This is a genomic window from Paenibacillus etheri, assembly GCF_001012825.1.
Taxonomy (GTDB): Bacteria; Bacillota; Bacilli; order Paenibacillales; family Paenibacillaceae; genus Paenibacillus_AQ; species Paenibacillus_AQ etheri.
Genome location: NZ_LCZJ02000033.1, coordinates 466,065 through 581,407, shown reverse-complemented (window position 1 = coordinate 581,407; position 115,343 = coordinate 466,065). Strand labels below are relative to the sequence as shown.

The window sequence follows — 115,343 nt, the reverse complement described above, 5'->3', positions numbered from 1 at the left end:
TGGCTTTAGCCATGTGGAATCAGCCCCGCTTGTGCGCAGCTCTTATCGTGCGCATGAGCAGGTGAAGTCTGCCGCTCAAGCTCGTGAGGATCGTGCGGTTTCTTCTAGTTAATTTTTTTGAAATAGTGACAAAGTCACAAAAAGGTTTTATTAAGGAGAGGGTTGAAGGAGCGATAGCGTTCTGAAACACTCAGCGCATAGGTTACACATAAAAAAACGTTGATTTGAGTCATTGGAGAGAAATGTTGGAGCTGTAGGAGCGTTAGCGTTCGCCTGAAAGCTTTCCGAAGGAAAGCTAGCATCGTAAGCATACACTGTTGATTAATTTCAACCGCTGATGCGGTTCAAATAAAAGAAATTAATCAACAACAGCGACCGATAGCCCAATATTTCTCGGAAATGACGGCATAATCAACGTAAAGACCCCCAAAGAAAGGCAGGCGGCAAAAGGTTTGATCGTTATAGGCGGAAAAGGCTACGAACTAATGTTAGATCATAAGGATGGTTGGAATCCGGAGGCGTTTCGCGGAAGATATAGTGAAGTGCTGGAAAGATACGACTACATTATTGGTGACTGGGGTTACAGTCAGCTGCGTTTGAAAGGCTTTTACCGGGACAACCACCCTAAGGTGAATCGGGATACAGCGATTTCTGGCATGGTCGATTATATTAATGAATATTGCAATTTTGGCTGCGCATATTTTGTGTTGCATAAATTAAAAGAGGTACCACAAGAAGGCATGTTCAAGGATATTCTGATCAAAGAAATACCAGAGCCGAGTGAGGAAGACGATTCGGAGCTAGAAGCTGAAGATAATGATGGAACGGCTACAGAAAAAGAGTTCTCCTCTAAAGAAACGTCATCCAAGCAAGGCTCTAATTCATCAGCTGCATTTAAAGAGATGACTTCTGCTAAGGATAGACCCTTGAGAGAACATCAAAGCCGAAATCACCGGAGTAAGGATTCGCAGGGGAAGAAATCCAAAAAGGAATTTCAAAGCAGACCACCACAAGGTCAGTCCCAAAAGCCCCAAAACACACAAAAGCCTCAAAATAATCAAAATAATCAAAATCCACAAAACGTAGAGAATCCACAATCTTAATGATAAAAGCTGACCATAAGTAGAGTCCTTCTACGAATGAGAAGCTTTTTTTTAAATACATGCTATACAATTATCGCATAAACGCTTACCGTCCATTTGGGACGCCGAAGGCGTTTTTGCTTGTTTGAAATGGATTTCGTACAAAAAATAAAGGCAGCAAACCTCCATCTATGGGGAATTGCTGCCTTTTCTTATGGATTATTTTACAGATAATTTCAATTGCTTCTGTGTAGCATTGTAACTCCATGCGAGCGCCGGGAACTTCTTCTTAAAAGCATTTAATTCAATGTAGGTCTCACCATTCTGGGATAGCGCCTCTTTGGAGGAAATCGTAAAGCCGGTGGACGTGCCTGTTCCGCTCTTTACGATGACCTTCTTGTTCTTGGCATCCCAGGTGATCTCGCCTTCCACAAGTGCAGCCAGCACAAGCGAAGAAGCATAAGTTTTATCGCCTTGCTTCACAAGACCGACATTACCAGCAAAAGGAAGTCCATTGATATTTAAGATATGATGATCTCCGGTGACTTCTAAAGTCTTCATTCCAGCAATCTGCAAGGCGGTAATCAGCTGTGCAGTTTTGCCTTTAACCACAATATCCGGTGCCAGACCGATGTGATTAAAGTCTTCTTTTTTAGGTGTTAGATATTTCTGTGTGGTTAATTTCAGCATGTCGCCATTAGACACCGCTATTAGGCTTTGAATACGCGCTTTGCCATAAGAACGAGTGCCTACGACAGTAGCCAGCTTGTTGTCACGTAGGGCGCCAGTAAGCGCTTCTGATGCACTTGCCGTATATTCGTTGGTTAGAATTACGACGGGTACACCGATTTTGCTCCCACTAGTAATCGTTACAGGCGTTAACGCTCCACTTTGATCAGAGGTATACATCATGATGCCTTTATCCATAAAGTTAGAGACAATGTTGTATGCTGAATCCATATAGCCACCCAAGTTATCACGTAAATCAAGCACCATGGATTTCATTCCAGCTGCACGCATCTTCTTCAGCATAGCGGCGAATTCTTCGTCAGAATTCTGGGTGAAACCACTTAGCGAAATATAGGCAATCTTCGGACCAATGAGTGTTCCAAAAACAGAAGTTGAGTTCAATTCATTACGGGTAACAGCATAAGATTTTGTGACTCCATTTCTGAGGATCAGCAGGGTGACCTTGGTGCCTGCGGTCCCACTCAGTTCCGAATCATCCGTTTCGTCAACAGGTATTCCGTTAATTTTGAGAATTGTATCGCCGCGTTTCAGGCCTGCCTTTTCTGCTGGAGAGCCTGGAGAAATTTCTTCGATGTAGAGTTCTGTCGGCTTATATTGTAGTTTAACGCCGATGCCAACGTATTCGAGATCAACCGAATGTTCAAATTGCGCCGCTTCCTCGGAGTTGAAGTATTGGCTGTATGGATCATCCAGTGTATTCACCATGCCGTCAATTGCTCCGCGAATCAATGTTTCCTTATCTACATCTGAAAGGTTGTAGTTCTCCAATAACTTCATAACTTCATTAATAAGTTCACTGTTGTCTGTGGAAGCCTTAGCGGCATCAGCAACTGAAGCTAGCGGAGCAAATGTAATAGATAAAGCTAGACAGCTGGTTAACAGTGCACTTATTACTTTTTTAGATTTCATGGAATCAAACATCCTTTTTATTAGGATTTCACAAGTTTATTGTAGACGTTATATGTGTTACCCACTGTCCATACACCGGTATCCGACTTGGATAGAATATAGATAAGACCCTGCTCGTAAGTCTCCTCTTCACTAGCTTCCTTGTCTTTGCTTTCTACATATATTGCTGCTTCTTTGGCAGTGTAGTAATAGATATTTGAAATGCCTGGCGTATAGGTAATATCGTACGAAGCGAAGAAATCATCCAAATCCGCTTTGATTGAGGAATCATATTCTTCCCCATATGAAGTCATCGTGGCAAGAACTGCAGTAGAATTCTCTTCATTCATTGCTTGATAATACTTGGTAATCATTCCTTTAATGGCATCCGCATCATTTTGAGGGATGTTGGCTGCTGGTTTTAGGGCTTGTTCTCGAGTAAGGAGAATGCTTGAGCTTTGGGATTCCACGGATGATATCTTCCAGTTTCCGTTCTTACGGACCAGGGTATAAATGTATTCATCCTCTGTATCTGGAGTATAGGCCCCACCTGTTCTGCGAGAACTTTCAAGCGTATACACAGTGGCTTCGTCAGCCTTCATGTCGAGGATTTCCAAACTATCAATCGTATTCTTTATGTCGAAAGCTTTAAAAGATTCATTGAGTTCGGCCACGGATTCTGCGTCAGAGGACTCCTCCATAAGGGAATAGAAGCTAGTCGCGTTTTCTTCATTGAAATACTTATTCGACAAACGAACTAATGCTGTAATGGCTGCTTCGTCCTTATCTTTGGAGACAGGAGTAGTAATCTGTACACTTCTACTGGAGGAATTCCAGACGGCAGTGCCCCCGGTTGCCTCGGCAATAAAACGCAAAGGAATGTATGTAGTGCCAGCTGATGAGACTGGTGCGGTGGTTAGTTTTTTTACAGTTCCGTTAACAGTAGCGCGGTTGCTGCCGATTGTGAGGGTAATTGCAAGATTTGAGCTTTTACCAGTTACCGTTCCAGTCTTGGCATCCCAGAGCACTTGAAGTCCAAGCTTCTCAAAGACAACCCGGAAAGGCACAAGGACAGAATTGTTCGCTAAGTATGGGGATCCAGCGGTGAAGGAAACCTTACTTCCGTTGATATAAACATCAATGGGTTTCGATGCTGCAAAAGCCGGGACCGCAAGTACGAGGGCCAGTAGACTTATGCTTAAGAGGGATAATAATTTTTTCAACAGTACTCTCTCCTTTTATGTAACTCTTTGTAAAATAGCCTCATTATACCATTTGGCTTCTCTCTCAGTCTATCAGCTGGTGTTAGTTTTGTCACACAAAAAAGCCGGAGAAATAAATATCTCCAGCCACTGAAAAACGTTGGATCGAAGGTTAATCTTAAACCAGAAAAGCTTCACGAACACGGTTCCAGAATGGAAAAGGACGGTACCTGGCGAAACTGACTTTTTTGTCCGATACTTGGCATCTTACTGAAATCAAATCGTCTACTGGGATATTGTTATGATCGATCGTGAGTAGTAAGCGCTGATCCTTACATGAAAGAATGTCGCAATGGTGATGCTTCGGCAGTAGTAAGGGCGATCCCATTGTTCGAAATACACGATTGTTAATTGAGGCAATTTCGGCAATCTGTAGCGCTTCTATAGATGGGTGAACCATGGCCCCTCCGAGGCTTTTGTTGTAGGCAGTGCTGCCAGAAGGGGTAGAAATACAAAGTCCATCGCCCCGGAACATCTCGAAGGTAACATCATTGATGTCCACTTGAATCATGATAGTTCCATCTACCCCTTTAAGGGTAAATTCATTTAGGGCAATGTGGGACGAAGAACCGGATTTCTTGTGAATTTCCAGCTCTATTAACGGATATTTCACGATACGGGGCTTCTGGGGTCCAGAGTCGCCAGTTCCGCACATATAGTCGATTAAAGTGGGCAGCTCTTCCGCTTGCCAGTCCGCATAGAAGCCTAAGTGTCCTGTGTGCACACCTACAAAGGCTAAATTGGGGATTTGGTCGATAAAGGTATGAAAAGCGTGCAGCATTGTGCCGTCTCCGCCAATAGAGATGACGATTTCGGGAGACTCGGCATCCAGTTGCAGGTCCCGCTCCGCCGCCAGCTTGTGAAACTGCTCGGCAAGTTTGATTGATAGTTCATCACCGCGGTCCAGAACATAATATCTCAAGATGTACAGGCTCCTTTTGTATAATTCAGTCATACACCGATCATAATCAATCTTGACCCGGAACACAATATGTTAATCAACTTCGCCTTATCCATCGAATCATTGCCATGAAAGCAGGGATAAGCAGTGAGACTAGAATTGCGGCAGTTAATAATAGGCTGAGCAGAGCGAGGCTAGCCGTGATCCCTGTGGCAGAAGGTGTAAAGACAACGGAGGCTGGAAATGATACCCATGCAGTAGACAGTCCTGTGTTCATCACAGGGCTCCAGAGCAGTAAGACCAATCCTGATGCGAGTAAAGCGTGAATTAGACGTGCAGTTAAAAATGGAAGATACCGCAGCCCGGTACCATTCAGAATACTAGCCACCTGGGCATGTACAGATAATCCGCCCCAAGAGAGAATAAAGGCCGCTGCCGCTACCTTGAACTGGAGCGGGATGGAAGAAGCGGCTTCACCCGCTGAACGTGCACCGATAGTCACCTCAAAGAATCCGCTTATGAGGGCCTGAGCTAGCTCCGGAGGACCACCCACAAGGGACACAAGATTTCCGGTCATGCTAAAGAGTGAGGACAGAATTCCGGCGCGGGCAAGTAGTTCCATTAGCACATTGAAGAATACAACCAAACCACCTACGACAATAATAAGCTTTAGCGAGGACTGGATCGCACCCTTTAAAAGCTCACCAAAGCTCCGTCCATCTTTGCGCCGGGCCTCCTCCATGGCAAGAAGTGCTGCATGGATTCTTCCAAACCCTTTTTTTGCTGGAGCAGAGGGGGTAGCAGAACTAGTAAGGGATGGGTCTTGGGATGGAGATCTCTGTTCTTTGCGTCCATGGAACGACATTAGCAAGCCAACAATCAAACCACTCCCGTAGTGGGCGAGGGCAAGGATGAGCCCCAACGAAGCGTCTCGAAAGAAGCCAACGGACACTGCACCTAACAGAAAGATTGGATCGGAAGAGGTTGTGAAGGCTACTAAACGTTCGCCCTCTACTCTGCTAATCAGATTCTGTTCCCGCAGTTTAGCGGTTAATTTAGCGCCAACAGGATATCCTGATACATATCCCATCGCAGCGACAAACCCACCGCTACCTGGTATACCAAAAAGAGGACGCATCAACGGATCGAGCAGTGCACCGAAGAGATGAACGATCCCTAAGCCTAGCATGATTTCGGAAATGACGAAGAATGGAAATAGGGAGGGGAATAACACATCCCACCAGATGGCCAGGCCTCGTAAGGCTGCGCCAAGGGATGCCTCCGGATGAAGCAGCATCAGCAGCATACTGCCCGCCAATGTCAATCCCAGCAGTGGGCCGCCAATCTTTTTAAAAGTCATAATTAACGCCTCCTGATCTATGGTTAGATGTATGCGAAAAGAAGGACAAACAGCACAAAAAAAATAAAGGAAGCGGTTACATTAATCTGTGCTTTTTCGCTTTAAATATGATATTATGTAAATAAGAAATGCACCCTCTGTTACAAGAATAAATGGGATGGAGTGTTGGCGATGAGCGTTGTAGCCGGAGTTCTCGTTTGTGCTTTTGTATATGTGATCCGGGTCTCTCTCGTCCCTGCAGGTGATGAGGAATTTCGGACCTACTGACAATAACTTCCAGACGCTAAACTATGGTTTAGCGTCTTTTTTCTGCCCGGTAGGGGCACTTTCGACGGATATCCGAGGAGTGCTTTTTTTTGGTATAATAAAAATAAGAAACGTTTCATTAATATGGAAGAAAGCTGGTAACCTCAATGAATCCAAATGAGAGTATATATGAGAACCTAGGAGGAGCTGAGGCGCTACATCGATTGGTGGAAGTGTTCTATGCCAAAGTGCAGCTTCATCCGCAGCTGGGTCCGTTATTTCCTAAAGACATTTCTCCTGTTCTGGAGAAGCAGTATCAATTTCTGACGCAGTTTTTTGGCGGTGGCCCACTGTATTCAGAACTACATGGACATCCCATGATGAGAGCTAGACATATGCATATTCCCATTACTCCAGAACGTGCTGAAGAATGGCTGCAGTGTATGAAAGAGGCGCTCGTGGAGACTGGCGTAGAAGAACCGCTACGTTCCTTCGTGCTTAGTCGCCTTGCAGGTCCCGCACATCATTTTGTTAACATGCCCCAGGAGTAATAAGGGACAGGTTGATCCTGAAAGGAATGAGAGTACTTGCCAGACTTAATACCCCTATATTCTATTAAGGTCAAATGTTGCAATTGTGAACATGAATTTTCAACCTCTCGCGTACGCCCTAGCCTGAAAAAGGCTATCCGCCGCGATGCTGATTTTTGCGCATATTACAAAAACGAGAATCCGGATTATTATGTTGTACGTGTCTGCCCGAGTTGTGGGTTTGCCTCTACAGAAAATTCAGCGGACAAGCTGACGGATCTGCAGCGAAAAGCATTTAATGAACAGGTAGGAAAACGATGGAAGAGCCGTGACTTTGGGGATAAACGAAGCTGGGAAACTGCACTTGAGACCTATAAACTGGCGCTTTTATGCGCTCAAAGTATTAACGATAAGGATCGAATTATTGCAAGTCTGCTTCATCACATTGCCTGGTTGTATCGGTATCAAGGGAATACGGAACAGGAACAACGCTTTTTGCGCTATTCATTAGCTGAATATGTGAAGGTATACGAAAAAGACGGAATAGCTGGCAATGATGCCCGGCTCATGTATCTTATCGGCGAACTTAACAGGCGCATCGGAGAGTTCTCTGTGGCTGTAATGTGGTTCTCCCGCCTGATTAATGATCAGAAGATTATGGATGCTGCGATGATTCGAGCTGCCAGGGAGCAGTGGGTTGTGCTAAGAGAGCAAATGCGCGGCGAAGCTGTAGATATTGATGCCGATGGATTGCCTTCAGGTTCTTAAAGCTTTACGAACAACAAAAAGCGCAGAAGAGAGTAATGCTCTCGTCTGCGCTTTATAAAAATGTTAATATTGGGATTTAGATTACCTTCTATTTATCGGACTGCCCGATCGAATAGGAGGTAATCTCCGTCGTTATCTACAACTGTGGGACTGGCGCTGCAACATGGGAAGACAAGCAGTTTTTTCTTGCCGTCACGAACGATTTGCAATTCTTTTGGCTTCATAGGGAGAAGGACATTCTCCGAGCTGCAGAAAGGGCAGTACTGCACATACATATCGCCTAAAATAATATCATAAGGCCAGGTATGACTAAAGGGAATCATTGTGAATCCTTCCCAGAAGGAGACTCTTCATTTCCATCCTCAGCTTGCGGTGAATTCTGCTTTTTGGATAGCTCAGCTATTTTTTGCAGTAAAATATGTTGGGGCATATGCATCAAGTGTTCCAGTGGAACGCCTAGTTGCTTGGATAACGTTATGGCTGTTTCCGGTGAAATTTGTAGTGGCTTCATATGGATGCCCTCCTAAAGTTTATCGGCTATGAATGTTCCCGTATCGTTATTCACTTTACCATGGTGTTAAGTCAATTACAAAGAAAACCAAATGAAAGCAAAGGAATGGTGAGTACAGATGAAACAACCATTATCACTAACTTGGGAACTCGATTCCATATTTCCTGGAGGATCGTCTTCCTCTGAGTTAGAAAGCTTTTTAAAGAATCTTGAACAAGATATTGCTGCCTTACAGCGTCTGGTGAAGAATGCTGTGGCTCCAACGGATGTTGAGTCTACAAAGGCGCTGGACGAGGTTATAGAACTGCTTCAGAGCTGTTCAGGAAGACTTGTGGAGGTCTCTTCCTTCGCAGACTGTCTGGGTGCTCAGAATCAAATGGACAAAGGTGCGGTAAGACTGGCGGCCCGAGTGACAAGTATGCGAGCTGGATTCGAAGGCATTAGCTCACAATTCAGTAATGTGCTTCGTCAGACTACGGACAAGGTATGGGCAGAGTGGATGGCACGTCCGGAGATTGCTCCTTTAACGTTCGTGCTGAGCGAGAGCCGTGACTTGGCTCGTGAGAAGATGAGCCCAGAACTGGAAAGCTTAGCGCTGGAGCTAGCCGTTGATGGCTATCATGGATGGAGCGGGCACTATGATACGATTGTAAGCTCGATTAAGATCCCATTTGAGGATGAAGAAGGAACAAAGCTGCTCTCCGCAGGTCAAGCCTTTAATAAACTGGATGACCCAGATCCAAAAGTACGTCAATCCATGTTTCGCAAATGGGAAGAAGCATGGACCGAAGCAGCAGATAACTGTGCGGATACCTTGAATCACTTAGCGGGCTTTCGTCTGAAGCTCTATAAAGGTAGAGGTTGGGAAGATATTCTGAAAGATCCACTAAGCATCAATCGTATGTCACAAGATACTTTGAATGCGATGTGGGACGTGATTACAAATAGCAAGCCTGCACTTGTGGCCTATCTTCAGCGTAAAGCAAAGCTGCTTGGACAGAATGCTCTCTCATGGGTCGATGTTGAAGCGCCTGTGGGCAAATCCTCAGGTAAAATTCCATATGATCAGGCTGCTAAAGATATCGTTACCCAGTTCCGCAAATTTAGTCCTAAGATGGCTGAGTTTGCAGAGCGTGCTTTTGATAATAACTGGATTGAGGTTGAGGATCGTCCGGGGAAACGCCCTGGAGGTTTCTGTACATCCTTACCTGAGAGTAAGGAATCACGGATTTTCATGACTTATAGTGGTACAACTTCCAATGTTTCAACCTTGGCGCATGAGCTGGGACATGCTTATCATTCTTATTTGCTGGATGATCAACCCGTATTTAATCAGAACTACGCTATGAACGTTGCAGAGACCGCCTCAACCTTCGCAGAGGTCATTGTGTCTGATGCTCAGGTCAAAGCCGCTAGCAACGCTGAAGAGAAGCTGGCGCTTCTTGAAACGAAAATTCAAAACAGCGTGGCCTTTTTTATGAACATTCATGCTCGCTTCTTGTTCGAGACTCGTTTTTATGAGAAACGTAAAGAAGGACTTGTGAATGCTGAGGAGCTGTCTGAATTGATGGTGGAAGCACAGAAGGAAGCCTTCTGTGGGGTACTTTCGGAATATCACCCTCATTTCTGGGCTTCTAAGCTGCATTTTTATATCACAGATGTACCGTTCTATAATTTCCCTTACACCGTTGGTTACATGTTCAGCACAGGCTTGTATCGACTGGCTCTGCAAGAAGGAGCGTCCTTTGCAGACAAATACGATAGCTTGTTGCAAGATACTGGTGTGATGACTTTAGAGGATTTAGTATTTAAGCATCTGGGTGTGGATCTTACGAAGCCAGACTTCTGGCAAGGCGCTACAGATTTGATCGTAGCTGACATTAACGAGTTCTTGGAGATGACGGAGCAATTAGTTTGAAAAAGTCTAAACTAAGACAAATTTAACGGTAGAAAAAACAAGGATTTTTCAGCATGAACACGCAAAAGCCCCTGATATAGGGGCTTTTTTTAATGGTAAAATGTCGAAAAAACACGATTTTTAAAAACAAATGTACGAATAATCTATGGATTTTGCGCATCTATAGGGATAATAACCCAATTTTGCCGAATAATGTTGTTTACCATTTGTTAGTAACCTATAATGAGTCTTAAGCCTTATATAAGGTGCGCTAGGGAAACGGACTTGTTAAGCTCACAAAATAAGCAAGCGCTTACGAAGTCAGTTTTGCGAAGTGAATTCGAACGAAGCTAAGCTAACAAAACTAAGTGAATGCTTACGAAGTCAGTTTTGCGAAGAGATTTCGAACGAAGCTAAGCTAACAAAACTTTTAGGAGGGAAAGTATGCTTAAGACAGAACAACTATCATTAGCGAGACAGATGGATATGGTGTTTAAGGAGCTACAAGAAGAATTATCGGGATTAACCTCTGGTACAGTATTTGTGCAAATACGAAATAACATGATCGGCAAATTCGGCATACGCCATAATCCTCTTTCTGGACGGAGCGGGAGATTCACTGATGTGAAAGAAGGGATGACAGATGGACAGCAGTCTTCTTTTCGGCTAATGGCGCTGGAAAGTCTGAAGTACAAGCGTCGCTGGACGCATGGTGAGATCTCTTACGAATTCGCCATCAGACAGGGAATGGTGATTGTAGATGCTACGTTGGAGTCCAATTACAATATGGCGAATCTGATGATTCGATCTCCTCGTAATGCCTATGCTGAAAGTTCCGAACAATTTTTCGGTTAAGCGTTATTTACATAAATTCTTTGCAACATTTTTTAAAATCAAAAACCCTCCCACAGCTTCAGAAAGAAGTGTGAGAGGGCTCAAAAGCTACTCGGCTTTAGGCTTATTTAAAATATAAGAAAGTATAAGTTTCGCACAATACTTTATGTCTTATATTTCTCGCTTAAACGCTTAGCATCTTAATGAGGACGCCGAAGGCGTTTATGCTTGATATGCCCTAGCCGGATAAAACACTTAAGATAACGGTTGTTACTGACGACCAGACAGTTGTTGTTCTGCCAGTTGTACTAGACGTTTAGTGATGTAACCGCCCAGAGAACCAGTTTCGCGAGAAGTGTAGTTCCCGTAATAACCGTCAGCTGGGATCGTTACTCCAAGCTCCTGTGCTGCTTCATATTTCAACTGTTGCAATGCCGCATTTGCTTGAGGAACGACCAGGTTATTGGAACGACTGCTACGACCTTGACCTGCTTGACCCATGTGTGTCACCTCCTTCGCCCGTTGTGAAGATAGTATGAGCGCTAGGAGGTGAATTCATGCATCGTTTTGAAAGGTTTTAAGGATGGTAATTATTAGTGAAGTCAAAGTGAGGAAGGAATCCTTTACTGCTAGGAATTACACACAAAAAATCGGTCTTGCCTTACGAAATCGTAAGACAAGACCGATATAATGTATATCTGCTTTAAATCTCAGGATAGATCATTTCCAGCACAGTGGATAGATTCTGACTCTGACCTGGTTCTATCGTTAAAAGACCTGTGAAGGAAGCGTCCTCGGATACATTCGGTGCATTAGCGAGCCATGTATAGGGCTCAATGCACAGAAATTGATCTGCTGGTCCTTTGGTATATAGCACCCAGTGACGGAATAGATTCTCGTCAGCAGTATAACGAAGGCCATAACCATCATCGCGTAATAATAAAGCTTCTACAGGCTGTTTTTCTCCTATACGAAGAGCAGTATCAAAATTAGTTCCCTGCATGTTCATTCCGGTGTTCAAGGCTTCTAGATCACCAAGTGGAATTAGATTACCGCTAGGGAGCAATTCATCGTTCAGTTCATAAATGCTATTTACTGGGAGTTTAAGATTCCAACGCTCAGGTTCTCCATCAATCATAAACCAGGTGTGATAACCGATCCCAAAAGGAATTCGATGATCTCCGAGATTTGTAACCTTTAAAGTTTGGGTAAGCCGGGCTTCCTGAAGCCTAAATGTCATTTCGAATTTAAGTGGGATAGGGAATTGCTCCATCCAGTGTGGATCATCTTCCGTTCGGAATTCAGTAGTGACCGCGCAACCATCTTCATCTTCTTCAATATCGCTAACACACCAGGCCTGAGTTCGGTGTAGACCATGAATATGATTGTCATTAGCGGTATTCTGGTCAAATTGATAACTTGTACCCTCGAACTGAAATTGGCCCTTACGAATTCTTCCGGGTGGAACTAATAGCGGCATGCCAAAATGGTAAGGTTTTTGCATAAAGAAAGCTTGATCGCTTTCATCAGGCCGCCGTAGAATTTCCCGTTGTTTCTTTACATCAAACAATGAAATCACGTTATTTCCTAGTCGCGGCAAAAGCGTGACTTCCAGTTCACGGCTGTGCAAAATATAAGTATCATAACCGCCCCACTGCCCTTTGGTCACCTGTTTCATGAGATATGCTCCTTTATCGTAACTGTAATCGAATAGAACATGGATAACCTTATCATAACAGATTTATACGGTAGTGGTTAAGTGATTTGACAACTTCTCTTTATGGTTCTATGATGAAGGCATTAATTCATGACGATAATGTGATGACGGGGACAAGTAGGCAGGCAGTGCACCTTCAGAAAGCCGGTGGTTGATGCGAACCGGTAGGACATACCTGATGAATGGACCCCTGAGCGCCGAGTTTGAACGGGAGCTAGATGCCCTAGTAGACCGGCCGGATCTTCTCCGTTAACGGAAGACTAAGGCTGTTTTTTCTTGTCTAAACAAGATTTAGTAGCGAATAAGGGTGGCACCACGGTCTCACGTCCCTTGCGGATGGGGCTTTTTTTGCGTTCTCGGAAACTTAGAAATGACATCAAACGGAGGTCTATATTATGAAAAAAGTAATGTCAGGCATTCAGCCGAGCGGTTCACTTACACTGGGGAACTACATTGGAGCACTGAAAAATTTTGTGAAGCTGCAAGATGATCATCAATGTTTCTTTATGGTTGTCGATATGCATGCGATCACTGTAGCACAGGATCCTGCAGCACTGCGTGAGCAGTCGGAGTCCGTAGCGGCCCTCTTTATTGCAGCGGGAATTGATCCTGCACGTTCTAATGTTTATATGCAGTCGCATGTGCCACAACACGCTGAACTGGGCTGGATCATGACGACTCTTACAGCAATGGGCGAGCTGGAGCGTATGACCCAATTTAAAGATAAATCATCAGGTAAAGATTCAGTTGGCGCTGGTTTATTCGTCTATCCTTCTTTGATGGCGGCAGATATTCTGGTTTATAATGCGGATCTTGTGCCGGTAGGTGAAGATCAGAAACAACATTTGGAGCTGACACGTGATTTAGCTGGCCGCTTCAATAATCGTTTTGGCGAATTCTTTACCATTCCTGAGCCGTACATTCCAGAGGTGGGTGCACGTATTATGTCTCTGGATGATGGCACCAAAAAAATGAGCAAGAGCAGTCCTAACGCTGGCAGCTATATTGCTCTGTTAGATTCACCGGATGTGATCCGTAAAAAAATCAGCCGTGCAACGACTGATTCAGGACGTGAAGTGATTTTTGATCCAGCTAATAAGCCAGAGATCAGTAATTTGATGAGTATTTATTCCGAATGTTCTGGAATGACACTCCAGCAAATTGCCGATCGTTATGAAGGGCAAATGTATGGCGGCTTTAAGAAGGATCTTGCTGAAGTAGTTGTAGCTACGCTTGAGCCTTTACAACAAAGATATAATGAAATTCGTAGTTCGGGTGCGATCACAGATATTCTTGCTGAAGGTGCTGGTCGTGCACGCGTTGTTGCAACAGAGACGCTGAATGGAGTGAAAGAGCGGATGGGGTTTCTGCCAGCTCGTTAATCTAATCAGCGCTTAGGTTTTCCTGTTTACGTCTGATCTTAGCTTTGAGGATGAATCCCCAGCCAATATTCATGACACAGAGAAATCCGAGCAGAAGTGCCAACCAAAAGCTATAACTGATCGCGATTGAAGCGGCAGTGAGAATAAGAATAGAAGAACAAGCGAACCAAAGTGAAAGTCCTTTACCCATGAGGAGAGCCTTCCTTTCTATGTCTGCTAAAATGAATCCCGGAGTATTATTATAATACTCCGGGATTTTTTGTGATTATAGAATAGATCTCTGCGTAAGTCTACAATTTCATCGTAAGGAACCGGGATCTATGGAAAATCGTTTGTCGAGCTTCTCGCTGCTAAGCCAACCCACATAAGTATTTAAAGGTCGATATTGATTGTCCATAACTAATACAGCTACAAATGGGTATTGTTTGCGATGTAAATAACGAACGTCCCCCCAGCGCACCATATAACCTGAAGGAAGTTCCTCCACTTCGGCTACTGCATAAGAGGTGAAGTATAAAAAGGACTGAATATCAGGGTGTGACTTGGATATCTCCACAGCGGGATGATCCGAGCATACAGCATGTTTGAACCACTCCAGTCGGTTATTGACTAACTGCCCAACATCATAGCTGCGATCTTTTTTCACTTTAACTACGTTCCAGCGCTTTAGCGAAATTGTAGGGATTACAATATAACGTTCGCCGACATTATGATGTAAATCCTTAAGTTTGATATTACGCGTAAGGCGTGCGTGAACGACGGTTCTCCAAATATAATAAAGAATAGTACAGGCGTAAAGCGTAATAAATAAAGGTTGAGGTGGAACGATTCCGGTGATCCAGAGAAGGATGGCTGCGATATGGCTACCAAATATAAACGGATCAAAAATGTGGATGATGTTCCATGCAATCCATTTTTCAGTGAATGGACGAGCAGCCTGAGTGCCATAGGTATTAAATAGATCAGAGAATACGTGAATACCTACGCCAATGAAGCTCCAGAGTGCGATGTGGCTTAGGGCTTGTAAATCAGTAAAGCCAAATAAGGGCCCTAACACGAAGGAAATCAGGGCGGGCCACAGAATTAGAAAGGGTAGGGAATGTGTAATTCCTCGGTGATTACGAATATACAACGCATTGTCCTTCAGTCGTAGCGCAGTATCGGCATCAGGAGCCTGAGAGGCGAGCACTGTTGCCAGCATAACAGCCCCGGCCAGTTTCGGATCAGAAGCAACGATGGGATCAACGAAGGAAAGCCCAGCTAAGCCTAGGCCCATAACTAAATGTGTAGCAGTATCCATTGGACAGTTCTCCTTTGTTGTTCGGAAGTTCTCTATTAATATTTACCCAAATACAGCTCTGGTTATTAAGGGGATTGAAATAAATATCAAATAAATATTGTCACGTAATTGTCGAATTCATGAACTTACTGCCCCATGACTGTCAAAGTCTTCATGGGTTTGTTATGATAAAGTTAACAGCGAAGTTTTAAATACTTCGGCTAGAACGTTAGATGTTCGTTTAGAAGGAGGATCATTAGGTGTGGATAATCATATAACATTTCAAGCTTCTTCCGACTCTGCAGCCATGTCTGCAAAATCTCCGCCGGAAGGTGCTAGCTGGCGTGATTTCATTGCTGTTACAAAACCCGGTATTATCCGATCTAACCTTATTGCGGCCTTTGCGGGATATTGGTTGGCCTCGGGTTGGGATGTTCATTACGGCAGATTAGTTCTAACTCTGCTCGGTACAATGCTGGTTATGGCTTCGGCCTGCGTTTTTAATAACTATTTCGATCGTGATCTGGACATGAAGATGGAAAGAACCCGTGAACGGGGACTTCCTACAGGACGACTAAAACCAAACACTGTATTATTATACGCCATTGGGCTTGGTATTGCAGGTTTGATCGTGCTGTTTGCTTTTTCCGGTATGCTTGCTGGTCTGTTTGGAATTGTTGGCATGTTCGTTTACGTAGTAGTATACACTCTTTGGTTGAAGCGGACATCAACATGGAGCACCTCTGTAGGTGCAATTTCTGGAGCAATGCCCCCGGTAATTGGTTATGTAGCGGTTTCAGGGACCGTTGATCTAGGCGCTTGGCTGATCTTTGCCATGTTGTTTCTATGGCAACCTCCTCACTTCTGGGCCTTGGGCATTAGACGTAAAGAAGAATATAGAGCGGCAGGATTTCCATTGCTACCAGTAGTTAAAGGAACACGACGTACGAAATTTCAGATGATTCCTTATGTAGCCCTTTTGCTGCCTATTCCAGTGTTAATGTACGCCTACGATTATGCGGGCATATTTTATCTGATCATTTCATCAGCGTTGTCCTTGGCTTGGTTAGTATTGACCTTGATGGGCTTTAAGGCTAAGGATGATGAAGTCTGGGCGAAGAAGAACTTCCTCTTCTCCATAAACTATCTGACGGTTAGTTTGATCGTACTTGTATTAAATACGATTCACGGTTAAAAAGAGGGAGGGTATACGTGTCCGTGCAGACCTTTAAGCGTTATAAATGGACTTGGCTTCTGCTATTACTTGCTTTGATTATGGCTGGTTATCTGGCAGTTAACTCTTTGAATTTAGGAAAAGAGAAGCTGCCAGTAATCGGAGAAGTACAGGACTTTTCTCTTGAAAATGTGAATGGAGACCAGGTTACTCTGGCTGATACACAAGGTAAAGCACGGCTGGTATACTTCTTTTTTACACAATGTCCAGATGTATGTCCTATAACTACGTTTTTGTTATCTCAGACACAGAAGATTCTGGTCGAGGATGGGAGTTTTGGTAAAGATACGGAGTTTGTCTCAATCTCTTTTGATCCGAAGAATGATACTCGGGAAGCTATTAAGACTTTTGCAGACCGTTTTAAGGCGAATTATGATGGATGGTATTTCTTGCGGGGGGATCAGGAAGAAGTTCGTAAGTTAGCGACGGATTCTTTTAAAGTACTAATCGCGGGAAATTCCAAAGAAAATTTCGTACATGCCAACCGTATAGCGCTAGTTGACCGAGACAATCGTCTTCGTGCATTGTATGATGCAGGAGATACGGAGAACGTAACTCCTGAATTTCTTGCCGATCAGTTGAAGGAATTGGCTCGGGAATAGAACATACCAAAACATCAAAAAACGCTTTTTCGAATCCTTCTTTATGGAAGGGATAACGAAGAAGGCGTTTTTTTAATAATATAAGAAAGTATAAGTTTCACGCTATACATTATCCTTATATTTCTCGCTTAAACGCTTATCGTCCTTATAAGGACGATAAGCGTTTATACTTGTTTCAAATAAAAATGGAAGTGGTTCAGGATAGACGATGAAATCTTCCAATCCAGCTTTTTCAAGCTGGGTGATATTGTATTCATCGGGCGTACCTTCCACCCCAGCATATCCGCGGCGAGTATAAATATGACCGGCATCGGGGAAGGCATCCCGGAGAACACTACGTATTTTTTTGCCAGAACTGTCGTTATCCAAATAAAGGTATACTTCTCCATCTCCAACTTGTTGCCGGAGGGACTCTAATTTAAGTGTATTTAATGTACCGAAGGTACATAGGATTTCTATTTCCGGTACTAACACGCGCCGTAATCTGCTGCGATCATTCTTACCTTCGACAATAATCGTAATGGACATTAGCAGACAATCACCTCCGGAAATGGGCCTAAGCTTCATGCTCATTATAGTTTACCGAAGGATCGTCATTTTTAACAACTATTTCTGCAGGAAAGTCTTCATTCCCCGGGAAATGTCGTAAAAGCAAAGAATCATGCGGCCCGCCCGTTCCATTTGGAATTGAGGCTCGAAAGTTTCCCTGTGTTTTTAGGTGGAAGAAGAATTAACGCTACCATTAGCAGTAGAAAGGCTATGAAGTAAGGAGAAACGAAGGCTCTTAGCTGTCCGGCTGCTACAGGTCCGGCGAATGCGCCAAGTGACATGGCTATCGACTGCATGGAGAAGGTCCGACCCATTCGCCCAGGGCCACCCAGACTAATGAAGAGTGATGCCATTGCGGGAAACAACACGCCTTTGGCTGCACCGAGCATAAAAAGAATCGCAGCAGTCGGAATACTTTGGAATGAGGCGAGTGCAAAGAAGCAGATGGCCATACCCAGTAATGCAGCAGCTATTCTTCCTCCTGGGGAAAGCCGGTTCAGGAAGAGCATGCTGAGCGTTACCAAAGCACCTAAACTGAGGAGCGACAGTAGTATGCCTGTGGAAAGAATGCTGTTGCTCCCTGTTTGAGATAGTGGGAGTTCGAAAAAAAGTACACCTTGTGAACAGGAAATGAAAAAAGGTAAAAGGTAATAACGTTTGGATACCAGATCATCATCTTTCGTTGGAACAGAAGGTCTATCTGGTACTTTTGTTGACTGCGCTGAGCTTAACGGCCTTAATATTTGTCTTGACGGTGCAGGTACGCTGAAAAAAGCCATGACTCCTGTTGCGATAAGCAGCCATCCAAGTGTGGTGAAGGTGCCAGAGTAGCCGGCTTTTGCTACGATAAATGCTCCCGCAGCAGGCGATACAACTGAAGCTAACGTATGAACGATACCATGTCCGGACATATATTTACCCTGCTCTGTGGCATCTGATGACAAAGAAGCCAGTAACGTCATACAAGCGGGAGAGAGAAAAGCGAGCACGAATCCACTCGCTGCTCTTAGCATTAGCAAATGCCATGGAAGCTGCACATGAGCTTGCAGCAGTAGAATGGCTCCCGCAGCGACAAGGCTGAAGACGATGTAACGGCGAGAGCCATTACGATCGACGAGTACGCCTGCAAGCAAATTGCCGGGAAGGTGGGTCAATGAGTACATGCCCATCATCCAGCCAATAAAGGTGGGTCCCGCACCAAGAGATATGGCAAAGGGCGTAAGGACGGGATACTGAGCATGTAAATCAAAGAACGCCAAAAAAAGAAATAAGTATAGCCACAGCGCAGTTTTCACAGGGGAACACCTCCGAGAGCCACCTACAATACATGTAAACGCAGGACGGCGTAATGATGAAGATCAAATTTAAAGCACTACTTGTACTTTACGTGGGACAGAGGGGGCTTATACCGCTTTTTTAAATCCGCTAGTAGGGTATACCTTTCACTGAGAGTGGAACCATGAATTATGATGGGCATTCATGTATAATAATTAATATTGGCGTTATATCTACGGGAAGAGAGAATCTGTAGGACGAAACTAGGCGATAGGGGTGTTGTGAGGTTGATGGATCCAGAGGTATGGTCACAGTTTATAAGAGAAAATTGGCTAGTTATTGTTATTGCGCTTGTTCTGCTGTTTGCGGTTGTTAATTTGGTTAAAACCGTTCTGAAATGGGCGATTGTCATTGTGATCGTTGTAGGTTTATTCATCTATAGTGGTGTTACAATGGACCAAATTGGTAACGCTGTGAATAAGGTGGCAGATGGAACAGTAAGCACGCTAAAGAAGGAAGCGCAAGAGGTTATGCTTAAAGAAGCGCAGGATGCAAAGTACACTTCAAATGGAGATGGGACCTTTACGATCACAACACCGAATATTGAAGTGAAGGGCGCAGCGGGTGAAGATAAAGTAGAGGTTACTTTCCGTGGCGTTAGTCTTGGGAAGTGGAGTGTTACAGATACGACAAAAACATTTATCGATGAAGCCCGAAAACATCAATAACGGGCTTGAACTCAAAAAATATAACTTGCGAGTAAGCAGGCGACTGAAAGGAGAGAGTGGATATGATAAACGGATGGATGACTAGTGTGAGTGATGCTAATATCATCTCCATCACCCTCCTGCTGGTTGTAGTCTTCTCTTTATTGCAAGGCTGGAGCAGAGGTTTCTCAAGCGCTACTGGAAGATTATTTGGGCTGCTGGGAACAGGATTATTTACTATAACATCTTTGGTATTAGCTATCCCAGCTGCGGCCTACCTCAATCCCTATGTAGAGACTTGGGCATCGGGGATTAGTCTGCCTGATACGAAGCTTACACAGTGGCAGCAAATTTATTATACGGCGGTGTCTGTGCTATCAGAATCACCGCTAGTTCGTTTTCTATTGTTACTTCTGATTTCTTATTTGTTGATTCGTATGCTCCTGGGATTGCTGTCCATGTTGCTTCCTTTTCCACATTTACGGCGTACTAAGAAGTTTAAAGATAGTAAGATTACACAAGTAAGTCGTATGGGAGGAGCAATGGTCGGATTAATCATCGGCTTAACTCGTGGTCTGGTAATTGTTCTTGCTCTTTTCATCTGTGTTGGATTAAATCCAGAGAGTGGATTCAGTCGTTATGTGGAGTCCTCTCCAATTTATAGTCAGAGCGCTGCCGCTGTATTTGAACCTATAGTTGGTGAGACTGTACAGAAGAAACTCCCTATTCTGACAAAGACCGTTGCGGCAGAGATGAATGATATCCTTCGCAGAAAATATGAGGTTATCGATCACGAAATTCCTCAGGATATTATTGGTGCAGCAGAAGACATTGCTGGACAAGCACAGAGTGATGAGAAAAAAGCCAGACTTCTCTATGATTGGGTAGGTACACGTGTGACTTACGATTATGCCAAAGCTGACAATTATTTGCAAAACAGGGTGTGGCATGAACAAACACCACAGGATACATTCGACACTCGGCAAGGGGTGTGTATAGACTATGCCCGACTTTACGCTGTGATGGCTCGTTCACAGGGCTTGCAGGTACGGGTTGTAACAGGTCAGGGTTATGATGGGCGTGGCGGTTATGGTGCACATGCTTGGAATGAAGTATATATAAGTGATCGGCAAGCTTGGATCCCGCTGGATCCGACTTGGGCTAGCAGTGGAGATTGGTTCAATCCGAAGGATTTTGATGAAACTCATATTAGGGAGAACGCCCTCTGAGTGAGGGCGCTGAACTCCTTGGGTGTGGTACAATAAATTCAAGTGAAATCAGCTCTACCATAAATGCGAGGCCATGCTCACAATAAGCAGCTTAGAATTCACCTTCATCATAAGAGTAATGTCCAGGCAAAGGTATGTCAGACATTTTTTTTAAAATATAAGAAAGTATAAGCACTATACTTGATGTCTTATATTTCTCGCTTAAATACTTACCCTCCTTATAAGGACGGTCAAGGCGTTTATGCTTGTAGAAGGGGAGAAAGCTGGTGAGTTTGTTTGGTAAGCAGCTCCCGCCTAAGGACGGGATATCTTCAAGAAATTCTGTAGGTCTAAGACTGAATATTTTTTTCTTTGGCACTTTTTTTATTTTTTGTATTATTATCGTACGTCTTGCAGGTTTGCAGTTTACTGAAGGGGCTCTGTTGTCTGAAGAAGAAACGAATCGGGAAACAAAGATTGTTCCGCTCGCAGCGATGCGTGGGATTATTTTTGCTGCCGAAGGGGAGCAGATTGCCTATTCAACACCTACGGAGTCGCTTTACCTTACATTAACTAAAGATTACACAGTTAGAACAACAGATAAAGCAACGGGTGAGACCACACTTACGGAAAAGGCGAAGAACAACTCTAATGCGCTTGCGGCAAGACTTGCGGCTGATTTTGTTAAATACGGAGATCCGAATGCGCCGAAGCTGACGCAGCAAAATATCTTGGATTCATTAGATTTAGATTTCAAAAAGTATTTAGGTTATGTGCCACGACGGATCAAGACTGGTTTAATTCCAGAGGAAATAGCCTATTTCATGGAGCATAAAGACAATTATCCGGGGCTAACGATCGTGGAGGAGAGTGTTCGTCACTACGATAAAGATACGGTAGCGGTGCAGACAGTCGGCTTTGGGAAGCCGTTCAAATCGACTGAAGATATAGCGATGTATAAGAATATTCGTAGTGAAATGAAAAAAGATTCTCCCCCTGGACTTATGTATAAAGCAGAAGAATATGTGGGGTTTGATGGTCTGGAAATGCAGTATCAACGAGAGCTTCGGGGAGAAAATGGTTATCAGGTCATTTCAGTGACTCCTCAGAATATGGCTGAGAAGGTTGAACAGAACGTTGCTCCTGTAAAGGGTAATAATATTTGGATGAACATTAATAAGAAGATTCAGATGAAGACAGAACAGGCCATATTGGATCAAATTAAATGGCTGCATACCAATGCCGTTCAAGGTAAGACGCATCCAGATGCTTTAACCGGTTACGCCGTAGCGATGGAAGTGGAGACTGGAAATATTGTCGCCATGGCAAGCATGCCGGATTACGATTCAAATGTATGGACCAAAGACTCCTTACCAACACCTGTCTGGAATAAAATTATGAATAATCATCTAAACGGTACGATTACTTCGAATTCGTCTGGTAGATCAGGACATGATTTTAGTTCACTAGTGTTTATGGGATCTACAATCAAACCCTTAAGCGTGTTAATTGGTTTAAATGAAGGTTTTTTTAATACCTCAACAACGTATTCAGATGTGGGTATTACTTATTTCGGTAAGGATAATAAATCATCCGTAAGAAATTCATCAGGTCACGTATATGGTCCACTTGATCCAGCTAAGGCCATTAAGGAATCTTCTAACGTATTTATGATTGATATGGTGGGTAAGCAGCTTTACAAGAATTATCCGGGGGATAAAGGCATTGAGGTATGGGACAAATATATGAAAAAGTTCGGACTGGGTGTATCTACGAAAAGTGGCCTCCCAGGTGAATCACCGGGCCAGATTAACTATACTGATCTTAAGGCCGCTGGTAGTTCACAGGCCGCACTTATCTATGCTTCTTTTGGCCAACAGGGCAGTTATACTACACTGCAGCTAGCCCAGTATGCTTCTACTCTTGCTAATGAAGGCGTGCGTATTAAGCCTCAACTTGTTAGTAAGATCACGGATGCACAAGGTAAGGTGGTTAAGGAATTTAAAAGAGAAGTGCTTAATACGGTAACGTTTGACAAATCCTACTGGAAAGAGATCAAACAGGGGATGAGCAGTAAAGTTAGTGCTTTTGATGATTTCCCTTATGATTTTGCACGTAAGACAGGTACCTCTGAAAAAACAGACAGAAAAAATATAAACCGTGATAATGGGGTATTTATTGCCTTTGCTCCGCGAGAAAATCCGAAGCTGGCCGTAGCGGTTGTTATACCAGAAGGGGGCTTCGGCTCCAACAGCGCTGCTCCGGTGGCTCGTAAAATTTTTGACGCTTATGATTGGGAGTATGGGCTCGATGGTGTGCCTAAAAAGAATGTTGCTACTGCGTCAGACCCCGTTCAAGAATAATTAGATAAAAAGGAGAGAAATAAACTGTGAGTTTTTTCCGTAAGCAGGCCTCACCTCCAGATGAGACCAACAGTAAAAGTTCCATAGGCCTGCGACTCAACGTGTTTTTCTTTAGCACGTTTGTTATATTTTGCGTAATTATTATACGCCTGGCTGTGTTGCAGTTCGTGGAAGGACCAACTTTAACTGAAGTAGAGACAAGCAGAGATACCAAAAATGTACCCCTTGCATCTATGAGAGGTGTAATTTATGCTGCTGAAGGTGAGAAGTTAGCGTACTCTACGCCGGTTCAATCGCTGTATATTACGCTCAATAAGGAGTATACCGCTAAGCAAACAGATAAAATGACCGGTAAAACTACCCTGACTCCAGAGGCTAAAGCCAAGTCAGATGCATTGGCAGCCAAGCTGGTAGCTGATTTCAATAAATATGGTGATCCAAAGGCTGAGAAGATGACACAAGAAGATGTGATTGAGGCACTGGATTTATACTTCCGGAAATCACTTGGCTTTATGGCACGGCGAATTAAGGCTGACCTGACTACTCAGGAAGTAGCCTATTTCATGGAACATAAGGGTGAATACCCAGGCCTTGAAATTGTCGAGGAAAGCATTCGTCATTACGATAAAGATACGGTTGCCGTACAGACGATAGGTTATATCAAGCCTTTTAAATCAGCAAACAGCCTTAATATTTATAAGAATATTTTAAATGCTATGAAGAATAATCCTGAACCAGGACTAACGTATAAGGATGACGAATTTGTCGGATTTGACGGCTTGGAGCTGCAGTATCAGAGAGAGCTTCGGGGACAGAATGGTTATCAGGAAATCTCTGTCAATCCGCAGAACATGGCGGAGAAAATTGAACGTGTAGTTCCTCCAGTTAAAGGTAATGACGTCTGGACAACCATTAATAAGAATATTCAGATGAAGACAGAACAGGCGATTATGGATCAGATTAAATGGTTGCATTCAAATTCTGTACAGGGTAAAACGCATCCCAATGCTTTGACCGGCTACGCTGTAGCAATGGAAGTGGATACGGGAAATATCGTTAGTATGGCGAGTATGCCGGACTACGATACTAATATTTGGACATCAGGTTCCTTGTCCACAGATGTCTGGAACAGTATTATGGATAACTATCAGAATGGTACCATTAATCCGATTTCTTCAGGAACGTCAGGGAATGGACTAAGATCTGTGCTGCTTCTAGGTTCAACGATTAAACCTTTGAGCGTACTCGTGGGTCTGAATGAAGGTCTCTTTACACCTTCAACTTACTATCAGGATAGAGGCTTCGCGACTTTTGGTAAAACGGGTCATGAAACTAAGGTAAGAAACTCCGGAGGACACGTATACGGTTCTATGGATCCTTCAAAAGCGATTCAGAAATCCTCGAATGCGTTCATGGTTGATATGATCGGTAAAAGATTGTATGACAAACACAAAAGCAAAGGCGTAGATGTTTGGGATAAGTATATGAAAGAGTTTGGCCTTGGCGTATCCACGGGAAGTGGTCTACCAAATGAATTCTTAGGACAGATCAACTATACCAATATTGAGGCTGCAGGTAGTGCTCAGGCTGCATTAGTGTATGCTTCTTTCGGACAACAAGGTAGTTATACGGTGCTACAGCTTGCCCAATACGTAGCTACACTTGCTAATGAAGGAGAGCGGATTAAACCTCAGCTAGTTAGCAAGATTACAGATGCTGACGGAAAAGTAGTCAAGGAGCTCGGTCGTGAGGTGTTAGATGAAGTAACCGCCTTCGACAAATCCTACTGGAATGAAATACAGCAGGGTATGCGAAGTGAAGTCAGTGCGTTTTCTGATTTCCCTTATGATTTTGCTCGTAAGACGGGAACATCCCAACAAGTGGCTAAGGGTCAAATTCGAGATAACGGTGTATTTATTGCCTATGCCCCGCGAAACAATCCTAAGCTGGCAGTAGCCGTAGTTATTCCAGAAGGGGGCTTTGGTTCCCAGAGTGCTGCGCCGGTAGCACGCAAAATTTTTGATGCTTATGATTGGGAATATGGACTTGATGGCGTTCCGAAGAAGAGTCTTCAGTCAGGTAATAATGCTAATGATCCTGCGAATGAGGGAACAACTACAGGTACCCAGTAACTTTGTCTCTAAGGTGAATAATGATTAAAAAATAAACAGCTGCTCTATTAAGAGCATACAAGAATGGAGGGGTGGCAATGACTGCCAAATACCGCCTGCTTGCTTTGGATATGGATGGAACCCTACTGAATGATGAACAGATTATTACACCTACAACGGTGAAATGGCTTCAAAAGGCGGTCGACGCAGGCGTTCATGTCTGTCTGTCGACAGGCCGAGCTTTTACAAGTGCATTTCCATATGCTGAGCAGCTTGGACTAGAAACACCGATGATTACTGTAAACGGTAGTGAGGTATGGCGAGCACCACACGAAATTTATCGTCGATCGCTGATGGACCCTACGCTGGTACGACAAATGTATGAGCTCGCGAAGGAAGATGACATCTGGTTCTGGGCTTATTCTACGGAAAAAGTCCACAAACAGGATAACTGGGATGGGGATGTCACAGGCAGAGAATGGCTTAAATTCGGTTATCACACCGAAGATGATGATCTTCGTCATAAGCTGTTGCTTCGCCTTCAAGATATGGGTGGACTGGAGATTACGAACTCCTCTCCGCATAATTTCGAGATTAACCCATTAGGTGTGAATAAAGCCGCCGGAATCTTGGAAGTCTGTAAGCTGCTAGGGCTAGATATGTCCCAAGTTATAGCGGTTGGCGATAGCCTCAACGACCTTGCAGCGATTCAGCAGGCAGGGCTTGGGGTCGCTATGGGCAACGCTCAGGAGACGGTTAAAGAAGAGGCTGATGCTGTGGTGGCTTCTAATAATAATGACGGAATCGCAGAAGTCGTTCAAAAATATATTTTTAATGAAGCTATTGCGTAGTGAATCCATAGAGCATATTTGCGATTAGGAGGTTAAGTATTGACGATCCTGGGTTGGATTCTTATTATTGCTTTGTTCGCCGTAGGGCTGGCCGGGGCTGTGTATCCTATACTACCGGGTGCACTTGCGATTTATCTTGCCTTTTTCGTATATGGCTGGTTCTTTTCTTTCGAGCCTTTTGGTGTTTGGTTCTGGATCATTCAAACGCTAATCGTTGTAGTTCTATTTATTGCTGATTACGTTGTAGGGGCGTGGGGCGTTAAGAAATTTGGCGGCTCACGTTCCTCCATTATCGGGAGTACGATTGGGCTAATCATTGGTCCTTTTGTAATCCCAGCCTTTGGACTTATTATTGGTCCATTTCTGGGTGCCTTTATAGGAGAATTGATCGTGGGTTCTTCACCAGCTAAAGCTGCCAAAGTAAGTGTAGGATCAATACTTGGGTTGTTTAGTAGTACTGTTGTCAAAATTGTGCTACAAATTATTATGGTCGTCCTCTTTTTTATATGGGTCGCCCGGTTTTAATTTTAACAGTGAAGAAGGGGAAATGGTTTGTCCAAGAAAGAGTCTTTTGTAAAAGGCACGCTTATCCTTGCTGCTGCAGCGTTGGTGGCAAGGGTACTCGGGCTTGTTCAGCGGGTGCCGCTGGATCATATTTTTGATGATGTGGGGAGAGCATCGTTTGGGGTATCGAACAATATCTATTTAATGCTGCTTACCGTGGCTACAGCAGGTATTCCAAGTACGCTCAGTAAAATGGTCTCCGAGCGGTACGCTCTGAATCGTCCTGAAGAGGCGAGACAAGTGTATCATGCCGCATTACTATTTTCAGTAGCAGCAGGGGTAATCATGACTGCCTTGCTGTACATAGGTGCTCCTTTCTATGCGACACATATTGCTGACGTACCTGAATCAGCGATGGCAGTTAGGGCGATTGCACCCGCGCTTTTACTTTTTCCGGCAATTGCCATGATGCGTGGATATTTTCAAGGGCGCAACAATATGATGGCTGGTGGTATTTCGCAGATTGTAGAGCAGTTCGCTCGCGTACTAGTCGCTATTTTACTAGCTTATATTCTATTACAGCAGGGTTATAACAATACAACTATCGCTGCGGGAGCATCCTTCGGTAGCGTAATTGGTAGTATTGCAGCGTTTGGTGTCATGATTTATTTTGCAATCAAGCTGCGCCGAGAGGATAAACAGCAGGGGTTAAATTACGATACCACTCAAAAATTACCGATTTGGGGAATTTACAAGGATATTTTCACACTATCGATTCCGATCGTGCTCTCTTCACTTACGATTCCAGTAGTGAATGTAATTGATACTTCTTTGGCTGTTCCACTGCTTATCGATCAGATGGGTAGAGAGAGTGCAACCGCAGCTTTGGGTATACTAACCACGCGTGCTCAAAGTGTGGCCGGAATTCCACCAGTACTAGCCATTGCGCTAGGTACCTCGTTGATTCCAATCATTTCGGCTGCCTATGCCCGTCATGATGAGGGACACTTGAAGAAGCAAATTACACTTGCTTTGCGGATTTCTATCCTGACAGGGATGCCAATTGTATTGGCGCTTGTGGCAGCGGCCTATTCTGTGAACGGGTTATTGTTCAGTAGCTTGGATGGAAGCGGAATTGTGGCAATGCTTACGATTGGAACGATCTTTCAGATCACCATGATGACAACGAACTCCATTTTGCTCGGTATGGGCAAATCACGTATTTCAATGTATTATGTGCTAGTGGGTATTATTGTTAAATTAGCCGCAAGCTTCTTGCTGAGTAAGGTATTTGGGATCTACGGAATTATCGGCGCAACAGCACTTTGTTTCGTAGTCATTACTATTCTTAACCTACGGATGCTGAAATCCATTGTACCTTTCGAAATTATGGGTAAACGTTGGGGTGGCTTCGCAATTGCGGTTCTTGTGTCCGGTGGCATTGGTTTTGGTTTGAACCAAGCTGGAATTCTGTTGACGGATCTGATGCCTGCACGTCTGGCGTTTCTGATCACTTGTCTTGTTGTAGGGGCCGCTGTTGTTGTTATTTATCTGGTACTGCTTATTGTGCTGGGCGTGCTTACTAGACAGGAAATCTCCAGTTATCCGCGTGCATTGCAAAAATTGTTGAATCCGCTGATGAAATTACAGCCTGCGCGTGTTCGTATGAGAGAATAGGTTTGACTTCTGCATTACATTTTGCTTCACTTAAAGAATAGAAATTTGACAGATATGGAAGAAAGGACTGAACAAGCTATGGACAAAATTAGTTCTCCTGCTGAATTTCAGGTAGCCATTCAATCTCCTCGATTAACAGTAGCTATCTTCAAGGCGGACTGGTGCTCGGATTGTAAATTTATCGATCCTTTTATCCCTGAGGTAGAGCAAGCCTATGCAGATCGTCTAACGCTGGTTGAGGTTGACGTTGATGCTGTGGGTGATGTTAGTCAGGAACAAAATATTATGGGTATTCCAAGCTTTGTCGCGTATTCCGATGGACGTGAATTGGTTAGATTCGTTAATAAATTACGTAAATCCCGCGAGGAAATTGAGAATTTCCTGGATAAAGCGGTTCAAGTGCATCAAAGCCTTCTACAGTAATTCCGGAAAACCACCGCTTTCGCCTGTTTGAGCAAAAGCGGTGGTTTTTTTAAAATGCTTCTTCATTACTAAAAACTGCGGGTGATATTTTTGACGACAAATCAGTTGAAATGGCTTAGTTATCTTACTTGCCTTATCATGTTCCTCGCTGTACTAGGAGGAGCGGTTGTAACGAAGACTGGATCGGGATTGGAATGTGGAAATGAATGGCCGCTCTGTCATGGGAAATTGATTCCGGCCTATACTGTAGGCTCGATGATTGAATACACCCATCGCTTGTTTAGTGGATTGGCAGGGTTATTGTCACTTGCCTCGATGATTGCTTTTTGGCGATATGCTCGAAATCGGCGGGATTTGTTAGTATATGCATTTATGACTTTGCTGTTTGTAATTGTACAAGGTGGTATGGGAGCGCTTGCAGTAATTAAGTCCCAATCTGCTGCTGTAATGGCACTACATATGGGCTTTTCCTTGATCGCTTTTTCAAGTTCTCTGATGTTGGCTCTCGGAACCAAAAGGCGACATGAAGCAGGCGAATACGATCATAAGATGGAGATTCAGAAGAAGCCCGTCAGCAAGGCTTTCCGAAATTTAACCTGCTTTACGGCCTTATATTCCTATATTGTCGTTTATATTGGAGCCTTTGTTAGTCATACGGATTCACGCGGGGGATGTTCTGGCTGGCCGCTTTGTAACGGTGAATGGGTTCCTGAGCTTTCCGGGGGAGTAGGTATTGTTTTTACACATCGGATTGCGGCTTTGATCTTATTTATTCTTACTGCGGTGCTCGGACATCTAGCTTTTTGGAAACATAAGGATTATCCAGAGCTAAGAGCTCTTGGCGTTGCTGCTGTTCTGCTATGCTTAATGCAGGTGTTTAGTGGAGCTGCTGTTGTTTACACACTAGATAATGAAAGATTGTACATATTTGCTGCCTTGGCTCATATTTTGTTGATTGCTTGCTTGTTTGGTGTTCTATGCTATATGAGTGTAAGAGTTTGGCAGCTGAGTAGCGCGAGAAATGCCGGGTTTGAAAATAAAGTCAATAACTCAATGGTTCCACCCCCTTGGTAGAAAGTTCCCTCCGTGGATAGAGTCGCTTTACCTGCGGAATAATAAAATGGAAATCGGTATATCGTGGTGCTGATTAACTAATGCTTACGGCGCGAGTTTTGTACGAAGCAGTCCATGCAAGCAGACGCTGGACAAAACTTTAGGAGGACTGGGATATGCTGAGGGTTATACTTGGAGAACCGCCTCGAAAGAACAGCGGTGTATTGGCTGATGCGATGGAGAACATGGCCACATTTGCAGCCTTACTGCGCAAGGAAATGAACGCCCATGAGGATAATGACCATGAATACCGCAAGCTGGAGATTTGGACACGTGGACTGATCTCCTCATTGGATGAATTGGAGCAAAGCTGGTTCGCGGCCGCTTTTTACCGGAGGTCGGTAATCGCTGGTTATATGGACGATATGTCACCAGTGGAACAAGGCGATTATGCGCGTTATGTTTACTTTTATAAAGATGGATTTATTCGTGTGTTCTCTCTTCTGGACAAGCTTGGAACGGTGCTGAATCATTTTTATGACCTCGAAACCTCTAAATTAAAAACGCACTTTTCTTATTTTACAGTGCTGCGTCAGCTTCAATTATTGAATGTGCATCCTGCATTAGCGGATCAACTGGAACAGATCAAGAACTCCTATCGAGATCCACTGGAGAATCTACGCAAGCGCAGAAATGCTGAAATTCATTATATGAATTCCGAAATGCAGGATGATTTATGGCAGCGACATCAAGGTCTGCATGACAAAATTCAGCTTGAGGATTTAGATAGTCATCTTGAGGATTTAAAGCAGTCCCTTGAAATGAACTGTAAAACATTAATCGTGGCATTTAGCTACAGCAATGAACAGCTGCGTAAGAAAATCAGCAAGGCAAAGAGCGTACAATCATAAGCGTTCAAGATATTTCCTTTTGACAAAAAACAAGAAACTTACTATACTTATGCTTGCATTAAAGTCTGTACGAAATCAAACATAAAATTTCATACTCTATATCTTATCGAGAGTGGCGGAGGGATAGGCCCGATGAAGCCCGGCAACCGATTTGTATACAGCGCGATTAGCGTTATGTACAAATGTCATGGTGCTAATTCCTACAATGACGCTAGGTTTGTGGTCGTTGGCAGATGAGAAGGCATTGTCTAAATAAACACACAGGGCCTCTTGCGATCTGCATCGATCGTCGGAGGTTTTTTTGTATGGAATAAGTGAAATATAAAGGGGGCGACGAGCGTTGATTAATTTAAAAGGAATAACAAAGGTATATGGAAAAGGCAGCCATGCGGCTACAGCACTTTCCGGATTGAATTTATCTATCGAAAAAGGTGAAATATTCGGAGTCATTGGCCATTCTGGAGCGGGAAAAAGCACATTGATCCGTTGCATTAATCTGTTGGAGCGCCCGACAGAAGGGGAAGTTTGGGTAGATGGTGTTGAGCTAACCAAGCTTTCTCAAGGTCAACTGCAGGAGCAGCGGCGCAAGATAGGGATGATTTTTCAACATTTCAATCTGCTATCTTCTGCGACGGTGTACGATAATATTGCTTTTCCTTTGCGACTCACAGGCTCCTCGAGAGCAGATATTGATACAAAAGTGAAAGATTTGCTTGCCTTAGTTGGGCTTGAAGAACACCGGGATAAGTATCCCTCTCAGTTATCAGGAGGGCAAAAGCAACGGGTCGGCATCGCACGGGCACTTGCCAGCGATCCTGATGTGCTGCTATGTGACGAGGCAACCTCTGCGCTTGACCCGCAAACGACAGACGCTATTCTTAAGCTATTGCTCGATATTAATAAACGGTTCCATCTGACTATTGTGCTGATCACTCACGAAATGCACGTGATCCAGAGCATCTGCGACCGTGTTGCGGTCATTCATGGTGGTGGTATCGTTGAGCAAGGTAAAGTTACGGAGGTATTCCTGAAGCCACAGCATGAGGTTACTCGCGATTTCATCCGCAGTGAATCACAGAATGAGGGACCCCTTCGTACGGCGCTTGACGCTGCTGCTGGGGACAACTCTCAGGCCGTCAAAATCACTTTTTTCGGAGAGAAGACCTACGGCTCTGCACTTTCCAATGTAGTACGCGAAACGGGTGTTAGCTTTGCCATTCTGCATGGCACCATTTCAACAATTAAAGACGTACCTTATGGACAAATGATTGTTCGGTTCGAAGGCCCAGCTGAAGCGATTGCTGTGACGATAGCTGAACTAACCGCTCAAGGCCTTGAAGTGGAGGTGATTTCGTAATGAATTTCGCAGATTTAAATTGGCAAGAAATGATGGATGCTACAGTTGCTACTCTGAAAATGATAGTTTTTTCCGGATTGTTCACAATTATTCTTGGTTTACCACTCGGAATTCTATTGTATTTATGCGAGAGATCGAATAGTATAGTAATCAGAGTAATTTACTCGGTCTTATCATTACTTGTAAATATCCTACGTTCCGTACCGTTTATTATTTTGATGGTGGCATTAATTCCTTTTACCAAAGAAATTGTCGGAACTTCCATTGGAGTACTCGGTACGATCCCACCGCTGGTGATTGGAGCAGCTCCATTCTTTGCTCGATTGGTGGAGACAGCGCTAAGAGAAGTAGATCGTGGGGTAATCGAAGCGGCGCAAGGAATGGGAGCATCCACGAATCAGATCGTTATGCGTGTTCTTTTGCCAGAAGCTCGTCCAGGTTTGATCGCTGGAGTTACGATCACACTGGTTACACTGGTCTCCTATACGGCAATGGCTGGCCAGGTTGGGGGCGGCGGACTTGGTGATCTAGCGATTCGTTATGGCTATCTCCGCTATGAGACGGAAATTATGCTTATTTCTATAACGTTTATTGTAATACTGGTGCAATTGCTGCAAATGGCCGGTGATCGTCTCGTAAAATATTTCACGCGGAAATAAGGTACGTCCATATATAGCCTTATTCATACAAAATACCAGATAAGAGGGGGATTTAAAATGAAAAAATTACTACTTACTTTTTTTAGTCTGACATTGGTTGTGGTGCTTGCGGCTTGCGGCAATAACAATAATGCTTCTAACTCGGCTGCTACTAATGCACCAGACAATGGTGCCGCAACTGGGTCAACTACAGAACCAGTGAAATTGGTTGTCGGTGCTTCACCTGTTCCTCACGCTGAGATCCTAAAAGCTATTGCTCCATTACTTGAAGCGCAAGGAATTACACTGGAAATTAAAGAATTCACTGACTATGTTCAACCGAACGTACAGCTAGATGAGAAGCAGCTAGATGCTAACTTCTTCCAACACCAACCTTATCTTGATGACCAAAATAAAAATAATAAAACCGATCTGATCTCCGTTGCATCCGTTCACGTTGAGCCTTTCGGAGCTTATTCCAAAAAAATAAAATCGATCGATGAGTTGGCTGACGGTGCGAAAGTTGCCATTCCGAACGATGCTACTAATGGGGGTCGGGCGCTAATCCTACTTGCGAAAAATGGTCTGATTACATTGAAAGACGATACTAACATTGCTGCAACGAAAGCAGATATCATTGAAAACAAGAAAAATCTTAAAATCATTGAGTTGGAAGCAGCTATGCTCCCACGTCAACTGGATGAGGTTGATCTTGCTTTGATCAACACGAATTTTGCACTAGACGCTGGTCTTGTGCCAACAAAAGATGCTTTGTTCATCGAGGGTACGGATTCCCCTTATGCTAACATTCTGGTAACTCGTCAGGACAATAAAGACTCCGACGCGACCAAAAAGCTGATCGCTGCACTGAATTCTCCAGAAGCTAAAGCTTTCATTGAAGAGAAGTACGAAGGTGCGATCATTCCAGCGTTTTAAGTAATGAAGCTTATCTAATTTCTAAATACACATAAAACCCGCTGCCATAATGGCATGCGGGTTTTATGCTGTATGTTGTAGGGGAAGGGTAAATCCACTATAATAAGAAAATCCCGATCTCCTGAAGAGGGGATCGGGAATGATATTGAATGGGATTAGAATACTTGCATAACTTCTTGTACGCCTTCTACTTCTTCAAGAAGGGCGCGTTCAATCCCGGCTTTCAAGGTGATCGTGGAGCTTGGGCAGCTGCCGCAGGCACCCATAAGTTTCAACTTAACGATGCCGTCTTCTACATCGACCAGTTCAACATCGCCGCCATCGCGCTGCAGGAACGGACGAAGCTTATCCAGCACTTCCAATACTTCATCATACATTTCGGTGCTTTGTGCATTCTCACTCATTTCTCAATCACTCCTTTCATAAGTTCATTATAGTACAAAAAGTTAAAAAATAAAATGGTTAGGCGGAATAGGGAGATCATCATGAGACCAATTATTGAATTTTGTGCCAGTAACATGGGTCACGGAACAGACAAGCTAATGCATAAGCTGGAAGAGAATCCGGATTACGATGTGATCGAATACGGATGCCTGAACAATTGCGGGGAATGTTATTTAACGCCTTTCGCCATGGTTGAAGGAGACATCGTTGCAGCAGATACTGTTGACGAGCTAGAAGAAAAGATTGCTGCCAAAATCAAAGAGCTAGAGGCTTGGTTCAATATAGAACTTGACTAAATGTTCCTTGTAAAATAAAGGGCTGCTCTCATCCGTTATATAAACGGATGAGAGCAGCCCTTAGGTTTATCCTAAAGTGCGTTTCGACATCCAGAGCACCCCGCTCTTGAGGATACGGGGAACCCGCCCTTTGACGGAGCGTTGGCCCATCAGACCAAATCCAGCTTTCTTGCCTAGTGAGCCTAAAGTACCCTTCAGACGAATAGGATGAAGTTTAGGGGTCTCGCCGCGCCATAAGGCTTGAATAACATGAGCGACCTGCTCACCCTGCGCTCCTGCTGCTTGTGCGCTTGGAGCGAATGGCAGGCTGGCGCAGTCGCCAATCACATACACTTCTGGATAATCAGGTACACGATAATACTCATCCAGAATGATCCGTCCTCCACGATCCTTCGGGACTGTTAATTCCTGAACGACCTTCACTGGTTGAATCCCTGCGGTCCATACCGTAACATCTGAAAGAATTTCCTCTTCACCGTTAAACAGTGCATCTTTCTCTACATGGGATACAGAAACACGTCCAAAGGTCTGTACTTGATGGTGGTGAAACCATTCCTCCACGTACTGTGACAGCTTCGCAGGAAAGGCAGACAAGACACGTTCACCACGATCCAGAATAGAAATATTAAGATCTGGTCGGCTCTCCCGAAGCTCTGCCGCCAATTCCACTCCACTTAGTCCACCGCCTACAATGTTTATTGTTCCATAAGGTTTCACATCGTTTAAGCGTTGATAAGTTTCCCGAGTTCCTGCAAAGGTCTGGATACTGCAAGTATATTGATCAGCTCCAGGGATGTTATGGTAATTGTCGGTACAGCCTAACGCAATGGCTAGTATGTCATAAGACACAGTCTCGTCAGGTTCCATTGTAACGATTCTGCTCTCCAAATCAATGGAACTCACCTCACCGTAACGAATAGTGAGACGGGGATGAACCGGAAACTGGATCCGCAAGTGATAGTCAGTTACTGTACCTGCGGCAAGTGCATAATATTCCGTTTTGATTCCTTGATAAGGCATTCGGTCAATTAAGATAATTTCAATATCCTGAGGAAGGTGATTATTGAGCAATTCTTGAATTAGGGCCAAGCCGCCATAGCCGCCGCCCAGAACGAGTAGTGTTCTCATGCTGACCGAACTTCCTTTCCAATATAGGATAACGGATCTAAGCTAGTCTTTTATTCGTATACCTTTATCGCATTGTAGAACGTGTCGCGTTCTACTGGAATTCGTCCAGCACCTTTCACTAACCAGATCAATTCATCGCGAGTGAGGCCTTCAGGTGTTAATGCACCAGCCGCATGGCTAATACGTTCTTTAAGAATGGTGCCATGTACATCTGATGCACCGAAGTTCAGTGCAACCTGAGTAAGCTGAGGACCGATATTAATAAAGTACGCTTTGATGTGATCGAAATTATCCAGCATCAATCTGCTGATCGCTATCGTCTTCAAATCCTCATAAGCCGAGTTGCGGCGCATAATCCCTGCATTTTTGTTCTTAGGCTGCATAGATAATGGAATGAACACCATAAAGCCGTTGGTTTCGTCCTGCAGATCGCGGATCTGCATCATGTGCCGGATGCGGTCTTCATGCGACTCAATGGAGCCGTAGAGCATAGTTGTATGTGTCTTCATGCCAAGCTGATGTGCTGTTCGGTGAACTTCCAGATACTCTTCGACATTAGCTTTATCTACGCGCATTTTTTTACGGTATTGGTCAGATAATATTTCTGCGCCACCACCAGTAAGTGTCTTAAGTCCTGCAGCACGCAACTGCTCCAGCACCTCACGAATACTTAACCCGCTAATTCGGGTGAAAAAATCAATTTCGGCTGCAGTGTATGCTTTTAAGGTTACCTCAGGAAAACGTTCATTCAAGGCTTTTAATGAATCCACATAATACTGGAAGGGAACTTTGTCATTATGACCGCCGACGATATGGAATTCGCGCACACCTGGATGAATATGCTGTTCGACATATTGCACCATTTCCTGACCGGAAAGGGTATAAGCTCCCTCTTCTCCATCATCTTTGCGGAAATTGCAGAATGCACAATGAGATTCGCAAACATTGGTGAAATATAGACTCATGTTTTCGATAAAATACACCTTGTTGTGGTTCTTTGCGAGATTGACTTCATTTGCTAGCTGGCCAATCGTAAGTAGGTCGTTACTTTGATATAAATAAACGCCATCTTCTAAATTCAATCTTTCGCCGCCGCGAACTTTTTCAATAATGTTCATCATTCGGGCGTCTGTTTGGGGGGTGAAAAGAGTAGACATATTATGAATTCCTCCTGAAAGTTTTACGGGGGCTATTGCCCGCAGTTAATTCCCAGACTTACCCAGACGGTAGCTGTTCATTCATGAAAATAAAGCGGAGGTTTAGCCTCCGTGACAAATTTCCGAATTTTTACTTATGTTTGCCTTCCTTATTATAAACCTCTCTTATAAGGGGATCAACAGCTGGATATGGATGGTTTATTTTGGTGTGGCAGGTCAAGCATAAGGCAGTTGTGACTTGAGGGTAATGGAATAGTCGGTTATACTGAGTTTATTAAGTATATATTTTTAAGAAAGTAACTTTTGACCGCAAGGTCTCTTAAACATAAGTTTTTTCTTGTGAAGTCAGTCTAATTTTTAGGAGGATATGATCATGATTAATATTAGCGAAAAGGCAGCAGAACAATTAAAGGCGATGCTTGCTGAACAAGAAGTGCCGAACATGTTCCTCCGTATTGGAGTAACGCCCGGCGGCTGCAGTGGATTCTCTTACGCTATGGGCTTTGATGATAATGAAAGCGATCAGGACGTATATATGGACATTCAAGAGATGAAGGTTGTTGTGGAGAAAGAGAATCTTCGTTACCTGGATGGTCTCGAAATCGACTTTGAAGAATCCGGCATGACTGGTGGCTTCACCATTAATAACCCGAACGCTACTGCAACCTGCGGCTGCGGCTCAAGCTTCCGGACCGCTTTGGATGCAGGGAAACCGAACGAAGAGCCTTGCTAATTACGACGTTATGTCTCCAAGCCCCATGTTGAGTTCTACAACACGGGCTTGGAGGCTTTTTTATTTTTCAATGACAAAAGTCATCACAAGGAGATCTAAGCATGCTAATTAGGAAATTAAACGCAAAAGAACAACCTCCCTTGCAATTGTTATTATTAGCCGATCCTTCCCCAAGTCTTGTTGAAGCGTATTTAAAAAGAGGCCAATGTTTTGTAGCTGAAGTGGAAAATTGCATTATCGGTGTCTATGTTTTGCTACAAACGAGACCTGAGACTGTGGAGCTAGTGAATATAGCCGTTGATGAGAATCAGCAAAGTAAAGGGATAGGAAAGCAGCTAGTTTATCATGCGATTGAGAATGCGAGATTACTTGGTGCGAAGACGATTGAAGTGGGTACGGGGAATTCTAGTGTAGGACAATTGGCTCTTTATCAGAAATGTGGATTTAGAATTATCGGAATCGATAGAGACTTTTTTATTAGACATTACAGTGAAGAGATTGTTGAAAATGGAATTAAGGTAGTCGATATGATCCGTCTTTCGCAAGATATATGAGTGATATACAAACGAAAGCCCTCCGACGGAATTCCGCGAGAGGGCTTTTGTTTGTTCCTGAGTCCAACTAGGCCGGAATAATGAACTTGTAATTAATCATAAACACGATGAGCGCTGCGGCTCCAAGGGAAAAGGCAATACAGCCAGCACCCAATGCTCTGCGTCTGTCTTTGATGAATTTAAAGCCAATAGCGCAGATCAGTATAGTTGTTCCAGCCAATACGATGGACATCCCAAGCATGGCCACCCAATATAAAACCTCGAAAAACTGAGCCATTCCGAGCCCTCCCCGCGCTTTTTTTAGCGAGCCTCTAAGTCATAATTATAAATTTAGAATCGGAAATGTAACCGCTATTAATAATACAACGATTTTGAATATTATTCTAGTTATAGTGAACTCATCCATTACGATTAAAATGTCGAATGCTCAGAGATAAGATTCTTCAAAATCTGCACTCTAACCATGCAAGTTGAGATTGTTGTCGATACAAGCTCTAAGCCCTTTTTGCTAAGAGCCTCTTCCTACACGGACAATCATACAAGAGGGCGGGACCTTTTCTGAGTAATGTATAGGGTAGGCTGGAATGTGAAGGGAGGGAAAGGACGATGTCGGGAAGACAATTAGCTAGCAAATGGTTAAAGACAGAAGCATTGCTCAGTGACTCGAGGGTTTCTCATTATATACCAATGACGAGGGTGTATTCGGCTGACTCACTGTTAGCCATGCTCCGGAGATACGGAAATGTTGTTATTAAACCTATAGTTGGCGGCGGAGGTTACGGTGTAATCAAAGTGTTTCGGGATAATCGAGGTTATGGATTCACTTATATGGACAGAACTCGAATTTACAAAGACTTTAAATCCATGAGACGTGCGCTCCATTTCGTCAAGGTCAGACGTAGATATTTGATTCAACAGGGGATTTCTCTCGCCAGAATTGGTGGGCGTCCTATTGATTATCGGGTTAAAGTAGTGAAAAATGGTGCTGTTTGGGAGTTTCGCTCCATGGTAGGGAGACTGGCTAGACCTGGTCTGTTCGTAACGAATTTATGTAAAGGGGGCACGATGCTTTCTTGTCGAGAAGGACTTCGCAGATCGTTGCCTCGAATTAAAGCTTCGGCGAAGAAAGCAGAGATGCGCAGACTAACGCTTGTATGTATCGAACTAATGGAGCGGCACTTCCCGGGAATAGGTGAACTGGGTTTTGATTATGCCGTGGATTATTCAGGTAAAATATGGATTCTGGAAGTTAATACAAGACCTCAGTAAATTAACAAATATTTTAGAATTGACGATAATAGAGTAGTAAGATAAAATTGCGTTTAGTTGCGTTCTTTTGGGGCGAATCATATTGTAATTTATTTACAATAAAAATATATTTTTAGCTGTATACAAGTGGTTCAATCCTGTGTATAACTATTATCCCCATATTCCACTGTGCAGTTATCACCTTTGTAACGCTTACGCACATATTATACACAGGATTTCCACATGTACTTGTGGATAACACGAACGCTTGTTCGAAAAATGATAGTTTGATATGATAGATTTAGATCCAAATACAGGAAAGGTAGATGAACGTTATGGTTGAATTGTCAGATGAGATGCTTCTAGACTCTTACCATAGAGCGATAGAACTGCAACTAGAGCATGATTTCATCGCTCTTCTACTCGTTGAGATTCGCAAACGCAACTTACACTCTCCAGTTCATGCGGTTCTTCATTAAAGAGCGCAAAGTATAACTTTGTAGCTGGCTACATATAAATAAACCGCGAGTCACAAACATAAAAGGGTATCCTGATAGGCTGCTATTGATAGGCCTATCAGAATACCCTTTTTTATTGTAGTAGGTAGAATTAGAGTTTCATATTACTGCTGTGTCCTGGTGAAAGCTTGGCTTCTGGATCGATGTAGACTTTTGCGTTATTCACAGCCGTTGGGGCTTCGCCGAATCCTACAGCAATTAGCTTCAGCTTACCTGGATAAGTTGTGATATCACCGGCAGCAAAGATTCCTGGAATGCTCGTTTCCATACGTGAGTCAACGACAATGGAGTTTCCTTCAATGTCGATACCCCACTCTGCAATAGGCCCCAGAGAGGAAACAAATCCGAAATTGACGATTACACTGTCGACTTCGATTTCTTGCGTTTCCTTGGTCTTGATATGGGATAAGGTAACCTTAGTAATAAACTCGTCACCATGCAGTTCTGTAATTTCAGTAGGTGTAATTACGTTAACTTTGGAAGCCATCAGATTCTCTACACTGTGCTCATGCGCACGGAATTTATCCCGGCGGTGAATCAGGGTTACTTGCTCCGCGATTGGTTCCAGCATTAGTGCCCAGTCTACTGCGGAATCACCACCACCGCTAATCAGAACTTTTTTATCTTTAAAGGCATTTAAATCATTTACGAAATAATGGAGGTTGGCTTTTTCAAACCGTCCTGCGTCTGGCAGCTCTAAACGACGAGGTTCAAAAGCACCTACGCCAGCTGTAATGATAATAGCTTTACTGTGATATTCTGCTACATCAGTTGTAACTACAAAATGGCGTTCGTCCCGTTTCTGAACAGAAATTACTTTCTCCTCCAGCCGGATATTCGATTGGAACATATCCATTTGCCGTGTCAGGTTGTCAACCAATTCTTGTGCAGTTACTTTTGGGAAACCTGCTACATCATAAATGTATTTTTCAGGATAAAGTGCAGCAAGTTGTCCTCCCAATTGGGGCATACTTTCAATAAGTGTTACTGATGCCTGACGCATCCCACCGTAAAATGCGGCAAACATGCCAGCTGGACCGCCACCTATGATTAAAAGGTCGCTCATAGGAACGCCGGATTGCTCTTGTGTCACGGGATATTACACCTCCGAGTTGATATATTCATTTTGCCATACTTGTATTCTTTCTTATTATAAACATTGTGACACATACCTGCAAAGAAAGACTTTAGAACACAATAAGATGTGACGTTTTTTAGTATTTTAATGTTTGATTAATAATACACTAAGGTTTACAATGGATATGGTCAATTTAGAAATCCTTTAAGTTTGATTGGAATTTCTTCTAAATATAAGTGTATAAATTCACAAAAAGGACCGTACATTGTTTCAATAAAAAATACAAAGACAGATTTACCTCTTGGAAGGAGCCGGAACATGAGTAGTATTCCCAAAATCGTAATCTTAGGCGCGGGCTATGGGGGTATTTTGACCGCACAGCGCTTACAGAAGGCTTTGAACTATAATGAAGCGGATGTCACGCTCGTAAACCGTCACGAGTACCACTATTTTACTACCCATCTACATATGCCTGCCGCAGGTACGGATAGTATTGAACACACTCGGGTGTCTATTTCTAAATTAATCGATGAATTCAAGATCGATCTCGTTAAGTCATCTGTTCAGGAAATTCGTACCCAGCAGAAAAAGATTATTTTGGAGGATGGTACTCTTTCGTATGACTATCTCGTCATTGCTTTGGGCGGAGAGCCTGAAACATTCGGTATTCCAGGACTTGATAAATACGCACTGACGATCCGGAGCATCAACTCTGTTCGTTTGATTCGTGAACATATTGAGTATCAATTTGCTAAATACAAGAACGAGAACAATGCTCAGGAGCATATTAATTTCGTAGTCGGTGGTGCCGGCTTTAGCGGAATTGAGTTTGTGGCCGAATTAGCTGACCGCATCCCTGGATTGTGCAAAGAATTTGACGTTGATCCAAGCATGGTAAATATATATAACATAGAAGCTGCTCCAACAGCTCTACCTGGATTTGCTCCTGAACTTGTTGAGTATGCGATGAACCTGCTCACTAAGAAGGGTGTTACATTTAAAATGGGCGTTGCGATCAAGGAATGTCTACCAAACGGTGTAATTCTGGCATCAGGCGAAGAGATTAAAGCTTCTACAATTGTCTGGACAGGCGGAATTCGCGGAAATCGTCTGATTGAAGCTGCAGGATTTGAAGCTATGCGTGGACGTGTGAAGGTAGATGAATATTTACGTGCACCAGGCCAAGACAATATCTTCATTATTGGAGACGGCTCCTTGATGATTAACCCAGAAGGACGTCCTTACCCGCCAACAGCACAAATTGCTATGCAACAGGGAGAGTGCTGTGCACATAATTTGGTGGCTGCGATTCGTAATCAACAACCAAAGAAATTCGCATTCAGCAATAAAGGAACAGTAGCTTCACTAGGCAAAGGTCAAGGGATTGCTGTAGTTGGCAGCAAAACATACAAGGGCTGGACCGCAGCTCAATTGAAAAAAGTTGTGGATATGCGCTACTTGTTCATTATCGGTGGGATTCCGCTGGTTCTGAAAAAAGGAAGATTCTTATAAGATGCGTCACTGCAGCGTGCAGGTGCGTGGACTGCTGACCCGTGAAGAATTGGACCGGTATAACGGACTGATTGAGGTTGGATCTTATCTGGAGGATCAGAATCAGTACGATCTAGCATATGTTGTCCAAAAGGAAATAGATCTGCTCATTCTTCCTGGCATTGAACGCTTAAAGGAAAAAGGGCGTGCACGTGACCGGGCTACGGCTGAATATTTGGAAAGTCTGCGTGATGATGAAGATGACAGCGAAGAGGATTAGGTAACAGGAATTTTCGTTATAGCATTTAAAAAGGGTGAGTTCTCCATAAAGATCTGGAGACTCACCCTTTTTTAAATATAAGAATGTATATGTTTCACACTATAATTTATCCTTCTATCTCTCACAGAAACGGGTACCGTCCCTAAAAGGACGGTACCCGTTTCTTCTTGGTACTACAACTTGAGCATTTCTTCAAAAGAATCCTCAGTCAGCAGGTTGCCGACATAGAAAGGTCCGAATTCGCCGTAGCGAGCACTAACTTCGTCAAAGCGCATTTCGTAGACCAACTTCTTGAACTGTAATGGATCTTCAGCGAACAGGGTTACGCCCCATTCCCAATCATCAAAACCTACGGAGCCGGTAATAATCTGTTTCACCTTACCAGCATAACCACGTCCGATTAATCCGTGAGAAGCCATCAGCTCCCGGCGTTTATCCATATCAAGCATGTACCAGTTATCGGCGAGCTCGCGTTTCTTGTTCATTGGATAGAAGCAAATATGCTTCGCTTGCGGCAAAACAGGTTTTAGACGTGCGATAACATGCGGATTCTGCATAGGATCACTGCCATCGCTGCCACCCGCAAGGTAATTGCTTAATTCAACAATACTTACGTAGGAATAGGCTTTAGTTGTATATTGAGCAAAAGCGATTTTGTTAAAGGCCGTCTCAAGCTGGTTCAGATCTTCTAAGCTTTCGCGCAAGAACATCATTACGAAATCGGCCTTCTGGCCAACGATGGAATATACCGCGGAGCTGCCTTGTTTAGCCTCTTCGACAGGGCTCCATTCCTGCATAAAAGCATGTAATTCTTCCAGAGCAACGGCACGTTCTTCATCATCTGCTGCCGTCCATGCGGTCCAGTTCAGTGAGCGGAAGTCATGCAATGCATACCAGCCTTCCAGTGTCATAGCGGCTTCGTTCATGATCTCACTCCTTAAAAGTTTTACGAAGCATAGCTCCGCTTGAAATAACATCGCGTAAAACTCACATCGTAAGCATACACTTAGTTTTACGAAGCACAGGCTCCGCTTGAAATAACATCGCGTAAAACTCACATCGGAAGCATACGCTTAGTTTTACGAAGCACAGGCTCCGCTTGAAATAACATCGCGTAAAACTCACATCGTAAGCATACACTTAGTTTTACGAAGCACAGGCTCCGCTTGAAATATCGTCGCGTAAAACTAGCTACGAAGCTGTTGCATCATAGACTATGTATGATTTATTAATCTATATGCATTGTATCGCAATCAAGTTGCTTAGAGCAAATGATGACATTCCGTTGTAAGAGGTTTAGCCCTAATTTTGTATAAAGTTCATTGCTTCGTGACATTTTTTCTAGTAAACTTACTACTAGCTCGTATTAGATGTGCGCTTCTTTATAGAAAGGGGTAGTGACGGTAAGATGGGGTTTATTCCAGTGTTTATCCTAACCGTTTTATTCTTTGTGATGATGTTTGGTATTGGATTTATTCTTAACATGTTAATGAAGACAACCTGGTTTCCCGCTTATCTATTCGTACTGATTATTCTACCCGTCGTAATCTATTCCATTTGGGATAGAAGCGCGATGTCGCTCTGGGAGCATCTCTCCAGTTTTCACTTTGTTGATTACTTAACAGGTATCGCTGGTCTTGCAGGTGCTATACTGAGTGGATGGACCATTCAAAAGCTGCGCTTTGGCGGTTACAAGATGTTTTAAAGATCTAAATTAAGTACCTGCGGCTCTGATGTGAGAGTCGTTTTTTTGAACATATAAGATTTTAGTTCTACGCTAAGAATCAATTTTAAATTCTGCGAGAAACGGAACCTTCCTCTTTTAGAGGACAGTGAAACCGTTTCTTCTTGTTTAATAGAGGTAGAAACTCGTAAAAAGAAGTTGATTATATAGCGAAAAGAATCGAAATTGGGATTTTATTTACATTTCCCGCTTCTTATTTTGTGATAGAATAGAATCCTGTATGAATTCGTGAAAACAAGGGGGTATCCGTAGATGCGCATGAGTAACTTACATCATTTCACCGAACATCATCGGTACTGCGTTTCCCGCGAATTTGGTCTTAGTGTTATAGATGGACGTATGCTTAGCTCTGTGTATCAGCCTATGGTAGGAGCTTTTGCAATCAGTTTCTATCGCTTGCTGGTTGAACATGTGCCGGCAGATAGCATTGGCTATTCTGGAGTGGAGCAACAGCGCAGGTTATTTATGACGCTAGGCGTTGAACCGAATGAGAAAGGCCGCAAATATTTAATAGATCAGGCTTCCCGGTTAGAAGCGGTAGGTCTGCTACAGACCTGTCGAATCTATGTGCCGGAAACCGATGATTACTTATATGAATATGAGCTAATGCCGCCGCTATCGCCAGCTGACTTTTTTGCCACTCAGCATTTGACGTTGCTGTTACGCGATAAAATCGGCAAATTTGCTGTGCTGTCCTTACGGGAACAATTCTGGAACCGAGAGCCAGAAGAGTGGAGTCGCAGATCCATTGGCAAAGAGAATATCTCCGTGCCTTTTTATGATATTTTTCAACTTAATACACATGTCATTGATTATGAGCTGGAGCAGGCACTTGCAGAAGTAGCCACTGTGCGTCAGCCTGGCATGCGTGAATCTGGAGAACAAGCAATTGGATATAGCGATATTATTTTGCGTTTTCCACGGGAGTCCGTGAATCGGGCTCATGTAGAAAAATTGCGTTTTGACCATACTCAAATGGGTGTTATTAACTATGTAGCTCATAAGTATGAACTCAGTCCGCAGGATTTATGTCGTCTGCTGGATGAAGATGGCGTGTTCTCACCGGAAGGCGAGGTTATACTGGATGCACTGCAATATAAAGCGAGCCAGCATTTCAGGCAGGATATGAAACGACAAGAAAAACGTGAAATTGCTGCTGCTAAGGTTGTTTCTATCCGTTCCAGTGCCTCAGAAGAGAATGATGATTCTATAGCGCCTCCAGAGCAATCTGTAGAGATGGAGTATTATGTAGAAGTACCACCACAATTTTTGTCCAAATGTGACATTCACCAATATAATATGATGCTGCGGAACGAACCTTATACACGGCTGCTTCAAACCTTTTTCCCAGGTGCAGTACCCAGTCATTTGATGGATATGTTCGAGAAGATAGATTTGAACTATAAGCTGAGCGGTGAAGTAATCAATGTACTTATTCATTATTTAATGACTATGGTTGCCTCAGGTGGAGAACAGCGAATGAACAGAAATTTTGTGGAGGCCATCGCTTCCAATATGCTGGTTAAACAGGTGAACACCTACGAAAAGGCTGTAAAATATATCAGGGATCAGTCCAAAGTGAAAGGCAAGGGAGCCACAACTAACACGGCGGCAGGATCTAGATCACGTTCATATGCCAAAAATACAGGCCGATCCGCTAAACCGGAAATTCCGATTGTGCTGGACGATGGAAGTGCCGGAACGGTATCGGAAGAGGAATTCGCGGCGATGATGAAGAAAGCGGCGGAAATTAAGGCTAACAAGAAAAAAGGCGTTTCTCAAGCGCCGTAATGAAAGAGAGGTGGAACTATGGAGTCTATGGGCGATGTGCTTCGTTCGATCAACAATCCAACTCTACGGCAGCGTCAACGCGATCTTGAACAGGAGTTATTCAATCATCCACTTGTGAAGGCATTACAGTCCGAACATCCTGAGCTGGACGATTCGCGACTGCGGCTTCATATGAGCCGCCTGTATCAATATGTAGAGGAAAGCCGCAACTGTGCGAACTGTCCGGGTCTAGAGAAATGTCCGAATGATTTCCCTGGTCACTTTAGCAAACTTACGGTAGAGAGCGTGAATGGTTCGGCGGACTTATATGAACGCAAGACGGCATGCCGACTTAAAGTGGCACAGGATAATCAGGATAACATCCGCAAACGTATCCGTAGCTTTTATGTGGACGAGCGTGTGCTTAATGGCGGTTATGATGAAATAGATATTATGGGCAAGGATCCACGCCGGGTCTCAGCGGTTAATAAAATATTTGATTATATCACGAGCGTTAAAGAAGAGGGTCTGACCTCGCGCGGGATTTATTTACATGGGACTTTCGGAACAGGTAAGACGTTTCTGATGTGTTACTTGCTCCATGAGCTTGCTGTTGCCGGCTATACTGGAGTTATCGTATATATGCCAGATTTTATCGAGGATTTGAAGTCGATCATGATGGACGGCCAGAAGATGAAGGAAACCGTGGATACGATGAAAAACTGCGATTTACTTATTTTTGATGATATCGGTGCGGAGAACTTGAATCCTTGGGCGCGTGATCATGTGCTTGGTGCGATTCTGAATTATAGGATGAACCGTAAACCAACCTTCTATACCTCGAATTATCCACTGGATGGTTTGGAGAAGCACCTTAGCTTCACTAGCAAGGATGGCGAGGAAATTTATAAAGGCCAACGTTTGATGGATCGTATTGCTCCTTTTGTGGATGTTATTCCACTGCATGGGGAGAATCAACGGGGGACGATTAGATAATCTTGAAATATTCACAACCGAAAAATTCGAAAGAGCAGCGATTCTCCTTTTATTGGAGGGTCGCTGCTCTCTGTTTCCCTAATTACTCACAAAAAAGAAGCCACCCCATTAGTAGCATTCACTACTGTTGAGACAGCCTCTGTTTATATTGCGATGACTCCCTTACTCCGTAATGAACTTAATGATAACCATGCCGAAAAAGACAACGGTCATAAATGCAGTCATTCCGAAAAATCCATTCATTAAATCACCTAGATCATTGCGGGGTTCTTCGTTGATATGTTCTCGTGGGTCCCGTACTTGCGCGTTGACATCCATAGCTTCTGCCTCCTTACAGGGACAATGCCTGTATTGTTAAGATGCAAATTGAGTTGACCATTATGAAATAAGTCATTGACATTTAATGCGCTTTCTTAGAGTATACCGAAAGGCTGGGGAGGTTGTAAAGAAAAGAGTAACGTAAATAAAATTAGTTTGAGAGCAATATAATTGTATGTGATATATAACATATCCCTTAAAGATATGTTATACTGGAATTGTGTCGGTAAGTGGTAATTTGGTTATCATATTACATGAAACAATTTATTAACTTATATTTTCGGAGCAGATTCCATAAACTAAGCTTTGGTTTAGAATGGAGTAATGTTTCGTAAAACTTTAGAGGAGGAACAATATCATGGCTATCGTGAACGTGTCTGACCAAACCTTCAGTAACGAAGTGGAAGGTCAAGGTACTGTAGTAGTAGACTTCTGGGCTCCTTGGTGTGGTCCTTGTAAGATGATTGCTCCAATCTTGGACGAATTGTCCGCAGAGCTGGGAGACAGCGTGAAAATTGCAAAATTGAATGTGGATGAGAATCCGGAAACGGCTTCCCGTTTTGGCGTTATGAGTATCCCAACCCTGATCTTCTTTAAAGACGGTCAACCGGTAGATAAAGTTGTGGGATTGAACTCCAAAGAATCCCTGAAAAATATCGTAGCTAAACATCAATAATTGTTAAATGCTACTGTTCGGGCCTTGGCCCTGCCGCTCAGCGCCTTCGGTTCATTCCGGAGGCGTTTTGTGTGCTGAATGCCAATTAATTATGGGTCCAATTTAGCTGGAGGGGATCATTTTGGACAATATCCGCAACAAACTAGCTCTATTACCCGACCTGCCCGGGTGCTATCTGATGAAGAATGAAGAAGGCACAATTATTTATGTAGGCAAGGCGAAGGTACTTAAGAATCGGGTTCGCTCTTATTTTACAGGCAGTCATAATGGTAAAACTCAGCGGCTTGTCGCTAACATTGCTGATTTCGAATATATTGTTACGTCCAGCAACATGGAAGCGCTCATTCTCGAGTGCAATCTGATTAAGAAGCATATGCCGCGTTATAACGTACTTCTGAAGGACGATAAGACATTTCCTTATATCAAAATAACGAATGAAACTCACCCACGGCTTGAAGTTACACGTCGGGTGATTAAAGATAAAGCAAAATATTTCGGCCCTTATCCTAATGGTTATGCTGCACAGCAAACGAAAAAGCTTCTCGATCGTATGTATCCGCTCCGTAAATGTGGCGTAATGCCAAAGGAGGTCTGCCTTTACTATCACATGGGTCAATGCTTGGCGCCGTGTGAGAAGGAAGTGCAGAAATCTGAGTATGAGCAGATTACGCAAGATATCGCTGCTTTTCTGAGCGGAGGTCATGATGCGGTTAAGAAGGATTTACAGCAGAAGATGCAGGAAGCTGCTGAGGAATTATATTTTGAACGGGCGAAGGAACTTCGGGATCAAATTATCCATATTGATGCCTTGATGGAGAAACAGAAGATTAACACTACAGATACTAAGGACCGTGATGTATTTGGTTATGCGGTAGACAAGGGATGGATGTGTGTACAGATTCTGTACATGAGACAAGGGAAGATGATTCAGCGCCACTCTTCCGTCTTTCCGTTCTATGGGGAAGCCTATAGTGACTTTATGTCTTATGTGACGCAGTATTACAGTGATAATCCAGCCCTGCCGCAAGAGATTCTTCTGCCGGATGTGCTTGACGAGGAAGCGGCAGTTGATAAAGAAGCAAAACCTGCGATTATCATTGCTGCTCCAGCCGAAGAAGATCTACAAAAGGGGGAAGATACCCCCGAATCGCCTGAAGAAGCTGAGGCGCGTGAAATGGCCGCTGCTGAAGCATCAGCAGCAGGTGTCGTTGATGCCGCAGGTGGCGCCTCTATTCTACAGGAGTGGCTCGGCACGAAAGTACTAGTGCCACAGCGTGGCCTCAAGAAGCAGATGGTCGGTATGGCCTGCCAAAATGCAACAGTCGCAATCGACGAGAAGTTCCGGCTTATTGAACGAGATGAAGTACGTACCTCTGGTGCTGCAATAAGCTTAGGTGAGAGCTTGGGTCTCGAACGCTTAAGCCGGATCGAGGCGTTCGATAACTCGAATATTCAAGGGACCAATCCGGTCTCTGCGATGGTTGTCTTCATTGATGGCAAGCCCGCACGAAAAGAGTATCGTAAATATAAGGTTCGTACGGTAGTGGGTGCGGATGATTATGGAACCATGCGCGAGGTCATCAGGCGGCGGTATGAACGGGTGCTGAAAGAAAACCTGCCGATACCGGATCTTATCGTAGTCGATGGTGGTAAAGGGCAGATATCCTCAGCCATTGATATTTTGGAGAATGAGCTGGGGTTATTCATTCCGGTCTGTGGTCTCGTTAAGGATGATAAGCATAAGACGGCTCAGCTTTTGGTTGGAGATCCGCCAGAACCTGTCGCTTTGGCTCGGGATAGTCAGGAATTTTACTTGTTGCAGCGAATTCAGGATGAGGTGCATAGGTTCGCTATCACCTTCCACCGTGAACAACGTGGGAAGTCCATGGTTACCTCTAAACTGGACTCCATACCAGGTATAGGCGAAAAGCGGCGCAAGGCACTGCTTAAGCATTTCGGATCGCTAAAGAAAATTAAAGAAGCCTCCATCGAGGATTTCAAATCACTTTCTATTGGCGAAAAGTTGGCTAGTCAAATTCTTGAGGCGCTCAAGGATGAAGAGCCAGCGACATAGGCATTCGAAATGCTGGAATGATGTATACGTAAATAAAAAAAGGTGTCATAGCAGTTTTCTGCTGTGACACCTTTTTTCTTTATCGGGTATCGCCCCGTTACTTCTTTAACTTATTGATGTAGGTTCAACCGGCTTAGGTTCTGATTTTTGCGGCGGATTAAACCGGTAGACGATATAGGCGACTATGAACGGCATGATAATCGCGAAGATACCAGCCCCTACATTCACGCTTTCCTTCATAAAGATCAGCGTAGCGCCCATCAGAATGCTGTCAAACACGACGTGACTGAACATGACGGCAATAAAGCCGTAACGAAGGAAAATATAGCTAAAGAGCAGCCCGATCACGGTCAGCTCAATAGGACGGGAACTGATGGGATAGATCGGATACAACGTATGACCAAACGCCCAGACCAGCGTAGTGATCAGGCAAGCAATGAACGTGCTGCGGAATACTTTTTTCAACATAGGGATTCCGAAAAAACGATAAATAGCTTCCTCGGATAAACCAGCGAGCCATGCAACGATGGGCAGCAGCCAAGCATATCTCATGTTGTAAGGAGATTGAGTAGCGTCAGTAGTGGACCAGTTCTGTAAAGTAAATGATAATACGATGAACATAAGGGTCTGCACCCCTAGCAGTACGAATGCCCAGATGTATCCAGCTCGGATACTATCCAGCACGTATTTTCCATAGCCAGGCTCTTTGGCACGGGGCCATGGATTCATCCCCTCTTCTTTTTTCCAGAGGCCGTCGCCGCCAACTAGAGAGAAATAGAGCAGGGAGGACATTAGAAGGCTATATAAGGCATAAATGATGAACATAATGACGGAAGTTATCTGAGCCTCGAGTCCTTCGCCTGAGGATTCAGGAAGCATATTATAGGTGCTGATCATCATGATTACAAAATAAGCCGAGCTAAGGAATATTCCTCGCTTAAAAGAGGTGTGTTCTCTTCTAAGTATGCTGTAGATGAGTGCCAGAATTCCTAAAGCTAAGGTAGGCAGACCGTAGCCGAACAGAGTAAGCTTTTCCGCGAGAGAGGTCTGGTCCTTCACGTAGGAGGTATGCCAGGCTGGAGCAGAGAATCCTGCTTTAAAGCTGGATACCTGTTCGCCAGCGAAATCGAAATAATAGTGCAGCAAGGATTCGCCGATCTGAACCGAACGATCAGTATACACGAGCCCATAGTTTCCCATATTCGATTCAATTTGCAGCTTAGCGGGATTCACATCCCATTCCTGAAGCCAGGGACGGGCAAGATTTTCTTTTTGTGCTAGTGATAAGGCAGTACCCTTGTCCTCTTCTTTTGCGCTGGTGGATACAGTGCTTGGTAATCCGGCACCTGATCCTTCTGCACCTTGTGTGAAAGCGACAACTGCCCCAGTATACATATTGAGGTCAACGGAGATCAGGGGCTCTTGTTCCGCTGAAGGACTAAGTGTTACACGAAAGATGTCAAAAGGATATCGTTGATCCAATTTCTTTTTTGTATAGTCCTCCAAAAGCTTCTCGCGGGACATATAACCGTAAAAGGAAGAGTCCGTTTCGTACAGTACATTCCACTGATCAGTTGGTTCTTTGGTGTAGTTTAGCTTTTGTTCTGCGAATGATATCGCTTTGTCGCGGGCTTCCGTCTTGCTGATAATGGTAGTATCTTCCCCGGCAGGGCTATTTAGCACCGAGGGAGCAATCTGAAACATAATAAATAGAATAAGACCGATCATGCCCGAGATGATGAGCCTCTTGGAGAGGGCACGTTGCTGTAAGGGCTGGCCAACGGGATTCATGTAACGCCTCCTTGTAAACTGACAATGTTATGTTCCATTATAGTATTAGTACCATGATAGTTACAAAAATCATCGTATATTCTTTTTATGGGTAATAGAGATATTATAGAATAGGTAACTGAATATATACCATGAATTTAAAGTGATCATTTCTTCATTTTTCATGAAAATCGATGCAATTGCAGGGAAAACACGGAAAAGTGATGAGAAAAGGCACTCCTTATGGCGCATTCTCTCCAAACCGCATTTTTCATATGAATTCACCATTAATTGTGTCTTTGTGATTTATCGAAATAACATATATAATTTGTATGCAATTGTATATAGCCGAATTTCAGGTGAAAACGGGGGAACCATAAGAAGTAATGAAAAGATGAGTATACGCCGTAAAAGGTGTCTTTATTCATCAGGGGTGAATTTCGTTCTAGGAACGAATAGGGCAGCCTGCACAGTCCGAATCCGTCAGCTAACCTCGTAGGCTAATTTACTGCAGGAACCAAGGGTAGCATTGGTTTTCCAGTGCTTTTTTTGTTGGGTTTTTTTAAATTAAGATAAGAAGGTGAGCGTAGTGGCTTCACAGTTTCGCAGGGTTTCTGAATCAAAGTTCCTGAAGCTCTCTCCGCCTCAGATTTTGGTGCTTGGTTTTGCATCTATTATTCTGATTGGAGCCTTGCTCCTTATGCTTCCCATATCGAGTACCAACGGGAATGCTGTGAGTTTTATTGATGCGTTGTTTACTGCAACATCAGCAACCTGTGTGACAGGACTTGTGGTGCTGGACACCGGGACGACATTCACCATTTTTGGGAAAACCGTGATCATGGTGCTTATCCAGGTCGGCGGCTTAGGGTTTATGACAATGGCCACCTTATTTGCCATGATGATGAAACGTAAAATCTCCCTGCGGGACAGACTGATCCTACAGGAAGCCATGAACCAAGGCTCTATGGAGGGAATTGTTCGACTGATCCGGAGGGTACTAATTTATTCTTTGGTCATCGAAGGCTGTGCAGCGGTGCTGCTGTCCATGCGCTGGGCATTTGATATGCCGCTCGGTAAGGCCATTTATTTTGGGATATTTCATGCAGTGTCCATGTTTAATAATGCTGGATTTGATATTTTTGGGGATTTCCGGAGTCTAACCGATTATGTATATGACCCGCTTGTGAATATCGTGGTGATGTTTCTGATTGTCTCCGGCGGTATAGGTTTTATCGTCATGTCGGATCTGGTGGAGTTTCGAGTAAAACGTAAATTATCTTTGCATAGCAAAGTTGTACTCTCTACCACTGCTGGACTTATTCTTATCGGTGCTTTGGTTATTTTTATATTTGAATTTACGAATCAGCGCACACTGGGTAATCTAAATTTCGGCGGCAAAATATTATCGGCATTCTTTCAGTCCGTATCACCCCGAACCGCTGGTGCCAACACGGTGGATATTGCCGGACTACGGCAAGCTTCACAGTTTTTTATGGTTATTCTTATGTTTATTGGTGCATCACCGGGTTCAACAGGTGGTGGGGTCAAGACTACAACCTTTACTATAATGATTGGTGCAGTAATCGCGATGCTGCGCGGGCGTGAAGATGTTGTACTGTTCCGTTATCGATTGGCGCAGGAGCGTATCTATAAAGCGTTGACGCTAACATTACTCGCTTTGCTATTGGTCCTCACTGTGTCGATGTTACTGTCCACAACAGAGGATAGTAACTTCTTAGCGATACTATTTGAGACAACCTCAGCTTTTGCCACGGTAGGGCTAACGATGGGGCTGACACCTGAACTATCTATCATCGGTAAGATTCTGATCTGTCTGACTATGTTCGCGGGTCGACTAGGTCCACTAACTTTAGTGTATGCGCTTGGTCCTAAACAGGGTAAACCATTGTATAAGCACCCAGAAGGTAAAATAATTATTGGATAGGAGCTAATCGGAAATGAAAGCACAGCAATTTGTAGTAATCGGCTTAGGCCGCTTTGGGTCAAGTCTCGCACTTGAGCTAATGGAAATGGGCTACGAGGTGCTCGGGATTGATCACCATGAAGAACGTGTAGAGGAAATGAGCGATCACCTGACGCATGCGGTAGTAGCAGATGCTACAGATGAGGGGATTATGCGCTCGCTTGGTGTACGGAACTTTGACTGTGGAATTATAGCGATTGGCGACAATATGGAGCGAAGTATTCTGGCGGCTATTTTGTTAAAAGAAATTGGAGTGAAGCAAGTCGTAGCCAAGGCGATCTCAATTCTTCATGGTCGTGCGTTGTCCAGGCTGGGTGTGGACCGGGTTATTTTTCCGGAGCGGGATATGGGTATTCGTGTAGCACATCAGCTCGTGACGCCCAATTTGCTGGATTATATTGAACTGTCGAAAGATTATAAAATCGTCGAGCTAACCGTGCCGTCCTGCATGAACGGAAAAAGCTTGTCAGATTTAAATACAAGAGCGAAATACGGCTGCAGTATTGTTGCCCTTAATAGGGAAAGTGGGATTATCGTTGCTCCAACAGCCCATGACCATTTAAGTGAAGGCGATGTTATGGTACTTATTGGTTCTAATGAAAGCATTGATCGATTTGAAGATGAAGTTGTAAACCAAGATTAAATAGTTAATCCCTCCGTCCTTTATATGGGACGGAGGTTTTTTTAAAAATTCAGGTTGCACGTAGAGGCAGATATTATTTCTCTCGTTCCGTCAGAAACATTTCTTCTGTAACCTGTACCAGGCTGCGAGCCGCTGTGCTCAGGCTTCCATCGTCACGGTAAATCAGACAAGTAGTTCGCTGCGTCTGCTCCAGCTCTTTAATATGCAGTGATACCAGCCCGCCGCCGTTTAACAATTGCGGACGCAGGTATGACTTAGGCAGTAACGCTGCCACATTGACCGTCGGCAGTAGCCGCACGATGGCTTCGAAGGAGTCAATCTCCATACGCACGTCTGGATCAATCCCACAGCGTTGGAATAGGTCGTCTGTTAGACGGCGGTACCAGGTTCCTTTGGAGAAAAGAATCATAGGTAGTCGGGACAAGTCATCCATGGTTAGCTTGGAAGATTGATTCAGAGGATGATGCTCAGAAACAACCAGTCGAAGTTGATCCTCAAACAGAGAAATACAGCGCAGTCCAGGTTCTTGAATCGAGGAAGCGATCAGACCTATATCTGATTTTCCTTCACTGACAGAGGAGACAATCTCATGCGTTCGTCCCGTGATTAGCTTCAGCTCCGCAGTTGGGTATTTCTCCATATAAGCGTTAACTAGTGGAGGCAGGGTGGTCTGAAGTGAGGTGAGTGATGCCCCTAAGGTGACCAGCTTTGGCTCGCCTTCTTTGTATTTAGACAAAGCCTCCAGAAATTTAGAGCGTTGCTGCCGTTGTTCAAGTGCGTAGGAATAAGTGAGACGCCCAACCTCGGTTAACTCCAAACGCTTGCCATAACGATTAAATAGCGCGACACCCAGACGTTCTTCCAGCTTGGAGATTTTGCGAGATAGGGCAGGTTGGGACAAATTGAGCTGGCGTGAGGCCCGATTTAAGCTGGAATGCTCCACCACCGCTGCAAAAACATCTAAATCGTCAAACATATTTATATTCCTCTCATAGTGCAATCTATAAACAGTAGTGACGAAATTCATAGCCATGAAGACAATACTTCTTGCTCCATAAGGGAATAAAAGTTTTGTCGGAAAATGTTGCTTCTCTAAATGAGAATTATTATCATATAAAATCTATTCTTATGCGTTTATTGTATAACGATTAATAATTAGATTGCAATTCCCTTATAAGGGAAAAAGGAGTAACATGAAAAGTGACACAAGATATTCACATTTTGTGAAAAAGAAAACAAAGTCCGGGAAACCAGGGGATAGCGATAAATATAGGCATTCTGTCATTGCATAGTCTACGTTATCCTGTGTCAATTGCAGTTCCGGCGGTGAATACACATTAATGAAAACGCTGTTTTAATCGGAAAGGGGTTACTTTGTATGAAAGGATTTTATTCCAGAAAGATTCATTCCTTGCTAGGCGTTATCCCGCTTGGAGCTTTCTTCATTGAGCACATGATGACGAATTTTGCGGCTGTAGAGGGTGGCGCTTCCGGTTTCACTGACAGTGTGATATGGCTGAATAGCCTGCCGCTTGTCTTCTTCCTGGAATTGTTCGGTATATGGCTTCCTCTGCTGTACCATGGCGTGTACGGACTGTATATTGCCTATCAATCCAAGCCGAACCTGAACCGTTTCAACATTGAAAGAAACTGGCGTTATACGCTGCAACGTATTACAGGAATTATTACTTTTGTCTTTATAATCTGGCATTTATTCCAAACCCGGGTTCAGGTGGCAGTTGGTAGTGTGGAGCACGAAGAACTGGGCGGTCTGATGCACGATATCGTGACTTCGCCACTGATGTTGACACTTTATATTATCGGTATCGTTGCCGCATGCTTTCACTTCTCGAACGGCCTATGGTCTTTCTTGATCAGCTGGGGAATCACGGTAGGACCTCGTTCACAGCGGGTATCCTCTTACCTTTGTCTCGGAATATTTGTTCTTGTAACGTTTATGTTCCTTATTTCGCTAGTCACTTTCCGTGATGCTGAATTTCAAACCGCAGCTTCCATAGCTCAGTCCATAAAGTCTTTCATCTAAGTAATTACCCTCTCAGGACTAGATTCCAGAATCCTTTCTGATATTTTCGATAAAGGGAGTGAACTATCATGGCAACAGCAAATATCATTATCGTGGGCGGCGGTCTGGCCGGCCTGATGGCTACCATCAAGGCAGCGGAGTCCGGTGCGCATGTTCATTTATTCTCATTAGTTCCTGTAAAAAGATCACACTCCGTATGTGCGCAAGGCGGCATCAACGGTGCTGTAAATACGAAAGGGGAGGGAGACTCCCCTTGGGAGCATTTCGATGATACCGTTTACGGCGGTGACTTCCTGGCGAATCAGCCACCGGTCAAGGCGATGTGTGAAGCGGCTCCGGGCATCATCCACCTTATGGACCGGATGGGTGTAATGTTTAACCGCACACCAGAGGGATTACTCGACTTCCGTCGTTTCGGCGGAACGAAGCGTCACCGCACTGCCTTTGCCGGCGCGACAACAGGACAGCAGCTTCTGTACGCACTGGATGAGCAAGTGCGCCGCTGGGAATCCGAAGGTCTCGTAACGAAACGTGAGAACTGGGAGTTCCTATCCGCTATCATCGATGACGAAGGCATATGTCGCGGCATCAGCGCCCAGAATCTCAAGACAATGGAGATTGAGACTTTTCCTGCGGATGCTGTTATTTTGGCTAGCGGTGGGCCTGGTATTATTTTTGGTAAAACGACGAACTCCGTAATTAATACGGGCACAGCCGCAAGTGCGGTGTACCAGCAAGGCGTGCATTATGCCAATGGAGAATTTATACAGATTCACCCGACGGCTATTCCGGGGGATGACAAGCTTCGATTGATGTCGGAATCGGCACGTGGTGAAGGGGGTCGCATCTGGACTTACAAAGACGGTAAACCTTGGTATTTCCTCGAAGAAAAATATCCGTCTTACGGTAACTTGGTACCGCGCGATATTGCTACACGTGAGATTTTTAATGTGTGTGTGGATCAAGGGCTGGGCATTAACGGCGAGAACATGGTGTATTTGGACCTCTCTCACAAGGACCCGAAAGAGCTGGACGTGAAGCTTGGCGGGATTATTGAAATTTACGAAAAATTCATGGGGGATGACCCTCGTAAAATACCGATGAAAATCTTCCCAGCTGTGCATTATTCCATGGGCGGTATGTGGGTTGATTACAACCAAATGACGAACATTCCTGGTCTGTTTGCAGCAGGCGAATGTGAGTATCAATATCATGGAGCGAATCGTCTAGGCGCTAACTCTCTGGTATCTGCCATTTACGGTGGTATGGTTGCTGGGCCAAAGGCTGTTGAATACATTAAAGGTCTGAAGAAATCATCACAGGATATCTCTTCTTCTGTATATGATAGCTTCCACAAAAAGCAGACGGACAAATATGAGTCTCTGCTAGCGATGTCAGGTTCAGAGAATGCTTATGTGATTCACAAGGAACTGGGCGAATGGATGACCGCCAATATGACGGTTGTACGGCATAATCCGAAGCTGGAAGCGACGATTGGCAAAATCAAAGAGCTTAAAGAGCGCTATCGCAATATCAATATGAACGATACGTCGCGTTGGAATAACCAAGGTGTGGCTTTCACCCGTCAGCTGTGGAACATGCTAGAGCTGTCCGAAGCGATGACACTGGGAGCTCTTATGCGCAATGAGAGCCGCGGCGCCCATTACAAGCCGGAATTCCCGGATCGTAATGATGAGGAGTTCTTGAAGACCACGAAAGCAGCCTGGACTGCAGATGGTCCGCAAATCTCCTACGACGAAGTCGATGTCTCACTGATCCCACCACGGGTACGTGATTATTCTAAGGATTAATCATTCTCAGCAGCGAAACAGCTTGCGAGGCAAGCTTCATGAAATAAAATTAGGCAATTTGAGGAGGGAACCATTATGGCGGAAACTGCTACAGCTCCCAAAAACGTAAAGTTTATCATCACCCGCCAGGACGATCCACAAAGCTCATCTTATGTTGAGGAATTTGAGCTCCCTTATCGTCCGGGTATGAATGTAATCAGTGCTTTGATGGAAATTCAGCGTAACCCTGTAAATGCCAAAGGTGACAGTACCGTTCCAGTATGCTGGGATTCCAACTGTCTAGAAGAAGTATGCGGAGCTTGCTCGATGGTGATCAACGGCAAACCTCGCCAAGCCTGCGCAGCGCTTATAGACAATCTGGAGCAACCTGTACGCATTGAACCTATGAAGACATTTCCAGTGGTGCGTGACTTAGTCATTGACCGTACTCGGATGTTCAACGCACTGAAAAGAGTGAAGGCTTGGATTCCAATTGATGGTACGTATGACCTTGGGCCGGGACCGCGGATGCCGGAGAAGAAACGGCAGTGGGCTTATGAATTATCTAAGTGTATGACTTGCGGCGTATGCTTGGAGGCTTGCCCGAATGTCAACGAGAAGACGGATTTCATTGGACCCGCAGCCATCTCTCAAGTACGCTTGTTCAATGCTCATCCTACGGGTGAAATGAATGCTGATGAAAGATTGGATGCTCTGATGGAAGATGGCGGTATTGATGGTTGTGGTAACTCACAGAACTGTGTACGCGCTTGTCCGAAGGGAATTCCTCTTACCACCTCCATTGCAGAAATTAACAAGCAGACGACAAAACATATGTTCAAACGCTGGTTAGGTGTGTAATAAGTAGTACCGCCAGATCTTTAATATTGAGCTATCCTGAGTGGTGGATTTTTATTCGCTGAGGATAGCTTTTTTGTTTATAATTGGTAGGGAATAGGAAATTGGTCTAGCTCAGAGGAATGAATAGCATATGCTATAATATCCATTGTTAACGTACGTTAGGTATGGAACAACAGGGAGGAATAATCGTGATTTGTCGGGAGCATGATGGAGCAATTGTAATGGTTAAACAGCATGATCACGGGAAGTTAGCTGGAGAGCTTGCCATTTGGTTCAAGGAAGAGCATGTGCCAGAAGAAGGACGCCGAGATGAGGTGCTTTGGGCGGTAGCTGAACATGACCGGGGCTGGATTGATCTGGATGAGACGCCCTTTTGGAACGATGCGGAGCACGCACCTTACAGCTTTATTGATTTTCCTGTAGTGCCGAAGCTGACCTTTTATAAGCGAGGACTTGATGAGATCGAGGCGCGGACACCGTATGGAGCGCTCCTGTGCAGCTTGCATTTTGAACGACTCATTAAGATTTCAGGACTGGATTATCCAGAACTGACTTTATATCAAGAGCATGAAGAGGAACGTAGATCCCGTATTCACCGGGAGTTGGAAGTATCCAAACCGATTGGTGAGGATGAGCTGTATTATGATGCCCGCCTTTTAGAGTTCTGCGATGACTTATCCTTATATTTGGCCTTAAATGAGCCGGGCAGCCCGAAATCAGAGGAGCATCCATGGTGGCGTGAAGGGTTCTCTGGCAGTGAAGATTTCAGCTTTACGTCAGGCCGTACAATAACCGTGGAGTGGAAAGATAAGTCAACGTTAGTGCTGGATCCTTTTCCATTTAAGAAGACGGTAGAAGTTGCTTTTATGATGAAACGAGTCCAAAAAACAGAAATTGCTAAGAGAGGCATTGCACCCGCATACAGTGATACGCCCGAAGAAAAATGTAGAATTGTACTGACGGCTCGAAACGAAAGCTGAAGGGAAGGAGAAACTCCGTATGAAGATACAATCGTCTGGGGCTTCTCCCAATAAGGAAAATAATTATTCTGGTAAAGATACCCACTCTAGTGCCTCTGGACGGCGATCTAAGGGCAAAACAACAATGACCCGCCGGCAATTCCTGGCTCGAGGTGCGGCTACTGTAATCGGCGCTGGTTTGCTTACAAGTGGTTACGCTTGGCAAGGGGAGCCAAACTGGATTCAGGTTACTAAGCTGAAACTGTCGTTCAAAGATCTTCCTTCTGCTTTTTCAGGGATGAAGGTTGTCCATTTCAGTGATACTCACCTTGGGTTCAATAAGGATGCTCGTGATCTGGCCCGGCTTGCAGAACGTATAGATAAGGCAGAACCGGATCTTATATGCTTTACAGGTGACATAGTGGACAGCAACCCTGAAGATCTTGTAGAGGCCATACCTGTATTGGCTGCGCTGAGTGCTCCACTAGGGAAGTATGCGGTTCTAGGTAACCATGACTATAAAAATACGAAGCGGATAATCGATCTGCTTACGTCTGCTGGCTTCCGAGTGCTAAGGAATGAATCCTATCTTCTAAAAAGGGGCGGAGCAGTTATGGCTGTAACGGGATTGGATGATCTGCTGCATGGTGAACCTGATCCTGTGAAGGCACTCAGTGGTGTGCCCGCAGGAACCTTCACCGTTCTGATGATGCATGAACCCGATTATGCTGATATAGCACAGGCGCATTCATTTCACTTACAGCTATCTGGGCATAGCCATGGGGGACAGATTCGCCTACCGTTTGTAGGTGCGCCATTCACCCCATATGGATCTCAAAAATACATAAATGGATTGTATTATACAGATGCCAAGCGCATGCCAGTGTATGTGAATAGAGGTTTTGGCGAAACTGTCATGCCTTTTCGTTTTCTATGTAGACCTGAATTAACGGTGCTTACGTTGCACCATTCATCGGATGAATAGGCTGAACATTTAGCTGCATAGAGGGGGAGAGAGTATGAGCACTTATGAGGCAGTATTGTTTCAGACGCAACAAGGTGTGGAGGTTGACCTTAGGATGATTCTCCCTGAGGATGCTTGTCATTTGCAGCAACTGCTCTCCCATCCAGAAGTGCAAGCTCATATTCAAATACGCACCGGCGCTGGATCAGACCTTGCTCAGGTGGAGAAGCTGGTGAACCGGATGTTATTCGCATTCGATCCTTGCGCGCTACATGCGGGTATCTATTTGAAGGAGCAGCAGAAGTTGATCGGTATTGTTGCTTTACAGCATTGGAACCGCCATGAGGGCAAGGCCACTTTAGGATATATGCTAGACCCGGCTTTCTGGGGAGGCGGATTGGCGACAGAAGCGGTGGGCTTATTCTTGAATTACAGTGTTCATACGCTTGGGATAACACGGATCGAAGGACGCTGCCGAGGAGATAATATTAGATCCGAACGTGTGATGCTTAAGAACGGTATGATGCTGGAGCGAGTAATGCCCAGAGTAGGATCCTTGGACGATGTAATGAAAGTATTCACATTGTTACACAAATGAAATAATGCCGTTATGAAACTCTAACAGTGTCCGGTTAAACTAAGTACATGACCCCCTTTTAAAAATATAAATGCTTTGGGACCCGATGATTCGGGTCCATTTTTTTTGTCAGGACGTAATCTTATCGTTTATGATTAATAAACAGTCAAATGAATTGAGAAGGAGGCGTAACATCTTGAATGATGTAATACAGACGTTAATGAATCACCGTTCTTTCCGGCAGTATTCTGATCTACATGTGGAGCCGGAGAAGCTAAAGATAATGATCGAATCCGCCCAAGCAGCGCCCTCATGGATTCATGGACAGCAGGTCTCTATTATAGCTATCAAGGATCCTGCGCGTAAGCAGCAGCTTTCGGTCTTGTGCGGCAATCAGAAGCATGTAGCAGCAGCCCCCGTCTTTCTGGTGTTCTGCATGGACTTCTATAGAGCGAAATTAGCAAGTAGAGTGGAAGGCAAGTCTTTTGAAGCGGTAAAAGATGTAGATGCTCTGCTCGTTGGAGCTACAGATGTCGGTATCTCAGTGGCAAACGCGATTGCAGCGGCAGAATCCATGGGACTCGGAATCATCCCTATTGGGGGTGTCCGGCGAAATACAGCAGGCGTTATTGATCTGTTGAAGCTGCCGGAGTACGTATTCCCTATCGTCGGGCTCTGTGTCGGATATCCAGCCGAAGAGGCCACTCAGAAGCCGCGGCTGCCGATGGAAGCCGTCTATCATGAGGAACAATACAACCCAGATGTGGAAGGGCTCCTGAAGGCGTATAATCAAACTCATCGTGAATTTTTGCAGCAGCAGGGATTAACGGAGAGAGATTGGACGAGCACGATTGCTCATTTTTATGATATCAATCCGGAATATGGAGATGCGAAGCGCACTCTGAAGAAGCAAGGGTTTACTTGCGATAACTTATAAATAAATGAAAATGCACCAAGCGGAGATTGGTTTAAAGGAGGGTGAACCCCACCCCTAAACCAATAACGCTTGGTGCATTTGTTTATACTTGTTTACAGAGAAACTTTAATTTTCTCGCGCTGCTTGTAATAAACCCAATGTGTAAAACCTATCGCTTTGAGCTGTGCAGCTACCGCATCCCGATCTTCTGCGATCCGGGAGGGCTTGTGTGCGTCCGAACCAAAAGTAACCTCTACGCCAAAATGCAGTGCGCGCTCCAGTATATCTGCTGATGGATACCAGCCTCCAACCAGCTTGGTTCCGCCTGAAGTATTAATTTCGATCGTCACATCACATTCACTGATCACTTTTAGACAATCATCAATCGGCTTGGGAGCAGGGATATCCGAAAAGGCTGGATAGTTCCCTTTCATCGCATCAATGTGTCCGAGAATTTGGAACATGCCACTACGGGCAGAATCAGCGATCAATCGATAATAATCAGATTTTACGCGAATCTGTTCATTCTTACTAAGCTTTTTCCAGCGACCTTTGTTAAAGATGCTAACGCCACCAACACTATGTACCGATCCAATCACATAATCAAAAGGGTACGCGGATAATGTTTTGCGGTATAGCTCTGCATGCTCAGGAAAGTAGTCTGATTCAATGCCTAGCAGCACGTCGATCACACCTTCGTATTCTTTTTTGAGGGAAAGGACTTCCTCGACATAATTTGAAAATTCAGACTTAGCCATAGCAATTTGAGGAAAAGCTTGCTCAGAAGGGCTCCCGAAATATGGGGTATGGTCAGAAATGCCTATGACCCCTAGACCCGCTGAAATTCCAGCTTCGATATAATCTCTAATCGTTCCGTCGGCATGGCCACAGCGGATATGATGTGTATGCAGGTCAAATTTCATCAAAACAGCTCCTTTAAACAGGGTTATGCAATAAGCTCAGAAGTATAGATTCTACATTGTGGGTGTTTTTTACTCAGACCCAATAAATTGTGTCTCCGGCATACCTTTGAGATCACTAAGAAACTGTCGCATGGCAGAGTTCACGTATTTCCCAGACTTTGTTATAACACCTACAGGATGCGTGACTTCTAATTCAATAATAGGCACAATTTTGAGGGAACCGGCTCGAACCTCAGCGGTCACTGACTGCTTGGAAATAATAGCTGCGCCCAAATCAAGCTCTACCATCCGTTTTACTTCCTCGCTGCTGGTCAGCTCCATAATTACCTGTGGCTCTATGCCATGCTTGGTGAATACCTCATCGGCAAATTTACGGCCCACTGTATCTGGTGAGAGCAGAATTAGCGGGATTTTGTTTAGGGCTTCTATACCTGCGGTCTTAACTTGAGCCAGGGGATGTCTAGGTGAAACCACCAACTCGAACGTATCATAATAAAGAATGGAAGTAGTCATGCTCGGACTACGCCCGATCAAATAGCCGATGCCGACATCGACAATGCCATTTTCGACATGTTGATAAATTTGAGACGAGGACATAGAGGAAATAGATGTTTTGATATGAGGGAACTGATCTTTAAAATAGGACAATATACGCGGTAAAATTTGAATGGCGATAGAGGTAGTAGTGCCGAGAATAATATGTCCTTGGGGATTATCTTCAAGATCTGCAAGTCTTTGTTTAAGCTCCTCGACAATCGCCACAATTTGTTCCGCATGCTCCAGAAATACTGTCCCTCGATCGGTTAACGTAACAGGCTGGTTCCGGTCAACCAGCTGTGTTTTGAACTCTTCTTCAAGGCTCTTGATTTGTGCTGAAACCGCTGGCTGGGTCAAGTTAAGCAGTTCTCCGGCCTTGCGAAAGCTCATCGTTTTGGAGATCGTTATTAATGTCTCCAGCTGGCTGATGTTCATGGAATACCTCCTTTGGACAAGCGAATATGAGAGTGATGGGGTGATATCTTACGTTCCATGTTGGCATTTGATTTAAATTATAGGAGATAATACCCGACAGAGCAATGTTACAGCATAAACAAACTTGGGTTCGAATTCGACATATACATTAATTTTTGCTGAATTGTGCCGATATATAAAGTATAATAAATCCATATTACTTGGGACTTTTGGTATATGACTAAAGCACGATAAAGGGGGAGACTGGACTTTCATGAAAGCAGAAGTAATTAATCCGTTTTTAGAATCTGCACGGACAGTTATAGAACAAGTGATTCAGGTCTCGCCTTCCACTGGGAATTTAGGCATTAAAGAAATTGAACTGATCGATAATCATATATGGATCCAAGTGGGAATGACTGGCCAGCTGAGCGGAAATATTATATTTGGTATCGCGGAGCAGGTAGCCCTGCGAATGGTATCGATTATGATGGGCGGCTATGTGGTTACGGAGATGGATGAGATGGGTCAGAGTGCAATTTCAGAGCTGGGCAATATGATCAGTGGGAATGCCAGTACGATTCTATATAATCAGGGAGTTTCGGTGGATATAAGCCCGCCCCAAATTATGAAGCTTGAGAGCATGTCTTTTTTGCCTCGCAGAGCACTTAGTATTCCATTGTTGATGGATGGAGTCGGAGAGATGGATATTCAGGTGATGATCTCTTAGGCAAGAGTTAGGAGCTGAAATACTTTTTATGGAACTCAAAGATAAGATTGTTGTGATTACAGGAGCGTCAAGCGGGATTGGTGCACTAACAGCACAAATGCTTAGTAAGCGTGGTGCGATTCCGATCCTGGTGGCACGTTCTGAAGACAAGCTGAAAGAAACGGCGGCCGGTATTTCGGGCGTTTTTGGACTGTATACTTGTGATGTAAGGGATGCGGCAGCTGTTGAGGAGACCTTTGCTCAGATTTTGGCGACATACGGCAGAATCGATATTTTGCTGAATAACGCGGGGTATGGTAAATTTGCAGCTTTTACGGAGATGGAATCCCATGAATTTGACGATATGATGGATGTTAACTACATGGGGATTGTTCGTTGTACGAAGGCTGTTGTTCCACATATGCTAGAGCGGGGAAGTGGCCAGATCGTCAATGTGGCTTCTATGGCAGGGAAGATTGGTACAGCCAAATCGGTAGCCTATACAGCCACCAAGCATGCTGTTCTCGGATTCACGAATGCACTCCGTCAGGAGCTGCGGAAGAGCGGAATTATCGTCTCAGCCGTAAACCCTGGTCCCATTGCCACTGATTTTTTCAAAACGGCTGACCCTTCTGGCAATTATGAAAAGAGCGTAGCTCGGATGATGATGACACCAGAGCATGTCTCTTCCAAGATCGTAAAGGTCATGGAAACTGGCAAAGAAGAGATTGATCTTCCGGGTCTAGCAGGGTTTGGTATTCGGCTTTACGGTCTGTTTCCTCGGCTGGCGGACAAGCTTACTTATAATGCGATGAACAGAAAATAGAGCCTGCCGTCAGCATTATTGGCCTTCCATTTGGTGGAGAGGCCTTTTTGGCATATAATGAAGATATTATCTCAAGCGAAAAGGATGAATTACACTTATGAATAAAGCTTCTTTTGCGGCTATCGGCATTCAGGAAGACCTCGCTAACCGGTTGTCGGAATTCGGTATTAACGCCCCATCCCCGGTACAAGAGCAGACGATTCCACTTCTGCTGGAGGGAAGAGATGTTATAGCTGCTTCCCAGACTGGAACGGGTAAGACCTTGGCCTATCTGTTGCCTCTGCTTCAAACGATCAACCCGGAGCAGAAGGTGGTCCAAAAGCTGGTGCTCGCCCCTACACAGGAGCTGGCGATGCAAATCTTACGCGAGGCGGAACGTTATGGCGAACACCGTGGGATTCGAGTAATGGGTCTTATTGGCGGGGCAGCCATCAAACGTCAGATTGACAAGCTGCGTGAGCATCCACAGCTTGTCGTGGGAACCCCCGGCCGGATCCGGGAGCTGATTGGACTTCGTAAGTTGAAGATGCATGAAGTCAGCACGATTGTACTAGATGAAGCGGACCAAATGTTTCAGCTAAGCGGAGCCGGAGAGGTAACGAAAATCGTTAGCAGTGCGTTGCGTTCGCGCCAGCTTGTTATGCTGTCTGCAACGATTGGACCAGAGACGAAAGCCTTGGCTAATCGTGAAATGAAGAACCCGGCAGAGGTTGGAATTGCGCCTGGTGTAATGACAGCAGAGAGTTTAGAGCATCATTACGTCGTAACGGAAGAACGTAACAAAATAGATATGCTACGTCGGGTCATCCGTCATTACAACCCAGATAAGGCGATTGTGTTCGTGAATGCTACTGATGATATTGCAGAGGTAGAGGCTAAGCTGAACCATCTTGGTCTAACCGCAGCGGCACTTTACGGTGATGCTGATAAAGTAACACGCAGTAATGTATTGTCACGTTTCCGCGAGGGGAAATTCCGTGTGCTTGTTGCCAGTGATGTGGCTGCCAGAGGATTGGATATTGAGAATTTGTCACTGGTAGTCAGTTTCGATCCTGCCTTTGATTCCGAGCATTATGTACACCGTGCCGGTCGTACGGGTCGGATGGGAAAACGCGGATTATCCGTAACGATTGTGACAGAGCAGCAGACCTTTATTATGCGTAAATTTGCGCGTGAACTGGATATTGCCCTTGAAGAGCGGGAAATGGTCGGGGGCAAGGCACTAGCAGCAGATGAAGCGCGCAACGCTTTGAATAGTGGACGGGGACGTAATGAGAGCAGTGGACAACGCCGCGATGGAGCTTCTCCGCGTAGCAGCAAACCACAGGTGAGAACATCAGGGAGTGCAGTCGTTCAGCCGTCTACAGCCAGCACAGGGCAGCAACCTGTCAAAAGATTGGCTACGATTCAGACAAATGAGGCAAGCGTAGAACCACAGCGCGATGCTCAGCGCAGTGTGAATCCTTCTGCAGGCGCACGTGGAGGTGCAACTCCTGCACGGAGTAAACGCAGCAGCAATGCAGAACGTGAGAAGAACCGTAAAAATAAGGGAGCACCAAAGTGGTTGAAAGACAAAACTCCGAGAGGTGACGGTCAATGAATAATTCTCCCGTATTGCAAATTACGGGCCTCAGTGGTGGATACAGCCTGAATAAGCCGGTGCTGCATGATATTGCACTTCAGGTGCAGCCTGGTGAAATGGTTGGATTGATTGGTTTAAATGGAGCAGGAAAAAGTACGACCATGAAGCATATTCTAGGATTGATGTCGCCCCATAAGGGCGATATCACAGTAAAGGGTAAGACCCGTGCTGAAGATCCAATCGGATATCACAATGCTTTGACTTTTGTACCTGAATCACCTCTTCTGTATGATGAAATGACAGTACGTGAGCATGTTGAATTTACAGCAAGAGCGTATGGGGTAGAACAAAGTGATTACGAAACTCGCACCTTACATCTAGCCAAGCTGTTCCATATGGAAGATAAGATGGACACGTTGTCGACTCATCTATCCAAAGGGATGAAGCAGAAGGTCATGATCATGTGTGCTTTCGTGGCACGTCCTGCGTTATATGTCATCGACGAGCCTTTTTTAGGGCTGGATCCGTTGGGCATACGTTCTCTGCTTGATTTCATGATGGATCTGAAAAAATCAGGCTCCTCTATTCTGCTAAGCTCTCATATTCTTTCTACCATTGAGAATTATTGCGACCGCTTTATTGTGCTGCATAAAGGTAAGGTGATTGCTCAGGGAACGCTGGCAGAAATAGCCGCAACCACTGGACTACAGGGGCTGACTTTGGAGCAGCTGTTCTACGAGCTGGTTCAGGGAGGGAAATAATATGGATTTGAAAGAGCTGCGGCGCACGCGGCGAGGTCGATTCATGGGAAGTATGCTTCCTTATGTGGGATATATCATTCAAAGCGGCGTAGCTATGGTCTTCCTCTTTGTGTTGATTGTCTTCTCAGCTTGGTATACATCGTTGTTACAGAATGTGCCTGAAGGTATTCCTATCCGCTGGATTATGCTTGCAATACTGCTGCCTGCGGCAGTGCATAGCAGCTTCCGAACTTATTTGCAGACTCCAGATACGATCTTTCTACTGCCTCAAGGTCACCGGATGAAGGAATATTTCGCACCTTCGTGGGTGAGTGGAAACGTATGGAAGATTATTCGATTGTTATTTGTACTTATTACTCTTTGGCCGTTGTACATACGTACAGATGACTCTCCTAAGCGACTGTTATTTACAATATTGATTCTGATTGCTGTGAAGCTAATCGCGAGTTACGGCTTATGGAAAGAGATAGCTATGCTGTCGCGTCCGATGGCAGGTATATTCACTTTCTTACGCTGGGCAGTAGGAGGATTAATTATTGCCGCTTGGTTGTGGCAGCATTCCGGAAGAAGCCTAATATTTATGGTGCTATTAGCAGCAGCCTATCTGGTTGCGCTGTCTGTACCTGCACGTCACGCCGTGCCTTGGGAAAGACTAATCACCATGGAAAAGAATCAAGGTGGACGCGCGCTGATGGTTCTGGGTTGGTTCGTGGATGTGCCGGGCCGTGAGCAACGGGTATATCCTCGACGTTATCTTTCCAAATGGGGTGCACGGCTGCCTTGGCGTAAGGATACGGCTTACCGCTATCTGCTGACCAAAAGCTTCGCCCGGGGAGATATCTTCGGAATCATCATGCGGATTTCGGTGCTGGCCTTGTTGCTGAATTGGTTGAACCATGACAGTTATTTCGGCACCGCGATTTATTTGTTCTTCCTGTTTATTATTGGTGTGCAGTTGTCGGCACTTCGCAAATTGCACAGTGAGTCTTTTTGGCTGACAGTGTATCCCTTTCCTGAAGGCAGTAAGGCGGATAACACAACACGATTCGTTTTCCGCGCGCACCTGGTAGTGGCACTGATTCTTGGTTTGCCTTTCTTAGCCTCTATAGGTGACCGACTACTGCCAGTGATCGGCACCTTCGCAGCAGGTATTCTGGTATCCTTTCTGTTTAAGGCATACTTGTCCCGCAAAGCGGCACGGATGGCTGACGAGGATTTGTAAGGGATTCATTCAAAATAAAAAAGGCTTTCTCAAAAGTAGAGCATTCTACGGATGAGAGAGCCTTTTTTCACGTATCAGAAATGAGATGTACCACGGGAAATGGGAAAGAGCTCAAGGCTCTCTCCCGTGACTGTCATCTCTAGTTAGACCCAGAGTGAACGGCTGATGATAACCAACAGGATAAAGAGAACCAGAATGGCACCAGTGCTTGTGAAAGGGCCGCCTCCACAACAACCGTTAAATCCGCCTCTTACTTCTTCGCTCATGTTCATTCCCCTTTCGGTGTGTGTATTGTACTTGAGTACATCGTATTGTATGTGCGGAGAGAGAAGCATGTATAGGCCAATGCCGGAGGAGTCCAGAAAAAAATCAGCCCCGCAGAAGCGGAGCTGATTGTAGGTAATATGAAAGATTTGTTAAGCTTTTTCCAAATCACGAACGCCTGCGTATACAAGATCGAACAGATCTTCGAGTTGATCTTCTTCGATACAAGAGAAGGCAATACGCAGATCCGTTTCTCCGAGAGCGATAGTACCCAGTCCGTAATTATGAATTAGGTGAAGCCGAAGAGCTTCAGCCGAAACAGTATGCAGCTTCAGACACATAAAGTATCCGGAGTTAAAAGGATAATACGTCCATACATCATCACCGTATTTGCCACTATCGAGCAGCGCTTTTACCTTATTCGCACGGCCTTTCATGATTTGGAACTTTTCGTCCTTTTGTTCTTCGAATTGTGGAGATTTCAGTGCATCCAGTACGAAGGTCTGTGACGGGTGTGCACCGCTGGAGATAGTGGCGCGAATGATACCTAGTGTTTTTTGCTCCAAGGCAGCCAGCAAATCCTTGTCTTCTGAAGCATAAGTGATGAAGCCAACACGGAAACCCCAGACGAATTCTTCTTTGGTCGCACCGTCAATTTTGATTGGAAGTACACGTGGGTGCAGATGAGCAAGCTTACCAAATAATGATTCCTTTAGTGAGTCTTCAAAGAAAAGTCCGAAGTAGGCATCATCACTTACGACAACCACGTTAATGCCTTCCTCAGCCGCACGAAGGATAGCTGCGACGATTTCATCGCCTTCCTTAATCCCTGGAGTATATCCTGTAGGATTATTAGGGAAGTTCAACAGAACGATCGCTTTTCCGCGTTCTTTTTGAGCCAGAAGTGCTTCTTCAAGACCCGCACTGTTAAAGGTCATTTCTTCTGTGAAAAGTGGATAGTTAACGGTTTCCCCATGACGGCGGATTCCGAAGGTTAATTCATAGTTCTCCCAGTTCTTGTCTGGGTAGATGATCGCGTCACCTGGCTCAGCGAAGAGGTCAGCGACAATGCTAAGCCCATGAGTCAGGGCGTTGGTTACAACGGGATTGCTGATGGTTTTGCCTTCTAGCGATGGATTTTCGCGCAGCATCTTTTCACGCCATACAGTACGCAGCTCTGGTTTACCTGCTGGAGGAGCGTAACTATACAGATCCTTAGGGCTGAAAGCGGAAAGTTTATCCTGAATGACGCCGAGGTGCATAGGTACACCACCTTCGGTAGCAATACCGATGGTTGCGTTGTATTTCTTGGCGTGAGCTCCTGCTTCAGCAGATTGACTCAGGATACCCTCCTTAGGAAAGTAAATTTCTTTGCCAAGCGTAGAGAGCATATCATATACATGTTCATTTCCTGCTTTGATACTTTCGTTTAATTGTCCAGCTAGTGGATTCATCAGTTTCATCCTTCCAGGGTTCTTTGGGGATACATACTGTTAACATTGCCTAACATTATATCACCGCCACTAGCAACCGTCACTTGGAAAGATACGTTTTTTTAAAATTTAAGGAAGTTTAAGTTATATACTATACCAAGTGCTTATTTTGTACGAGAGACTGGCTTTTCCGTATCTATTATTCGGAGTGGTAGGGGCAGTATTTTTTCATCATTTCAATGGTTTCTTCATCACGTGGATGATTTCTTTCAGATAGGCCGGAAATAACTCCAGACCGTCCTTCTTCTTTCAAATTCTGCCCAAACTTAAACTTTGCCGTGACCTCATCTGGGGTAATGCGCACTACCGCGACGCCCTTTAGACGGGGACGGTATTTAGGGTCCTCTGCATCAATGGGAATATAGCCGCCCTCGGGCTGGAGTTTTTTCATAAACAAGGAGAGTACAATGGCTTTTTCGTTAATGTCTTCAACGGGCTCTGCTGTGCCGTAGGCGGTAACACTTTTAAAATATGCGGTTGCTGGGCAGGCCATCTCTGGATCGCTAAAATAAGACGGAATCAGTGCATACTCATCCGCTACGGTAAAGCAGACCTTCTGCTTATTGCGGATTGCCTTCATTTTGCCGCCAGCATGACTGCCGTGGAAATAGAAACACCCACCTGTATACACAAAATTCAGCGGTGTCACCCGCGGCAGCCCCTGTTCATCGCTTGTCCCGAGAAAACCAAAGCTCATTCCGTTTAGAAAAGAGACCAATTCTTCCTCTTGATCTACTTGAAATTCTTTTCTGCGCATAGGGATCACGTCCTTTTCTTAATTGTGTAAGAGCGTTTGCTCCAATGAAAATGTTCTTTCAAGAATAGTGGAGTAGTTGACAATTAAAAAGGACCAATTAAGATAGTTTTTAATGGACCACTTGCAGGCCAAGGAGGGAAACAATGAATATCACGCTGGCATACGATCAATATCTGGCGATACACCGCTACAAATATCTAGCGTTATATCACGCGCTTCGCGCTGCAATATTGGAGGGAACTCTTCCGGGTGGCACTCAGCTGCCGTCTACACGAAGTCTGGCAATGCACTATGACTTATCGCGCGGATCGGTCTCGCAGGTGTATGAAATGTTGCTCGCTGATGGTTATGTAAGGACGGTGACTGGGCGGGGAACATTCGTATCAGAAGATAGCTTTGGTTCAACTTCTGGAGATATTAAACGTAAAAATATGGCTTTGGTTGAAGCGGCAGAGGTTGCTGGGGGAGGTAGTGCATCGGAGACTGCTGCGCTCCCACTTTCGGCATGGGGAGAGCGGCTGCTCGCGCGCCCGACACCCTTGTATGAGAAGCGTAGCAAGAATGTTGTTAGCTTCTTAAGTAGTGGTCTGCGGATGGAGCATTTTCCATACTCCGAATGGCGCAGTGCACTGTCGTATGCCGGAGGGAAGGAAGGCGGTTTGCTGCAAAGCACTTGTCCCCCCGAAGGAGATGAAGGACTTCGGAAAGCGATTGCTGCGCATCTGCGGATTACCCGCGGGATTCGTGCGAATGCAGAGCATATCGTATTATTTAGTGGCTCGATGCAAGGCATCGTTATTTTGACGCAGCTGCTACTTGACGCAGGAAGCGCAGCGGTTGTCGAGGACCCGGGTTTTCATGGGATTCGTCGAGCGGTAGAGATCAATGGGGGACGATTGCTGGTAGGAAAGCTGGATGATAGTGGTCTTATTCCAGAGGATTGGGATGCGCGCCTGTTGTTTGTTACACCAAGCCGTCAATTTCCTACAGGTGTGGTGCTGCCTTTGGAACGGAGGCGAACCTTGCTGGAATGGGCGCAGCGACATGAAGCGGTAATCATTGAAGATGATTATGACAGTGAGTTCCGGTGGTCAGGACGTCCAATTGAGCCATTAAAAGCGCTAGATCGCGGCGAACGGGTCGTGTATGTTGGCTCTTTCTCTAACACGATGTTTTCTGGCTTTCGGCTTGGCTTTGCAGTGCTTCCACCCTCTCTAGTGAAGCCGACGATCGCCGCCAAGGCGTTATATGAGCCCTTGCCAGTTGGACTGCTGGAACAGCGTGCATTGGCGCGGTTTATGAACACTGGCGGCTATGGTCGTCATTTGCGCCGGATGACCCGCATTTATGGCGAACGCGGTCGCATCCTCAGGACTATGCTGTCGAAACAGCTTAAGGAGTTGTTTGAACTGCTGCCTGGCGACGCAGGGCTGCAAGTATATGCGCGGTGGCTGCGCAGTAGAGAAGAGTTCGTGGCATTCCGGGCAGCGGCGCTTAGGAGCGGCACAGATTTCAGAGATGCGTTGTTGTATCAAGTTTCGCCGGGGGAGCCAGCCGCATGTTTTGCTTTTGCCCATCTGAATGCTGTGGAGCTGGAGGAAGGAATAAAGCGTCTGCTTTTGGCATGGGAAGATGTACAAAGTGCAACATGACAAGGTATGATGATGGGGATGCAAAACCAAACGAAGCGGATGCTTACGAAGCAAGTTTTGCGGAGTAACTCAAGTAGATTATGCTAACAAAACAAAGCGGATGCTTACGAAGCAAGTTTTGCGAAGGAACTCAAAGTAGTTTATGCTAACAAAACTTTTAGGAGGGAACGTTATGCTGCACGCATCGCCGTCCTCTTTTGTTATATTACCTGCCTTGGCGAAGATTGTGTGCGAACCAAGCTGGAAATGGCAAAAAAGAGAGAAGTCGCTGCAAAATTATGATTTATTCTATGTATGGAGCGGGGAAGGGACGGTTATACGTAACGGGGAACCCTTCCAAGTGGGCAAGGGAAGCTGCTTCTTATTCCGTCCTGGTGACCATACAAGTGCTACTCATAATCCGCAAAGACCGCTTGTCCTTACATATATTCATTTTGATGTCACCGGAGAGGTGACGGATATTCCGCTGCCCTATCGCGTACTTGCAGAAACGGTTGAATTTGAGCATCTGCTTGCTCGTTACGTTCGGCTATTCCTAGTGGATACGTACGCGGCTGAGGAAGAAGGGCAGCTTGTTCTAAAGCAACTAATGATTCATCTGCTCAGGGAGGACCGTGTGAAGCCTGTAGAACGTTATGCTAGCAACCATTTAACAGAGATTATTCACGAAATAGCGAACTATGTGAGCCAGCATCCCGGAATTCCGCATCGCGTAGAGGATCTTGCTGCACGTGCAGGGCTGTCGCCGCGGTATTTTTCAATTAAGTTTAAGGAGCTTACCGGCTCATCCGTTCAATCTTATGTCATTCGAGCCCGGATTGAGCGTGCTCAGCATTTGCTGCTCTACGCAGGAATGAATGTTACTGAGGTAGCAGATGCGCTTGGATATCGTGACATTTTCTTTTTCAGCCGCCAGTTCAAGCAGTATACCGGAAAAAGTCCATCTGAGATCCGCTGATTCCCATTCGTTGTTTCAGTTATTTCATCCAAGGGTAAATACTTTGCAGTTTAGTTTACAGAGAATTTACATAACTTCTTGGAAGGGGAGACATATGGGATGATGATCAGACGCCGAATCTGCAACACCGATTGTAAAAGTGGAGGCGCAGGGCTTTTTAGAAACCGTTTAAAACGATTAAAACAGTCGAGTGCTTTTGCCATAGATAGCTGGTTCTAAACTGAGTAATCAGGTATATAATCACTGGATATGACCAAAGACTTTAAATAACCGGGGCCAATAGGCTTCCGGTTTTTTTTGAAATATAAAAATGTATATTTGATACAATAGATTAAACTCCTGTGAGGGTAATTTTGCATTCTGTTGCATATCTTACATTCAATTGGTGGAAAAACGCCCATACTAAAGATTATCACAGTGATCTATTGCATGAAGTGACAGAGTTCCAGAGCTACAGGCGGGAGGAGAGATAAAATGTATGAAATCGTGCTTATACGTCATGGTGAAAGCCAGTACAATGTGCAGAATTTGTTTACGGGCTGGAGTGACCCGGATTTAACAGAGAAGGGTATCCAAGAAGCCAAGGCTGCTGGCAAACTGTTGAAGGATGAAGGATATACGTTTGATCTTGCTTTTGCATCGGTACTCAAACGATCGATCAAAACACTTAACTATGTTCTCGATGAAATGGATCTGCTGTGGATTCCGGTGCAAAAGTCTTGGAAGCTGAACGAACGGCATTATGGCGCACTTCAGGGACTTAGTAAAAGTGAAACGGCGATTAAATACGGTGATGCTCAGCTGCATCTCTGGCGACGCAGTTTATCGGTTCGGCCTCCACTGCTGGAGCTGGATGATCCTCGGTATGCCAGAAACGATATTCGCTACAGCAGCGTTCGATCAGGAGACATCCCGCGCGGCGAGAGTCTGGAGGATACCGTACATCGTGTGGGTGATTTCTGGAGAAACCGCATTGTCCCCCTTGTGCGTAAAAAGGAACGGGTGCTCATTTCAGCCCATGGCAATACGCTGCGAGCGTTGATCAAATTTATGGAGGATATTGATGAGGCTGCTTTGCTGGAACTCAATATTCCTACCGGCGTACCCCTCGTGTACAAACTGGATGAGAATATTAATCCAATCAGCCGCTTTTATTTAGGAGATCCGGAACAGGTTGCCGCCAAGGCGCGCGATGTTGCTAAGCAGGGACATGTGTAAGAGGGGGAGCAGGTGCAAAGAGCAGCTAATTACTTGAACAGATTAAGGGACAGCCGCAGGGTTGTCCTTTTGTTGTTAGTGTGTTTTTAAGCGAAGGGGGGTTTTTGTGAATTATTTTTGTGAATTGGTGGCTGAGTTAATTTTTGTTATGTATTATTTTTTGTTATCTATACTTGTTCTCTAGAAGCGGCCTTATAACTTTCAATCTTCAGAATGAAACTATACATTTCACTCACCAATGAGCAGACAATTTCAATCGAGCGGCAACCCTGGACTCAGTAATGCAGTAGATGTCAACGCATTCTCCATTGCCAAGGATAGAATAATGCTATATAGTTAAATTGATAATGATTATCAGTATCATTATATAATTTGTCGATTGGAGTGAATTTATTTTGTTTAAATCTCCAAAAACTTACCTATTGCTTGTGTTTACTTTGGTTATAACGTTACTGCTAGCAGCTTGCGGACAAGCAGTTGAGCATACCACTTCCTCAGTAGATGGGACAGAGAGTGCTGCAGCTTCATCAAATAGCAATGACTCATCCAGCGAAGTGGATATGGTTACATATCAAGCAAGTAACGGAGATATTCAGGTACCCAAACATCCGAAGCGGATTATCGATTTAACCTCCTTCGACACTGGATACTTCCTGGCGTTAGGTATCAAACCGGTTGGTGTTATGAATGGTGTCTTAAACAGTCCCTACTTTGAAGGAATGCTGGAAGGCGTTCAAGGCCTTGGGGATGAACCATCTCTTGAACACATTTTAGAGCTGAACCCTGATCTTATTGTTGTATTCTCCGGAATGGAAGGACTCGACAAGCTGGCCGAAATAGCGCCAGTAGTAGCCATTCAATACGGTGCAAAAACTATCAGAGATCAAATGCTTGATTTCGGTACATTAACGGGGAAAGAAGTCGAAGCCAAAGCTTGGGTGGAGAAATGGGACAAAAAAATCAACGAGTTGAAGCCTCAGGTGTTAGCAGCTGTAGGTGATAAAACCGTTTCTATCCTGAATCCGTTTTCCGGTGGACTATTCGTATTCGGTCATAGCTACGGGCGCGGTGGAGAAATTATTTATAATGAATTTGGCCTGAAGGCACCTCCTGAAGCGCAGAAAGAAGCAATAGACAGCGGCACTGGTTGGGCAACAATCTCCCTTGAGAAGCTACCTCAATTTGCTGGAGATATTGTATTCACATGCCCATGGGCTGGCGATACGAGCGATCCGAAAATCGTCTATGACAACCCCTTATGGAAGCACCTTCCTGCCGTAAAAGAAGGTAACGTATTCCAACTGGACCCAACCGCTGATACATATAGCGATCCTGTTACGCTTGAAGCGCAGTTAAATTACATTACTGAGAGTCTTTTATCTGCAAAATAATTCTACTTCAACGAAAGTCCACGAACTTGCATTTGGTTTTTATAGCAGGGAGAACCGGCATTGAACGATGCTGATTCTCCCTGCTATTTTAATTTCGCTGTAGGTCTTTTTAGTGCTTTGGATAAACTTGAATTCTGTGATACATGAGTATATTCAATAAATCTATGAGGATTTTCTATGTTAGGATGTTAATTCTGATGATAGTATTCAATGTGAGTTTAAAAACTAAAGGGGGAGTTAATGAACAATTTCGCACTTTTTAATTTGTGAGTATGAGTTAGTTGGTATCATTCTTCCTCAAATAAACAGGGGAATAGAGGGGAATTATACGCAAAATCTAAACCGGTTTAGATTTAATCAGCAACACAATTTATGCTTGAATAAGCCTTACTCCACAGCGGCTAGCGCAAATTGTTCTTAGAGAATAACTCCTTCCTGAAAGTAAATTAATCCTATCGGTTTATGAAGTGCATGTATCTGTATTAGAAATATTTTAATTGAAACTCGCTTTTTACGATGACCCATTAACCTAACCTGTACCTTAATCGAAAGGAATGGTGATAAGTATGAGGAAAAATTGTAATCGCTTACTTAAAATATTATTCTGCTGCATTCTAATAACCTCAATCATAACGCCAAGTACCAGTTCTCCCGTTATGGCCAAAGTTCTTCCGGGTTTAGCGGATGTATCCAGAGAAGTGGCTGCTGAAGGTATTGTGCTGCTGCAGAATCCGGATTATAAACTAGCAGGATCACAAGTAAATGAGAATGAACAAGTGCTCCCTATCAAGAAGAGTGAAAATGTATCGGTGTTTGGCCGCATACAAGCGCATTATTACAAGTCAGGTACAGGATCTGGGGGTGCTGTAAGGGTAGATTATGTGAATGGGATTCTGGAGGGTCTTCGGAATAATCCCAGTCTCAAGTTAAATGAGGATCTGGCGAAGGTCTATGCCGACTGGATCCAAAAGAATCCTTTTAACAACGGCGGTGGCGGCTGGGCAGCAGAGCCATGGTCCCAAGCGGAAATGCCTTTAACCGACGAAATTGTGGATGCAGCAAAAGCAAAAACGGATACAGCTGTGGTCATCATCGGCAGAACAGCCGGTGAAGATAAGGATAATACGGACGTCCAGGGTGCCTATAAGCTGACAGACCTTGAAGTAGACATGCTTAACCGAGTATATGCCAAATTCGACCGAGTGGCCATCGTATTGAACGTAGCCAACGTTATCGATATGTCATGGGCAAAAAACTATCCCAAAGCTGCTATTTTGTATACATGGCAAGGGGGGATGGAAGGTGGTAGCGCCGTAGCCGACGTGCTGACCGGTGATGTTACGCCAAGCGGTAAATTGAGCGATACGATTGCAGCTACACTAGCTGACTATCCTTCTACTGCAAATTTTGGGAGCAAAACTGAAAATTCTTATAGCGAGGATATTTATGTAGGTTATCGGTACTTTGAGACCTTTGCTCCGGATAAGGTGCTCTATCCATTTGGTTACGGGCTGTCCTATACCGATTTTAAGATCACTACTGATAATGTTAACGCTGGTGACAATGAGGTTGCAGTGACTGTAACTGTTCAGAATATAGGTAAGGTGGAAGGCAAAGAAGTTGTACAGATTTATTACGGTGCGCCACAAGGTAAGCTTGGCAAGCCGGCCAAGGAACTTGCTGCTTTTGCTAAGACTCGTTTGCTTCAGCCTGGGGAATCACAGTCGATCACCATCTCGTATGATACCAATGATATGGCCTCGTATGATGACAGTGGAATTACAGGCCATGATTCTTCTTATGTCCTAGAAGCTGGTGACTATAATATTTATGTAGGCAACAGTGTAAGTGACAGCGAAAAGCAAGGAGTATACAGCCTTAATGGCTTGAAGGTTGTAGAAACCTTGCAGGAAGCGCTGGCGCCAACTAAGGAATTTGATCGTATCAAACCAGGTCAACCGAATGAAAATGGTACTTTTACCACTGTCACTGAAAAGGTACCGACACGGACTACCAACTTGGATGAGAGAATTAAGCAAAATCTCCCTGCGTCCATTCCACAAACTGGGGACAAGGGCTATACCTTATTGGATGTTTACAATCAAAAAGTGACTATGGACCAGTTCATCGCACAATTGTCCAACAACGATCTAGGAGCCATTATTTTAGGGGAAGGGATGTCCAGCCCTAAAGTTACTGCCGGTACCGCTGCGGCTTTTGGTGGTGTCACTAAAAATCTGTTGAAATTCGGGCTTCCTATCGACAGTGCTGCGGACGGTCCTTCAGGAATCCGGATGGAGACCAATGCAGAGAAGGCAACCAGTATTCCGAACGGGACGATGCTTGCCTGTACGTGGAACACCGAGCTGAATGAAAGATTGTTCGATCTTCTTGGCAAAGAAATGCTGATTAACAACATCGATACGCTGCTAGGCCCAGGGATCAATATCCACAGAAGTCCCCTGAACGGAAGAAACTTCGAGTATTTTTCGGAAGATCCGTTACTGACAGGCATCATGGCTGCTGCGCAGACAAGAGGTCTTCAGAAGAACGGTACGGCTCCTACTATCAAGCATTTCGCTGCGAACAATCAAGAAACCGATAGACATCTTGTGAATGCACTTGTCTCTGAAAGAGCGCTTCGCGAGATTTATTTGAAAGGTTATGAAATGGCAGTGAAGAGTGGAAAGGCACGTTCAGTGATGACATCCTATGGTCCGGTAAACGGAACCTGGGCATCTAGCAACTATGATCTGAATACCACCATCCTCCGCGGAGAATGGGGCTTTGACGGGATTGTCATGACAGACTGGTGGGCGAAGATGAGTGAGGATCAGGGCTTCTATGCCACATCCAATCGTTATGATGAAACCAATGGCAAAGCCATGGTTCGTGCCCAAAATGATCTTTACATGGTAATTCCGAATGATTATGCAGAAACACATAAGAATCGGAATAACAGTACCTTTAATACGTTGACATCGCTGGCTAACGGTAGTCTGACTCTGGGAGAATTGCAGCGTTCTGCCAAGAATATTACGAGCTTCTTGATGCAATCTCCAGCCTTTGCGAGAACGGCAAAGATTGATTACGTGGTCAATTATACGCCGGGAAGAGATTGGTTCCGGGTGAATACGGACAAATCGGGAGATCCGCAGCTCTCCGGTATTACGGTAGGCGGCAAAAAGATCAAGATATTTAATCCATTGAAACTTGACTATAAAGCCTTTGGTGAAACGACTGAAAGCAGCAGCTACCCTGAAGTCAAAGCTACAGCGATAGCTGGTGTAGAAGTAAGTGTACGACAAGCCGATAAAGATAGACCGGCTGCTGTAATTACTGCTTCAGCCGGAGGAGAGAAACGGATCTACAAGGTTATTTTCTCTTCAGAGGAAGGCTTGCAACCGATTTTTGAGAATCCGACCTATGCTTATTTAAAGAATATCTCTATTGATGGTAAGGCGCTAGAGGGCTTTGCACAGACTAGGTTCAGTTATGATGTGGGTCTCAGTAACGGGGCTACTTTACCTGAAGTTACGTTTGAAGCGAATGATGGTGTAAAAGCGACGGCCAACGTAGACCTCATTAATAAAAGAGTGACGATCAAATGTATCAGCACCGATCAGGCGAATTCCTATGTGATACAGTTTGGTACGACACCACAGAGCGATGAGTTCGATAGTACAAATCTAAGCAACTTCTGGACGATTAATAAAGAGACTGCTACCAATGCAGAAAATAACAAAAATTGGTCTTTGAGTGCTACTCCAGGCAATTTGAGAATCATCGCTGAAAGAGGCGACTTCTGGAGTGAACATGCAGATTTGAAGAACTATTTCCAGCAGGAAGCCTTCGGCAACTGGGAAGCAACAGTAAAAATTAATATGAACAAAGCGCCAAATCAAAATTATAACGGCGTCGGGATCACGGCTTCCCAGGATAACAATAACTATATCTGGGTGAAGTATGAATACAGTAGCGGCAAGATCATCGGAATGACCAAAGAAATCGGAGGTACGGAGCCTGTTACCATCGGACAACTGTCTGCCAATCAGCTCACCAATATTTTTGGAGAAAAGAAAGAGCTATATTTACGCCTGAAAAAAATAGGCAACAGCTATTCCGGTTATGTCAGCGCTGACGGTAACGAATATATTTCACTTGGCAGTACAACCGCGAATTATGCCAATCCGAAGTTTGGGTTACTTGCATCTAACGGAAGTCAGAATCTCACAGATCCATTTAGTGTCGATTTTGATTATGTCAGAATTAACAGTGATGTAGCTTTGGCAGTAAAGAAAATTGGGGGAAATACTAAATTGAAGGTGGCTGAGACGGAATTTGCCTCCATTACTCCGATAATCACGCCTGTAAGCAGCAATGATGTAGATGGCGGATTATGCTACACCAACACAAGCAAGGGTGAAGCCATCTCCTATAAGGTAAATGTGGAGAAAGAAGGCATGTACAAAGTCACATCACGAATTCGCTCTAGCCAATCGGATGTCGCCCAAATGTCCTTTGGCATCTATGATAGCGATAAGCTACTGGGAACCTTCGACCTTACCACGACTAAAGGGGTTTGGAAAACCTTCAGAATCCCAGATATTCAGCTGTCGGCGGGCGAGCATACCCTTAGAATTGTATTTGAGAGTGCTGGCATTGACCTGAACTGGCTAACCTTCCAGTTGAAGCAGGACAATGTAGACACATCGGCGTTAGCTGCGGAGATCAACGCTGCTCAGAACATCGATATAAATGCATACACAGCTTACAAAAAGCTCAAATTCAACGCTGTGCTGGAAGAGGTTAAGGCTGTTCTTGCCGAGCCGATCAACGACGAGGTTGTTGCAGAGGCCATAGCTTCCTTGAAAGCGGCTATAACAGATCTGAGCATATCCTCCATGCCGATCAATATTGCTCCGAGAGAAGTTCTGAAAGTAGAGAACGGTGTTAGAATTTATCCTTATCATGCACCATGGATTTATGCAACCAATACCCAATTCGGATTTGAAAGTGGCACGGATGCCATGAGTTATGTCAATTCTAATGACCTTGTTTATTTCGGTCAGGTTGACTTGACTAATCTTGTGGAAGTAAGAGTGCAGTACGCCCGTGAAGGAGGATCGTCTCCATCTTTTAAATTCTATACAGAGGCTGACAATACGGGTAAACCAGATAAACGAGCTACTACACAAGGAAGAGCATACGCTGATGCTTACAGCGGCGGAGGTTCTTTTGAACTTGGTAATGCATTTGCTAGCATTAGTTTTGCTCAGAAAGCAGGTGCTGCTTGGGGGAATTATGGAATGGCAAGCACCAAACAAACGCCTGGAAATTCTTACATTGATCATTATTTGACAGCGGAAACCTTCCTAGACAGAACCAAAGTGACTGGAAAACAAAATGTGTATATGATTTTTAACGGATTAAATGCTAATTTACAATATGTTGAACTCATTTATGCTGATCCGATTGAAGTCACCTTCGATCAGAATTATCTGGACGCACCTAAACCTACCAAGGTAACAGCATTTAAAGGTGAGACAATCGGGAACCTGCCTATAGCACCGGAACGTGAAGGCTACATTTTTGATGGCTGGTTTGATAATAAAGAAGGGACCGGTAATGCATTAACTGCAGAGACGGTATTGAACATAAGCGCGGTGTATTATGCCAAATGGACAGAAGATACCCATGCTAAAGAAATTGTATCGATTGTTCAGCCACAACTGCTCAGTGTGCCGTTTGGAACTGCCGCAGGAGAATTGAATCTACCTGCTATTGTGGAAGCTACATTGGGCAACAAAAAGGTAATTCACTTGCCTGTACAATGGGACAGTAAAGATTACAACGGTAGCAAAGCAGGGAGTTATACGCTTGCAGGTAGCTTTGAGCTTCCAGAGGGTGTGTTGAATAGTACCCATCAAACTGTTTCGATTACAGTGGTTGTACTGCCAGAAGGCACTAAACCTATCCAGATTACTAAAGTTGAGAAGCTGGAGGGCAAAAATGTTGAATTTGGTACCGCTTTTGATAAACTGGAATTGCCATCTTCAGTTACAGTAACGCTTGATACGTATGAGCAGAAGGAACTTGTTGTTAAATGGAGCCCTACTGGTTATATCGGCAATCTAGAAGGATCATACGTACTGAACGGTACTTTGGTATTAGAAGAAGGAATGATCAACCCGAATAATCTGAAAGCTTCCATCACCATTCAGGTAATGCCGGAAGTGATTCGTGTCGCTGAGATTGTCACAGTGCAGGCTTTGGAAAGTAAGAGCGTTCCATTCGGCACTCCATTTAATGGATTGAAGCTACCATCCTCTGTCATAGCTACTTTGAACAATGGTGAGACAAAGGCGATATCCATCGCTTGGAATAGTGAAGGTTACAATGGCGATAAGCAAGGAGCTTATATCCTGAAAGGAGCGCTAGTACCTGTGGAGGGTGTCAGCAATCCAAAGGACCTGAAGGCATCCATTACGATCGAAGTACTGCCGGAGATCATTACGATACCGGAAATCACGGCAGTGCAAGCACTAGCAAGTAAAAGCGTTGCTTATGGTACCAGCTTTGACGTACTGGAGCTACCAGCTTCAGTATCAGTAACCCTGGATACAGGGATGAATAAGGTCGTTTCTGTTCAGTGGAACAAGGAAGGCTATAACGGTAATACGGAAGGAACGTACATCATCAAGGGGGGGCTGATCTTGCCTGAGGGTATAGCTAATCCACTTGGCCTGAAGGTACAGATCTCTGTGATCGTTAAACCTTACAGCGGTGGAGATAGTGGTCAACCAAGTACGCCAACACCGACTACCCCAGCGATACCTTCAGTACCATCGATTCCTGGAGAAGTCGTAAAACCTGGAGAACAGCAGCCTCAGCCTCCAAAAACAGATGGAAAAACGAAGACACCGGAGCTAATCAGACAAGAGCTTAAAAATAAGTTTAAAGATGCTACTCTAATTCCAAGCTGGGCAGAATCTGCAATTGCCGCGCTAGTGGAGAGAAATATTATCAGCGGACGCACGGATGGAAGCTTTGATCCGAGTGGGAAGGTAAACCGTGCCGAGTTTGTTGCCATGGTAGTAAAAAGTTTCAACTTCAGCATGGGTGAGAATCAAAAGCAGTTTACTGACGTTCTGAAAGACGCTTGGTATAAAAACTATGTTGAGATTGGCACTTCTAATCAACTGATCAACGGTATCGGTAATGGTATGTTTGCTCCTAATAACAGCATTAGCCGTCAGGACTTGTGTGTAATTCTATTCAATGCATTGAAGAAACTGAATGTTGAATTGCCGCAAGTGACTAGCCATGACTTCCCAGATGATGCTTCTATCGCGGGTTATGCTAAAGAAGCGGTCTATGCCTTCAAAGATCTTGGTATTGTAAATGGAGGCAGTGGTGGAGAAATGGATCCGACAGCTTCGGCCACCAGAGCTGAAGCAGCTGTGATCATCAACAATGTACTGGATTACTATGCTAGTGTAACAAGCTCTAAAGTGAAATAAACAAAACAAGGGTATCCCGGCGCCGATTTTAAATCGGTTAGGGATACCCTTATTCTGTTATATCGTAGCTTTACTAAAATGGCCGATGCAACGTCCCCAGCAATTCCCCCATCTTTACCTTTGAGTTGACCTCAAGATTCGGTCTCGGGGTAAAAGTACCGCTTTCCATAAGCAGCACTACAGTAGAGCCGAACTCGAAATAGGCTAGATCATCGCCGATTTGCCACTCGGTAGCGTTAGCATCCGTATACCCGATGCTGCTGACGTTCATCGCGCCTACCTTTACTACTGCGGTTTCTCCGTAGTCTCCGGCAATATACGTAATAAGACGTTCATTGCGATTCAGTACGCCCTTCATATGTCGCATGCCGAAATCGTTGACAGGATAGGCTCGTCCACGAATATGATCACTCTCCACCTTATGTCCAGTAAGGGGAGAGTGAATCCGGTGATAATCCGTAGGACTTAGATAAAGCACGAAGAAAAAACCCTTCTTGTATAGCTCCAGATGCGGAGAATGATTTAGTAAATCCTCAATCTTATAATCCTGCCCTTTTACATTCATAATCGTACCAGAGATAATGTCGCCCATAGCAGTAATCATTGCATCTACGGGACTAACTAAAGCGTCAGCATCGGTTGCAATAGGCCGCATGCCAGGCTTCAGCCGGCGGCTGAAAAACTCATTAAGAGTGAGATATTCTCCAGGATTCTTCTCCGCTTGGGCGGAGGGGATTTGATAAGTCTTAATAAATACCGGGATAAGAAAACGGCTGAGTCTACTATGAGAAAAAGACCCCATTAACCGTGAAAGCCATCGGTGCGAGGATAGCTCGGTCATTAGCCGCAGCAATTGTTTTACCATGCCCATCTCCCTTCCATAATACAGCAGTACGGTCGTATGTGGCCGCCTTCTGCTCTGCATTATATTGACATAGAATAGGAGACAAATCAATAACTGTTATATATGAGGCTGTTCTTTTCTAGTAAAAAACGTGCGTATCCCATAGGTCTTCGGTAACTCTCTTTCCAAATCTCCGTAAGGCCGGCTTTGTGAAATCCATAGCGTTGGTCGCGGCCATTGCATTCTATGAAGAAGATGCGTCCATCCTTTGTAATACCTATATCCAGTCCGATATCGGCCAGACCTGGAAGGTCTTGTTCGAGACAACGAGCTATAACAAGGCTAAGTGTTTCGACAGCCATACGGATATGGGCCGCTATTGCTCTAGAGAAGGCTTTTTCAAGCGCAAAGGAAGAGCTTAATGCTTCCCCACCACGGGCTATATTGGAGACAAACCCTCCAGGAGGGGCTAGTTTAGCAAAGAGACCCGTGACCTGCCAATCGCCTCCCCAGCCACGTTGAACCGTGACACGCAAATCAAAGGGACGTCCTCCAATTTCAGCAAGGGGAATACGCTCCTGCACGAGATAAGGGACAGAGGCAAGACGTGCTCGGAGCGCTTTTGGTAGCGCCCCCTGATATACGGGAGTGCTTATCCAGCGCCGCATTGAGGGAGAAAGATAATTTAAGCTCCAGCGCTGAGGCCCTTTACGAACCAGTCGCATGACACCATTCCCAATGCTTCCACGGCAGGGTTTAAGAATAAGATCGGGGTAACGATTCATCATTTGTTTGAGTCCAGATACGCCAGTTGTTGCTGGCAAAATCTCACGAAGCCCTTCATGCTGCTCAAGCAGTTCATGGATCTCATCTTTGCCATATCGATTGCATGTATTGTACACCAAAGGATGGTGCCGCAGCAGACGTTGCATTCCGGGGCTATTCTGGCTGTATATCGCCCGGTTATGGATGACTGTGGGCGTAGGAACGACTACGCTTTTATATCCATGAGATCCCTTTATATAGGCGGCACTGAAGCCTGAGTCAGTATCAATGTCCGCGAGCTTCAGGAAGCAGGGGACTAAGCCGTATGCAGCGGCTCCCTCTTCATAATTGGATAGAGACTCCTGTCCTGTTTTTAGCCGGGGAACGCCCCGGTGCATATCGGCATTTAGTAGTATTCCAACGAGCTTATGCCCCATGTTTGTTCCTCCTGTTTCTTCGGTCACGTGATTCCCGCTTTTACTACTCTTGTCATTGTATGTTTGTACCCGCATGTCAGGGTGGACGAATGCGCGGCGGCAGAAGCCTTTTTTTAAATATAAGAAAGTATAAATTTCAGCAGAATCTTATGAAGGGCTTATCGCAAAAGGGTGTCATCAGCCCATACCGCTGCATATGATGCCTAGGAGAAACAATAGATGGAAGGAGGAGACTGCTTGTGAGGGGTTCCAAAAAAAAGCAGCCGCGCAGTCCACAAAAACGACTTTATTTTGTAGATAATCCCAATACAGAGGAACTGAGTATGCTGGATACCAAAAGCAGCTCTAAGGATTCAGGGAGTATCAGTGACGGAGTCAGCAATTCAGAGATTGCGGAAGTTCAGGTAAGTGGAGGAGGAGTAGCTGAAGTCGTTCAAGAGGAACTCATTTCTGCTCCAGTCCTGCAGCCGGAGCCTATGGTGGAGGTGCAGCTTCAGAAACAGGTGGATAATCTTTCTGAAACCATATGGTTCGCTCCCGAGAAAGAACGGTTTCAGCCTGTTTATACAGATGATCTATCGGATGCAGCGGTTACTGGAGCCAAAATTGCTCCACGCACCATTGACGGTTCTAAGCTGAAGTTCGGCATTATTGGTACACCATGGCTGCAAGATTACGCTGTGCAGAGTATCAATATCGCGGACAAGGCAGTTACTTCTTCGAAAATCGCGCCTGAATCTATAGTGGGTGAGCATTTAGCAGAAGGAAGCGTTAGTGGTGGAAAGCTGCTGGATCATTCAATTAGTGGAGAGAAGCTGAAGAACGGTAGTATTAGTCCAGAGAAGCTGGCTGATCGGATTATCGGCGGCGGTCAAATTGCAGATAAAGCTATAGAGAGCCGTCATTTGAGCGATCTGATTATTACGGCGGATCTACTGGAAGATGGCGCGGTTACTGGTGAAAAAATAGGAAGTAGCAGTATCACAGGCCGCCACGTGGCAAACGGGAGTATTGACCGTTCCAAGCTGGCTGAGGCAGCGGTATCTGGCGATATTATAGCCGATGGAGAAATAAGCAGCTCCAAGCTGGCTGATGCTGTTATTGAGGGTCGCCATCTTAGCGATGCTCTGATCACCGCCAGACATTTGGCTCCGGGAGCGATCGGTCCAGAGCAGCTTGCCAGCAAGCTGATTGGCAAGGGACAGCTCCAGCCGGGTGTGATCGAAGGTGCACATGTAGCAGAGGGTGCTATTGGTTCCAAGCAGCTAGGTGCAGAAGTGGTGAGAAGCTTCCACTTAAGTGCAGAAAGCGTACACGGTTCCCATATCGGCGATGGAGAAATTTCGAGCCGTCATTTGGCTGACCGAAGCATTTCTTTCTTGAAGTTATCGGAGGGTGCGGTAGGTACTGCACAGCTGGTTGAGCAAGCGGTCACCTCATCGAAGATTGCTGATCAAAGCATACTCGCACATAAGCTAGCAGATGAAGCTGTAACCACCCGACATATTGCCAAATCCGCTATACGCGGACCGCAAATTGCTATGCAAGCCATTTCCTCCAACCATCTGGAACGTGAGGCTGTGAATCACTCCCATTTAGCTTCGGAAGCGGTAGGCTCGGAACAGCTTATGGATGAAGCTATTCATACTCATCATCTGTCCTCAAATGCTGTCACTGGAGAAAAGCTGACCTCAGAGTCAGTGGGTGCGGAACATCTTCGTCCACAGAGTGTAACATCTGCCAAGTTAGCGGATGGAGGGGTGAATTCGGCTAAACTGGCAGCGGGATCGGTCATCGGAAGCACGATCGCTCGCGAAGTGGTGAGTGGGGAGCATATTGCTTTTTGTGCTGTGGGTGAGAAGCATTTGGCCGATGCCAGCGTGAGCGGGCGTGCCCTGCAGGAAGCTGTAGTGGATAAAGATCATCTTGCCACTGGAGCTGTGGAACGGAGACATCTCGGAGAAAATAGTGTGACTACCGCTGCGATTCAGTCCGGCTCGGTTTCAGGAGATAAGCTGGCTTCTGCTGCGGTGAGAGAAATTCATTTGGCCGCTGGAGCCGTGCAGCCACATCATCTGGCTGATCATGCGGTGACATCGTTAAAGCTGTCCCCCGAAAGTGTATCGACGGATAAAATTAGTGATTTGTCGGTCACTTCGGCTAAGCTTGCTGATGGAAGCGTAGATTCCAGTAAATTAGCAGTGTCGGCAGTTCAGGCAGAGCATTTATCTGTGAATGTGGTTCATTCGAAATCCATTAGCGATAGTGCGGTTCAGAGCAGACATATGAATCCGGGAAGCATTGGCGGGGCGCATATCCGACCGTTGTCCATCGGAAATGGCCATATCATTCCTAATTCCATCTCTTCGATTCAAATACAGGAGGGCAGCATTAGTGGCTCTAAGCTGGCAAAAGGGGCTGTGGATTCCCAGCATCTTTCAGCGGGGAGTGTAGACGGAAGCCATCTATGCATGGATACGATTGAAGGACGTCATATCGGGCATGGTGAGATCAAGCTGGCTCATCTAGCTGAAGATGCACGTAGCTCCGACTTGCTGCCAGAGGGCAGTATTACCGGGGAGAAGCTGGCGGAAGAATCCGTAGATTCTATTCATCTTGTACCTGCAAGTGTAGACGGAACTCATCTGAGACTGGGTGCAGTAGAAGGTCGTCACATTCAGCATGGTGAGATCACACTAGCTCATTTGGCAGAAGAAACTTTTAGCTCTGAGCTATTGCCTGACGGTAGTATTACCGGCAAGAAGCTCGCTGAGGAATCCGTAGGTTCTATTCATCTCGTGGCTGGAAGCGTAGAGGGCAGTCATCTGAGAGCGGATATAGTGAAGGGACGTCATATTGGGCACGGTGAAATCACCCTAGCGCATCTAGCCAATGATGCACGTAGTGCAGACTTACTCCCAGATGCCAGTATTACTAGAGAAAAGCTAGCGGACGAATCTGTGAATTCAAGTCATCTAATACCTGGAAGTGTGAATGGCAGTCATCTGGGTCCAGATACAATAGAAGGACGTCATATCGGGTACAGTGAAATTACACTGGCCCATCTAGCCAAAGATGCACGCAGCGCAGAGTTGCTTCCAGACGGCAGTATTACCAGAGAAAAGCTGGCGGAAGAATCTGTGAATTCGAATCATCTAATATCTGGAAGTGTGAATGGCAGTCATTTGAGTCCGGACGCAGTGGAAGGCCGTCATATCCGAAATGGTGAAATCACATTAGCTCATTTGGCAAAAGAAACGCGCAGCTCTGAATTGTTACCCGACGGTAGTATCACCAGTGAGAAGCTGGCAGTGGAATCCGTAGATTCAAATCATCTAGTGCCAGGAAGTGTAGATGGCAGTCATTTGAGTCCAGACGCAGTGGAAGGCCGTCATATCCGAAATGGTGAAATTACGTTAGCTCATTTGGCAAAAGAAACGCGTAGCTCTGAATTACTGCCGGACGGCAGCATTACTGGTGAGAAGCTGGCAGAAGAATCCGTTAGTTCTATTCATCTTGAACCTGGAAGTGTAGGGAGTAGTCATCTGAGTTCGGGTGCAGTAGAAGGCCGTCATATCCGAAATGGTGAAATTACGTTAGCTCATTTGGCAAAAGAAACGCGTAGCTCTGAAATACTGCCGGACGGCAGCATTACCGGTGAGAAGCTGGCAGAAGAATCCGTTAGTTCTATTCATCTTGAACCTGGAAGTGTAGGGAGTAGTCATCTGAGTTCGGGTGCAGTAGAAGGCCATCATATTGGGTATGGTGAGATTACAATGGCTCATCTAGCACCAGAGGCACGCAGCTCAGAATTACTGCCAGATGGTAGCATTACCGGTGAGAAGCTGGCAGAAGAATCCGTAGATTCAAACCATCTGGCACCAGGAAGTGTAGAGGGCAGTCATTTGAGCTCAGGTGCAGTAGAACGACGTCATATCGGGTACGGTGAGATTACACTGGCTCATCTAGCCGAAGATGCACGAAGCGCTGACTTACTTCCAGACGGAAGTATTACCAGAGAAAAGCTAGCGGAAGAAAGCGTAAATTCAAAGCATCTGGCACCAGGAAGTGTAGATGGCAGTCATTTGAGCTCAGGTGCAGTAGAACGACGTCATATCGGGTACGGTGAGATTACCCTGGCTCATCTAGCACCAGAGACACGTAGCTCCGAATTACTGCCAGATGGTAGCATTACCGGTGAGAAGCTGGCAGAAGAATCCGTAGATTCAAACCATCTGGCACCAGGAAGTGTAGATGGCAGTCATTTGAGCTTCGGTGCAGTAGAAGGACGCCATATCCGTTACGGTGGGATTACACTAGCTCATCTAGCATCAGAGACACGTAGCTCCGAATTACTGCCAGATGGTAGCATTACCGGTGAGAAGCTGGCAGAAGAATCCGTAGATTCAAACCATCTGGCACCAGGAAGTGTGGATGGCAGTCATCTGAGCCCGGATACAGTGGAAGGACGTCATATTAAATCCGGTGAGATTACACTGGCTCATCTAGCCGAAGATGCACGAAGCGCTGACTTACTTCCAGACGGAAGTATTACCAGAGAAAAGCTAGCGGAAGAAAGCGTAAATTCAAAGCATCTGGCACCAGGAAGTGTAGATGGCAGTCATTTGAGCTCAGGTGCAGTAGAACGACGTCATATCGGGTACGGTGAGATTACCCTGGCTCATCTAGCACCAGAGACACGCAGCTCCGAATTTCTGCCAGACGGTAGCATTACCAGTGAGAAGCTGGCAGAAGAATCCGTAGATTCAAAGCATCTTGTACCAGGAAGTGTGGATGGTAGTCATCTGAGCCCGGGTACAGTAGAAGGACGTCATATCGCATACGGTGAAATTACCCTAGCTCATCTGTCAGAAGAGGTTCGTAGTTCTGATCTGCTGCCAGACGGCAGCCTTACCGGAGAGAAGTTGGCGGAAGCATCCGTAGATTCAAATCATCTTGTGCCTGGAAGTGTAAATGGAAGTCACCTGAGTCCAAGTACAGTAAAAGGCCGTCATATCCGGCACGGAGAGATTACTCTGGCTCATCTGTCAGAAGAGGTTCGTAGTTCTGATCTGCTGCCAGATGGTAGCATTCCTGGTAAGAAGCTGGAGGGTGGATCCATTCATGCTTTCCATCTGGCCCCAGGCAGCGTGTATGGGGGGCATTTAGCGGGGGATACGATTGATAGCCGTCATCTGCGATCTGGGTGTATCACCTTGAAGCATCTGTCAGAAGAGGTGCACAGCTCCGATCTGTTGCCGGATGGCAGCATAACAGGTGGAAAGATTGAAGGCGGAACTATCCAATCATTCCATTTGGCCCCAGGTAGCGTCTTTGGTGGGCATTTGGTAGAGGAAGCGGTGGATGGTCACCACATTCGATCAGACAGCATCACCTTGAAGCATTTGTCAGAAGAGGTCCGCAGTTCCGATCTATTGCCGCAAGGCAGTATTACTGAAGAAAAGTTAGCCGAAGGCTCAGTGAATGCTTTACATTTGCAGTCGTGGAGTGTGTACGGAGAGCATCTGGCTGACAAAATCGTAGAAGATCGGCACTTGCAGCCCGGTATCATCAAATTGGAGCATCTCGCAGATGAAACTCGCACCTCAGCGCTGCTTCCGGATGCAAGCATCGATGGAGCCAAGCTGAAGGCAGACAGTATTGATTCCGTTCATCTGATTGAGGGTAGTGTAGGCACGACAGAGCTTCAGGACGAAGCGGTGGTTGCTTCGAAGATCTCTTCATTTTCTATTCAAGCGCGTCATCTAGAGGAAGAGAGCGTTCAAGATTATCATATTGCCCCCGGCGCAGTAAATGGGTTCCATTTGGCACCGAGTTCTGTGAATGCTGAGCATCTATCCTTCAGTCCGATTCAGACAGCAGGGAAGCGAGATGCGCTTCAGCAGTTTGGGATGACAGCCTTTATGTTCAACGGGGATGCTGAGAGTGTGGAGGTCACTGTATCGTTCGATGAGAACTTTGGTCATACGGGTTATGTACTCGTCGCAATGACTAATCAGCCTTACTTCTATGCTTCCTTAAAGAGCAGAGCCAATGGAGAGGCTGTTATACAAGTGGTTCGGCTGCGTGAAACTCCGCATTTCTATGGGGTCATCTCTTGGATTGCTATCGGCGCTCCTTTAGCCAAACCTGCAGTGGATGATCGTGTGTTTGATTAATTCGCAATGATGATGTACAAAATGCTAAGCGCAGCCGATGGCTGCGCTTTTTGTTGTGTTGTCCTCCTAGCAATTAAGAGGGGGAGTACATTTGTCCTGTTTTCCTCACGACAGGAGACAAAGGCCGTTACCCTGCTCGGCGTAGTACATAAACTGTGATGTAACCCTCAGCCTGACGAATAGGCTCTGTATGGAAGGTGGATGAGCATGAAGCCCAAACGTACTTCTGCCCGCCGCACGGGACGGCGGGTCTCTCGGATCAAGCGGCGGACTTCACGGCCAGTGCGGCAAGTCGCTGCAATACCTATAGTTAACCATCCAAATCCCTATGTTTCCGTTATTATTCCGGCCATGAACGAAGCGAAGACCATTGCGGGAGTGATATCCGGAGCTAGAGGGGTCCATCCGCGCTGCGAGGTTATTGTAGTCGTCAACGGATCAGCCGATCAAACGGCAGAAATTGCCCTTTCGCTTGGTGCGCATGTTATTTCCTATGAGTTGCCGCTTGGACACGACGCTGGCCGTAGTGTCGGAGCAGAAGCAGCTAAGGGAGAGGTTCTCTTATTTACAGATGGAGATTTAGTGATTCCTGCCACGGGGCTACGTCCTTACGTCACCGCTATTAGTGGTGGCGCAGACATAGCGCTTAATGATTATTCCGGACCGGTAAGAAAACTTTCACCCCATCCGGTGGTACTGTCCAAACATGCACTCAATATTTTGCTTGGCCGTCCGGATCTAAAAGGATGTTCGATGACGGCAGTTCCGCACGCAATCAGCCGAAGAGCGCTTGAAATCTTAGGGAGTGAATCATTATCTCGTCCCCCTCTGGCACATGCTCAGGCAGTTCTGAGTGGTTTACGTGTGGTAGCTGCTCACAAAGTACATGTAGGGAAACTAAATGCAGTCAGACGTAAGGAAGATGGCACAGATCCTTTGCAGCAGTTGATTACAGCAGATCATATGGAGGCTGTATCCCTCTTGCTTGAACACCGGGGAAACAGGGCGGGGTTTAGCGACGGAACCCGGCGCAGAGAGATGGTGAGATGATGGTTGCTCTGTTACAAGTATCTGGTAGCTCCACCGTTCGTCGAGGAACAGCAACTCGTAAGGTAAAGAAACGTTCAGCATCTAGTCAGACCCAAACAACAGTGGCACCCCGCCAAAGGAAAGCGAATCGTTCTGTAAAAGGAGGCAGCCTTACCGTTCGATCGCCCATTCCGTCTCGGCAATCAAAGGTAGGTCGTGAGGCACTGAAACTACCGAGCTTACGTGGGACCTTGTCAGTGATTATCTCTGCGCGTAACGAGGAGCAGACCTTAGGACGTCTGCTGCAACAGGTTTCGCGGCTGGAACCTGCTGAGATTATCGTCGTGCTTAACGGTTGTAGCGATAGCAGCTTTCCCATTTCCAGACAACATCGTCAAGCTGTAGTTGTGCATTGTCCAGAGTCTGTCGGACATGACGTAGGGCGAGCGATTGGTGCGAAGCTGAGTCGAGGAGATATTCTGCTCTTCCTGGATGGAGATATGGTTATTCCTGCATCTCAGCTCGGATTATTCACAGCTGCTGTAGATAATGGAATAGATGTGGCTCTTAATGATTTGGATCCACTGATGCCTTCTTTTGGATTATGTGATGATGTCACTCGCAGCAAGCTGTTTCTGAATTATGCTCTTGGACGGTACGATCTCGGAGTTAGCTCGATGACGGCTGTCCCGCACGCGCTCTCCCGGCGAGCGCTTGAGATCATAGGCTACCGTGAACTAATAGTTCCTCCTAAAGCCCAAGCTCTATCTGTATTGGAAAAGCTAAGGGTGGAGAAAGTTGGAACGGTGAATGTTATTAAGCATAATCGGCTTCGCCAGGCGAACATAGGCGCTGGAAATGCTGTGGAGAAACTGATCATAGGGGATCATGCAGAGGCTCTCCTTGAGGTGCTTTCCCGGCGGGATGATGGGGGCCTACGAAATAGCGAAACGCAGCGCGAATACCGCAGACAAGTAGCTGCTTGGAGGAACCGGATATGACGCTGACCAGTATTATTATTCCGACTTACAACGCGTTGCCTCTGCTACGGTCCTGTGTGGAATCGATTCGTGCTTATACTCCATTGCCTTACGAGATCATCGTTGTAGATAATGCTTCATCAGATGGAACGGATGCCTATTGCCGTGCGAATCGTATAACTTTTATTTCATTGCCTGAGAATCGCGGGTTTCCATCCGCCTGCAATTTGGGTCTAAAGCTAGCATCAGGGGATGAATTGTTACTGCTGAATAATGATGTGGTAGTTTCCCGTGGATGGTTAACCAATCTGAAGAGATCGCTATATAGTGCTCCTGAAGTTGGTATTGTTGGGCCAGTGACAAACTATGCGAGTGGACGTCAACAGGTGAAGACGGATTATGAAAGTCTTATAGATTTTCATAAGGCTGCAGAGATAACTAACCGTTCCAATCCTCAAAAATGGTTGGAGACTAAACGTTTGGTAGGATTATGTTTTTTATTCAGAAGAGAGCTACTTACTTCCGTAGGTCTGCTGGATGAGAGGTACTCACCCGGACATTACGAGGACGATGACTATTGCTATCGCGCCAGGCTAAAGGGATACCGATTGCTCATCGCAGGGGATTGCCTTATACACCATGAAGGAAGTGCGAGCTTTAAGCAGGTATACCACACCGGGCTACAGGAGCTGGTGGAACGAAATCGTAAGCTCTTTATGAACAAATGGAATGTGGATCCAACGAATTTCATATAAAATGCAGATCCGAAGGCAAAGGACTTAGATAAAGAGGAGGAAAGTAAGTGAAAGGAGTCATACTGGCGGGCGGAACAGGATCCAGACTTCAACCGCTGACCCGGCTTATGAACAAACATTTGCTTCCGGTCGGCAAATACCCTATGGTCTGTTACGGCATAGACCGGCTTCGCCGGGGAGGAATTACCGACATTCTTCTGGTCATCAGCAAGCAGTCCGCTGGTCTGTATACGGATTTTTTAGGCAGCGGTGCAGCATTTGGTGTATCTCTGACTTATAAAATTCAAGAAGCTGCTGGAGGCATTGCAGAGGCTCTTGACTTGGCAGAAGGATTTATTTTCCCTGGGGAACGGTTTGTCGTATTGCTTGGTGATAATCTGTTTATGGATGATCTGACACCTTACGTGGAGAGCTATCTCCGGCAGCCTGAAGGTACAGCCAAGGTATTGCTGAAGCCGGTGGACGACGCGCGTAGATACGGTGTTCCCGTGTTCGATAGTCAAGATTCAGCATGGATTGCTTATATCGAAGAGAAACCCGAGCATCCCAAGACCAAATTTTGCGTAACAGGTATTTATATGTACGATGAAGCTGTGTTTGACATCATCCGCCAAGTATCCCCTTCCAAGAGGGGGGAGCTGGAGATTACCGATGTAAATAATATATACGCTGCTAACCGCAGGCTCAGCTATGATGTTCTCAAGGATTGGTGGAGCGATGCGGGGACGTTCCAGTCTCTGCGGGAGGCGGGAGAGAAACTGAAAGACGCGCTGCCTTAATGGCAGGGGTAACGTGGAGTGGCCGGCCTTGGGTCGGGCACTCTTTTTTTTATAAAATATAAGAAAGTATATCTTTCACCATACTTTGCTTATATTTCTACAAGAAACGGGGGTCGTCCTTATGGGACGGCTCCCGTTTTTTCTTGATTGGCGCAGCAGTCCGGACGAAGCACCGGATCTCAAGCTTGCGTAGAGATATTATCTTCATCAACCCGGTTCTGTTTGCGGTATTTGAGCGGTGAGGTTCCGGTCATGGTTTTAAATACTCTTCCAAAATGGGTCAGGTTACCAAATCCAGTACGCTCAGCGATTTCCGAAACGGTTAATTTGGAGTCTTGCAGCAGAGAGCGGGCTTCTTTCAGGCGGGTGTTATTTATATATTCGATGAAAGTAAAACCGGTTGTGTCCTTGAACGTTCGGCTTAAATGGGAGGTGCTTATGGAGAACCTGTTCGATATGTATTCCAGAGATAGAGGCTCAGCGAAGTTACCGTTGATGAAATGGATGATTTGGGAAATTTTTTTATGGGTCTTGTTCGTTTCTACAAAATGCTCGTTTTGATCCGGAAGCTTTTTTCGTTGGATGAAGATCAGCAGCTCCATCAACAGGATTTTCCGATAGTAGTCGAAACCTGGAGGTCTCTTGGTGTCTTCATGAATCAATTTGCTAAAAAGATTCTCGATAAAGATCTGGTCGTTGCCGCTTAACTTGATCGCATTTGATCTGGAGTGAAAGCAGGAGAAGAGGTCGGATGGAAGAGGGCTGTCCGCAAAAAAGTCGCGAAGGAACTCCCTTTTAAACAATAAAGTAACTCTTTCGTACATCGTACCGTTTACATTAATCAGTCTGTGCAGGTCATTGGCGTTAATGAACAATAAAACCCCACTGACGATTTGAAAGGTCCGGTCTTCTATAAAATAGTACAGCTCTCCAGACACTAAGTAGAGAATTTCATAAGCATCGTGATAATGAATTGAAGGCATACTTGAGACATTTTTTTTCTCGCGGCTAATGTGAAAGGGATCAGACTTATAGAAGTTGATTTCCAGGGGTGTCATCTCCAATCCGGCGGGAATGATCCTCGCAGAAACATGATCCATACCTGAATCAATCGTATCACGTTCATTGACCTGTTGAACAGGCTAGAAATTAAATAGCGGTAAAAGTAGAAAATCATTAACGATAACAAAATATGCAGAGATTGAATAGAAATGAATGCGCTATATTTACATATAAATGGTATTGAAGGAGGGGGAAAGATAATCAGGGTCCGCTGCGAGTGAAAGTTAAAGCGCTTAAACTATTATCTGCGAAAAGAGGGAACGAGAGTGCAAAAGAAGGGTCATTTGAAAAGAAGGCTGCACCAATCCATTTCTTTGTTGCTTGTGCTTTTACTGCTGCCATACCAGATTGCAAATGCTGCACCTGCACCAGATGCTGTCGGTTCAGATTCAATACCCGGTGTAAAGACGATTGCCGAATGGGAGTTTGATGAGGCCGCTGAAAATGTGGGGGTAATCTCGGCTACATACGGCATCTATGAGACAGCGTCTACTTTTCGCAATGTAGGCGGTGTGTTCGAGGATGTGGATGTAAGCAAGAAAGCGATCAGCTATCAGGGCTGGGACAATGGCAACGGGAACAAGTATTGGCTTGCTACCGTGTCTACAACCGGATTTGAGAATATCACCTTATCCTCTGAGCAAAATTCATCCGGGTCAGGTCCGCGTGATTTCAAAGTGCAGACGAGTGTAGACCGCAAAACGTGGGAGGATGTGCCGAATACGAATCTTAAAATGGCCGTCTCCAGTTTTGATTGCCCGGGCGATACCTGCAGACTGGTGAATACTCCCCTTCTGAACAGCAATGATCGGGAAATATTATATATTCGCTGGATTGTCAGCTCCGATAGCAACACCAGGGGGAATGATGAGGGCATAGGGGGTTCAGGTTCCAGTAGAATCCGAAATATCAAAGTGTCCGGCGAGCCGATCCCGGGGAAAGAACCTGTCATTCCTACCGTAGATCTTGTGCAGCAGCCAGCAGACGGCTCTGGAAATGTGCCTCCCGAAGCTCCCGTTGAAATCAAATTCAACAAGGCCATTACCCTTGATCCGGGTTATGCTGTCCGATTTGCCGATGAGAATCATCAACCGGTTGATGGGGTTACACTTGAAGTCTTAAACAGAGATACTTTGCGGATAAACCATCCTCCGTTGACTTATGGGAAGTCTTACACGGTAACTGTACCCAAGGAGCTTATCAAGGGTGCAGATCATGTGCCACTGGTTCGGGAAGCTTCCTGGAGTTTTGGCGTTCAGGATTCGCCTCTTGCTCCTAAATCCATCAATATGACGTTTAACGGAGATCCAAAGACGAGCATTGCCTTGGCCTGGTATACGGATGCAATGACGGATACCGTGGTACAGGTTGTAGAAGCCTCAAAGGTTATGGGGAACATTTTCCCGGAGAACGGGGCTTTGACTTATCAGGGAGTGGCCGAAGAAATTGAGACCTTTATGAGTAAAAGCGACAGAAGCACGAACCATAAAACGAAATTTATCAGTCATAAAGTCATTGCAGACCAGCTTCAACCGGGAACAGCTTATAAGTTTCGGACAGGTAACGGCAAATCGGGTGATTGGAGCTCTATCGGCTCGTTCACTACGGATGCTGCCGGCCACCAGCCTTTTCGTTTTATCGCCGGTTCCGATTCACAGGCTTCCAGCAAGTCTGACTTTGAGCCTTGGGGTGATACCTTCCGGAAAGCAGCTGATTATATAGGCGACCCTAAATTCCTGATCAGCGCCGGAGATCTGGTGGATAATGGTGATTTGGAGGAGCAGTGGCAATGGATGCTTGGAGCAGCCCAGAATCAATTGCTGCAAGTGCCATATGTGCCTGTACTTGGCGGTCATGAGGTCATGGATTATGACGGAGACGAGACGACACCGAATAACAACTTCTATAACCATTTCAACTTGCCGAAACAGGTTGTTGCGGACACCAATGAAGGCTCTGTGTATTCTTTTGAATATGGTGATGCACTCTATCTTATCTTCAATTCGCAGTATTCGGGGGCACTTGCAGAGAATGGGAAAGATGTGGAATGGGCGGATGACCAATTCTGGGACCAAGTGGCCTGGATGAAGAGTACTGTCGCCCGCAGCGACAAGAAGTGGAAGTTTGTTACTTTTCACAAAAGCCCCTATGCAGCAGGCGACAACTCTGCACAATGGGAAGACGATCGCGTCCAGTTTTACAAGAAATACCTGATTCCCGCCTTTGACGAGATGGGTATCGATATGGTGTTCGAGGCTCATGATCATATGTATATGAGATCCTTCCAAATGTACAATGATGAAGTTATTCCCAAGGAGAAGCTGACATTTGATGGAGAGGGCAATGCGCTCAACCCCAAAGGTACGGTCTATCTCATGTCCAATGCATTCGGAAATAAATTCTATTATAAGAACAATCAATATGAACTGGATGAGAATGGAGAACCCCGCGAGATTCGGGACGAAAAAGGGAATCCGGTTCCTTATGATGATTACTTTGCAGCTATCGACGAACAGCCGGAGAAGAAGATGTTTACGGATGTTTCCATCACAGACCGGGTGCTTTCCTTTACAGCGTATACCGCAGCCGTAGCGGATGAGAATCAGCCGGACACCGTTGGAGACGGACTAAAGGCATATGACAAGTATGGAATCAAGAGAACGGACATCAAGCCGGACCCGGCGGAAGCGGTGAAGGTGAAATTGAACGGCAGCAAGGCGGTTCTGACCTGGAGTGCACCTTCCGCAAGTACAGAACCGGTAAGAGGATTCCGGATTTATGAGAAGAACGACAAGGTGAAGACACACTGGAGTAAATATGTACCGGCAGCGGAAGGTCAAACGGAATACAGCTACACGGTAGATGATATCAATCCTGCGAAAAAATATGAATTTATCGTCAAAGCGGTCGGCACAAGAATCAATTCAGATCCGGTCGAAGTCAGCACAATCGAAGGTCCAAGTGAGTCGGAGCCGCCTTCAGCACCTTCAGATTTAAAAGGAACTGCGGTTTCTCCTTACCAAATCAACCTGAAATGGACGGCTTCGGCCGGCAACATCCAGGCAGCGGGCTACAACGTATACCGCAACGGCAGCAAGGTCGGCACGACGAAGGAAATCTCTTACGGCGATACCGGGTTAACTCCCGATACGGCCTATAGTTATGCTGTGAAGGCCTATAATGCAGAAGGGATGGAATCACTGGCGAGCAATACCGTTCAAGTAACGACCAAACCTTCATCCACTGGAGAGGGTGTCCATAAGGCATTTCCGCAGCATACGTCTTATGTGGCAGGCTCCATTAAGCCGAATCACTTGACTCAGGCCCAACTGGACGCTACGGTGGGCAGATTATATAACGAGTGGAAAACGAAATATCTGAAACAAAATCCATATCAGTCAGACCAATATTACGTGTGGTATAGCGACGGCGACTGGTTTGAGAATAATGAGATTACAGTTTCGGAAGCACATGGCTACGGAATGCTGATTACCGCTTTGCTCGCGGGTCATGATCCGGAGGCTAAGAAGTATTTTGACGGGATGTATCGCTATTTCAGAGCACATCCAAGCGAAATCAATCCCGATTTAATGGCCTGGCAGCAAGCGGATACCGGCACGGAAATAATAGATATCAATGGTGTGGATTCAGCAACCGACGGCGATATGGACATTGCTTACGCCCTCCTGCTTGCCGACAGCCAATGGGGCAGCAGCGGGGAGATTAACTACTTGTCCCAGGCCAAAAAGGTAATCAACGCCATTATGAAAAGCGATGTCAACCATTCCGAGTGGACATTGAAATTAGCGGATTGGGTCAGTGACAATGATCCCATGTTCGGCAATGCTACACGTCCGTCTGATTTTATGCTGCAGCATTTGAAAGATTTCAAAAATGTATCCGGTGACGCCAATTGGGACCGTGTTGCCGATAAGACGTACAACATCATTAATAGTCTGTATGAAAATTACAGTCCGAAAGCCGGTTTGTTGCCGGACTTTGTGTACAAAGACAATGCCGATGGGAAATACAAACCGGTAAGCCAGAAGAAATGGGATACCCCGGATGGATACTTCCTGGAATCGGAAAATGACGGAGATTACAACTACAACTCTTCCCGTATACCTTGGCGGATCGGTACGGATTATCTCCTGACAGGCGACACCCGAGCTAAAGGGCAGCTCGGCGCGTTGAATCGCTGGATTCGAACCATGGCGGATAATGATCCGAACAAGATTCTTGCGGGATATAAGCTTGACGGCTCGGCAGCATTAAATGATTATGCAGATATTTCCTTCTCTGCACCCATGATGGTTAGCGCCATGATTGATTCCTCCAATCAGGAGTGGCTCAATAAATTATGGGATCACAATGCGGCCGTCTCAACCGAAGACGATTTATATTTTGGCAATAATCTGCGTTTGCTCAGCATGATTGTGGTATCCGGCAACTGGTGGACACCAACCATCGTTGATACTGAGGCTCCCATGGAACCAACAATAGAGAGAGCGGAAGCGGTATCCAGTTCTGCCATTGATCTAAAATGGACACCTTCCACGGATAATTTGGGAGTGACGGGATACAAGATTTACCGCAATGACGTTGAAATCAAGACCCTAAAGGCAACAGAATACAGAGATAGCGGGTTATCTACGGATACCCAGTACAAATACTATATTATAGCTGTTGATGCAGCAGGAAATACGTCCAAGATAAGCAATGTGAGAATCGTATCTACATTAAAGGCCAGCGGGGACGGTGGCTCAGGCGGCAGCGGAGGAGGGGGCAGTTCAACACCAACTCCTACTCCAACGCCGGCAGCGGTGAAGCCAAGTGAAGTTCCGGCGACAACCCCGGCACCGGAACCAACTAGATCTGCTTTCAGTGATATCGGCAGCCCTTTCTTGTGGGCCAAGGAGGCGATTGAAGCTCTGGCGGCTAAAGGAATCGTTCAGGGAACGTCTAGTACTTTCTTCGAACCGGGTGCCAAGATGAAAAGAGCGGACTTTATATTGATTTTGGTCAGAGCGTTTGATTTAAAGGCTGGTTTTGAAGTGAGCTTTGCAGATGCCGATCAGGACGCATACTATTATGAAGCGTTGGGAATTGCCAAACAATTGGGCATTGCCAGCGGAGTCGGCGGTAACAGGTTCAATCCGGGAGCAGAGATTTCCCGGCAGGATATGATGGTATTCATCGTAAGAGCATTGCAGAAGTCAGGAAAATTAGCAGATGCCAGTTCCATCTCCGACCTTGGCAAATTTGCGGATGCCTCCAAAGTGGCTGATTATGCCGTGAAGGCAGCAGCCGTATTGGTCAGGGAGGGCATTGTCCTTGGTGACGGGAAATTACTCCATCCAACGGGAGCTGCAACCCGCGCCGAAACGGCGGTTCTTTTTTACAGAATTATTAATAAATATTATTAATCCAAAAGGCCAACAGCCCGTTCCAATGGATCGGGCTGTTGGCCTTTTATTTTCCATTTACACGGCCTGTTCCAATCTTCTAAAGTATCCTGCGTCTGCCAATCCGCTTGTTTAGAGCCGTAACTTGCCTTTATATCCTCGGCACCGTCCCGGCTTCTGCCGCATATGCTGTAGCAGGGCGTTTGAGCAAAGGAGACATGAAGGTGCAGAATAAAATAACTAAAGTCCTGCAGCACATGGCCCATACGCATGAACAAATGGCGCGGATTCTAGACGCTGAGCGCCATGTGGCTGTCCGTATGTCGCAAATTGTCCACGATCTGCCAGATGCAGATCCCGGTTTTGACGGTATCAGCGGGATGATCGAAAGCTCAACTCAAGTAAACAAGAATATTATTGCTTACTTGAACGCACTTGCAGATCTGGAAGAAGCGATGGCTGAAGGGGTAGGCAGAGTGATTAAGGAATTGAACGGTCAAGACGAAGAGTAACGCTATAGGAGCAGGAGGCGGATGATGAGCAGAGAAAAGGCTTATCTGCAAATGCTGGAGTCGACCGCCACTATCCAGTGGAACATTGCGATGATTCTGGAAGCTAAGGCGGTTGAAGCTGAAAAGGTAAAACAGTGGGCGCAGCATCATATCCACGCGAGAGCTTTCGAATCTCACGAAGAGCAGCTAAAGGAATCCATCTCCATTCACGAAGTTATCGTGGAAATGGTCGAAGGGCTGACTAAACTGGAGAACGGACTCTACAGCAATCTTAAAGCAGTGCTGGGCAGTGGTGAAGATGATGGCGGCGGGGAAGGTTTTGGAGACGTGTCAGGTGATGGGTTCAGTTTTGGGGAAGACAGCAAATGAGCGGGGACCGTCTCTCTGAACATGCCGTCAAGTTGGAGATGATCCGCTCCATTTCGCGCAGTCAGGCTGCTTTGGCGGCCATCTTGGAGAGCATCGCCGAATTGACGGGGCAATCTGAGCTGACGGCCCGCAAATTGAGCGACAATATCAGAATCCTTAGTGGGTATCAGAGCGCGATGTGCCGGATGATGACCGGGATTTCACTGCATCAACCGAAACGGGGAATTCCTGCTGCGCCATGGCTGAGCAAGGCATACGCCGTAGGAACCTCCAGAGATCATGGAGCACAGGAGGAATAGAAGCATGAAGAAAAAGAGCCTTAGAACATTACGTTCAGGCAGAACCCGCAAACGCACACTGCTGCTCTCGCGGAAAACGAAAGTGCGTAGAGGTCTAGCCCGCAAACCTCGCAGAGGACTTTCTCGGAAAATCGTTCGTTATGGAAAGACAAAGAAAGGCCTTCTGGTACGTAAGAAAAGAAGGCTCCGCCGTAAGCTTGTTCGAAAGGTAAGGGTTATTCAAGCACCAGTTCATGTAGTGCCGGTTATCGAGGCTCCACCTGCTCCACAGGTCATTCCGCTCCCCCCGGACCTTGGCGTTTCGCCGGAAACGCCACCGGCAGACGCCTTTCAGCAGGGCTACACCGAAGCATACAACGTGGGGTTCGACGCCGGTTTCGCCAAGGGCTTCGAGGACGGGCATAAGCTGGAGTTTAACTAGGGGACAGATGACAAGATCCGCTCCGCCCACGGGCGGGTCTTGGGATTCTTAGACGGGCTGGTTTGCTACGCTGCCGATGTGATAAACTTCATAATGAAAGTGAAAATTAAAATGAGGTTAAGATGAAGGCAGGGATGATTCATGGGCAGTGAGATTCGTAGAGCACGCAAGGATGAAATTGATGAAATTATGGAGCTGATTGCCAAATGCATCCAAGTGATGCAAGCGGGTGGCAGTGATCAGTGGGACGAGCATTATCCGAACCGGGAGATCATCTCCCTTGATATTGAACACGGCAATCTATGGGTATGTGCGGAGAACAATGCGGTGACCGGCATTCTGGTGTTGGACGAGCACCAATCCGAGCAGTATGAGGAGATTGACTGGACCGAAACGCAAGGACCTCATTTAATTATGCATAGATTGGCTGTGCATCCCGAAGTTCAAGGGAAGGGGATTGCACGCCGTCTTAGCACTTATGCGGAAGAATATGCTCGCCAGAATGGTTATTCAAGTATCCGTATGGATACATACGCCAAGAACACCAGGGCACTCGCCCTTTATCCCAAGCTGGGCTATGACCACAGGGGTGAGGTGACTTTTCCGGGGCGCACGGCGAATTTTCCGGTATTCGAGAAAGTCCTGAGGGTTTGAGATGGTGAATTGATAGTAGTGTTGGCAGGAATGCAACCTGAAGGACTAGTAAAATCAATTTATCTATGAGCTGTTATCAGTTTCGCGCTGAATATGTATGAGAATATTACTTTCCGGATGAAGTTTGAGTGAATGACATGTAAGAAGCCTCTGAAATAGAGGCTTTTTTTGTGTTTTAATTTGAATAATAAGGAATATATAACATTTTTAACTGGATTAATATGTATTTAGATGTAAAATCATAGCATTAAATGTATTTCGTATCTATTGTAAGAAAAGCAGAGCTTGAAGAATACCATATATTGCTTCAATGTGGATTAAGTTATCTGAAGATCAATTACAAAAAGATAAGCTATACATGGGGGAAATCCCAAATGATATCACAGAATCCATTGATCACTATGAATTATATCGCCATAGGCTTGTTAAACAGCTGGAACCCTTGGATTTTAAAAAGGAGTGATTTGTAATTGAACCGTTCGGTTAAGTTAATGGTTATTGCATGTGCAATTTTATGGTTGGGTGGTTGTGGAGGTTTTGCGAGTAAACAAGAGAATGTGTTTAATAATGAGAACAGATTATTGGAGGTTGGGGACAGTTTTACATTTTCAAATAAAAAGGGGGAGATCAACGAGGAACACGCTGTTATTCAATACAGTGGATTTTCTGGGGTGTATACGGTCTGGCGGATGACTTCCCAAGAAGATATTTCATTGAAAATAAAAATACAGGGTAATAACAAACGTGGAAAATTTAAGTTAATTCAGACTACAGCAGATCAGCAATTAACCACTATTTGGAGTGGGGAAAAGGATGAGGAAGTTATTCTGAATATTCCTAAAGGGAGTAGTGCTATTAAATGGGTGGGACAAAAGGCGACCGGAGAGTTAAATATACAATTGGATACCGAAGATGGACTGGAGGTTGAACCTCAAGCTGATTTGTTTGATGGGGAGCTATTTGAGGGTGGACTCTTTGAGAAGAATGAAGCATACTTCGATCGTCTGAGGATTGACCAATCAATAGCTAACAGGGATGTTCCAAAGCCGAAAGGGCAGCGGGACATCTCTTTTTTTAGTGGAAGAGAATTCTACCATTTTGATAAAAAAAGTAAGTATTGTTATACTAGAACAATCTGATATTTTACAAGATACTAGAATAGATTTGATATTTCGAACAAATGAACATGTAAGAGGGGATTATAATGAAAAAGCAAGGGCCAGATCGCGCCCATTTTTTTATCGTTGTTATATTGTTATGGTTAAAGCTGTTGCTTCTGAGAGTGTTGTTCTTTGATAGAATTGCTTGGGAATGGATTGCAGCGGATGTAGCGCCAGTCCTTTTTATTATGGGGATTTTAACGGTGATTACGCCATCTAGGATGAAAACAACCGTCTATTGGATATTTAACGGCTTTTTATCGCTGTTGCTGTTCGCAGCCGCTGTATATTTTAATCACTTTGGTTCTGTTCCAACCTACCTAGCCTTATCTGAAATCAATCAGGTATTTCAAGTGAAGGCAAGTGTAGAATCTACCATAAAGAGTATTGATTACTTATTCTTCGCGGATTTTGTCATCTTCGCAATCTATGGTTTGATTCGCAGATGGAAACAAGGAAAGACCTACCCGCGTGAACGCTTAAGCTCCCGGAAGACAGGATTAGTGCATGTGGTGGTGATTCTGGTATCCATTATTGGAGGTTTTTCTTTATCGGCATATTCCGTCCACTCTGCTCGTGGGATTACGAATGAGCTTGTGCAAGCAGAAACTGCCGGATTTTTAAATTATGAGGTCGTCGCAGCGATTAAGATTAATGAAGATAACAATCTCATTGGAACGGGTGATGTTAAGGATACAATTGCGAAGGTTGAAGCGCTGCAATCTTCCTATCCATATAGTGACAAGCCAGCGGGTACGACTCCTGATTATTTTGGCTCACAAAAGGGCAAAAATGTAATTGTGCTGCAATTAGAAGCTTTTCAGAATTTCCCGTTGCATCAATCCCTGAATGGTCAGGAGCTGACGCCAGTCATGAATAAGCTAGCGGATGAGGGCTTTTATTTTCCTCATGTCTACCAGCAGATTGGTCCAGGGAATACGTCTGACGCTGAATTCATGAGCAATACGTCTATTTATCCGATTGGTACTTTGGCTATGTCTACCGGATTCGGGGATAGAGAGCTGCCAAGCTTACCACGACTGCTGAGGGATAAAGGGTATGAGGCGTACACCTTTCATGTGAATAAAGTAGGGTTTTGGAATCGGAATGAGCTGTATCCGGCACTTGGGTTTAACGGCTATTATGACAAAGATTATTTTACAAATGATCATTTTAATGCGTTTGGTGCTTCCGATGAACAGCTGTATATTACGGGTGTCGAAAAATTGGCAGAGCTGAAGAAGAAAGGAACTCCTTTCTACGCACAGATGGTGACAGCATCCAGTCATCATCCGTTTGAAATTCCAGATTCTTTTAAGAAAATCACTGTCCCTGATAATTTGAAGAATACGATGCTTGGTGATTATTTGACTGCTATAAGCTATACTGATTATGCCATAGGTACTTTAATAGAAAGTTTGGAAAAAAATGGATTGTGGGATAACACTATTCTGGTAATGTATGGCGATCACTTTGGCCTGCAGCCTCAAGATGTTCCACCAGAGCAAGTGGAAAGCGCACTTGGTATTCCATACGATTCACGAATTAGCCGCTTTAATATTCCATTCATTGTACGTGTGCCAGGAATGGAGCAAGGGCAAGTAGTAGAGCGTACCGGAGGACAACTGGATATCCTTCCTACGATCGCTAATTTAATGGGGGTTTCACTACAACAAGAAGGTTTTACAGCCTTTGGTCATGACCTGCTCAACATTGATCGCAATGTGTTTGGCATGCGTTACTATCTGCCTTCCGGTTCCTTCTTTAATGATGATATTCTCTATGTCCCTGGAAAAGGATTTGCAGATGGTGAAGCGGTGTCACTGGATACGCTCAAGCCGGTAACGGACTTCTCGAAGTATCAAAGCGATTACGAGTATGTACTGAAGCTTATGAATTTGTCTGACGAATATGTGAAGCTGTTACCACAGAGATAGGGGGAATCATGAAAAAGTTCTGGAAACCGGAGTATCTCATAAGCCTTGCTGGCTGCGGTCTCATTATTTATCTGCTTTTCGTAGGACCATTTATTGGTGTTGCCGATAATGGAGATTTTCTGCGTATGATGAATACCATCGGTCTGAACTACTATGATACTGCAGCATCGTATACCGACCAGTTTTTTAATTACAGTCATTCCCGTTTTGCGTATGAGAATTTGTTCAGAGGCTTTTATCCTTCCTCACAGATTTTGCTCGTACTTGTACCGAGATTGATCGGTGGGCTTATCCATGGAAGCTTTTTTGATGTTAGATTGCTTGGTGCAGTCTATGGTCTTCTTTTACTGGTGGCTACCTGGCTGCTGGTGAAGTACAATGCTCGCGGCTCTTATGTTACGGGGCTGCTGCTAGGTGCAGCTATATTATTTGTATTTTACGATATTGGGTATTTGGCATACTTTAACTCCTTGTTTGGAGAACCGGTATCGATGGTGTTCATGCTGCTGACCTTTGCGCTGGGGTTAAGACTAACTAGCCAAGAAAAGCCTACGACAAAAGGGCTAACCTTGTTCTTTATCGCGATTCTGTTTCTGGTCACCTCCAAAATTCAGAATGCGCCGATTGGGATTGCCTTTGCACTGATCTTCCTGCGGTTTATGACGCTTGACGGTGAGAAGAAATGGAGGAAGCTGGCCTTACGCTTTTCGATTGCGATATTTCTGGTATCCATCGTTATGTACGTGACGGCGCCGAAAGAGCTGAAGCATATTAATCTGTATCAGACCGTGTTTTTTGGGATATTAAACGAATCACTGGATGTGAAGGGAGATTTGCAGGATCTCGGATTGCCGGAACGGTTGGAGGTACTTGCGGGCACGAATTATTTTCAGACCGATACAGTCATTAAGCAGGATGATCCATCGCTGGTACCAGATTTCTACGACCGAGTATCCCATAAGGATGTATTGTTCTTCTATCTAAAGCACCCGGGACGGCTAATAGATAATATGGAATATGCTGCGAGTAACGGTATGGCGATTCGCCCTTATTATCTAGGGAATTATGAGAAGAGTGAAAATAAGCCCGCAGGCGCATTATCGTATACTTACAGCGGGTGGAGCGAATTCAAGAACAAGCATATTCCGCATACGCTCGGATTTCTCTCCTTATTCTATCTGGTGTACTTTGCCGGGGCACTGTTCCAATATTTCCGTAGCCGGGATGTTCGGGGGAGAGTTGCTGGTGAGCTGCTGATGTTATTGGGACTGATAGGGCTTTTCTCCTTCTTGGTTCCGATTCTTGGGGACGGAAGGGCTGACATCGGTAAGCATTTATTCTTGTTTAATGTGTGCTTTGATATGATGGTTGTAGTCATGTTCGGATGGATTGTGCATAAGATAGCGGGGATTGTAAGACGTTAATCTAAGAAATAAATCAAACAGCAAGTTTCCGATTATGGAGACTTGCTGTTTTTTTTATTTTAGGGATGTCAAAGCATTTATTCTTGTCCTTGTTATTCATCCTCTAATAGCTCACGCAGCATGCCCTGACGGTCATTCATAAATGCTTTTGTCACGGTGTAGTGCTCCGTTTCCTCCAAGGCGACAGATCGAATGCCCTCCCCCTCTAGGAGAAAGATTTCAGCTCCGGGATAGGACATCAGAATGGGCGAATGGGTGGCGATAATAAACTGTGAATCCTGCTGTACTAGCTCATGCATACGCACTAAGAGAGACATTTGCCGCAGAGGAGATAGCGCCGCTTCAGGCTCGTCAAGGATATAAAGACCACGACCTCCGAAGCGGTGAACGAATGCTGCAAAAAAAGACTCTCCGTGAGACTGCTCGTGCAGAGACTTGCCTCCGTAGGAGTTTTTGATCGGTGGACCACCGGGTTGTTCATCCAATTCATCAATGTAGGAAGCCACATTATAATAGCTCTCCGCGCGTAGAAAAAAGCCATCCTTCGGACGTCTAACCCCTCTAGCAATTCTAAAATACTCATAGAGACTCGAATGCGAGGAACGAGTGTTAAAAGAGAAGTTAAGGGTTCCACCTTCAGGGTTAAAGCCCCACGCTGCAGCAATTCCCTCTAACAAGGTAGATTTCCCAGTTCCATTCTCACCGACAAGAAAGGTTACTGGCTTCTGAAAAATAAGACGATCCAGTGTTCTTACGGCGGGCAGATGAAATGGATAGGTTTGGAATGATGGAACCTGACCACGAAGCAGTTCTGCATGGCGCAAGTACAACGTGTTGTTATTCATAGTGTCCCCCTTGTAAATGCCATAAATAATCATTTCCGCTCAGATATGACGAGAGTAGAGTCTCAAGCTAGACCTTTATAGTATACCAGCATCCTTCGAGTGGATGAAATCTTCTAAGGTTCGGGCAAGCCGGGCAAAAGACAGGGTACATCTGCCAATTTAGTTCTAGTAATGACAGATGTCCATGAGGCGAGTGCTGACTCCGCATATAGTTATACTGTCTTGAGAATACGACGGGGCAGGGTGAAGGCCGTGAAAGCGAGAAAGAGAAAAAAACACAAGCGTCCGCGGGAATACCGCGACGGTTATCACGAAGGATATCGTCTTGGCATGTGTGAGGCTGTACAGCGTCTGAATACTCCTGGGGTCGAAGCCAGCCGACCGTTTAAGTTAATGTATGTTCCTCAAGGATTTCAGGCGATCGACACTGGCGTAACGGAGGCGCTGCAGCAGCTTGTAAGTGAGCTTGTAATAAGCACTCCTGAAACGATGTTGGAAACTGCGGCACGGGAAATGCCTGGAGCAGTGCTAGTGATGAATGGGCTTCATGTATTCCCGGAAAATCATTTAGAGCAGATTTCAGAGATAAGAAAACTAGGCATCCCAACCGCCATCTGGTTTGTGGATGATCCTTATTTTACAGAGGACACTTCAGTCATTTGTAGGCATTATGATCACGTATTTACACATGAGCTGGGTTGTGTGGAGTTCTATCAATCTCTTGGGGTGTCATCGGTTCATTATTTGCCACTATGTGTCAATCCAAAGATGTTCTACCCAAGGCGTACCGGCCCGCAGTATCAGTATGACATTGTATTTATTGGAAATGCATTTCGTAATCGGACAGAGCTGTTCGACGAACTAGCACCTTATCTTAAGGGGAAGAAAGTGCTTATCGCTGGGGGATTCTGGGAGCGCCTCGCAACCTATGATCAACTTACACCTTTTATCAGCAATGGCTTTATCCCGCCTGAGGAAACAGCGAACTACTACAGTGGTGCAAAAATAGTCATTAATATTCACCGCCCGTGGGAAGAGGGTCAGGATAACCGTAATAGCTACCGCCTTCCTTCACGTTCCATCAATCCACGCACCTATGAGATCAGCGCCTGCGGTACTATGCAGCTTACGGATGTTCGTGAGGATCTGGGCAATTATTATCGACCTGGTTATGATCTGGATACTTTTGGCTCCGCTAAGGAATTACAGCAGAAGATTGAGTACTATCTGAAGCATGAAAAGGAGCGTCGTCTCTACGCTTTACGAGGATTACGGACTACAATGCGCAACCATACATTCACTGCGCGTTTGCCTCATTTGCTGAATGTGATTGCTTCACGTGTATGAAATCTATAACGGGATAAAGGAGCGAGGATTATGAATAACAATGAATTTATTATGCCTACACCTCCATTACCTCTGACACCTCCAGAGGAAGAAAAGCTGCGTGGTCGTTTGAGTGGTTTCAAGGGTGGCTATGATGAGGGCTATTTACGGGGGCGCCTTGCAATTCTGAATGGTCGACAAGAAGAAGTATTTCCTGTCCGGAATATTCATGTCATGTATGTCGCATCTGGCAAAGGATACCCTTACTCTCCTTTAGATGATGCGGTTCTTTGCGCTCTGCAAAAATTAACAGCTCAAGTCACGATTACGGATGTGCGGCAAAATCTAATAGAGCTGGCAGCAGCTCAAAGACCAGATCTGGTACTGGTGCTGGACGGTATGGACTTACCTCTTGAACAGATCGATGCTATTCGCACTAGTGGCGTTCGGACAGCTATTTGGCTTACAGATGATCCTTATTACACTGACTTTACGATCAAGATTGTGGCGCATTACGATTTTGTATTCACTCTTGAACGTAATTGTATTGATTTCTACCGGGGACTCGGTTGCCCTGAGGTACATTATCTTCCCTTTGCTGCCCATCTGGAACACTACCGTCCTACCACAACACGTTCGCAAATAAATCGTGAAGTTAGCTTTATTGGCTCCGCCTATTGGAACCGGGTCAACTTCTTCCGTGAGATTCTTCCTGATCTGATGAACTATAACACGGTAATTAACGGAATCTGGTGGGATCGTCTGCCTGAGGCTCCGCTCTACGGTGACCGTATTGAAATTGGGAAATGGATGTCCCCGCAAGAGACAGCAGTAGCTTACAGCGGCTCCAAAATCGTCATTAATCTCCATCGCTCGCACATTGATGAAGTAGTTAACAACAATACGCTCTCGATTCCTGCCGTTTCTCCTAATCCGCGTACCTTTGAAATTGCAGCAACGGGCACGTTGCAATTAGTAGATGCTAGAGATGATATGGGATCCTTCTACAAACCAGGGGAAGAAATTGAGACCTTTGCGAGTCCTCAGGAAATGATGGATAAAATCCGTTATTACCTAACCCATGAGGAGGAACGCCGGGCGATTGCGCTGCGCGCTTTTGAACGGACGCTTAAGGATCACACCTACGCAAAACGTATTTTCCAGATGTTAGCGATAATTTACAGCTAGGCTTGTGTATGAACTGGATATGGAAATGTGCATTTAGCAGGGGACAGGTGTCGTGCCGGCATCTGTTTTTCCTCGATATACTGTAGAACCGGACCTCGGCGTATGCCTGTAACCTGATGAAAGGAAGCTCATCTGTAGCGGCTTGTATAGCTGAGCGGAGGCGAAAGTGAGTTATGGGCTGAGAGGGCGAGGCTCGGGCTAAGCGGATGTTTCCGATGCGAGTTTTACTGCGAAGTAAGAAACTAAGTAACACTTCGTAAAACTAAGCGGATGCTTCCGAAGCGAGTTTTACTGCGAAGTAAGAAACTTGAGCAACGCTTCGTAAAACTTTTAGGGAGGTGAATGGCTGCTCCAGGCCCTCGTTAGGGAGCGCCGAAACGCCATGGCTGATAAAGCTACAATCGTCCTCTTTTCACATGTATCCAATACACGCAGTATTACCGGAGCGGAGAAGCTATTGTTGTTTTTCGCTCAGGAGCTTTCTCCGTACTTTAATTGTATTCTCGTTGCACCTCAGGACGGCAAGCTGACTGCTCAGGCTCGAAGCTGCGGAATAAGCGTACAGTTGCTCTCGATTCCTCTTGTATACGGTATGTACACTCCTTATGCAGGGTTGGAGGCGGATGCTCGTAAGTTCCAGGAAGGCAGGGAGTATCACGAATTAACAGACTGGCTGGCCTCTCTACGCCCGGCGTTTATTATTACAAGTACCTGTGTGCATGCTTTGCCAGCAATGGCTGCCAAGTCACTGGGCATTCCGGTGGTATGGAAAATATCAGAGACGATAACAGACAATGAATATACACCTATAAGTGTAGGGCTGATTCATCGAAATAGTGATGAGATTCTGGCTATTTCACAGACGGCAGCAGCTTGCTTTCCAGAGGAAGTGAGAGCGGAGAAAGTGATCCAGCTTCCCCCTTCTTGGAATGACAAAGAGATGATGATTGAGGCTTGGAGTAAGCTTCGGGGCGAACGACGGCGAGAGTTAAGGATTAAACCGCAGGAGCAGCTGATCGGTTATATATCTTCCTTTATAAATAAGGAAAAAGGACTGGAACATTTTGTGAAAATGGCTGTGCTTGTGTACGCAGTCCATCCTAGTACGAAATTTGTTGTCATAGGTTCAGCTGGTGATAAAAGCTACTATGATCGCTGTGTCCGCAAGGTAAAGCTTGAGGGGCTGTATACCCGCTTTAAATTTGTTGGTTATGCTGAATGTCTTCCATCTGCTTATTGCGCTATGGATGTGCTAGTTGTCCCCAGTCTGATCCGCGAAGGCTTCGGAATGACCGCTTTGGAAGGAATGGCTTTTGGAAAGCCCGTGGTCGCTTACGACTCCGGGGGCTTGCGGGAAATTCTGCACGCAGCGGGCTGCGGTGAAAATCTCGTACCAGCATCGGACATTTCCGCGCTGGCCGAAAGAGTCAACGTCATGCTGGCGCAGCCGGGACTGGCGATAACCATAGGCGCCCAAGCGCGGGAGCGCGTCGACGCCGTTTATGGTCCGGCGGCTTATCGGAGCCGCCTGCAGGGTCTTGCGGAGATGTGGAGCCTCCGCTATTGCAGCGCACCACCGGTGCGCGAGGCCGACAGCGTGGTGGAACCACCTGCTGTCCTGCCCGAATTGCCCGCAGCGACGCCGGCTTTGCCGCGAAGCAAGGGCCTGCCGAGCCGCGTAGCCCGCAAGCGACGCGGCAAAGCCCGGGCGCGCCGGCGAAGCGGGCGCCCGCTGGTTTTGCGCCGCGTTGCTCGCAAGCGGCGTAAGGGTTCTGCCCGGCGGCGGAGCACCGCCGGGGGCAAGCGCCGCCGAGCCCGCCGGGGTGGGCGGCGGCGTGCGGCGTAAAGCCCCGTTTGCCGCAAATCCGGCCAGGTGAGCGAAAAGAGGGGTATTAATGCCCCAGATTCCCGCAAATCCGGT

At 45.3% G+C, this 115,343-nt stretch carries 99 protein-coding genes, 1 pseudogene, 2 riboswitches and 1 other annotated feature (1 of these 103 only partly in view); of the genes and pseudogenes, 70 read left to right on the top strand and 30 right to left on the bottom strand.

Going from position 1 to position 115,343, the window contains the following annotated elements:
* Together lipA and UQ64_RS30310 are read left to right on the top strand one after the other, a co-directional pair.
* Positions 1 to 112 carry the final stretch of a lipoyl synthase gene (lipA, locus tag UQ64_RS22055; protein WP_060625588.1) on the top strand. The gene continues 794 nt to the left of window position 1, outside the view, so 112 of the gene's 906 nt are visible here — the last part of the coding sequence; its start codon lies off the left edge, out of view; its stop codon occupies positions 110 to 112.
* A gap of 340 nt (positions 113 to 452) precedes the next feature.
* Complete coding sequence (locus UQ64_RS30310) at positions 453 to 1,103, top strand: YutD family protein (RefSeq protein ID WP_156417641.1); 651 nt, start codon at positions 453 to 455, stop codon at positions 1,101 to 1,103.
* Positions 1,104 to 1,301: 198 nt separating this feature from the next.
* Here UQ64_RS30310 and UQ64_RS22045 read toward each other — a convergent pair whose 3' ends face one another.
* From UQ64_RS22045 to ylbJ, 4 genes are all read right to left on the bottom strand, one after another.
* Complete coding sequence (locus UQ64_RS22045; RefSeq protein ID WP_060625587.1) at positions 1,302 to 2,741, bottom strand: S41 family peptidase; 1,440 nt, start codon at positions 2,739 to 2,741, stop codon at positions 1,302 to 1,304.
* Between the two features lie 20 nt (positions 2,742 to 2,761).
* A complete protein-coding gene (locus UQ64_RS22040; RefSeq protein ID WP_060625586.1) occupies positions 2,762 to 3,943 on the bottom strand; it encodes a copper amine oxidase N-terminal domain-containing protein in 1,182 nt (393 codons plus the stop codon).
* A gap of 157 nt (positions 3,944 to 4,100) precedes the next feature.
* Positions 4,101 to 4,904: an NAD kinase gene (locus tag UQ64_RS22035; protein ID WP_060625585.1), complete on the bottom strand. Its 804-nt coding sequence runs from the start codon at positions 4,902 to 4,904 to the stop codon at positions 4,101 to 4,103.
* A 76-nt stretch (positions 4,905 to 4,980) separates the two neighbouring features.
* Positions 4,981 to 6,243 carry a sporulation integral membrane protein YlbJ gene (gene ylbJ / locus UQ64_RS22030; protein ID WP_060625584.1) on the bottom strand — a complete coding sequence of 421 codons (1,263 nt, stop codon included), beginning with the start codon at positions 6,241 to 6,243 and terminating at the stop codon, positions 4,981 to 4,983.
* 413 nt (positions 6,244 to 6,656) lie between these two features.
* On the opposite strand from ylbJ, the gene UQ64_RS22025 reads away from it, so the two are divergent.
* Both UQ64_RS22025 and UQ64_RS22020 read left to right on the top strand, forming a co-directional pair.
* Positions 6,657 to 7,040 carry a globin domain-containing protein gene (locus tag UQ64_RS22025; RefSeq protein ID WP_060625583.1) on the top strand — a complete coding sequence of 128 codons (384 nt, stop codon included), beginning with the start codon at positions 6,657 to 6,659 and terminating at the stop codon, positions 7,038 to 7,040.
* A 36-nt stretch (positions 7,041 to 7,076) separates the two neighbouring features.
* A complete protein-coding gene (locus UQ64_RS22020) occupies positions 7,077 to 7,787 on the top strand; it encodes a DUF2225 domain-containing protein (RefSeq protein WP_060625582.1) in 711 nt (236 codons plus the stop codon).
* Between the two features lie 92 nt (positions 7,788 to 7,879).
* Here UQ64_RS22020 and UQ64_RS22015 read toward each other — a convergent pair whose 3' ends face one another.
* The gene (locus tag UQ64_RS22015; RefSeq protein WP_060625581.1) at positions 7,880 to 8,110 is read right to left on the bottom strand and encodes a hypothetical protein; all 231 of its coding nucleotides are present in this window, start codon (positions 8,108 to 8,110) and stop codon (positions 7,880 to 7,882) included.
* Positions 8,107 to 8,298: a YycC family protein gene (locus UQ64_RS22010; RefSeq protein WP_042130920.1), complete on the bottom strand. Its 192-nt coding sequence runs from the start codon at positions 8,296 to 8,298 to the stop codon at positions 8,107 to 8,109. The genes UQ64_RS22015 and UQ64_RS22010 overlap by 4 nt, the downstream gene beginning before the upstream one ends.
* 118 nt (positions 8,299 to 8,416) lie before the next feature.
* Between UQ64_RS22010 and UQ64_RS22005 the strand changes: the two genes are divergently transcribed.
* Positions 8,417 to 10,216, top strand: coding sequence for a M3 family oligoendopeptidase (locus UQ64_RS22005; protein ID WP_060625580.1), 1,800 nt, complete (start codon positions 8,417 to 8,419; stop codon positions 10,214 to 10,216).
* A 423-nt stretch (positions 10,217 to 10,639) separates the two neighbouring features.
* Positions 10,640 to 11,050, top strand: a complete 411-nt coding sequence (locus UQ64_RS22000) for a hypothetical protein (protein WP_060625579.1) — start codon at positions 10,640 to 10,642, stop codon at positions 11,048 to 11,050.
* Between the two features lie 249 nt (positions 11,051 to 11,299).
* Here UQ64_RS22000 and UQ64_RS21995 read toward each other — a convergent pair whose 3' ends face one another.
* Both UQ64_RS21995 and UQ64_RS21990 read right to left on the bottom strand, forming a co-directional pair.
* The gene (locus UQ64_RS21995; protein ID WP_036685295.1) at positions 11,300 to 11,530 is read right to left on the bottom strand and encodes an alpha/beta-type small acid-soluble spore protein; all 231 of its coding nucleotides are present in this window, start codon (positions 11,528 to 11,530) and stop codon (positions 11,300 to 11,302) included.
* 202 nt (positions 11,531 to 11,732) lie between these two features.
* A complete protein-coding gene (locus UQ64_RS21990) occupies positions 11,733 to 12,707 on the bottom strand; it encodes an aldose 1-epimerase (RefSeq protein WP_060625578.1) in 975 nt (324 codons plus the stop codon).
* 134 nt (positions 12,708 to 12,841) lie between these two features.
* Positions 12,842 to 13,080, top strand: a binding site (T-box leader).
* 61 nt (positions 13,081 to 13,141) lie between these two features.
* On the opposite strand from UQ64_RS21990, the gene trpS reads away from it, so the two are divergent.
* Entirely contained in the window at positions 13,142 to 14,128 is a 987-nt protein-coding gene (trpS, locus tag UQ64_RS21985; protein WP_060625577.1) for a tryptophan--tRNA ligase, read from the top strand.
* A gap of 1 nt (position 14,129) precedes the next feature.
* Here trpS and UQ64_RS21980 read toward each other — a convergent pair whose 3' ends face one another.
* Both UQ64_RS21980 and UQ64_RS21975 read right to left on the bottom strand, forming a co-directional pair.
* On the bottom strand, positions 14,130 to 14,318 hold the full coding sequence (locus UQ64_RS21980; RefSeq protein ID WP_060625576.1) for a hypothetical protein: 189 nt from the start codon (positions 14,316 to 14,318) through the stop codon (positions 14,130 to 14,132).
* A gap of 108 nt (positions 14,319 to 14,426) precedes the next feature.
* Positions 14,427 to 15,428 (bottom strand): metal-dependent hydrolase, encoded by a 1,002-nt coding sequence (locus UQ64_RS21975; RefSeq protein ID WP_060625575.1) that lies wholly within the window; start codon positions 15,426 to 15,428, stop codon positions 14,427 to 14,429.
* 241 nt (positions 15,429 to 15,669) lie between these two features.
* Here UQ64_RS21975 and cyoE point away from each other — a divergent pair, with 241 nt between their 5' ends.
* Both cyoE and UQ64_RS21965 read left to right on the top strand, forming a co-directional pair.
* The gene (gene cyoE / locus UQ64_RS21970) at positions 15,670 to 16,602 is read left to right on the top strand and encodes a heme o synthase (protein ID WP_060625574.1); all 933 of its coding nucleotides are present in this window, start codon (positions 15,670 to 15,672) and stop codon (positions 16,600 to 16,602) included.
* A 17-nt stretch (positions 16,603 to 16,619) separates the two neighbouring features.
* Positions 16,620 to 17,243: an SCO family protein gene (locus UQ64_RS21965; RefSeq protein ID WP_342447606.1), complete on the top strand. Its 624-nt coding sequence runs from the start codon at positions 16,620 to 16,622 to the stop codon at positions 17,241 to 17,243.
* Between the two features lie 189 nt (positions 17,244 to 17,432).
* Here UQ64_RS21965 and UQ64_RS21960 read toward each other — a convergent pair.
* A pseudogene (locus UQ64_RS21960) lies at positions 17,433 to 17,771 on the bottom strand (DNA primase); the annotation flags it as partial.
* Between the two features lie 131 nt (positions 17,772 to 17,902).
* The gene (locus UQ64_RS21955) at positions 17,903 to 19,087 is read right to left on the bottom strand and encodes an MFS transporter (protein ID WP_060625573.1); all 1,185 of its coding nucleotides are present in this window, start codon (positions 19,085 to 19,087) and stop codon (positions 17,903 to 17,905) included.
* 270 nt (positions 19,088 to 19,357) lie between these two features.
* Here UQ64_RS21955 and UQ64_RS21950 point away from each other — a divergent pair, with 270 nt between their 5' ends.
* The 13 genes from UQ64_RS21950 to UQ64_RS21890 all read left to right on the top strand — a co-directional run bounded on the left by UQ64_RS21950 (position 19,358) and on the right by UQ64_RS21890 (position 33,806).
* Entirely contained in the window at positions 19,358 to 19,795 is a 438-nt protein-coding gene (locus UQ64_RS21950; protein ID WP_060625572.1) for a hypothetical protein, read from the top strand.
* 62 nt (positions 19,796 to 19,857) lie between these two features.
* The gene (locus tag UQ64_RS21945; protein ID WP_060625571.1) at positions 19,858 to 21,003 is read left to right on the top strand and encodes a transglutaminase domain-containing protein; all 1,146 of its coding nucleotides are present in this window, start codon (positions 19,858 to 19,860) and stop codon (positions 21,001 to 21,003) included.
* A gap of 266 nt (positions 21,004 to 21,269) precedes the next feature.
* Positions 21,270 to 23,345, top strand: a complete 2,076-nt coding sequence (locus UQ64_RS21940; protein WP_060625570.1) for a peptidoglycan D,D-transpeptidase FtsI family protein — start codon at positions 21,270 to 21,272, stop codon at positions 23,343 to 23,345.
* 26 nt (positions 23,346 to 23,371) lie between these two features.
* Positions 23,372 to 25,477, top strand: a complete 2,106-nt coding sequence (locus UQ64_RS21935) for a peptidoglycan D,D-transpeptidase FtsI family protein (protein ID WP_060625569.1) — start codon at positions 23,372 to 23,374, stop codon at positions 25,475 to 25,477.
* 77 nt (positions 25,478 to 25,554) lie between these two features.
* Positions 25,555 to 26,307: a Cof-type HAD-IIB family hydrolase gene (locus UQ64_RS21930; RefSeq protein WP_060625568.1), complete on the top strand. Its 753-nt coding sequence runs from the start codon at positions 25,555 to 25,557 to the stop codon at positions 26,305 to 26,307.
* Between the two features lie 39 nt (positions 26,308 to 26,346).
* Entirely contained in the window at positions 26,347 to 26,832 is a 486-nt protein-coding gene (locus UQ64_RS21925; protein WP_060625567.1) for a DUF456 domain-containing protein, read from the top strand.
* Positions 26,833 to 26,859: 27 nt separating this feature from the next.
* Entirely contained in the window at positions 26,860 to 28,488 is a 1,629-nt protein-coding gene (locus UQ64_RS21920; protein ID WP_060625566.1) for a putative polysaccharide biosynthesis protein, read from the top strand.
* Between the two features lie 78 nt (positions 28,489 to 28,566).
* Complete coding sequence (locus UQ64_RS21915; protein WP_060625684.1) at positions 28,567 to 28,911, top strand: thioredoxin family protein; 345 nt, start codon at positions 28,567 to 28,569, stop codon at positions 28,909 to 28,911.
* A 90-nt stretch (positions 28,912 to 29,001) separates the two neighbouring features.
* Positions 29,002 to 29,985, top strand: a complete 984-nt coding sequence (locus UQ64_RS21910) for a COX15/CtaA family protein (RefSeq protein WP_156417640.1) — start codon at positions 29,002 to 29,004, stop codon at positions 29,983 to 29,985.
* A gap of 155 nt (positions 29,986 to 30,140) precedes the next feature.
* Positions 30,141 to 30,875 (top strand): Cthe_2314 family HEPN domain-containing protein, encoded by a 735-nt coding sequence (locus UQ64_RS21905; protein WP_060625565.1) that lies wholly within the window; start codon positions 30,141 to 30,143, stop codon positions 30,873 to 30,875.
* Positions 30,876 to 30,975: 100 nt separating this feature from the next.
* A riboswitch (SAM riboswitch) is annotated at positions 30,976 to 31,115 on the top strand.
* A 100-nt stretch (positions 31,116 to 31,215) separates the two neighbouring features.
* The gene (locus UQ64_RS21900) at positions 31,216 to 32,232 is read left to right on the top strand and encodes a methionine ABC transporter ATP-binding protein (protein ID WP_060625564.1); all 1,017 of its coding nucleotides are present in this window, start codon (positions 31,216 to 31,218) and stop codon (positions 32,230 to 32,232) included.
* Entirely contained in the window at positions 32,232 to 32,891 is a 660-nt protein-coding gene (locus UQ64_RS21895) for a methionine ABC transporter permease (RefSeq protein WP_060625563.1), read from the top strand. The genes UQ64_RS21900 and UQ64_RS21895 overlap by 1 nt, the downstream gene beginning before the upstream one ends.
* Positions 32,892 to 32,948: 57 nt before the next feature.
* Positions 32,949 to 33,806 carry a MetQ/NlpA family ABC transporter substrate-binding protein gene (locus UQ64_RS21890; protein WP_060625562.1) on the top strand — a complete coding sequence of 286 codons (858 nt, stop codon included), beginning with the start codon at positions 32,949 to 32,951 and terminating at the stop codon, positions 33,804 to 33,806.
* Positions 33,807 to 33,961: 155 nt separating this feature from the next.
* Here the strand turns inward: UQ64_RS21890 and UQ64_RS21885 are convergent, their stop codons facing one another.
* Positions 33,962 to 34,210 (bottom strand): NifU family protein, encoded by a 249-nt coding sequence (locus tag UQ64_RS21885; RefSeq protein WP_042130899.1) that lies wholly within the window; start codon positions 34,208 to 34,210, stop codon positions 33,962 to 33,964.
* An 81-nt stretch (positions 34,211 to 34,291) separates the two neighbouring features.
* On the opposite strand from UQ64_RS21885, the gene UQ64_RS21880 reads away from it, so the two are divergent.
* Positions 34,292 to 34,546 carry a YuzB family protein gene (locus UQ64_RS21880; RefSeq protein WP_060625561.1) on the top strand — a complete coding sequence of 85 codons (255 nt, stop codon included), beginning with the start codon at positions 34,292 to 34,294 and terminating at the stop codon, positions 34,544 to 34,546.
* Between the two features lie 66 nt (positions 34,547 to 34,612).
* On the opposite strand, the gene UQ64_RS21875 is transcribed toward UQ64_RS21880, so the two are convergent.
* Complete coding sequence (locus UQ64_RS21875; protein ID WP_060625560.1) at positions 34,613 to 35,674, bottom strand: NAD(P)/FAD-dependent oxidoreductase; 1,062 nt, start codon at positions 35,672 to 35,674, stop codon at positions 34,613 to 34,615.
* A 50-nt stretch (positions 35,675 to 35,724) separates the two neighbouring features.
* Positions 35,725 to 36,831, bottom strand: coding sequence for an aminofutalosine synthase MqnE (gene mqnE, locus UQ64_RS21870; protein WP_060625559.1), 1,107 nt, complete (start codon positions 36,829 to 36,831; stop codon positions 35,725 to 35,727).
* A 373-nt stretch (positions 36,832 to 37,204) separates the two neighbouring features.
* Here mqnE and UQ64_RS21865 point away from each other — a divergent pair, with 373 nt between their 5' ends.
* Together UQ64_RS21865 and UQ64_RS21860 are read left to right on the top strand one after the other, a co-directional pair.
* Entirely contained in the window at positions 37,205 to 37,564 is a 360-nt protein-coding gene (locus UQ64_RS21865) for a HesB/IscA family protein (protein WP_060625558.1), read from the top strand.
* A gap of 101 nt (positions 37,565 to 37,665) precedes the next feature.
* Positions 37,666 to 38,118 carry a GNAT family N-acetyltransferase gene (locus tag UQ64_RS21860; RefSeq protein ID WP_060625557.1) on the top strand — a complete coding sequence of 151 codons (453 nt, stop codon included), beginning with the start codon at positions 37,666 to 37,668 and terminating at the stop codon, positions 38,116 to 38,118.
* Between the two features lie 67 nt (positions 38,119 to 38,185).
* On the opposite strand, the gene UQ64_RS21855 is transcribed toward UQ64_RS21860, so the two are convergent.
* Entirely contained in the window at positions 38,186 to 38,395 is a 210-nt protein-coding gene (locus UQ64_RS21855) for a hypothetical protein (RefSeq protein WP_042130893.1), read from the bottom strand.
* Between the two features lie 329 nt (positions 38,396 to 38,724).
* Here UQ64_RS21855 and UQ64_RS21850 point away from each other — a divergent pair, with 329 nt between their 5' ends.
* Together UQ64_RS21850 and sda are read left to right on the top strand one after the other, a co-directional pair.
* Positions 38,725 to 39,387: a YheC/YheD family protein gene (locus tag UQ64_RS21850; RefSeq protein ID WP_060625556.1), complete on the top strand. Its 663-nt coding sequence runs from the start codon at positions 38,725 to 38,727 to the stop codon at positions 39,385 to 39,387.
* A gap of 314 nt (positions 39,388 to 39,701) precedes the next feature.
* Positions 39,702 to 39,845 carry a sporulation histidine kinase inhibitor Sda gene (gene sda / locus UQ64_RS30305; protein ID WP_036685584.1) on the top strand — a complete coding sequence of 48 codons (144 nt, stop codon included), beginning with the start codon at positions 39,702 to 39,704 and terminating at the stop codon, positions 39,843 to 39,845.
* A gap of 130 nt (positions 39,846 to 39,975) precedes the next feature.
* On the opposite strand, the gene UQ64_RS21845 is transcribed toward sda, so the two are convergent.
* A complete protein-coding gene (locus UQ64_RS21845; protein WP_094877850.1) occupies positions 39,976 to 40,950 on the bottom strand; it encodes an NAD(P)/FAD-dependent oxidoreductase in 975 nt (324 codons plus the stop codon).
* Positions 40,951 to 41,280: 330 nt separating this feature from the next.
* Here UQ64_RS21845 and UQ64_RS21840 point away from each other — a divergent pair, with 330 nt between their 5' ends.
* Positions 41,281 to 42,474 carry an NAD(P)/FAD-dependent oxidoreductase gene (locus UQ64_RS21840; RefSeq protein ID WP_042130890.1) on the top strand — a complete coding sequence of 398 codons (1,194 nt, stop codon included), beginning with the start codon at positions 41,281 to 41,283 and terminating at the stop codon, positions 42,472 to 42,474.
* A 1-nt stretch (position 42,475) separates the two neighbouring features.
* On the top strand, positions 42,476 to 42,733 hold the full coding sequence (locus UQ64_RS21835; RefSeq protein WP_060625555.1) for a hypothetical protein: 258 nt from the start codon (positions 42,476 to 42,478) through the stop codon (positions 42,731 to 42,733).
* A 173-nt stretch (positions 42,734 to 42,906) separates the two neighbouring features.
* Here the strand turns inward: UQ64_RS21835 and hemQ are convergent, their stop codons facing one another.
* Positions 42,907 to 43,659: a hydrogen peroxide-dependent heme synthase gene (gene hemQ, locus UQ64_RS21830; RefSeq protein ID WP_042191564.1), complete on the bottom strand. Its 753-nt coding sequence runs from the start codon at positions 43,657 to 43,659 to the stop codon at positions 42,907 to 42,909.
* Between the two features lie 482 nt (positions 43,660 to 44,141).
* Between hemQ and UQ64_RS21825 the strand changes: the two genes are divergently transcribed.
* The 3 genes from UQ64_RS21825 to dnaI all read left to right on the top strand — a co-directional run bounded on the left by UQ64_RS21825 (position 44,142) and on the right by dnaI (position 47,243).
* Positions 44,142 to 44,438, top strand: coding sequence for a YuiB family protein (locus UQ64_RS21825; protein WP_060625554.1), 297 nt, complete (start codon positions 44,142 to 44,144; stop codon positions 44,436 to 44,438).
* A 291-nt stretch (positions 44,439 to 44,729) separates the two neighbouring features.
* Positions 44,730 to 46,268: a replication initiation and membrane attachment family protein gene (locus tag UQ64_RS21820; RefSeq protein ID WP_060625553.1), complete on the top strand. Its 1,539-nt coding sequence runs from the start codon at positions 44,730 to 44,732 to the stop codon at positions 46,266 to 46,268.
* 18 nt (positions 46,269 to 46,286) lie between these two features.
* Positions 46,287 to 47,243 (top strand): primosomal protein DnaI, encoded by a 957-nt coding sequence (gene dnaI / locus UQ64_RS21815; RefSeq protein ID WP_060625552.1) that lies wholly within the window; start codon positions 46,287 to 46,289, stop codon positions 47,241 to 47,243.
* Between the two features lie 162 nt (positions 47,244 to 47,405).
* Here the strand turns inward: dnaI and UQ64_RS31050 are convergent, their stop codons facing one another.
* Complete coding sequence (locus UQ64_RS31050) at positions 47,406 to 47,561, bottom strand: YqzM family protein (RefSeq protein WP_156417639.1); 156 nt, start codon at positions 47,559 to 47,561, stop codon at positions 47,406 to 47,408.
* Positions 47,562 to 47,919: 358 nt separating this feature from the next.
* Here UQ64_RS31050 and trxA point away from each other — a divergent pair, with 358 nt between their 5' ends.
* Positions 47,920 to 48,237, top strand: a complete 318-nt coding sequence (gene trxA / locus UQ64_RS21810) for a thioredoxin (protein WP_042130884.1) — start codon at positions 47,920 to 47,922, stop codon at positions 48,235 to 48,237.
* A gap of 121 nt (positions 48,238 to 48,358) precedes the next feature.
* On the top strand, positions 48,359 to 50,311 hold the full coding sequence (gene uvrC / locus UQ64_RS21805) for an excinuclease ABC subunit UvrC (protein ID WP_280818238.1): 1,953 nt from the start codon (positions 48,359 to 48,361) through the stop codon (positions 50,309 to 50,311).
* A gap of 105 nt (positions 50,312 to 50,416) precedes the next feature.
* On the opposite strand, the gene UQ64_RS21800 is transcribed toward uvrC, so the two are convergent.
* Complete coding sequence (locus UQ64_RS21800) at positions 50,417 to 52,102, bottom strand: CPBP family intramembrane glutamic endopeptidase (protein WP_060625550.1); 1,686 nt, start codon at positions 52,100 to 52,102, stop codon at positions 50,417 to 50,419.
* Between the two features lie 315 nt (positions 52,103 to 52,417).
* Positions 52,418 to 52,599: riboswitch (cyclic di-AMP (ydaO/yuaA leader) on the top strand.
* A 71-nt stretch (positions 52,600 to 52,670) separates the two neighbouring features.
* Here UQ64_RS21800 and UQ64_RS21795 point away from each other — a divergent pair.
* Both UQ64_RS21795 and UQ64_RS21790 read left to right on the top strand, forming a co-directional pair.
* Positions 52,671 to 54,029, top strand: coding sequence for a TrkH family potassium uptake protein (locus UQ64_RS21795; RefSeq protein ID WP_060625549.1), 1,359 nt, complete (start codon positions 52,671 to 52,673; stop codon positions 54,027 to 54,029).
* Positions 54,030 to 54,042: 13 nt separating this feature from the next.
* Positions 54,043 to 54,711, top strand: coding sequence for a potassium channel family protein (locus UQ64_RS21790; protein ID WP_060625548.1), 669 nt, complete (start codon positions 54,043 to 54,045; stop codon positions 54,709 to 54,711).
* Between the two features lie 73 nt (positions 54,712 to 54,784).
* On the opposite strand, the gene UQ64_RS21785 is transcribed toward UQ64_RS21790, so the two are convergent.
* Entirely contained in the window at positions 54,785 to 55,687 is a 903-nt protein-coding gene (locus UQ64_RS21785) for a LysR family transcriptional regulator (RefSeq protein WP_060625547.1), read from the bottom strand.
* Between the two features lie 402 nt (positions 55,688 to 56,089).
* On the opposite strand from UQ64_RS21785, the gene UQ64_RS21780 reads away from it, so the two are divergent.
* The 7 genes from UQ64_RS21780 to UQ64_RS21750 all read left to right on the top strand — a co-directional run bounded on the left by UQ64_RS21780 (position 56,090) and on the right by UQ64_RS21750 (position 62,843).
* Positions 56,090 to 56,755: a succinate dehydrogenase cytochrome b558 subunit gene (locus UQ64_RS21780; protein ID WP_060625546.1), complete on the top strand. Its 666-nt coding sequence runs from the start codon at positions 56,090 to 56,092 to the stop codon at positions 56,753 to 56,755.
* Positions 56,756 to 56,823: 68 nt separating this feature from the next.
* A complete protein-coding gene (gene sdhA, locus UQ64_RS21775; protein ID WP_060625545.1) occupies positions 56,824 to 58,566 on the top strand; it encodes a succinate dehydrogenase flavoprotein subunit in 1,743 nt (580 codons plus the stop codon).
* A gap of 75 nt (positions 58,567 to 58,641) precedes the next feature.
* Positions 58,642 to 59,406, top strand: coding sequence for a succinate dehydrogenase iron-sulfur subunit (sdhB, locus tag UQ64_RS21770; protein WP_042130877.1), 765 nt, complete (start codon positions 58,642 to 58,644; stop codon positions 59,404 to 59,406).
* 188 nt (positions 59,407 to 59,594) lie between these two features.
* A complete protein-coding gene (locus tag UQ64_RS21765; protein WP_060625544.1) occupies positions 59,595 to 60,386 on the top strand; it encodes a DUF3891 family protein in 792 nt (263 codons plus the stop codon).
* A gap of 19 nt (positions 60,387 to 60,405) precedes the next feature.
* Positions 60,406 to 61,350 (top strand): metallophosphoesterase, encoded by a 945-nt coding sequence (locus tag UQ64_RS21760; protein ID WP_060625543.1) that lies wholly within the window; start codon positions 60,406 to 60,408, stop codon positions 61,348 to 61,350.
* Between the two features lie 34 nt (positions 61,351 to 61,384).
* Entirely contained in the window at positions 61,385 to 61,927 is a 543-nt protein-coding gene (locus UQ64_RS21755) for a GNAT family N-acetyltransferase (RefSeq protein ID WP_060625542.1), read from the top strand.
* Positions 61,928 to 62,102: 175 nt separating this feature from the next.
* A complete protein-coding gene (locus tag UQ64_RS21750) occupies positions 62,103 to 62,843 on the top strand; it encodes an NADPH-dependent oxidoreductase (RefSeq protein WP_060625541.1) in 741 nt (246 codons plus the stop codon).
* A 92-nt stretch (positions 62,844 to 62,935) separates the two neighbouring features.
* On the opposite strand, the gene UQ64_RS21745 is transcribed toward UQ64_RS21750, so the two are convergent.
* Positions 62,936 to 63,745, bottom strand: coding sequence for a histidinol-phosphatase (locus UQ64_RS21745; RefSeq protein WP_060625540.1), 810 nt, complete (start codon positions 63,743 to 63,745; stop codon positions 62,936 to 62,938).
* A gap of 69 nt (positions 63,746 to 63,814) precedes the next feature.
* Complete coding sequence (locus tag UQ64_RS21740) at positions 63,815 to 64,717, bottom strand: LysR family transcriptional regulator (RefSeq protein WP_060625539.1); 903 nt, start codon at positions 64,715 to 64,717, stop codon at positions 63,815 to 63,817.
* Positions 64,718 to 64,970: 253 nt separating this feature from the next.
* On the opposite strand from UQ64_RS21740, the gene UQ64_RS21735 reads away from it, so the two are divergent.
* The 5 genes from UQ64_RS21735 to UQ64_RS21715 all read left to right on the top strand — a co-directional run bounded on the left by UQ64_RS21735 (position 64,971) and on the right by UQ64_RS21715 (position 69,796).
* The gene (locus UQ64_RS21735) at positions 64,971 to 65,426 is read left to right on the top strand and encodes a chemotaxis protein CheX (protein ID WP_060625538.1); all 456 of its coding nucleotides are present in this window, start codon (positions 64,971 to 64,973) and stop codon (positions 65,424 to 65,426) included.
* A 28-nt stretch (positions 65,427 to 65,454) separates the two neighbouring features.
* On the top strand, positions 65,455 to 66,231 hold the full coding sequence (locus tag UQ64_RS21730; RefSeq protein WP_060625537.1) for an SDR family NAD(P)-dependent oxidoreductase: 777 nt from the start codon (positions 65,455 to 65,457) through the stop codon (positions 66,229 to 66,231).
* Positions 66,232 to 66,328: 97 nt separating this feature from the next.
* Positions 66,329 to 67,831 (top strand): DEAD/DEAH box helicase, encoded by a 1,503-nt coding sequence (locus tag UQ64_RS21725; protein ID WP_060625536.1) that lies wholly within the window; start codon positions 66,329 to 66,331, stop codon positions 67,829 to 67,831.
* Complete coding sequence (locus UQ64_RS21720; RefSeq protein WP_042130869.1) at positions 67,828 to 68,574, top strand: ABC transporter ATP-binding protein; 747 nt, start codon at positions 67,828 to 67,830, stop codon at positions 68,572 to 68,574. Before UQ64_RS21725 ends, UQ64_RS21720 begins: the two co-directional genes overlap by 4 nt.
* A 1-nt stretch (position 68,575) precedes the next feature.
* Positions 68,576 to 69,796, top strand: a complete 1,221-nt coding sequence (locus UQ64_RS21715) for an ABC transporter permease (RefSeq protein ID WP_060625535.1) — start codon at positions 68,576 to 68,578, stop codon at positions 69,794 to 69,796.
* A gap of 143 nt (positions 69,797 to 69,939) precedes the next feature.
* Here UQ64_RS21715 and UQ64_RS31790 read toward each other — a convergent pair whose 3' ends face one another.
* The 3 genes from UQ64_RS31790 to UQ64_RS21705 form a co-directional block, all read right to left on the bottom strand.
* Positions 69,940 to 70,062 carry a YjcZ family sporulation protein gene (locus UQ64_RS31790; RefSeq protein ID WP_209445857.1) on the bottom strand — a complete coding sequence of 41 codons (123 nt, stop codon included), beginning with the start codon at positions 70,060 to 70,062 and terminating at the stop codon, positions 69,940 to 69,942.
* A 150-nt stretch (positions 70,063 to 70,212) separates the two neighbouring features.
* Entirely contained in the window at positions 70,213 to 71,514 is a 1,302-nt protein-coding gene (locus tag UQ64_RS21710) for an aminotransferase class I/II-fold pyridoxal phosphate-dependent enzyme (protein ID WP_060625534.1), read from the bottom strand.
* 178 nt (positions 71,515 to 71,692) lie between these two features.
* On the bottom strand, positions 71,693 to 72,310 hold the full coding sequence (locus UQ64_RS21705; RefSeq protein ID WP_060625533.1) for a pyridoxamine 5'-phosphate oxidase family protein: 618 nt from the start codon (positions 72,308 to 72,310) through the stop codon (positions 71,693 to 71,695).
* A gap of 143 nt (positions 72,311 to 72,453) precedes the next feature.
* Here UQ64_RS21705 and pdxR point away from each other — a divergent pair, with 143 nt between their 5' ends.
* The 5 genes from pdxR (at position 72,454) to UQ64_RS21680 (ending at position 85,052) form a co-directional block, all read left to right on the top strand.
* The gene (gene pdxR, locus UQ64_RS21700) at positions 72,454 to 73,962 is read left to right on the top strand and encodes a MocR-like pyridoxine biosynthesis transcription factor PdxR (protein ID WP_060625532.1); all 1,509 of its coding nucleotides are present in this window, start codon (positions 72,454 to 72,456) and stop codon (positions 73,960 to 73,962) included.
* A 172-nt stretch (positions 73,963 to 74,134) separates the two neighbouring features.
* Positions 74,135 to 74,920 carry a helix-turn-helix domain-containing protein gene (locus UQ64_RS21695; RefSeq protein ID WP_060625531.1) on the top strand — a complete coding sequence of 262 codons (786 nt, stop codon included), beginning with the start codon at positions 74,135 to 74,137 and terminating at the stop codon, positions 74,918 to 74,920.
* 474 nt (positions 74,921 to 75,394) lie between these two features.
* Entirely contained in the window at positions 75,395 to 76,138 is a 744-nt protein-coding gene (gene gpmA / locus UQ64_RS21690) for a 2,3-diphosphoglycerate-dependent phosphoglycerate mutase (RefSeq protein ID WP_060625530.1), read from the top strand.
* A gap of 395 nt (positions 76,139 to 76,533) precedes the next feature.
* A complete protein-coding gene (locus UQ64_RS21685) occupies positions 76,534 to 77,529 on the top strand; it encodes an ABC transporter substrate-binding protein (RefSeq protein WP_060625529.1) in 996 nt (331 codons plus the stop codon).
* 656 nt (positions 77,530 to 78,185) lie between these two features.
* On the top strand, positions 78,186 to 85,052 hold the full coding sequence (locus UQ64_RS21680) for a glycoside hydrolase family 3 N-terminal domain-containing protein (protein ID WP_060625528.1): 6,867 nt from the start codon (positions 78,186 to 78,188) through the stop codon (positions 85,050 to 85,052).
* A gap of 73 nt (positions 85,053 to 85,125) precedes the next feature.
* On the opposite strand, the gene asd is transcribed toward UQ64_RS21680, so the two are convergent.
* Positions 85,126 to 85,917, bottom strand: coding sequence for an archaetidylserine decarboxylase (gene asd / locus UQ64_RS21675; RefSeq protein WP_060625527.1), 792 nt, complete (start codon positions 85,915 to 85,917; stop codon positions 85,126 to 85,128).
* Between the two features lie 86 nt (positions 85,918 to 86,003).
* Positions 86,004 to 87,098, bottom strand: a complete 1,095-nt coding sequence (locus tag UQ64_RS21670) for a YheC/YheD family endospore coat-associated protein (RefSeq protein ID WP_060625526.1) — start codon at positions 87,096 to 87,098, stop codon at positions 86,004 to 86,006.
* Positions 87,099 to 87,337: 239 nt separating this feature from the next.
* Between UQ64_RS21670 and UQ64_RS21665 the strand changes: the two genes are divergently transcribed.
* The 5 genes from UQ64_RS21665 (at position 87,338) to UQ64_RS21645 (ending at position 96,820) form a co-directional block, all read left to right on the top strand.
* Complete coding sequence (locus tag UQ64_RS21665) at positions 87,338 to 93,277, top strand: WIAG-tail domain (RefSeq protein WP_060625525.1); 5,940 nt, start codon at positions 87,338 to 87,340, stop codon at positions 93,275 to 93,277.
* 207 nt (positions 93,278 to 93,484) lie between these two features.
* Complete coding sequence (locus UQ64_RS21660) at positions 93,485 to 94,327, top strand: glycosyltransferase family 2 protein (RefSeq protein WP_342447605.1); 843 nt, start codon at positions 93,485 to 93,487, stop codon at positions 94,325 to 94,327.
* Positions 94,324 to 95,307: a glycosyltransferase family 2 protein gene (locus tag UQ64_RS21655; protein WP_156417638.1), complete on the top strand. Its 984-nt coding sequence runs from the start codon at positions 94,324 to 94,326 to the stop codon at positions 95,305 to 95,307. The genes UQ64_RS21660 and UQ64_RS21655 overlap by 4 nt, the downstream gene beginning before the upstream one ends.
* Positions 95,304 to 96,041 (top strand): glycosyltransferase family 2 protein, encoded by a 738-nt coding sequence (locus UQ64_RS21650; protein ID WP_060625523.1) that lies wholly within the window; start codon positions 95,304 to 95,306, stop codon positions 96,039 to 96,041. Before UQ64_RS21655 ends, UQ64_RS21650 begins: the two co-directional genes overlap by 4 nt.
* Positions 96,042 to 96,088: 47 nt before the next feature.
* A complete protein-coding gene (locus UQ64_RS21645; protein ID WP_042191506.1) occupies positions 96,089 to 96,820 on the top strand; it encodes a sugar phosphate nucleotidyltransferase in 732 nt (243 codons plus the stop codon).
* Positions 96,821 to 96,999: 179 nt separating this feature from the next.
* Here UQ64_RS21645 and UQ64_RS21640 read toward each other — a convergent pair whose 3' ends face one another.
* Positions 97,000 to 97,920: an AraC family transcriptional regulator gene (locus UQ64_RS21640; RefSeq protein ID WP_245238144.1), complete on the bottom strand. Its 921-nt coding sequence runs from the start codon at positions 97,918 to 97,920 to the stop codon at positions 97,000 to 97,002.
* 228 nt (positions 97,921 to 98,148) lie between these two features.
* On the opposite strand from UQ64_RS21640, the gene UQ64_RS21635 reads away from it, so the two are divergent.
* From UQ64_RS21635 to wsfD, 9 genes are all read left to right on the top strand, one after another.
* Positions 98,149 to 103,308, top strand: a complete 5,160-nt coding sequence (locus UQ64_RS21635) for a glycosyl hydrolase family 8 (protein ID WP_082651251.1) — start codon at positions 98,149 to 98,151, stop codon at positions 103,306 to 103,308.
* Positions 103,309 to 103,511: 203 nt separating this feature from the next.
* Positions 103,512 to 103,799 carry a hypothetical protein gene (locus tag UQ64_RS21630; protein ID WP_060625522.1) on the top strand — a complete coding sequence of 96 codons (288 nt, stop codon included), beginning with the start codon at positions 103,512 to 103,514 and terminating at the stop codon, positions 103,797 to 103,799.
* A 24-nt stretch (positions 103,800 to 103,823) separates the two neighbouring features.
* Positions 103,824 to 104,168 (top strand): alpha-helical endospore appendage domain-containing protein, encoded by a 345-nt coding sequence (locus tag UQ64_RS21625; protein ID WP_060625521.1) that lies wholly within the window; start codon positions 103,824 to 103,826, stop codon positions 104,166 to 104,168.
* On the top strand, positions 104,165 to 104,467 hold the full coding sequence (locus UQ64_RS21620) for a hypothetical protein (RefSeq protein WP_060625520.1): 303 nt from the start codon (positions 104,165 to 104,167) through the stop codon (positions 104,465 to 104,467). The genes UQ64_RS21625 and UQ64_RS21620 overlap by 4 nt, the downstream gene beginning before the upstream one ends.
* Positions 104,468 to 104,471: 4 nt before the next feature.
* Positions 104,472 to 104,888, top strand: coding sequence for a FliH/SctL family protein (locus tag UQ64_RS21615; protein ID WP_060625519.1), 417 nt, complete (start codon positions 104,472 to 104,474; stop codon positions 104,886 to 104,888).
* A 141-nt stretch (positions 104,889 to 105,029) separates the two neighbouring features.
* The gene (locus tag UQ64_RS21610; protein ID WP_060625518.1) at positions 105,030 to 105,542 is read left to right on the top strand and encodes a GNAT family N-acetyltransferase; all 513 of its coding nucleotides are present in this window, start codon (positions 105,030 to 105,032) and stop codon (positions 105,540 to 105,542) included.
* 470 nt (positions 105,543 to 106,012) lie between these two features.
* Positions 106,013 to 106,681 carry a hypothetical protein gene (locus tag UQ64_RS21605; protein ID WP_060625517.1) on the top strand — a complete coding sequence of 223 codons (669 nt, stop codon included), beginning with the start codon at positions 106,013 to 106,015 and terminating at the stop codon, positions 106,679 to 106,681.
* A gap of 65 nt (positions 106,682 to 106,746) precedes the next feature.
* On the top strand, positions 106,747 to 108,639 hold the full coding sequence (locus UQ64_RS21600; RefSeq protein ID WP_060625516.1) for an LTA synthase family protein: 1,893 nt from the start codon (positions 106,747 to 106,749) through the stop codon (positions 108,637 to 108,639).
* A gap of 8 nt (positions 108,640 to 108,647) precedes the next feature.
* Complete coding sequence (gene wsfD / locus UQ64_RS21595; RefSeq protein WP_060625515.1) at positions 108,648 to 110,063, top strand: glycan biosynthesis hexose transferase WsfD; 1,416 nt, start codon at positions 108,648 to 108,650, stop codon at positions 110,061 to 110,063.
* A 92-nt stretch (positions 110,064 to 110,155) separates the two neighbouring features.
* Here wsfD and UQ64_RS21590 read toward each other — a convergent pair whose 3' ends face one another.
* Positions 110,156 to 110,908, bottom strand: coding sequence for an AAA family ATPase (locus UQ64_RS21590; protein WP_060625514.1), 753 nt, complete (start codon positions 110,906 to 110,908; stop codon positions 110,156 to 110,158).
* Positions 110,909 to 111,238: 330 nt separating this feature from the next.
* Between UQ64_RS21590 and UQ64_RS21585 the strand changes: the two genes are divergently transcribed.
* The 3 genes from UQ64_RS21585 to UQ64_RS21575 all read left to right on the top strand — a co-directional run bounded on the left by UQ64_RS21585 (position 111,239) and on the right by UQ64_RS21575 (position 115,268).
* Positions 111,239 to 112,255 carry a CgeB family protein gene (locus UQ64_RS21585; RefSeq protein ID WP_082651250.1) on the top strand — a complete coding sequence of 339 codons (1,017 nt, stop codon included), beginning with the start codon at positions 111,239 to 111,241 and terminating at the stop codon, positions 112,253 to 112,255.
* A 51-nt stretch (positions 112,256 to 112,306) separates the two neighbouring features.
* On the top strand, positions 112,307 to 113,422 hold the full coding sequence (locus UQ64_RS21580) for a CgeB family protein (RefSeq protein WP_060625680.1): 1,116 nt from the start codon (positions 112,307 to 112,309) through the stop codon (positions 113,420 to 113,422).
* Positions 113,423 to 113,804: 382 nt separating this feature from the next.
* Positions 113,805 to 115,268, top strand: a complete 1,464-nt coding sequence (locus tag UQ64_RS21575; RefSeq protein ID WP_060625512.1) for a glycosyltransferase — start codon at positions 113,805 to 113,807, stop codon at positions 115,266 to 115,268.
* Positions 115,269 to 115,343 lie beyond the last annotated feature (75 nt).

Excerpts from the sequence above, each read along its gene's own strand:
- UQ64_RS22045 (WP_060625587.1), bottom strand. The coding sequence starts at position 2,741 with ATGAAATCTAAAAAAGTAATAAGTGCACTGTTAACCAGCTGTCTAGCT.
- ylbJ (WP_060625584.1), bottom strand. The coding sequence starts at position 6,243 with ATGACTTTTAAAAAGATTGGCGGCCCACTGCTGGGATTGACATTGGCG.
- UQ64_RS22025 (WP_060625583.1), top strand. The coding sequence starts at position 6,657 with ATGAATCCAAATGAGAGTATATATGAGAACCTAGGAGGAGCTGAGGCG.
- UQ64_RS22015 (WP_060625581.1), bottom strand. The coding sequence starts at position 8,110 with ATGATTCCCTTTAGTCATACCTGGCCTTATGATATTATTTTAGGCGAT.
- UQ64_RS22010 (WP_042130920.1), bottom strand. The coding sequence starts at position 8,298 with ATGAAGCCACTACAAATTTCACCGGAAACAGCCATAACGTTATCCAAG.
- UQ64_RS22005 (WP_060625580.1), top strand. The coding sequence starts at position 8,417 with ATGAAACAACCATTATCACTAACTTGGGAACTCGATTCCATATTTCCT.
- UQ64_RS22000 (WP_060625579.1), top strand. The coding sequence starts at position 10,640 with ATGCTTAAGACAGAACAACTATCATTAGCGAGACAGATGGATATGGTG.
- UQ64_RS21995 (WP_036685295.1), bottom strand. The coding sequence starts at position 11,530 with ATGGGTCAAGCAGGTCAAGGTCGTAGCAGTCGTTCCAATAACCTGGTC.
- UQ64_RS21990 (WP_060625578.1), bottom strand. The coding sequence starts at position 12,707 with ATGAAACAGGTGACCAAAGGGCAGTGGGGCGGTTATGATACTTATATT.
- trpS (WP_060625577.1), top strand. The coding sequence starts at position 13,142 with ATGAAAAAAGTAATGTCAGGCATTCAGCCGAGCGGTTCACTTACACTG.
- UQ64_RS21980 (WP_060625576.1), bottom strand. The coding sequence starts at position 14,318 with ATGGGTAAAGGACTTTCACTTTGGTTCGCTTGTTCTTCTATTCTTATT.
- UQ64_RS21975 (WP_060625575.1), bottom strand. The coding sequence starts at position 15,428 with ATGGATACTGCTACACATTTAGTTATGGGCCTAGGCTTAGCTGGGCTT.
- UQ64_RS21950 (WP_060625572.1), top strand. The coding sequence starts at position 19,358 with ATGGATCCAGAGGTATGGTCACAGTTTATAAGAGAAAATTGGCTAGTT.
- UQ64_RS21945 (WP_060625571.1), top strand. The coding sequence starts at position 19,858 with ATGATAAACGGATGGATGACTAGTGTGAGTGATGCTAATATCATCTCC.
- UQ64_RS21930 (WP_060625568.1), top strand. The coding sequence starts at position 25,555 with ATGACTGCCAAATACCGCCTGCTTGCTTTGGATATGGATGGAACCCTA.
- UQ64_RS21915 (WP_060625684.1), top strand. The coding sequence starts at position 28,567 with ATGGACAAAATTAGTTCTCCTGCTGAATTTCAGGTAGCCATTCAATCT.
- UQ64_RS21905 (WP_060625565.1), top strand. The coding sequence starts at position 30,141 with ATGCTGAGGGTTATACTTGGAGAACCGCCTCGAAAGAACAGCGGTGTA.
- UQ64_RS21895 (WP_060625563.1), top strand. The coding sequence starts at position 32,232 with ATGAATTTCGCAGATTTAAATTGGCAAGAAATGATGGATGCTACAGTT.
- UQ64_RS21890 (WP_060625562.1), top strand. The coding sequence starts at position 32,949 with ATGAAAAAATTACTACTTACTTTTTTTAGTCTGACATTGGTTGTGGTG.
- UQ64_RS21885 (WP_042130899.1), bottom strand. The coding sequence starts at position 34,210 with ATGAGTGAGAATGCACAAAGCACCGAAATGTATGATGAAGTATTGGAA.
- UQ64_RS21880 (WP_060625561.1), top strand. The coding sequence starts at position 34,292 with ATGAGACCAATTATTGAATTTTGTGCCAGTAACATGGGTCACGGAACA.
- UQ64_RS21875 (WP_060625560.1), bottom strand. The coding sequence starts at position 35,674 with ATGAGAACACTACTCGTTCTGGGCGGCGGCTATGGCGGCTTGGCCCTA.
- mqnE (WP_060625559.1), bottom strand. The coding sequence starts at position 36,831 with ATGTCTACTCTTTTCACCCCCCAAACAGACGCCCGAATGATGAACATT.
- UQ64_RS21865 (WP_060625558.1), top strand. The coding sequence starts at position 37,205 with ATGATTAATATTAGCGAAAAGGCAGCAGAACAATTAAAGGCGATGCTT.
- UQ64_RS21860 (WP_060625557.1), top strand. The coding sequence starts at position 37,666 with ATGCTAATTAGGAAATTAAACGCAAAAGAACAACCTCCCTTGCAATTG.
- UQ64_RS21855 (WP_042130893.1), bottom strand. The coding sequence starts at position 38,395 with ATGGCTCAGTTTTTCGAGGTTTTATATTGGGTGGCCATGCTTGGGATG.
- UQ64_RS21850 (WP_060625556.1), top strand. The coding sequence starts at position 38,725 with ATGTCGGGAAGACAATTAGCTAGCAAATGGTTAAAGACAGAAGCATTG.
- sda (WP_036685584.1), top strand. The coding sequence starts at position 39,702 with ATGGTTGAATTGTCAGATGAGATGCTTCTAGACTCTTACCATAGAGCG.
- UQ64_RS21845 (WP_094877850.1), bottom strand. The coding sequence starts at position 40,950 with ATGAGCGACCTTTTAATCATAGGTGGCGGTCCAGCTGGCATGTTTGCC.
- UQ64_RS21840 (WP_042130890.1), top strand. The coding sequence starts at position 41,281 with ATGAGTAGTATTCCCAAAATCGTAATCTTAGGCGCGGGCTATGGGGGT.
- UQ64_RS21835 (WP_060625555.1), top strand. The coding sequence starts at position 42,476 with ATGCGTCACTGCAGCGTGCAGGTGCGTGGACTGCTGACCCGTGAAGAA.
- hemQ (WP_042191564.1), bottom strand. The coding sequence starts at position 43,659 with ATGAACGAAGCCGCTATGACACTGGAAGGCTGGTATGCATTGCATGAC.
- UQ64_RS21825 (WP_060625554.1), top strand. The coding sequence starts at position 44,142 with ATGGGGTTTATTCCAGTGTTTATCCTAACCGTTTTATTCTTTGTGATG.
- UQ64_RS21820 (WP_060625553.1), top strand. The coding sequence starts at position 44,730 with ATGCGCATGAGTAACTTACATCATTTCACCGAACATCATCGGTACTGC.
- dnaI (WP_060625552.1), top strand. The coding sequence starts at position 46,287 with ATGGAGTCTATGGGCGATGTGCTTCGTTCGATCAACAATCCAACTCTA.
- UQ64_RS31050 (WP_156417639.1), bottom strand. The coding sequence starts at position 47,561 with ATGGATGTCAACGCGCAAGTACGGGACCCACGAGAACATATCAACGAA.
- trxA (WP_042130884.1), top strand. The coding sequence starts at position 47,920 with ATGGCTATCGTGAACGTGTCTGACCAAACCTTCAGTAACGAAGTGGAA.
- UQ64_RS21800 (WP_060625550.1), bottom strand. The coding sequence starts at position 52,102 with ATGAATCCCGTTGGCCAGCCCTTACAGCAACGTGCCCTCTCCAAGAGG.
- UQ64_RS21790 (WP_060625548.1), top strand. The coding sequence starts at position 54,043 with ATGAAAGCACAGCAATTTGTAGTAATCGGCTTAGGCCGCTTTGGGTCA.
- UQ64_RS21785 (WP_060625547.1), bottom strand. The coding sequence starts at position 55,687 with ATGTTTGACGATTTAGATGTTTTTGCAGCGGTGGTGGAGCATTCCAGC.
- UQ64_RS21780 (WP_060625546.1), top strand. The coding sequence starts at position 56,090 with ATGAAAGGATTTTATTCCAGAAAGATTCATTCCTTGCTAGGCGTTATC.
- sdhA (WP_060625545.1), top strand. The coding sequence starts at position 56,824 with ATGGCAACAGCAAATATCATTATCGTGGGCGGCGGTCTGGCCGGCCTG.
- sdhB (WP_042130877.1), top strand. The coding sequence starts at position 58,642 with ATGGCGGAAACTGCTACAGCTCCCAAAAACGTAAAGTTTATCATCACC.
- UQ64_RS21760 (WP_060625543.1), top strand. The coding sequence starts at position 60,406 with ATGAAGATACAATCGTCTGGGGCTTCTCCCAATAAGGAAAATAATTAT.
- UQ64_RS21755 (WP_060625542.1), top strand. The coding sequence starts at position 61,385 with ATGAGCACTTATGAGGCAGTATTGTTTCAGACGCAACAAGGTGTGGAG.
- UQ64_RS21745 (WP_060625540.1), bottom strand. The coding sequence starts at position 63,745 with ATGAAATTTGACCTGCATACACATCATATCCGCTGTGGCCATGCCGAC.
- UQ64_RS21740 (WP_060625539.1), bottom strand. The coding sequence starts at position 64,717 with ATGAACATCAGCCAGCTGGAGACATTAATAACGATCTCCAAAACGATG.
- UQ64_RS21735 (WP_060625538.1), top strand. The coding sequence starts at position 64,971 with ATGAAAGCAGAAGTAATTAATCCGTTTTTAGAATCTGCACGGACAGTT.
- UQ64_RS21730 (WP_060625537.1), top strand. The coding sequence starts at position 65,455 with ATGGAACTCAAAGATAAGATTGTTGTGATTACAGGAGCGTCAAGCGGG.
- UQ64_RS21725 (WP_060625536.1), top strand. The coding sequence starts at position 66,329 with ATGAATAAAGCTTCTTTTGCGGCTATCGGCATTCAGGAAGACCTCGCT.
- UQ64_RS21720 (WP_042130869.1), top strand. The coding sequence starts at position 67,828 with ATGAATAATTCTCCCGTATTGCAAATTACGGGCCTCAGTGGTGGATAC.
- UQ64_RS21715 (WP_060625535.1), top strand. The coding sequence starts at position 68,576 with ATGGATTTGAAAGAGCTGCGGCGCACGCGGCGAGGTCGATTCATGGGA.
- UQ64_RS31790 (WP_209445857.1), bottom strand. The coding sequence starts at position 70,062 with ATGAGCGAAGAAGTAAGAGGCGGATTTAACGGTTGTTGTGGAGGCGGC.
- UQ64_RS21710 (WP_060625534.1), bottom strand. The coding sequence starts at position 71,514 with ATGAATCCACTAGCTGGACAATTAAACGAAAGTATCAAAGCAGGAAAT.
- UQ64_RS21705 (WP_060625533.1), bottom strand. The coding sequence starts at position 72,310 with ATGCGCAGAAAAGAATTTCAAGTAGATCAAGAGGAAGAATTGGTCTCT.
- pdxR (WP_060625532.1), top strand. The coding sequence starts at position 72,454 with ATGAATATCACGCTGGCATACGATCAATATCTGGCGATACACCGCTAC.
- UQ64_RS21695 (WP_060625531.1), top strand. The coding sequence starts at position 74,135 with ATGCTGCACGCATCGCCGTCCTCTTTTGTTATATTACCTGCCTTGGCG.
- gpmA (WP_060625530.1), top strand. The coding sequence starts at position 75,395 with ATGTATGAAATCGTGCTTATACGTCATGGTGAAAGCCAGTACAATGTG.
- UQ64_RS21680 (WP_060625528.1), top strand. The coding sequence starts at position 78,186 with ATGGCCAAAGTTCTTCCGGGTTTAGCGGATGTATCCAGAGAAGTGGCT.
- asd (WP_060625527.1), bottom strand. The coding sequence starts at position 85,917 with ATGGTAAAACAATTGCTGCGGCTAATGACCGAGCTATCCTCGCACCGA.
- UQ64_RS21670 (WP_060625526.1), bottom strand. The coding sequence starts at position 87,098 with ATGGGGCATAAGCTCGTTGGAATACTACTAAATGCCGATATGCACCGG.
- UQ64_RS21660 (WP_342447605.1), top strand. The coding sequence starts at position 93,485 with ATGAAGCCCAAACGTACTTCTGCCCGCCGCACGGGACGGCGGGTCTCT.
- UQ64_RS21655 (WP_156417638.1), top strand. The coding sequence starts at position 94,324 with ATGATGGTTGCTCTGTTACAAGTATCTGGTAGCTCCACCGTTCGTCGA.
- UQ64_RS21650 (WP_060625523.1), top strand. The coding sequence starts at position 95,304 with ATGACGCTGACCAGTATTATTATTCCGACTTACAACGCGTTGCCTCTG.
- UQ64_RS21640 (WP_245238144.1), bottom strand. The coding sequence starts at position 97,920 with ATGGATCATGTTTCTGCGAGGATCATTCCCGCCGGATTGGAGATGACA.
- UQ64_RS21625 (WP_060625521.1), top strand. The coding sequence starts at position 103,824 with ATGAGCAGAGAAAAGGCTTATCTGCAAATGCTGGAGTCGACCGCCACT.
- UQ64_RS21620 (WP_060625520.1), top strand. The coding sequence starts at position 104,165 with ATGAGCGGGGACCGTCTCTCTGAACATGCCGTCAAGTTGGAGATGATC.
- UQ64_RS21615 (WP_060625519.1), top strand. The coding sequence starts at position 104,472 with ATGAAGAAAAAGAGCCTTAGAACATTACGTTCAGGCAGAACCCGCAAA.
- UQ64_RS21610 (WP_060625518.1), top strand. The coding sequence starts at position 105,030 with ATGGGCAGTGAGATTCGTAGAGCACGCAAGGATGAAATTGATGAAATT.
- UQ64_RS21600 (WP_060625516.1), top strand. The coding sequence starts at position 106,747 with ATGAAAAAGCAAGGGCCAGATCGCGCCCATTTTTTTATCGTTGTTATA.
- wsfD (WP_060625515.1), top strand. The coding sequence starts at position 108,648 with ATGAAAAAGTTCTGGAAACCGGAGTATCTCATAAGCCTTGCTGGCTGC.
- UQ64_RS21590 (WP_060625514.1), bottom strand. The coding sequence starts at position 110,908 with ATGAATAACAACACGTTGTACTTGCGCCATGCAGAACTGCTTCGTGGT.
- UQ64_RS21585 (WP_082651250.1), top strand. The coding sequence starts at position 111,239 with ATGTGTGAGGCTGTACAGCGTCTGAATACTCCTGGGGTCGAAGCCAGC.
- UQ64_RS21580 (WP_060625680.1), top strand. The coding sequence starts at position 112,307 with ATGCCTACACCTCCATTACCTCTGACACCTCCAGAGGAAGAAAAGCTG.
- UQ64_RS21575 (WP_060625512.1), top strand. The coding sequence starts at position 113,805 with ATGGCTGATAAAGCTACAATCGTCCTCTTTTCACATGTATCCAATACA.